114 protein-coding genes (1 of these 114 only partly in view) are annotated in these 114,747 nt (G+C 73.6%); 79 read left to right on the top strand and 35 right to left on the bottom strand.

Going from position 1 to position 114,747, the window contains the following annotated elements; translation table 11 throughout:
- The 4 genes in view from alaS to CKY47_RS27650 are tightly spaced (at most 1 nt apart) and all read left to right on the top strand, a layout consistent with a single transcriptional unit that may run on beyond the window.
- Positions 1-476: the end of an alanine--tRNA ligase gene (gene alaS / locus CKY47_RS27665; protein ID WP_306749235.1), read on the top strand. Its footprint begins 2,197 nt before the window's first position; the window shows 476 of its 2,673 coding nt (coding positions 2,198-2,673); its start codon lies beyond the left edge, outside the window; its stop codon occupies positions 474-476.
- Positions 463-978, top strand: coding sequence for a Holliday junction resolvase RuvX (gene ruvX, locus CKY47_RS27660; protein ID WP_306749234.1), 516 nt, complete (start codon positions 463-465; stop codon positions 976-978). The genes alaS and ruvX overlap by 14 nt, the downstream gene beginning before the upstream one ends.
- A complete protein-coding gene (mltG, locus tag CKY47_RS27655) occupies positions 975-2,204 on the top strand; it encodes an endolytic transglycosylase MltG (protein WP_306749233.1) in 1,230 nt (409 codons plus the stop codon). Before ruvX ends, mltG begins: the two co-directional genes overlap by 4 nt.
- Position 2,205: 1 nt before the next feature.
- Positions 2,206-3,042 (top strand): shikimate dehydrogenase, encoded by an 837-nt coding sequence (locus CKY47_RS27650; protein ID WP_306749232.1) that lies wholly within the window; start codon positions 2,206-2,208, stop codon positions 3,040-3,042.
- Between the two features lie 18 nt (positions 3,043-3,060).
- Here CKY47_RS27650 and CKY47_RS27645 read toward each other — a convergent pair whose 3' ends face one another.
- The 4 genes from CKY47_RS27645 to CKY47_RS27630 form a co-directional block, all read right to left on the bottom strand.
- Positions 3,061-3,585 carry an AAA family ATPase gene (locus tag CKY47_RS27645; RefSeq protein ID WP_306749231.1) on the bottom strand — a complete coding sequence of 175 codons (525 nt, stop codon included), beginning with the start codon at positions 3,583-3,585 and terminating at the stop codon, positions 3,061-3,063.
- A 66-nt stretch (positions 3,586-3,651) separates the two neighbouring features.
- Positions 3,652-3,921: an HPr family phosphocarrier protein gene (locus tag CKY47_RS27640; RefSeq protein WP_306749230.1), complete on the bottom strand. Its 270-nt coding sequence runs from the start codon at positions 3,919-3,921 to the stop codon at positions 3,652-3,654.
- Entirely contained in the window at positions 3,914-5,233 is a 1,320-nt protein-coding gene (locus CKY47_RS27635) for a PTS transporter subunit EIIC (protein ID WP_306749229.1), read from the bottom strand. Before CKY47_RS27635 ends, CKY47_RS27640 begins: the two co-directional genes overlap by 8 nt.
- Positions 5,230-6,000, bottom strand: coding sequence for a GntR family transcriptional regulator (locus tag CKY47_RS27630; RefSeq protein ID WP_306749228.1), 771 nt, complete (start codon positions 5,998-6,000; stop codon positions 5,230-5,232). The genes CKY47_RS27635 and CKY47_RS27630 overlap by 4 nt, the downstream gene beginning before the upstream one ends.
- A gap of 182 nt (positions 6,001-6,182) precedes the next feature.
- On the opposite strand from CKY47_RS27630, the gene CKY47_RS27625 reads away from it, so the two are divergent.
- From CKY47_RS27625 to CKY47_RS27585, 9 genes are all read left to right on the top strand, one after another.
- A complete protein-coding gene (locus CKY47_RS27625) occupies positions 6,183-6,419 on the top strand; it encodes a PTS sugar transporter subunit IIB (protein ID WP_306749227.1) in 237 nt (78 codons plus the stop codon).
- Entirely contained in the window at positions 6,416-6,868 is a 453-nt protein-coding gene (locus tag CKY47_RS27620; protein ID WP_306749226.1) for a PTS sugar transporter subunit IIA, read from the top strand. The genes CKY47_RS27625 and CKY47_RS27620 overlap by 4 nt, the downstream gene beginning before the upstream one ends.
- Before the next feature lie 97 nt (positions 6,869-6,965).
- Positions 6,966-7,520, top strand: coding sequence for a prepilin peptidase (locus CKY47_RS27615; RefSeq protein WP_306749225.1), 555 nt, complete (start codon positions 6,966-6,968; stop codon positions 7,518-7,520).
- An 87-nt stretch (positions 7,521-7,607) separates the two neighbouring features.
- A complete protein-coding gene (gene aroC, locus CKY47_RS27610; protein ID WP_306749224.1) occupies positions 7,608-8,807 on the top strand; it encodes a chorismate synthase in 1,200 nt (399 codons plus the stop codon).
- Positions 8,804-9,307, top strand: coding sequence for a shikimate kinase (locus tag CKY47_RS27605; protein WP_306749223.1), 504 nt, complete (start codon positions 8,804-8,806; stop codon positions 9,305-9,307). Before aroC ends, CKY47_RS27605 begins: the two co-directional genes overlap by 4 nt.
- 78 nt (positions 9,308-9,385) lie before the next feature.
- Positions 9,386-10,492, top strand: a complete 1,107-nt coding sequence (aroB, locus tag CKY47_RS27600) for a 3-dehydroquinate synthase (protein WP_306749222.1) — start codon at positions 9,386-9,388, stop codon at positions 10,490-10,492.
- The gene (aroQ, locus tag CKY47_RS27595) at positions 10,489-10,917 is read left to right on the top strand and encodes a type II 3-dehydroquinate dehydratase (RefSeq protein ID WP_306749221.1); all 429 of its coding nucleotides are present in this window, start codon (positions 10,489-10,491) and stop codon (positions 10,915-10,917) included. The genes aroB and aroQ overlap by 4 nt, the downstream gene beginning before the upstream one ends.
- 10 nt (positions 10,918-10,927) lie before the next feature.
- On the top strand, positions 10,928-11,104 hold the full coding sequence (locus CKY47_RS27590) for a VOC family protein (RefSeq protein WP_306749220.1): 177 nt from the start codon (positions 10,928-10,930) through the stop codon (positions 11,102-11,104).
- Between the two features lie 100 nt (positions 11,105-11,204).
- Positions 11,205-12,734: a glycoside hydrolase family protein gene (locus CKY47_RS27585; RefSeq protein WP_306749219.1), complete on the top strand. Its 1,530-nt coding sequence runs from the start codon at positions 11,205-11,207 to the stop codon at positions 12,732-12,734.
- On the opposite strand, the gene CKY47_RS27580 is transcribed toward CKY47_RS27585, so the two are convergent.
- Positions 12,731-13,174: a B-4DMT family transporter gene (locus CKY47_RS27580; RefSeq protein ID WP_306749218.1), complete on the bottom strand. Its 444-nt coding sequence runs from the start codon at positions 13,172-13,174 to the stop codon at positions 12,731-12,733. The genes CKY47_RS27585 and CKY47_RS27580 overlap by 4 nt on opposite strands.
- A 77-nt stretch (positions 13,175-13,251) precedes the next feature.
- Between CKY47_RS27580 and CKY47_RS27575 the strand changes: the two genes are divergently transcribed.
- The 3 genes from CKY47_RS27575 to nusB all read left to right on the top strand — a co-directional run bounded on the left by CKY47_RS27575 (position 13,252) and on the right by nusB (position 15,378).
- Positions 13,252-14,331 carry a M24 family metallopeptidase gene (locus CKY47_RS27575; RefSeq protein WP_306749217.1) on the top strand — a complete coding sequence of 360 codons (1,080 nt, stop codon included), beginning with the start codon at positions 13,252-13,254 and terminating at the stop codon, positions 14,329-14,331.
- A gap of 62 nt (positions 14,332-14,393) precedes the next feature.
- Positions 14,394-14,957, top strand: coding sequence for an elongation factor P (gene efp / locus CKY47_RS27570; protein ID WP_306749430.1), 564 nt, complete (start codon positions 14,394-14,396; stop codon positions 14,955-14,957).
- Position 14,958: 1 nt separating this feature from the next.
- Positions 14,959-15,378, top strand: a complete 420-nt coding sequence (gene nusB, locus CKY47_RS27565) for a transcription antitermination factor NusB (RefSeq protein ID WP_306749216.1) — start codon at positions 14,959-14,961, stop codon at positions 15,376-15,378.
- An 82-nt stretch (positions 15,379-15,460) separates the two neighbouring features.
- Here nusB and bldD read toward each other — a convergent pair whose 3' ends face one another.
- Complete coding sequence (gene bldD / locus CKY47_RS27560) at positions 15,461-15,949, bottom strand: transcriptional regulator BldD (RefSeq protein ID WP_015103676.1); 489 nt, start codon at positions 15,947-15,949, stop codon at positions 15,461-15,463.
- Positions 15,950-16,207: 258 nt separating this feature from the next.
- Between bldD and pyrR the strand changes: the two genes are divergently transcribed.
- The 21 genes from pyrR (at position 16,208) to CKY47_RS27455 (ending at position 40,169) form a co-directional block, all read left to right on the top strand.
- Positions 16,208-16,780, top strand: coding sequence for a bifunctional pyr operon transcriptional regulator/uracil phosphoribosyltransferase PyrR (pyrR, locus tag CKY47_RS27555; RefSeq protein WP_306749215.1), 573 nt, complete (start codon positions 16,208-16,210; stop codon positions 16,778-16,780).
- Positions 16,777-17,736 (top strand): aspartate carbamoyltransferase catalytic subunit, encoded by a 960-nt coding sequence (locus CKY47_RS27550; protein WP_306749214.1) that lies wholly within the window; start codon positions 16,777-16,779, stop codon positions 17,734-17,736. Before pyrR ends, CKY47_RS27550 begins: the two co-directional genes overlap by 4 nt.
- On the top strand, positions 17,733-19,013 hold the full coding sequence (locus tag CKY47_RS27545) for a dihydroorotase (RefSeq protein WP_306749213.1): 1,281 nt from the start codon (positions 17,733-17,735) through the stop codon (positions 19,011-19,013). The genes CKY47_RS27550 and CKY47_RS27545 overlap by 4 nt, the downstream gene beginning before the upstream one ends.
- Complete coding sequence (locus tag CKY47_RS27540; protein WP_306749212.1) at positions 19,010-19,492, top strand: PH-like domain-containing protein; 483 nt, start codon at positions 19,010-19,012, stop codon at positions 19,490-19,492. Before CKY47_RS27545 ends, CKY47_RS27540 begins: the two co-directional genes overlap by 4 nt.
- Entirely contained in the window at positions 19,489-20,601 is a 1,113-nt protein-coding gene (carA, locus tag CKY47_RS27535; RefSeq protein WP_306749211.1) for a glutamine-hydrolyzing carbamoyl-phosphate synthase small subunit, read from the top strand. Before CKY47_RS27540 ends, carA begins: the two co-directional genes overlap by 4 nt.
- The gene (gene carB / locus CKY47_RS27530; protein WP_306749210.1) at positions 20,601-23,909 is read left to right on the top strand and encodes a carbamoyl-phosphate synthase large subunit; all 3,309 of its coding nucleotides are present in this window, start codon (positions 20,601-20,603) and stop codon (positions 23,907-23,909) included. The genes carA and carB overlap by 1 nt, the downstream gene beginning before the upstream one ends.
- Entirely contained in the window at positions 23,906-24,724 is an 819-nt protein-coding gene (gene pyrF, locus CKY47_RS27525; RefSeq protein WP_306749209.1) for an orotidine-5'-phosphate decarboxylase, read from the top strand. The genes carB and pyrF overlap by 4 nt, the downstream gene beginning before the upstream one ends.
- Before the next feature lie 299 nt (positions 24,725-25,023).
- Positions 25,024-25,341: an integration host factor, actinobacterial type gene (gene mihF, locus CKY47_RS27520; RefSeq protein ID WP_033427832.1), complete on the top strand. Its 318-nt coding sequence runs from the start codon at positions 25,024-25,026 to the stop codon at positions 25,339-25,341.
- Positions 25,338-25,937: a guanylate kinase gene (gene gmk / locus CKY47_RS27515; protein WP_306749208.1), complete on the top strand. Its 600-nt coding sequence runs from the start codon at positions 25,338-25,340 to the stop codon at positions 25,935-25,937. Before mihF ends, gmk begins: the two co-directional genes overlap by 4 nt.
- A 62-nt stretch (positions 25,938-25,999) precedes the next feature.
- Positions 26,000-26,278 (top strand): DNA-directed RNA polymerase subunit omega, encoded by a 279-nt coding sequence (rpoZ, locus tag CKY47_RS27510; RefSeq protein WP_015103666.1) that lies wholly within the window; start codon positions 26,000-26,002, stop codon positions 26,276-26,278.
- 32 nt (positions 26,279-26,310) lie between these two features.
- Positions 26,311-27,513 carry a bifunctional phosphopantothenoylcysteine decarboxylase/phosphopantothenate--cysteine ligase CoaBC gene (coaBC, locus tag CKY47_RS27505; RefSeq protein WP_306749207.1) on the top strand — a complete coding sequence of 401 codons (1,203 nt, stop codon included), beginning with the start codon at positions 26,311-26,313 and terminating at the stop codon, positions 27,511-27,513.
- 77 nt (positions 27,514-27,590) lie between these two features.
- Positions 27,591-28,793: a methionine adenosyltransferase gene (gene metK, locus CKY47_RS27500; RefSeq protein WP_306749206.1), complete on the top strand. Its 1,203-nt coding sequence runs from the start codon at positions 27,591-27,593 to the stop codon at positions 28,791-28,793.
- 390 nt (positions 28,794-29,183) lie between these two features.
- The gene (locus CKY47_RS27495) at positions 29,184-31,169 is read left to right on the top strand and encodes a primosomal protein N' (protein WP_306749429.1); all 1,986 of its coding nucleotides are present in this window, start codon (positions 29,184-29,186) and stop codon (positions 31,167-31,169) included.
- Positions 31,170-31,231: 62 nt separating this feature from the next.
- On the top strand, positions 31,232-31,816 hold the full coding sequence (locus CKY47_RS27490; RefSeq protein ID WP_371320739.1) for a 2'-5' RNA ligase family protein: 585 nt from the start codon (positions 31,232-31,234) through the stop codon (positions 31,814-31,816).
- 9 nt (positions 31,817-31,825) lie between these two features.
- Positions 31,826-33,610, top strand: a complete 1,785-nt coding sequence (gene ggt, locus CKY47_RS27485) for a gamma-glutamyltransferase (protein WP_306749204.1) — start codon at positions 31,826-31,828, stop codon at positions 33,608-33,610.
- Positions 33,611-33,756: 146 nt separating this feature from the next.
- Positions 33,757-33,951 (top strand): hypothetical protein, encoded by a 195-nt coding sequence (locus CKY47_RS27480; RefSeq protein ID WP_306749203.1) that lies wholly within the window; start codon positions 33,757-33,759, stop codon positions 33,949-33,951.
- 48 nt (positions 33,952-33,999) lie between these two features.
- A complete protein-coding gene (gene def, locus CKY47_RS27475) occupies positions 34,000-34,548 on the top strand; it encodes a peptide deformylase (RefSeq protein WP_306749202.1) in 549 nt (182 codons plus the stop codon).
- A 112-nt stretch (positions 34,549-34,660) separates the two neighbouring features.
- A complete protein-coding gene (gene fmt, locus CKY47_RS27470) occupies positions 34,661-35,590 on the top strand; it encodes a methionyl-tRNA formyltransferase (protein WP_306749201.1) in 930 nt (309 codons plus the stop codon).
- Positions 35,587-37,014 (top strand): RsmB/NOP family class I SAM-dependent RNA methyltransferase, encoded by a 1,428-nt coding sequence (locus CKY47_RS27465; RefSeq protein ID WP_306749200.1) that lies wholly within the window; start codon positions 35,587-35,589, stop codon positions 37,012-37,014. Before fmt ends, CKY47_RS27465 begins: the two co-directional genes overlap by 4 nt.
- A gap of 11 nt (positions 37,015-37,025) precedes the next feature.
- A complete protein-coding gene (locus CKY47_RS27460) occupies positions 37,026-37,529 on the top strand; it encodes a flavoprotein (RefSeq protein ID WP_306749199.1) in 504 nt (167 codons plus the stop codon).
- Between the two features lie 60 nt (positions 37,530-37,589).
- Entirely contained in the window at positions 37,590-40,169 is a 2,580-nt protein-coding gene (locus CKY47_RS27455; RefSeq protein WP_306749198.1) for a helix-turn-helix transcriptional regulator, read from the top strand.
- 41 nt (positions 40,170-40,210) lie between these two features.
- Here CKY47_RS27455 and CKY47_RS27450 read toward each other — a convergent pair whose 3' ends face one another.
- Positions 40,211-40,843, bottom strand: coding sequence for an SDR family NAD(P)-dependent oxidoreductase (locus CKY47_RS27450; RefSeq protein ID WP_306749197.1), 633 nt, complete (start codon positions 40,841-40,843; stop codon positions 40,211-40,213).
- A 193-nt stretch (positions 40,844-41,036) separates the two neighbouring features.
- Here CKY47_RS27450 and rpe point away from each other — a divergent pair, with 193 nt between their 5' ends.
- The 7 genes from rpe to CKY47_RS27415 all read left to right on the top strand — a co-directional run bounded on the left by rpe (position 41,037) and on the right by CKY47_RS27415 (position 46,980).
- Positions 41,037-41,687, top strand: a complete 651-nt coding sequence (gene rpe / locus CKY47_RS27445) for a ribulose-phosphate 3-epimerase (RefSeq protein WP_371320750.1) — start codon at positions 41,037-41,039, stop codon at positions 41,685-41,687.
- A 14-nt stretch (positions 41,688-41,701) separates the two neighbouring features.
- A complete protein-coding gene (gene ribD / locus CKY47_RS27440) occupies positions 41,702-42,706 on the top strand; it encodes a bifunctional diaminohydroxyphosphoribosylaminopyrimidine deaminase/5-amino-6-(5-phosphoribosylamino)uracil reductase RibD (RefSeq protein ID WP_306749428.1) in 1,005 nt (334 codons plus the stop codon).
- A 10-nt stretch (positions 42,707-42,716) separates the two neighbouring features.
- On the top strand, positions 42,717-43,328 hold the full coding sequence (locus CKY47_RS27435; RefSeq protein WP_306749194.1) for a riboflavin synthase: 612 nt from the start codon (positions 42,717-42,719) through the stop codon (positions 43,326-43,328).
- The gene (locus tag CKY47_RS27430; RefSeq protein WP_306749193.1) at positions 43,325-44,599 is read left to right on the top strand and encodes a bifunctional 3,4-dihydroxy-2-butanone-4-phosphate synthase/GTP cyclohydrolase II; all 1,275 of its coding nucleotides are present in this window, start codon (positions 43,325-43,327) and stop codon (positions 44,597-44,599) included. The genes CKY47_RS27435 and CKY47_RS27430 overlap by 4 nt, the downstream gene beginning before the upstream one ends.
- Positions 44,596-45,075, top strand: a complete 480-nt coding sequence (ribH, locus tag CKY47_RS27425) for a 6,7-dimethyl-8-ribityllumazine synthase (protein ID WP_306749192.1) — start codon at positions 44,596-44,598, stop codon at positions 45,073-45,075. The genes CKY47_RS27430 and ribH overlap by 4 nt, the downstream gene beginning before the upstream one ends.
- Before the next feature lie 8 nt (positions 45,076-45,083).
- Positions 45,084-45,512 (top strand): PH domain-containing protein, encoded by a 429-nt coding sequence (locus CKY47_RS27420; protein WP_371320749.1) that lies wholly within the window; start codon positions 45,084-45,086, stop codon positions 45,510-45,512.
- 130 nt (positions 45,513-45,642) lie between these two features.
- Positions 45,643-46,980 carry a M20/M25/M40 family metallo-hydrolase gene (locus tag CKY47_RS27415; protein WP_306749189.1) on the top strand — a complete coding sequence of 446 codons (1,338 nt, stop codon included), beginning with the start codon at positions 45,643-45,645 and terminating at the stop codon, positions 46,978-46,980.
- 42 nt (positions 46,981-47,022) lie between these two features.
- On the opposite strand, the gene CKY47_RS27410 is transcribed toward CKY47_RS27415, so the two are convergent.
- The 3 genes from CKY47_RS27410 to CKY47_RS27400 are packed head-to-tail and all read right to left on the bottom strand — an operon-like array spanning position 47,023 to position 49,929.
- Complete coding sequence (locus tag CKY47_RS27410) at positions 47,023-47,985, bottom strand: helix-turn-helix transcriptional regulator (RefSeq protein WP_306749188.1); 963 nt, start codon at positions 47,983-47,985, stop codon at positions 47,023-47,025.
- A gap of 43 nt (positions 47,986-48,028) precedes the next feature.
- Positions 48,029-48,511, bottom strand: coding sequence for a hypothetical protein (locus CKY47_RS27405; protein ID WP_306749187.1), 483 nt, complete (start codon positions 48,509-48,511; stop codon positions 48,029-48,031).
- Positions 48,512-48,513: 2 nt separating this feature from the next.
- Positions 48,514-49,929, bottom strand: coding sequence for a helix-turn-helix domain-containing protein (locus CKY47_RS27400; protein ID WP_306749186.1), 1,416 nt, complete (start codon positions 49,927-49,929; stop codon positions 48,514-48,516).
- Positions 49,930-50,330: 401 nt separating this feature from the next.
- Here CKY47_RS27400 and CKY47_RS27395 point away from each other — a divergent pair, with 401 nt between their 5' ends.
- From CKY47_RS27395 to CKY47_RS27335, 13 genes are all read left to right on the top strand, one after another.
- Positions 50,331-50,822: a hypothetical protein gene (locus CKY47_RS27395; protein WP_306749185.1), complete on the top strand. Its 492-nt coding sequence runs from the start codon at positions 50,331-50,333 to the stop codon at positions 50,820-50,822.
- Positions 50,823-50,897: 75 nt separating this feature from the next.
- On the top strand, positions 50,898-51,290 hold the full coding sequence (locus CKY47_RS27390) for a Rieske (2Fe-2S) protein (RefSeq protein ID WP_306749183.1): 393 nt from the start codon (positions 50,898-50,900) through the stop codon (positions 51,288-51,290).
- A gap of 158 nt (positions 51,291-51,448) precedes the next feature.
- Positions 51,449-51,931, top strand: a complete 483-nt coding sequence (locus tag CKY47_RS27385; RefSeq protein WP_306749182.1) for a Rieske (2Fe-2S) protein — start codon at positions 51,449-51,451, stop codon at positions 51,929-51,931.
- Between the two features lie 122 nt (positions 51,932-52,053).
- Positions 52,054-54,048, top strand: a complete 1,995-nt coding sequence (uvrC, locus tag CKY47_RS27380) for an excinuclease ABC subunit UvrC (RefSeq protein ID WP_306749181.1) — start codon at positions 52,054-52,056, stop codon at positions 54,046-54,048.
- Positions 54,049-54,074: 26 nt separating this feature from the next.
- On the top strand, positions 54,075-54,932 hold the full coding sequence (rapZ, locus tag CKY47_RS27375; RefSeq protein ID WP_371320748.1) for an RNase adapter RapZ: 858 nt from the start codon (positions 54,075-54,077) through the stop codon (positions 54,930-54,932).
- Positions 54,929-55,960: a gluconeogenesis factor YvcK family protein gene (locus CKY47_RS27370; RefSeq protein WP_306749179.1), complete on the top strand. Its 1,032-nt coding sequence runs from the start codon at positions 54,929-54,931 to the stop codon at positions 55,958-55,960. Before rapZ ends, CKY47_RS27370 begins: the two co-directional genes overlap by 4 nt.
- Entirely contained in the window at positions 55,951-56,937 is a 987-nt protein-coding gene (gene whiA, locus CKY47_RS27365) for a DNA-binding protein WhiA (protein ID WP_306749178.1), read from the top strand. Before CKY47_RS27370 ends, whiA begins: the two co-directional genes overlap by 10 nt.
- Before the next feature lie 19 nt (positions 56,938-56,956).
- Positions 56,957-57,757: a class I SAM-dependent methyltransferase gene (locus CKY47_RS27360; RefSeq protein WP_306749177.1), complete on the top strand. Its 801-nt coding sequence runs from the start codon at positions 56,957-56,959 to the stop codon at positions 57,755-57,757.
- 236 nt (positions 57,758-57,993) lie between these two features.
- Positions 57,994-58,998, top strand: coding sequence for a type I glyceraldehyde-3-phosphate dehydrogenase (gap, locus tag CKY47_RS27355; protein WP_306749176.1), 1,005 nt, complete (start codon positions 57,994-57,996; stop codon positions 58,996-58,998).
- Positions 58,999-59,020: 22 nt separating this feature from the next.
- Positions 59,021-60,184, top strand: a complete 1,164-nt coding sequence (locus tag CKY47_RS27350; RefSeq protein WP_306749174.1) for a phosphoglycerate kinase — start codon at positions 59,021-59,023, stop codon at positions 60,182-60,184.
- Positions 60,184-60,972 (top strand): triose-phosphate isomerase, encoded by a 789-nt coding sequence (gene tpiA, locus CKY47_RS27345; protein ID WP_306749172.1) that lies wholly within the window; start codon positions 60,184-60,186, stop codon positions 60,970-60,972. Before CKY47_RS27350 ends, tpiA begins: the two co-directional genes overlap by 1 nt.
- 89 nt (positions 60,973-61,061) lie before the next feature.
- Positions 61,062-61,292 (top strand): preprotein translocase subunit SecG, encoded by a 231-nt coding sequence (gene secG, locus CKY47_RS27340; RefSeq protein WP_306749171.1) that lies wholly within the window; start codon positions 61,062-61,064, stop codon positions 61,290-61,292.
- 44 nt (positions 61,293-61,336) lie between these two features.
- Positions 61,337-61,681 carry an RNA polymerase-binding protein RbpA gene (locus tag CKY47_RS27335; protein ID WP_015103628.1) on the top strand — a complete coding sequence of 115 codons (345 nt, stop codon included), beginning with the start codon at positions 61,337-61,339 and terminating at the stop codon, positions 61,679-61,681.
- Between the two features lie 82 nt (positions 61,682-61,763).
- Here CKY47_RS27335 and CKY47_RS27330 read toward each other — a convergent pair whose 3' ends face one another.
- The gene (locus CKY47_RS27330) at positions 61,764-62,663 is read right to left on the bottom strand and encodes a hypothetical protein (RefSeq protein WP_306749170.1); all 900 of its coding nucleotides are present in this window, start codon (positions 62,661-62,663) and stop codon (positions 61,764-61,766) included.
- A 97-nt stretch (positions 62,664-62,760) separates the two neighbouring features.
- On the opposite strand from CKY47_RS27330, the gene CKY47_RS27325 reads away from it, so the two are divergent.
- The 4 genes from CKY47_RS27325 (at position 62,761) to CKY47_RS27310 (ending at position 65,387) form a co-directional block, all read left to right on the top strand.
- Positions 62,761-63,639 (top strand): hypothetical protein, encoded by an 879-nt coding sequence (locus CKY47_RS27325; protein ID WP_306749169.1) that lies wholly within the window; start codon positions 62,761-62,763, stop codon positions 63,637-63,639.
- The gene (locus tag CKY47_RS27320; RefSeq protein WP_306749167.1) at positions 63,636-63,788 is read left to right on the top strand and encodes a hypothetical protein; all 153 of its coding nucleotides are present in this window, start codon (positions 63,636-63,638) and stop codon (positions 63,786-63,788) included. The genes CKY47_RS27325 and CKY47_RS27320 overlap by 4 nt, the downstream gene beginning before the upstream one ends.
- A 142-nt stretch (positions 63,789-63,930) precedes the next feature.
- Positions 63,931-64,233 carry a protein kinase domain-containing protein gene (locus CKY47_RS27315; protein ID WP_306749166.1) on the top strand — a complete coding sequence of 101 codons (303 nt, stop codon included), beginning with the start codon at positions 63,931-63,933 and terminating at the stop codon, positions 64,231-64,233.
- Positions 64,234-65,030: 797 nt separating this feature from the next.
- Positions 65,031-65,387: a hypothetical protein gene (locus CKY47_RS27310; RefSeq protein WP_306749164.1), complete on the top strand. Its 357-nt coding sequence runs from the start codon at positions 65,031-65,033 to the stop codon at positions 65,385-65,387.
- A gap of 94 nt (positions 65,388-65,481) precedes the next feature.
- On the opposite strand, the gene CKY47_RS27305 is transcribed toward CKY47_RS27310, so the two are convergent.
- From CKY47_RS27305 to tkt, 7 genes are all read right to left on the bottom strand, one after another.
- Positions 65,482-66,705 (bottom strand): sensor histidine kinase, encoded by a 1,224-nt coding sequence (locus tag CKY47_RS27305; protein WP_306749163.1) that lies wholly within the window; start codon positions 66,703-66,705, stop codon positions 65,482-65,484.
- Between the two features lie 261 nt (positions 66,706-66,966).
- On the bottom strand, positions 66,967-67,689 hold the full coding sequence (pgl, locus tag CKY47_RS27300; RefSeq protein ID WP_306749162.1) for a 6-phosphogluconolactonase: 723 nt from the start codon (positions 67,687-67,689) through the stop codon (positions 66,967-66,969).
- Positions 67,686-68,885: a glucose-6-phosphate dehydrogenase assembly protein OpcA gene (gene opcA / locus CKY47_RS27295; protein ID WP_306749161.1), complete on the bottom strand. Its 1,200-nt coding sequence runs from the start codon at positions 68,883-68,885 to the stop codon at positions 67,686-67,688. The genes pgl and opcA overlap by 4 nt, the downstream gene beginning before the upstream one ends.
- Positions 68,882-70,423, bottom strand: coding sequence for a glucose-6-phosphate dehydrogenase (zwf, locus tag CKY47_RS27290; protein WP_306749160.1), 1,542 nt, complete (start codon positions 70,421-70,423; stop codon positions 68,882-68,884). Before zwf ends, opcA begins: the two co-directional genes overlap by 4 nt.
- Positions 70,420-72,036, bottom strand: a complete 1,617-nt coding sequence (locus CKY47_RS27285; RefSeq protein ID WP_306749159.1) for a phosphoglucose isomerase-related protein — start codon at positions 72,034-72,036, stop codon at positions 70,420-70,422. Before CKY47_RS27285 ends, zwf begins: the two co-directional genes overlap by 4 nt.
- Before the next feature lie 13 nt (positions 72,037-72,049).
- Complete coding sequence (gene tal, locus CKY47_RS27280; protein WP_306749158.1) at positions 72,050-73,165, bottom strand: transaldolase; 1,116 nt, start codon at positions 73,163-73,165, stop codon at positions 72,050-72,052.
- A gap of 21 nt (positions 73,166-73,186) precedes the next feature.
- Positions 73,187-75,280: a transketolase gene (gene tkt / locus CKY47_RS27275; RefSeq protein ID WP_306749157.1), complete on the bottom strand. Its 2,094-nt coding sequence runs from the start codon at positions 75,278-75,280 to the stop codon at positions 73,187-73,189.
- A 255-nt stretch (positions 75,281-75,535) separates the two neighbouring features.
- Here tkt and CKY47_RS27270 point away from each other — a divergent pair, with 255 nt between their 5' ends.
- On the top strand, positions 75,536-76,459 hold the full coding sequence (locus tag CKY47_RS27270; protein ID WP_306749156.1) for a heme o synthase: 924 nt from the start codon (positions 75,536-75,538) through the stop codon (positions 76,457-76,459).
- Between the two features lie 239 nt (positions 76,460-76,698).
- On the opposite strand, the gene CKY47_RS27265 is transcribed toward CKY47_RS27270, so the two are convergent.
- From CKY47_RS27265 to CKY47_RS27255, 3 genes are read right to left on the bottom strand one after another with little or no spacing between them, the layout of a single operon-like run.
- Positions 76,699-77,361, bottom strand: a complete 663-nt coding sequence (locus CKY47_RS27265) for an HD domain-containing protein (protein WP_306749154.1) — start codon at positions 77,359-77,361, stop codon at positions 76,699-76,701.
- A gap of 58 nt (positions 77,362-77,419) precedes the next feature.
- The gene (locus CKY47_RS27260) at positions 77,420-78,067 is read right to left on the bottom strand and encodes a hypothetical protein (protein ID WP_306749153.1); all 648 of its coding nucleotides are present in this window, start codon (positions 78,065-78,067) and stop codon (positions 77,420-77,422) included.
- Between the two features lie 6 nt (positions 78,068-78,073).
- On the bottom strand, positions 78,074-79,081 hold the full coding sequence (locus tag CKY47_RS27255) for a hypothetical protein (RefSeq protein WP_306749152.1): 1,008 nt from the start codon (positions 79,079-79,081) through the stop codon (positions 78,074-78,076).
- A gap of 222 nt (positions 79,082-79,303) precedes the next feature.
- Here CKY47_RS27255 and CKY47_RS27250 point away from each other — a divergent pair, with 222 nt between their 5' ends.
- Positions 79,304-79,897, top strand: a complete 594-nt coding sequence (locus CKY47_RS27250; protein ID WP_306749151.1) for an FKBP-type peptidyl-prolyl cis-trans isomerase — start codon at positions 79,304-79,306, stop codon at positions 79,895-79,897.
- A gap of 83 nt (positions 79,898-79,980) precedes the next feature.
- Here CKY47_RS27250 and CKY47_RS27245 read toward each other — a convergent pair whose 3' ends face one another.
- Together CKY47_RS27245 and CKY47_RS27240 are read right to left on the bottom strand one after the other, a co-directional pair.
- On the bottom strand, positions 79,981-80,955 hold the full coding sequence (locus tag CKY47_RS27245; protein ID WP_306749150.1) for a quinone oxidoreductase family protein: 975 nt from the start codon (positions 80,953-80,955) through the stop codon (positions 79,981-79,983).
- 29 nt (positions 80,956-80,984) lie between these two features.
- Positions 80,985-82,580 (bottom strand): DUF885 domain-containing protein, encoded by a 1,596-nt coding sequence (locus CKY47_RS27240; protein ID WP_306749149.1) that lies wholly within the window; start codon positions 82,578-82,580, stop codon positions 80,985-80,987.
- Positions 82,581-82,790: 210 nt separating this feature from the next.
- Between CKY47_RS27240 and CKY47_RS27235 the strand changes: the two genes are divergently transcribed.
- Together CKY47_RS27235 and CKY47_RS27230 are read left to right on the top strand one after the other, a co-directional pair.
- Positions 82,791-83,048: a hypothetical protein gene (locus tag CKY47_RS27235; RefSeq protein ID WP_306749427.1), complete on the top strand. Its 258-nt coding sequence runs from the start codon at positions 82,791-82,793 to the stop codon at positions 83,046-83,048.
- On the top strand, positions 83,045-83,893 hold the full coding sequence (locus CKY47_RS27230; protein WP_306749148.1) for an ATP-grasp domain-containing protein: 849 nt from the start codon (positions 83,045-83,047) through the stop codon (positions 83,891-83,893). Before CKY47_RS27235 ends, CKY47_RS27230 begins: the two co-directional genes overlap by 4 nt.
- A gap of 10 nt (positions 83,894-83,903) precedes the next feature.
- Here the strand turns inward: CKY47_RS27230 and CKY47_RS27225 are convergent, their stop codons facing one another.
- Complete coding sequence (locus CKY47_RS27225) at positions 83,904-85,481, bottom strand: monocarboxylic acid transporter (RefSeq protein WP_306749146.1); 1,578 nt, start codon at positions 85,479-85,481, stop codon at positions 83,904-83,906.
- Positions 85,481-85,897: a DUF485 domain-containing protein gene (locus CKY47_RS27220; protein WP_306749145.1), complete on the bottom strand. Its 417-nt coding sequence runs from the start codon at positions 85,895-85,897 to the stop codon at positions 85,481-85,483. The genes CKY47_RS27225 and CKY47_RS27220 overlap by 1 nt, the downstream gene beginning before the upstream one ends.
- A 330-nt stretch (positions 85,898-86,227) precedes the next feature.
- Between CKY47_RS27220 and CKY47_RS27215 the strand changes: the two genes are divergently transcribed.
- The 4 genes from CKY47_RS27215 (at position 86,228) to CKY47_RS27200 (ending at position 90,340) form a co-directional block, all read left to right on the top strand.
- A complete protein-coding gene (locus tag CKY47_RS27215; RefSeq protein WP_306749144.1) occupies positions 86,228-88,810 on the top strand; it encodes a nitrate- and nitrite sensing domain-containing protein in 2,583 nt (860 codons plus the stop codon).
- On the top strand, positions 88,807-89,250 hold the full coding sequence (locus CKY47_RS27210; RefSeq protein WP_306749143.1) for a roadblock/LC7 domain-containing protein: 444 nt from the start codon (positions 88,807-88,809) through the stop codon (positions 89,248-89,250). Before CKY47_RS27215 ends, CKY47_RS27210 begins: the two co-directional genes overlap by 4 nt.
- 7 nt (positions 89,251-89,257) lie before the next feature.
- Positions 89,258-89,782 (top strand): DUF742 domain-containing protein, encoded by a 525-nt coding sequence (locus CKY47_RS27205; protein WP_306749142.1) that lies wholly within the window; start codon positions 89,258-89,260, stop codon positions 89,780-89,782.
- Positions 89,783-89,875: 93 nt separating this feature from the next.
- Positions 89,876-90,340 carry a GbsR/MarR family transcriptional regulator gene (locus CKY47_RS27200; RefSeq protein WP_306749140.1) on the top strand — a complete coding sequence of 155 codons (465 nt, stop codon included), beginning with the start codon at positions 89,876-89,878 and terminating at the stop codon, positions 90,338-90,340.
- Here the strand turns inward: CKY47_RS27200 and CKY47_RS27195 are convergent.
- The 3 genes from CKY47_RS27195 to CKY47_RS27185 form a co-directional block, all read right to left on the bottom strand.
- Complete coding sequence (locus CKY47_RS27195; protein ID WP_306749139.1) at positions 90,277-91,230, bottom strand: COX15/CtaA family protein; 954 nt, start codon at positions 91,228-91,230, stop codon at positions 90,277-90,279. The two genes, CKY47_RS27200 and CKY47_RS27195, sit on opposite strands and share 64 nt — an antisense overlap.
- Positions 91,231-91,273: 43 nt before the next feature.
- Positions 91,274-91,993, bottom strand: coding sequence for an ABC transporter permease (locus CKY47_RS27190; protein ID WP_306749426.1), 720 nt, complete (start codon positions 91,991-91,993; stop codon positions 91,274-91,276).
- A 62-nt stretch (positions 91,994-92,055) separates the two neighbouring features.
- Positions 92,056-92,994 carry an ABC transporter ATP-binding protein gene (locus CKY47_RS27185; protein WP_306749138.1) on the bottom strand — a complete coding sequence of 313 codons (939 nt, stop codon included), beginning with the start codon at positions 92,992-92,994 and terminating at the stop codon, positions 92,056-92,058.
- A 136-nt stretch (positions 92,995-93,130) separates the two neighbouring features.
- Between CKY47_RS27185 and CKY47_RS27180 the strand changes: the two genes are divergently transcribed.
- The gene (locus CKY47_RS27180; protein WP_306749137.1) at positions 93,131-93,757 is read left to right on the top strand and encodes a DUF998 domain-containing protein; all 627 of its coding nucleotides are present in this window, start codon (positions 93,131-93,133) and stop codon (positions 93,755-93,757) included.
- The gene (locus CKY47_RS27175; RefSeq protein ID WP_306749135.1) at positions 93,754-95,859 is read left to right on the top strand and encodes a glycosyltransferase; all 2,106 of its coding nucleotides are present in this window, start codon (positions 93,754-93,756) and stop codon (positions 95,857-95,859) included. Before CKY47_RS27180 ends, CKY47_RS27175 begins: the two co-directional genes overlap by 4 nt.
- A gap of 104 nt (positions 95,860-95,963) precedes the next feature.
- On the opposite strand, the gene CKY47_RS27170 is transcribed toward CKY47_RS27175, so the two are convergent.
- From CKY47_RS27170 to mptB, 3 genes are all read right to left on the bottom strand, one after another.
- Positions 95,964-96,944, bottom strand: a complete 981-nt coding sequence (locus CKY47_RS27170) for a hypothetical protein (protein ID WP_306749134.1) — start codon at positions 96,942-96,944, stop codon at positions 95,964-95,966.
- Positions 96,945-97,017: 73 nt separating this feature from the next.
- Entirely contained in the window at positions 97,018-100,680 is a 3,663-nt protein-coding gene (locus CKY47_RS27165; protein WP_306749133.1) for a patatin-like protein, read from the bottom strand.
- A gap of 89 nt (positions 100,681-100,769) precedes the next feature.
- Positions 100,770-102,332: a polyprenol phosphomannose-dependent alpha 1,6 mannosyltransferase MptB gene (mptB, locus tag CKY47_RS27160; RefSeq protein WP_371320747.1), complete on the bottom strand. Its 1,563-nt coding sequence runs from the start codon at positions 102,330-102,332 to the stop codon at positions 100,770-100,772.
- Positions 102,333-102,448: 116 nt separating this feature from the next.
- On the opposite strand from mptB, the gene CKY47_RS27155 reads away from it, so the two are divergent.
- Genes CKY47_RS27155 through CKY47_RS27120 form a run of 8 tightly spaced genes read left to right on the top strand, consistent with a single transcriptional unit; the run spans position 102,449 to position 109,110 of the window.
- Positions 102,449-103,204, top strand: coding sequence for a helix-turn-helix transcriptional regulator (locus CKY47_RS27155; RefSeq protein ID WP_306749131.1), 756 nt, complete (start codon positions 102,449-102,451; stop codon positions 103,202-103,204).
- Positions 103,201-104,646 (top strand): Fe-S cluster assembly protein SufB, encoded by a 1,446-nt coding sequence (sufB, locus tag CKY47_RS27150; RefSeq protein ID WP_306749130.1) that lies wholly within the window; start codon positions 103,201-103,203, stop codon positions 104,644-104,646. The genes CKY47_RS27155 and sufB overlap by 4 nt, the downstream gene beginning before the upstream one ends.
- A gap of 1 nt (position 104,647) precedes the next feature.
- Positions 104,648-105,820, top strand: coding sequence for a Fe-S cluster assembly protein SufD (gene sufD / locus CKY47_RS27145; RefSeq protein WP_306749129.1), 1,173 nt, complete (start codon positions 104,648-104,650; stop codon positions 105,818-105,820).
- Positions 105,820-106,140 carry a non-heme iron oxygenase ferredoxin subunit gene (locus tag CKY47_RS27140; RefSeq protein ID WP_306749127.1) on the top strand — a complete coding sequence of 107 codons (321 nt, stop codon included), beginning with the start codon at positions 105,820-105,822 and terminating at the stop codon, positions 106,138-106,140. The genes sufD and CKY47_RS27140 overlap by 1 nt, the downstream gene beginning before the upstream one ends.
- 34 nt (positions 106,141-106,174) lie before the next feature.
- Positions 106,175-106,948 (top strand): Fe-S cluster assembly ATPase SufC, encoded by a 774-nt coding sequence (gene sufC / locus CKY47_RS27135; RefSeq protein WP_306749125.1) that lies wholly within the window; start codon positions 106,175-106,177, stop codon positions 106,946-106,948.
- A gap of 46 nt (positions 106,949-106,994) precedes the next feature.
- The gene (locus CKY47_RS27130; RefSeq protein WP_306749123.1) at positions 106,995-108,275 is read left to right on the top strand and encodes a cysteine desulfurase; all 1,281 of its coding nucleotides are present in this window, start codon (positions 106,995-106,997) and stop codon (positions 108,273-108,275) included.
- Complete coding sequence (gene sufU / locus CKY47_RS27125; RefSeq protein ID WP_306749122.1) at positions 108,275-108,718, top strand: Fe-S cluster assembly sulfur transfer protein SufU; 444 nt, start codon at positions 108,275-108,277, stop codon at positions 108,716-108,718. Before CKY47_RS27130 ends, sufU begins: the two co-directional genes overlap by 1 nt.
- Positions 108,715-109,110, top strand: coding sequence for a metal-sulfur cluster assembly factor (locus CKY47_RS27120; protein ID WP_306749120.1), 396 nt, complete (start codon positions 108,715-108,717; stop codon positions 109,108-109,110). Before sufU ends, CKY47_RS27120 begins: the two co-directional genes overlap by 4 nt.
- Before the next feature lie 208 nt (positions 109,111-109,318).
- Here the strand turns inward: CKY47_RS27120 and CKY47_RS27115 are convergent, their stop codons facing one another.
- From CKY47_RS27115 to CKY47_RS27100, 4 genes are all read right to left on the bottom strand, one after another.
- Positions 109,319-110,437 (bottom strand): carboxylate-amine ligase, encoded by a 1,119-nt coding sequence (locus CKY47_RS27115; protein ID WP_306749119.1) that lies wholly within the window; start codon positions 110,435-110,437, stop codon positions 109,319-109,321.
- A 90-nt stretch (positions 110,438-110,527) separates the two neighbouring features.
- Positions 110,528-112,231: a GGDEF domain-containing protein gene (locus CKY47_RS27110; RefSeq protein WP_306749118.1), complete on the bottom strand. Its 1,704-nt coding sequence runs from the start codon at positions 112,229-112,231 to the stop codon at positions 110,528-110,530.
- A gap of 40 nt (positions 112,232-112,271) precedes the next feature.
- Positions 112,272-113,348: a lycopene cyclase family protein gene (locus tag CKY47_RS27105; RefSeq protein WP_306749425.1), complete on the bottom strand. Its 1,077-nt coding sequence runs from the start codon at positions 113,346-113,348 to the stop codon at positions 112,272-112,274.
- A 2-nt stretch (positions 113,349-113,350) separates the two neighbouring features.
- A complete protein-coding gene (locus CKY47_RS27100) occupies positions 113,351-114,280 on the bottom strand; it encodes an MASE1 domain-containing protein (RefSeq protein WP_306749116.1) in 930 nt (309 codons plus the stop codon).
- Positions 114,281-114,747 lie beyond the last annotated feature (467 nt).

Here is a 114,747-nt window from a genome sequence, read left to right as displayed (position 1 = left end):
ACGCCGACGTGCCCGCCCGGGTCGAGGCCCTGGTCGAGCGCCTGCGCGCGGCCGAGAAGGAGCTGGAGAAGGTCCGCGCCGCCCAGCTGCTGTCCTCCGCCGGGTCCCTGGCCGAGCAGGCCCTGGACGTGCGCGGGCTGTCCCTCGTCGCGCTGGCCCTGCCCGAGGGCACGGCCGCCGTCGACGTGCGGACCCTCGCGAACGAGGTGCGCAACCGGCTCGGCGCCAAGCCGGGCGTCGTCGGCCTGTTCGCCCCCGACGGCGACAAGGTCAGCTTCGTGGTCGCCACCACGGCCGCCGCCCGCGACCTGGGCCTCGCCGCCGGCAAGCTGGTGCCCGCGTTCGCCCCGGCCGTCGGCGGTCGCGGCGGCGGCAAGCCGGACCTGGCCCAGGGCGGCGGCACGAACCCGGCCGGTGTGCAGGAGGCCGTGGCCGCCCTGCGCGCCGAGGTGGACCGCGTCCTTGAACAGCGCTGATCGTGCCGGCGTCGACGACCCGGGCCTCGGCAGGAGGCTGGGCGTCGACGTCGGCGCGGTGCGCGTCGGGGTCGCCCTGAGCGATCCGGGTGCCTTCCTGGCGACCCCGCTGGTTACCCTGTCCCGTGACGAGAAGGCCGGTCGGGACCTCTCCGACCTGGCCGGTCTCGTCACCGAGCACGACGTGGTCGAGGTCGTGGTCGGCCTGCCCCGCACGCTGGCGGGCAGGCACGGGCCGGCGGCGGAGAAGGCGGCGGCGTACGCTGCGGCGTTGGCCGAACTCGTCGCCCCGGTGCCGGTGCGGCTCACCGACGAGCGGCTGACCACCGTCACGGCGAGCCGCGTGCTGGCCGAGCGCGGTGTTCGGGGCAAGAAGCAACGTGCTGTCGTGGACCAGGCTGCCGCGGTCGAGATCCTGCAGTCATGGCTGGACGCACGGGCGCGACACGTGGCCCGTTCCGCCGACGAGGAACGAGCCCCCGGAGCTAAGGACGGCTCGTGAACGACGACCTCGGGTTGTTCGCCGATCCCGACGCGCGCGCCGACGAGCGGGCGCGCGGCAGGAAGAGCGCCGCCGCGGCGGCGCGTCGGGCCAAGGCCAAGCGCAAGCGCACGATCCTGTGGATCGTCGTGGCGCTGGTGCTCGCGGGAGGCGCCGGCGGCGCGTACTACGGGTACCGGGTGCTGAGCGGGATCGGCTCGTACGAGGACTACAGCGGCGCCGGCGAGGCCGACGTCGTGGTCGAGGTCAAGGACGGCGACTTCGTCTCGGCGATCGCCACCACCCTGCACGAGCAGGATGTCGTGGCCAGTGCCCGCGCGTTCACCGAGGCGGGCGCGCAGGACGACCGGCTCACCGCCATCCAGCCCGGCTTCTACCTGATGAAGACCAGGATGTCGGGAGCCGCCGCGGTCACCCGGATGGTCGACCCGGCGGCCAAGATCACGCCGCTGGAGGTCAAGGGCGGCAACGTCCTGCACGACATCACCGCGCTGGACGGCTCCGTCACCAAGGGCATCCTGTCGATGCTGTCCGACGCCTCGTGCGTCGAGCTGGACGGCGCGAAGAAGTGCGCGACCGTCGAGCAGCTGCGCGACGTCGCCGACAACGCCGACCCGCAGGCGCTGGGCATCCCCGACTGGGCGCTGCCGTCGATCAACGCCGCGCCCCGGGAGAACCGCCTCGAAGGGCTCATCGTCCCCGGCCTGTACCACCTCGACCCGGGCGCGAGCCCCGTCGAGCTGATCCGGAGCGTCCTCACCACGTCGCTGAACCGCCTCCAGGGCTACGGCATCCCCTCCGGTTCCGGCGCGACCGGCTTCAAGCCCTACGAGGTGCTCGTCGTCGCCTCGCTGGTCGAGAAGGAGGGCAAGACCAAGGACTTCGGCAAGATCTCCCGGGTGATCTACAACCGGCTGGCCAAGGGGCAGATCCTCGAACTGGACTCCACGGTCAACTACAAGCTCGACCGGCCGATCATCACCACCAGCGACGAGGACCGCGCGCGGTCCGGTCCGTACAACACCTACAGCGCCGACACGCGGGGTCTGCCGCCCACGCCGATCGGGTCGCCGGGCATGGAGGCGGTGAAGGCCGCGATCAACCCCGAGGCGGGCGACTGGCTGTTCTTCGTCAAGTGCGAGACGGACGGCACGACGTGCTTCAACGTCACGTTCGACGAGCACGACGCCGCGGTGTCCGAGGCCAGGCGGAAGGGCGTCTTCTGACGTGACCCGCCGTGCCGCGGTCATCGGCTCGCCGGTGGCCCACTCGCTGTCGCCCGTGCTGCACGGCGCCGCGTTCGCCGCGCTCGGCCTCGACTGGTCCTACACGCGGGTCGAGTGCGTCGCCGACGACGTCCCGGCACTGGTCGGGGGGCTGTCCCCGGAGTGGGTGGGCCTGTCGGTGACCATGCCGGACAAGCGCGCCGCGCTGGCGGTGGCGACGTCCGCGACGTCCCGGGCGACCCTCGTGGGCGCCGCGAACACCCTGGTCCGCGCCGAGGGCGGCTGGCGCGCCGACTGCACCGACGTGGACGGCGTGCTGGGCGCGCTGGGCGCGGCGTGCGGCTTCACCACCGGCACGCGCGCCGCGCTGCTGGGCGCGGGCGGCACGGCCACGGCCGCGCTGGTCGCCCTGGCCTCGGTGGGCGTGCGCGCGGTGACCCTCGTCGTGCGGTCGGTGTCGAGGGCGGCGGAGGCGGAGGCCTGCGCGTCGCGCCTCGGCGTGGCGCTGGACGTGGTGACGTGGGACGACGCCGACTTCGCCGCGCTGGCCGCGTCGTCGGACGTGCTGGTCAGCACCGTGCCGCCGGAGGCCACCGGACCGGTCGCGGACGCCCTGGCCGAGTCGCCGTGCGTCCTGGACGTCGTCTACCACCCGTGGCCGACGCCGCTGGCGTCCGCGGTGGAGAAGCGCGGCCGGACCCTGGCGACCGGTTTGGACATGCTGCTGCACCAGGCGTTCGGCCAGTGCGAGCAGTTCACCGGCCTGCCCGCGCCGCGCGAGGAGATGCGCCGCGCGCTGCGCGCGGCGACCGGGGACGTGCTGCCGCTGCCGCTCTAGGCGGCCCGGTCCGCGGGGTCAGTCGACCCGGGACCGCTCCAGGTCTGCGAGGATCGCGTCGGCGGTCCGCTCGGGCGTCAGGTCGGTCGTGTCCAACCACCACCCGATCCGGGGCGTGCCCTCGCGCAGCCCGCGGTCCAGGTCCGCCACCGTCCACGCCCCGTACCCGCTCTTCGGCCGCGCGGCCTCGCGGACGGCCACCGCCTCGGGCGAGGGGGCGAGCACCACGACGTGGCGGGGGCGCGTGCGCACGGAGTCGACGAAGGTCCGCAGGTGCCCGCCGAGCACCACGTCCTGCACGACGGCGGTGAACCCGGCGGCGGCGTACTCGTCGGCCGTGCTCGTGGCGAGCCGGTAGCGCAGCCGCAACTGGGCCTCGGCCTCGTCGGCGTTCCCGGGAGTCGGGTCGGCCCGCCCGGACACGATCATCCTGCGGAACACGTCGCCCCGCACGTGCACGGCCCTCGGCAGCCGCTCGGCCACCAGCTGGGCGACGGTCGACTTGCCGGCCGCCATGATCCCGGTGATCACCAGGACGGTCACGGTTCCCCCTCGGACCGCGGGGGCACCGCCCGCACGACCGGTGCGCGCGGTGCCCCCGCGGGTGGATCAGCCCTCGTCGAGGTCGGTGGCGATGATCTCCGCGATCGCCTCCAGCGCGGCCTCCGCGCCGTCGCCGTCCGCCGCCAGCACGACCTCGTCGCCGTGCATCGCGCCGAGCGTCATCAGGCCCAGCACGCTCGCCGCCTCGACCGGTTGGCCGTCGTCCTTGCGGATGGTGACCTTGACCGGTTGACCGGCCGCGGCCTTGGCCAGCAGCGCCGCCGGTCGCGCGTGCAGCCCGACCTTGCTCGCCACGGTGACCCGTCGCTCAGGCATTCCTGTCTTCTCCGTTGTCCTCGTCGGTGCGGGCACGGCCCTTCCGGGCGCGGTCCTGCTCGGCGCCGGCGCCCACCGGCTCGACCGTGCTCTGGTCGGCCTCGGGGTCCTCGTCGGCGTCGCGGCCCGGGGTCTTCAGGTTCCACTTGGTGATGACGAAGCGGAACAGGAAGTAGTAGATCACCGCATAGATCGCACCCAGCACGAGGATCAGCAGCGGCTTGGTCGCGATGTTGAAGTTCAGCAGGTAGTCGATGGCGCCCGCGGAGAACCCGAACCCGTCGTGGATGCCCAGCGCGTTGCTGACGGCCAGCGACGTGCCGGTGAGGAACGCGTGGATCAGGTACAGCGGCCACGCCACGAACATGAACGCGAATTCCAGCGGCTCCGTGACGCCGGTGATGAACGCGGTCAGGGCCGCCGAGCCCATGATGCCGGCGATGATCTTCTTCTGGCCCGGCCGGGCGGTGTGCACGATGGCCAGCGCCGCCGCCGGGAGGGCGAACATGAAGATCGGGAAGAAGCCGGTCTGGAACGTGCCCGCGGTCGGGTCCCCGGCGAGGAAGCGGGGGATGTCGCCGGTCTTGCCCTCGAACTCGCCGAACTGGAACCACAGCACGTTGTTGACGATGTGGTGCAGGCCGAGCGGGATCAGCAGCCGGTTGACGAAGCCGTAGAGGCCCGCGCCGACGATCGTGCTGCCGGTGATCGCCTCGCCGACGTTCTCCAGGCCCGCCGCGAAGACCGGGTACACCAGGCCCATCAGCACGCCGATGACGACCACGACGCCCGCGACCAGGATCGGCACGAACCGCCGTCCGCCGAAGAACGCCAGGTACGGGGGCAGCTTGATGCGGTGGTACTTCTGCCACAGCACGGCGGTGAGCAGACCCACGACGATGCCGCCGAGGACCTTGTAGTCGATCAGGTTCGCCTTGGCGGCCGGGTCGTCCGGCTGGTCGAGGACCAGCGGTGACATCGCCTTGAACACGCCCTGGAGCACCACGTAGCCGACCACCGCGGCCAGACCGGTGGACCCGTCGCCGCGCCGGGCGAAGCCGACCGCGATGCCGACCGCGAACAGCAGCGGCAGGTTGGCGAACAGCGAGTCGCCCGCGTTGCCGATGACCGCCGCGACCTTGTTCCAGCCGAGGCCGTCCTCGCCCAGCATGTCGGGCTGGCCGAGTCGCAGCAGGAGAGCGGCCGCGGGCAGCACGGCGATCGGCAGCATGAGGCTGCGACCGAAGCGCTGCAACGCGGCCAGTCCCTTGATCTCACGACCGCCGGTCGCCTGAGGGGCGCTGGCGCTCATGGGGTACCTCCCTTGTGGGAACGGTGCGGTCCGGACTCCGGGTCGGTCCGGTCCAGTTGCATGGTCACCTGGTAGAGATCGCCCCGGTACCAGGACGTCATGTCCTCGACGGGCCTGCCCCGGGAGCCGGCGACCCTGCGGAAGACGAGCAGCGGGGAGCCCGTGCGGACGCCCAGCAGCTTCGCGGTCTCGGGGTCCGCGCCCTCGGCCCACACCGTCTGGCCGGCGTGGTCGAGCTGGACCCCGTAGGTGTCGGCGATCAACGCGTAGAGCGAGGTCGTCAGGTCGTGGCTGTGCAGCTCGGGCACGACCCGGGGGCTGTACCAGCCGCGTTCGACGGCCAGCGGCACGCCGTCGGCGCGGCGCAGGCGCACGAGCCTGCACGCGCGTTCGTGCTGCCCGAGGCCGAGGGCGGCGGACGCCGCGGGCGGTGGTTCCTCCTCGCCGCACGACAGCACCTCGGTCGCCGGGCTCAACCCGCGCCTGCGCATGTCGTCGGTGAAGGACTCCAGGTACAGCTGCACGTCCATCCGGCGGCGGGCGGTGAACGTGCCCCGGCCCTTCGCCCTGGTCAGGAGCCCTTCGGCGACGAGCTGCCCGACGGCGGCGCGGACCGTGATGCGGGAGACCCGGTACTGCCGGGCCAGGTCGCGCTCGGACGGGATGGGCGAACCGGGGGGGAGTTCCTGCTCGGCCGCGCGCCGCAGGATGTCGCGGAGCTGGGCGTGCTTGGGCTTGGGCCCGTCGACGATCTCCGCGCGGTCCACGACACCTCCCCCGACGCTCGCGGGCCCGGACCGAGATTGGTACTTTCCGGTCTAGACCAGTTGGTGCGGGGAGGATGCTCCGCGCGCCGGCCGGGTGTCAACCGCCGTTACGGGACCGTGCCCGAGCGGTGGCACCCTCAGGACCTGTTGCCCTCGGGACAGGTGTCGAGAGAGGACTTGAAGTGGCGGACGACAAGGCTGTGCAGATCCTCGCCGCGCTCGGCGGCGCGGACAACATCGTGGAGATCGAGCCCTGCATCACGCGCCTGCGCTGTGAGTTGGAGGACGGTTCCCTGGTCGACGAGAAGGCCCTGAAGGGCCTGGGCGCGCACGGCGTGATGCGGTCGGGCAACGTCGTCCAGGTCGTCGTGGGGCCGGAGGCGGACACGATCGCCAGCGACATCGAGGACCTGCTGTGACGCTGCGCGTGACGAGCCCGGTCAGCGGGCGCGCGGTGCCGCTGTCGGAGGTGCCCGACCCGGTGTTCGCGCAGGCCATGGTCGGGCCGGGCGTCGCGGTCGAGCCCGACCGGGGCGCCGCGGACGTGGTGTCCCCGGTGGACGGCGTGGTCGTGACGCTGCACCCGCACGCGTTCGTCGTGGCGACGGAGGACGGCGCGGCGGTCCTGGTGCACCTGGGCATCGACACGGTGAAGCGCAAGGGCGAGGGCTTCACGCTGCACGTGGTCAAGGGCGAGACCGTCCGCGCCGGCCAGCCCGTCGTGAGCTGGGACCCGGCCGAGGTCGAGGCCGCCGGGTTCGCCCCGATCTGCCCGGTGATCGCGCTCGACGCGACGCCCGAGGTGCTCGGCGACCGGGCCGGCGGTCCCGTCGCGGTGGGGGACGCCCTGTTCTCCTGGCAGCGCTGAACCCCGCGGCCGGTGGACGGGGACGGGCGCGGGTGAACGGACCGTTCACCCGCGCCCGTCCTTGAACCGCCCCCCGCGGCCCGCGCACCCTGGACGCATGATCACCTCGTCGTCCGGTCCACGCCCCCTCGCGCCCCTGGTCCGCTTCCCCCGCTCCGCTCCCGCGACGGCGGTGGTCCACTGGGCGTGGTGCACGGCCGTCCTGTGCTGGGCCAGTGCCCTGCTCGTCCCGTCCCGGTGGCTGCCGGTGGCGCTCCCGCTCTGCGCGCTGGGCGTGGCGCTGTCCACGGTGGACCTGCGCCACCGCCGCCTGCCCGACGCGCTGACGCTGCCCGCGTACCCGCTGCTGGGCGCCGGCCTGTGGTGCTCCGGCGCCGACCCGCCGCGCGTCCTGCTCGGCGGGGCCGCGTTCTTCGCCGTGCACCTGGCCGTGCGGCTGCTCGCGCCGTCCTCGATGGGCGGCGGGGACGTCAAGCTGTCGGGTGCGCTGGGCGCGGTGCTGGCCTCGGTGTCGTGGTGGGCCCTGCCCGGCGCGCTGGTGGTGGCGAGCGCGGTGACCCTGGTGCTCGCGCGGTGGTTCCGGGAGGGCGGTGTGCCGCACGGCCCGGGGCTGCTGGCGGCCACCTGGCTGGCGGTGGCGGTGGGCGGTTGACGCGGCCCGGACGTCCACCTGTCGAGACGCGGCCACGGTCGCTGACCTGCGCACACCCCCGCGCCGGCGCTGTGGAAGGATTCACGCGTGCTGCGCTGGATCACCGCTGGTGAGTCTCACGGGCCCGCTCTCGTCGCCGTGCTGGAAGGCATGGTCGCCGGGGTCGAGGTCACCACTGCCGACCTGACCGCCCAACTGGAGCGCCGCCGGCTCGGTTTCGGGCGGAGCCCGCGCATGGGGTTCGAGGCCGACGAGGTGGAGGTCCTCGGCGGCGTCCGCCACGGCCTCACCCAGGGCGGCCCGATCGCGGTCCGGATCGGCAACACCGAGTGGCCGAAGTGGCAGAAGGTGATGTCCCCCGACCCCGTCGACCCGTCCGAGCTCAAGCCCACCGGCCGCAACGAGGCGCTGACCCGGCCCCGGCCCGGCCACGCCGACCTGCCCGGCATGCAGAAGTTCGGCTTCGACGAGGCGCGCCCCGTGCTGGAGCGCGCCAGCGCCCGGGAGACCGCGGCCCGCACCGCGCTGGGCACCGTCGCGCGCCACTTCCTCAAGCAGGTGTTCGACGTGGACGTGATCAGCCACGTCGTGTCGATCGGCGGGGCCGCCACGCCGGAGGACGCCGCCGTGCCCGGCCCCGGCGACCTGGCCGCGATCGACGCGAGCCCGGTCCGCGCGTTCGACCCGCGCGGCACGGACGCGATGGTCGCCGAGGTCGAGGCGGTCAAGGAGGCCGGCGACACGGTCGGCGGCGTCATCGAGGTCATCGCCTACGGCCTGCCGCCGGGCCTCGGCTCGCACGTGCACTGGGACCGCCGGCTGGACGCGCGGCTCGCGGGCGCGCTGATGGGCGTGCAGGCGATGAAGGGCGTGGAGGTCGGCGACGGCTTCACCACCGCCCGGCGCTGGGGCAGCCGGGCGCACGACGAGATCGACCGCGGCACCGGCCCGAAGGGCGTCACCCGCCGCTCCAACCGGGCGGGCGGCCTGGAGGGCGGCATCACCAACGGCGAGCCGCTGCGCGTGCGCGTCGCCATGAAGCCGATCTCCACCGTGCCGCGCGCCCTGTCCACCGTGGACGTCCGGACGGGAGAGCCCGCCGTCGCCATCCACCAGCGCTCGGACGTGTGCGCCGTGCCGCGCGCGGGCGTGGTGCTGGAGTCGGTGGTGGCGCTGGTGCTCGCCGAGGCGGCGCTGGAGAAGTTCGGCGGCGACTCGATCGCCGAGACCAAGCGCAACGTGGCCTCCTACCTGGAGGCCCTCGAAGCCCGGTGGGCGGGGCTGTGAGCCCCCGGTTCGTCGTCCTCGGCCCGCCCGGCGCGGGCAAGACGACGGTGGGGCGGCTGCTCGCCGAACGCCTCGGCGTGACCTTCCGGGACACCGACGACGACGTCGTCGCCGCCGCGGGCAAGCCGATCTCCGACATCTTCACCACCGACGGCGAACCCGCGTTCCGGGCGCTGGAGGAGCAGGCCGTCGCCGCCGGGCTGGCCGACCACGACGGGGTGCTCGCCCTGGGCGGCGGCGCGGTGCTGTCCGCGGCCACCCGGGAACGCCTCGCCGGCCACACCGTGGTGTTCCTCGGCGTCGGCACGGCCGAGGGCGTGCGGCGCACCGGCCTGTCCACCGCGCGGCCGCTGCTGGCCGGGGTGAACCCGCGCTCGACGTTCAAGGCCCTGCTCGACGCCAGGCTGCCGCTGTACCGGGAGGTGGCCACGATCGAGGTGCTCACCGACGACCTGGACCCGGAGGGCGTGGTCGACGCCGTGCTCGACCGCAGTGGCTGAACCGGCGGGGTCGACCGCGGTGCGGTCACGCGCCCGAGGCGGTCGTGGTCGAATGGTGAGCGACGAAGGGGAGTGGTGATGGGCGATCCGGTGCGCATCCGCGTGGCCGCGGAACGACCGTACGACGTGGTGGTGGGCCGGGGCCTGCTGGGCGACCTGGTCGAGACCCTGCGGGGCGCGGCGAAGGCGGCGATCGTCCACACGCCCACGCTCGCCGAGACCGCCGAGGCGGTCCGGGAGGAGCTGGAGGCCGCGGGCGTCGAGGCGCACCGGGTGGAGGTGCCCGACGCCGAGGACGGCAAGGACCTGCGGGTCGCCGGGTACTGCTGGGACGTGTTCGGGCGCATCGGCCTGGGCCGCACCGACGCCGTCGTCGGCCTCGGCGGCGGCGCGGTGACCGACCTCGCCGGGTTCGTCGCCTCCACGTGGATGCGCGGCGTGCGGCTGGTGCACGTGCCGACGACCCTGCTCGGCATGGTCGACGCCGCGGTGGGCGGCAAGACCGGCATCAACACCGACGCGGGCAAGAACCTCGTCGGCACGTTCTACGAGCCGACCGCCGTCCTCGTCGACCTGGCCACGCTGGAGACGCTGCCCCGCAACGAGCTGGTCGCCGGCATGGCCGAGGTGGTCAAGGGCGGGTTCATCGCCGACCCGGTGATCCTCGACCTCATCGAGGCCGACCCGGCCGCCGCGCTCGACCCGGCGGGCGACGTCATCGAGGAGCTGGTCCGCCGCAAGATCCAGGTCAAGGCCGACGTGGTGTCCGCCGATCTGCGCGAGTCGGACCTGCGGGAGATCCTCAACTACGGCCACACGCTCGGCCACGCCATCGAGCGCCGCGAGCGCTACCGCTGGCGGCACGGCGCGGCGGTCAGCGTCGGCCTGGTGTTCGCCGCCGAGCTCGCCCGCCTCGCCGGGCGGCTGGACGACGCCACCGCCGACCGCCACCGCTCGGTCCTGTCCTCGCTCGGCCTGCCCACCGGCTACGACCCGGACGCCCTCGGGCAACTCCTGGAGGGCATGCGCAGCGACAAGAAGAACCGCGCCGGCGTGCTGCGCTTCGTCGTGCTCGACGGACTGGCCAAGCCCGGTCGCCTGGAGGGTCCGGACCCGGCGCTCATCGCCGCCGCGTACTCCGCGGTCGCCACCGAGGGCAGGTCCGGCGGGAGCGTGCTGCTGTGAAGGTGCTGGTGCTCAACGGCCCCAACCTCGGCCGCCTCGGCACGCGCGAGCCGGACGTGTACGGCCGCACCACCTACGCGGACCTCGTGGAGCTGTGCGAGGCGACCGGCCGCGAGTTGGGCGTGGAGGTCGAGGTCCGACAGACCGACTTCGAGGGCGAGATGCTCGGCTGGCTGCACGGAGCGGCCGACGAGGGCCTGCCGGTGGTGCTCAACCCGGCGGCGTGGACGCACTACTCGGTGGCCGTGCGCGACGCGTGCTCCCAGCTCACCGCGCCGCTCGTCGAGGTGCACATCTCGAACGTGCACAAGCGCGAGGAGTTCCGCCGGCACAGCTACATCTCCGAGGTCGCCGAGGGCGTCATCGCGGGACTGGGCGTGGACGGCTACGCCCTCGCGATCCGGCACCTGGCCGCCACGGCGTGAGCGCGGGCACGTGACGACGGGAGCGCTGCACCACGTCGAGCCGCGGGTGCCCGACCTGGCTCGCGACGGGCGCTGGTCGCCGTTGTTCGCCGACAAGTACCCCCATGCGGGTGGACCGGACCACTACGCGGGCGATGTGGAGAACGCGGACGGTTTCGAAGTCGAGGGGGTCGCCTCGGGCGGGTGACACTCGTACGTAGTACGGGCTCTCTAGACTGAACCGGAGCCGGGTGCCGCGCGTCTTCCCCGGTGTCCGACCCCGCCGCAGAAGTGGAGACCCGTCCCGCATGCGCAGTCCCGTCGTGGGAGCGAGGCTGCTCGGCTCCGCGCTCGTCGTCGCACTGCTGGTCGCCTGCACGCCGATCGCCGCCGACCCCGCGCCCGCCACGCCGGGGTCCGCCGCCACCGGGCCGGTCGCGGCCGGCGACGCACCGCCCGACGCGACGGCCACGCCCGCCGCCCCGCCGGTCGCGCTCGCCACCGACCGCGGCAGGCAGGGGCCCGGCGTGGTCGCCCCCGGTGGCGACTCGCCCTACAACTACGGCCCGACGGTCATGCTCGACGGCGGCCGGCACCGCATGTGGTGGTGCGGCCAGTTGATGGCGGCGGCGCCCGCGGGCGACGACATCCTCTACGCCGAGGCCGCGTCGGCCGGCGGCCCGTTCGCCGCGCCCGGCGGCGGTCCCCCCACCCCCGTGCTCTCGGGCAGCGTCGGCGGCTTCGACGGCATGCACACCTGCGACCCGTCGGTGATCCGCGTCGGCGGCACCTACTACCTCTACTACACGGGGGCGGCAGGCGACCACGCGCACGGCAACGCCATCGGCGTCGCCACCAGCACCGACGGCCTGACGTGGACCCGCGCGGCGGGGGGCGCCCCGATCCTGAACCCGTCCCACGACCGCACGCGCGACAACACCTACGGCGCGGGCCAGCCGTCGGCGCTGTGGCTGGACGGCTGGTTCCACCTGATGTTCACCGACACCACGGGCGCCGCCGCCGGGTGGAACGGCGCGGGCCAGTTCGTGCTGCGCTCCAAGGACCCGCTGTTCGCCTCGGGCGTGCAGGCACTGGGGGAGGGGGGCTTCGCCCCCGTCGCCGGCACCCGCGAACCGCGCACCCGGTCGGTGGTGGACGCGTTCAGCGCCGACCTCGTGTACGTCGACGCGCTGCGGGCGTTCGCCATCGCCCACGAGACCGAGCACGGCACGACGCTGACGTTCTGGAACCGCGAGTTCACCGCCAACCCGCACCCGCCGGTACTGGTGCCCGGACCGTGGGAGGAGGGGCCCGGCCTGGTCCGCACGGCGACCGGCCACGCGCCCCTCGCGCCGGAGGACCCGTGCGGCCGGGTCCCGTTCGACCTGGTCCGCGCCACCACCCTCGACCCGCGCTCCGCCGCGCCCACCGACCTCGCCCACTTCGGCCTCGACGTCGCGGGCGCGCCCGGCTGCGCGGACGCGGACGCGGCGCGGGTGCTGGAGGGCTTCGCCGTGCCGTCCCCGGAGAACACCGTCGACCTGGTGACCGGCGGCGAGGTGGTGCGCGTCGAACGGCGATCGGTGGCCGCCCGGCTGGCCACCCGCGTGCTCGACCGGCGCCCCCCGGCCGTGGACGGGATGGAGGTCGTCGCGCGCATCCCCGCCGGCGTGCGGGCGCTGCGCGCCCCGGACGGTCGGATCGGGCTGCTGCTGGCCGACGCCCGGCTGTGGGTGATCGCCTCGGCCGAGGTCGCGGCGCTCAACTCCTCACCGGTCACCGACGTGTCGCAGACCGCCTGGGACGCCCACGCCAAGTCCAACGACCCGAAGCGCTAGGGCGTGCCCGGGTGCGGGCCACCCGCGCGCTGCTCGCCGGACCCGACCTCCCGGGGGTGCGGCAGCGCGCCGCCGACGGCCAGGCCGACCACCGCGGTCGCCATCACCAGCAGCGCGGTGAACGCCGCGCCGCCGGTCAGCGCCGGGCCGAGCGCCTCCGGACCCGTCCGGTCCACCCACGACCGGCCCACCACGCCCACCAGCCCCGCCAGCGGCCCGGCGACCAGCCCGGCGAAGAACCACACCATCCCCCGGTCCTCCAGCCCGCGCCACGCGTCGAGCGCGGCCCACAGCAGGCCGACCACCACGAGCAGGCCCAGCGCGATGTACCGGACGGAGGACGCCGCCCCGGGGCTGTGCACCTCGACCGCCGAGGTGCCGACCTGCACCCCGCCGTGGACCAACCCCGTCCAGGAACCCCTGGCCAACCACGCGCGCATGGGCCCAGCGTAAGCCGACCGGTTCGCCCGATCGAGCGATCCGGTGGAGTGCCGCGGCGGCCCCTGGGCCGGGTGGTGTGCCCCACACCACCCGCCGTGCCGGGTTGTGCGCCACGCTCCGGCAGCGCGAGCTGGACGCGCTGCTGGTGACCGACCTGCTCAACGTCCGCTACCTGACCGGGTCCACCGGGTCGAACGCCGCGCTGCTGGTGCCCGCCGACCCCGACGCCGACGCGGTGTTCTGCACCGACGGCCGCTACCGCACCCAGGCCGGATCGCAGGTCCCGGACCTGGAACGGGTCGTCGACCGGCCGTGCGACACGGCGCTGCTCGCGCGGGTCGGGGGCGCGGCCCGGATCGGGTACGAGAGCCACCACGTCACCGTCGACCGCCTCGACGCGCTCGCCGGCGCGGCGCCCTCCGCCGAGTTGGTGCGGGCGCCCGGCCTGGTCGAGGAGCAGCGGCTGGTCAGGGACGACGCCGAGGTCGAGGCGCTGCGGATGGCGTGCGCCGCCGCCGACCGGGCGCCGGCCGGGCTGGTCGAGCACGGCGGCCTGCGACCCGGCCGCACCGAGCGGGGGATCGCGCGCGAGCTGGAGGGCCGCATGCTCGACCACGGCGCGGCCGGGCCCTCGTTCGAGTCGATCGTGGCGGCGGGCGCGCACTCGGCCGTGCCGCACCACCGGCCCACCGACGCCGTCGTCAAGGCCGGCGACCTCGTCAAGCTGGACTTCGGCGCGCTCGTCGACGGCTACCACTCCGACATGACCCGCACCCTGGTCGTCGGTCGGGCCGCGGACTGGCAGCGCGAGCTGTACGAGCCGGTGGCGGCCTCGCAGGCGGCCGGCCGGGCGGCGCTGGCGGTCGGCGCGCAGGTGGGCGACGTGGACGCGGCGGCGCGCGGCGTGATCGAGCGGGCCGGGCACGGCGAGCAGTTCCCGCACGGCCTCGGCCACGGCGTCGGCCTGGAGATCCACGAGGCTCCAGCACTCTCGAAGGCGGGTGCCGGTACACTTCTGCCCGGTATGGCGGTCACCGTCGAGCCCGGTGTGTACCTGGCCGGGAGGGGTGGTGTCCGCATCGAGGACACGCTCGTGGTGCGCGCAGGCGCCCCGGAGCTCCTCACCCTGACCACGAAAGAGCTCGTGGTCGTCTGATGTCGGAACGCCGGCCGACGCCGGCGCTCGCCCTCACCTACGCAACAGGAGAGCCCACCACCGTGGCCACCACCAACGACCTGAAGAACGGCCTGGTGCTGAACCTCGACGGCCAGCTCTGGACCGTCACCGCGTTCCAGCACGTCAAGCCGGGCAAGGGCGGCGCCTTCGTGCGCACCACGCTGAAGCACGTCCTGACCGGCAAGGTGGTGGACAAGACCTTCAACGCGGGCACCAAGGTCGACACGGCGACCGTGGACAAGCGCGGGATGACCTACCTCTACAAGGACGGCACCGACTTCGTCTTCATGGACGGGGACACGTACGACCAGATGAGCATCCCGGCCGAGACGGTCGGCGACGCGGCGAACTACATGCTGGAGAACCAGGAGGCCGTCGTCGCCGTGCACGAGGGCATCGCCCTCTACGTCGAGCTGCCGACCTCGGTCGAGCTGGTCATCCAGCACACCGACCCGGGCCTCCAGGGCGACCGCTCCACCGGCGGCACCAAGCCCGCCACGCTGGAGACCGGTGCGGAGATCCAGGTCCCGCTGTTCGTCACCACCGGCGAGAAGATCAAGGTCGACACGCGCGACGGCCGGTACCTGGGCCGCGTGAACGGCTGAGATGGGCGCACGCAGCAAGGCCCGGAAACGCGCCGTCGACGTCCTCTTCGAGGCGGACCTGCGGGGCATCGACGCGGTGACCCTGGTCTCCGAGCGCGTCGGCTCGACCGACGTGCCCCCGGTGAACGACTACACGGTCAGCCTCGTCGAGGGCGTCACCGCGCACCGCGCGCGGATCGACGACCTGATCTCCGAGCACGCCGAGGGCTGGACCCTCCAGCGGATGCCCGCGGTCGATCGCGCGGTCCTGCGGGTGGGCCTCTACGAGCTGCTGTGGGCGGCCGACGTCCCCGACGCGGTCGCGATCGACGAGGCGGTGGAGCTGGCCAAGGGCCTGTCCACGGACGACTCGCCGCGGTTCGTCAACGGCGTGCTGGGGCGGATCGCCGTCATCGCCGACCAGCTCCGCGCCGTCCTCTAGGCGCCCTCCCCAGGGCACCGTCCCGGGACACGGGAGAACGGCCCGACCTCCCCGAACGGGGTCGGGCCGTTCTCGCGCGCCTTCAGTCCTCCTTGGCCGGCCGGGCCTCGGGAGGCAGCACGCCCCAGTCGATGAGCTGCTCGGTCAGCTCGCCCGGCGTCATGTCGTAGATGATGGCGAGGGACCGCAGGTCCTCGGTCCGGATCGACAGCACCTTGCCGTTGTAGTCACCGCGCTGGCTCTGGATGGTGGCCGCGTACCGCGCGAGCGGCCCGACCTTCTCCGCCGGCAGCTGTTGCAGCCGTTCCAGGTTGATGACGATCTTCGTGGCGGGTTCCGCCCCGGACGGCACCCGCCCCTCGGGCAGCAGTTCGGCCACCGGCACCCCGTAGAAGTCGGCCAGCTCGGCCAGCTTCTGCACGGTGACGGCGCGGTCGCCGCGCTCGTACGAGCCGACTACCACGGCCTTCCAGCGACCGCCGGACTTCTGCTCGACGCCGTGCAAGGACAAGCCCTGCTGCTGCCGGATCGCGCGGAGCTTTGCCCCCAGCGCCTTGGCGTAGTCGCCCATGTGGCGGTTCTCCGTTCATTCGCCCCGTCAGCCGGTAGGGGACTGCCGCGGGGAGGCTTAGATCAATACGCAGAGTAATGATTGCTCTCCGTGGTCACCAGGTCAAGCTGATCTCGTCGGTCCAGGTGGGGGAAACCACGCGCACCACCCGGAAGATTGACCGCCCGAGCCTGATACCGTGCTGGTCAGCCCGGTCGCAGCCGGGTGTCCGACGTCCTTTAAGGACCCGTCCAGCGAGGCGGGGAAGGAGGTCCAACCGTGGCGTCACGTCAACGTGGCGCGACGGACCCGGCCGGGGAGCGAGAGCTCCTGTCGGCCGGCGACGTCGCGCGCACCGTCGCCCGAATGGCCCATCAGATCATCGAGAAGACCGCTCTGGATGCACCCAGCGCACCCGAAGTAGTCCTGATGGGGATTCCGAGCCGGGGTGCCCCCCTGGCCCGCAGACTTGCGGTGCGGATCGCGGAGTTCAGCGGTATCGAGGTGCCGACCGGCACCCTGGACGTGACCCTCTACCGGGACGACCTGCGCCGGGGCCCGACCCGGCCGCTGGAGGCGACGAAGCTGCCCGAGGGCGGCGTCGACGACCGCCTCGTGGTCCTGGTCGACGACGTGCTGTTCTCCGGCCGCACGATCCGCGCCGCCCTCGACGCCCTGCGCGACCACGGCCGGCCGCGTGCCGTCCAGCTGGCCGTGCTGGTCGACCGGGGCCACCGCGAGCTGCCCATCCGCGCGGACTACGTGGGCAAGAACGTGCCCACCGCGCGCACCGAGGAGGTCCACGTGCTGCTGGAGGAGTTCGACCAGCGCGACGGGGTGGTGCTGAGGTGAAGCACCTGCTCACCACCGAGGGCATCGACCCGGCCCAGGCGACCGCGATCCTGGACACGGCGGCGAACCTCAAGCAGTCCCTCGACGGCCGTGAGGTGCGCAAACTCCCCACGTTGCGCGGTCGCACGGTCGTCACGGTGTTCTACGAGAACTCCACCCGCACGCGGGTGAGCTTCGAGATCGCGGGCAAGTGGATGAGCGCGGACGTGGTCAACGTCTCCTCGTCCGGGTCGAGCGTGAACAAGGGCGAGTCCCTGCGCGACACGGCGCTGACCCTGGCCGCCGCCGGCGCGGACTGCGTCGTCGTGCGGCACCCGGCGTCCGGCGCGGCGCACCGCCTGGCCGGCTGGCTGCGCGAGGCCGGCACCTCCGTGGTCAACGCGGGCGACGGCACCCACGAGCACCCCACCCAGGCCCTGCTCGACGCCGCCACGCTGCGGGAACGCCTCGGCGACCTGCGCGACAAGCGGGTCGCGATCGTCGGCGACGTGCTGCACAGCCGGGTCGCCCGGTCCAACGTGCACCTGCTCACCGCCCTCGGGGCGGAGGTGACGCTGGTCGCACCGCCGACCCTGCTGCCCGCGGGCGTGGAGAACTGGCCCGTGCACGTGTCGCACGAGCTGGACGCCGAGCTGCCCGGCCAGGACGCCGTCATGCTGCTGCGGGTGCAGGCGGAGCGGATGTACAGCGGGCCCGCCGGCTCCGGGGGCAACGGGCACTTCTTCCCGTCGGCCCGCGAGTACTCGATCGCCTACGGCCTGAACGACAACCGGCTCGGGCTGCTCCCGGGGCACGCCGTGGTGCTGCACCCCGGTCCGATGCTGCGCGGCATGGAGATCGCCTCGTCGGTCGCCGACTCGCCCCGCGCCGCCATCACCGACCAGGTGCGCAACGGCGTCCACGTGCGCATGGCCGTCCTCTACCACCTGCTTGCCCACGAGGAGGAAACCGCGTGAGTCCCTTGATCATCAGGGGAGTGCGACCGTACGGCGAGGGCGACCCGGTCGACGTGCTGGTCCGCGACGGCGTGATCGCCGCGATCGGCGAGGTCGCCGAGGAGGGCGAGGAGGTCGACGGCGCGGGCGCGGTCCTGCTGCCCGGCTTCGTCGACCTGCACACCCACCTGCGCGAACCCGGCCGCGAGGACACCGAGACGATCGCCAGCGGCTCGGCCGCGGCGGCGCTCGGCGGGTACACGGCGGTGTTCGCCATGGCCAACACGAACCCGGTCGCGGACAACGCGGTGGTCGTCGAGCACGTCGCCCGCCGCGGCCGCGAGGTCGGCCTGGTCGACGTGCACCCGGTCGGCGCGGTCACCGTGGGCCTGGCCGGCGAGAAGCTCGCCGAGCTGGGCACCATGGCCAAGGCCGGCGTCCGGGTGTTCTCCGACGACGGCCACTGCGTGCACGACCCGCTGCTCATGCGCCGCGCCCTGGAGTACAGCAAGGCCCTGGACGTCGTCGTCGCGCAGCACGCCGAGGAGCCCCGGCTCACCGTCGGCGCGCAGGCCCACGAGGGCGAGCAGGCGTCCCGCCTGGGGCTCCAGGGCTGGCCCGCCGCCGCCGAGGAGGCGATCGTGGCGCGCGACTGCCTGCTCGCGAAGCAGGTCGGCGCCCGGCTGCACGTGTGCCACGTGTCCACCTCGGGCACCGCGGACGTGCTGGCCTGGGCCAAGGCCCGCGGCACGGAGGTGTCCGCCGAGGTCACCCCGCACCACCTGCTGCTCACCGACGAGCGCCTGGCCACCTACGACCCGGTGAACAAGGTCAACCCGCCGCTGCGCACCGCCGCCGACACGGAGGCGCTGCGCCGGGCGCTGGCCGACGGCGTCATCGACTGCGTGGCCACCGACCACGCGCCGCACGCCGTCCAGGACAAGGACTGCGAGTGGTCCGCGGCACGTCCCGGCATGCTCGGCCTCCAGACGGCGTTGTCCATCGTGGTGGAGACCATGGTGAACACCGGCCTGCTGGACTGGCGGGGCGTGGCGCGGGTGATGAGCGAACGGCCCGCCGCCATCGCGGGCCTGCCCGACCAGGGACGCCCGATCGAGGTGGGCGAGCCCGCGAACCTGACCCTCGTCGACCCGGGTGCCAGGTGGGTGGTGCGCGGCGCGGAGTTCGCCGGCGTCGCCGCCAACACCCCGTTCGAGGGCATGGAGCTGCCGGCCCGGGTCGTCGCGACCGTGCTGCGCGGACGCGTGACGGCGAGCAGCGGAAGGATTCCCGCATGAGCCGCGTGCTGCTGTCCCTGGCCGTGCTGGCCGTCTTCCTGCTGTGCCTCTACGGCATGTGGCGCGGCTGGCAGAACCGCAAGCGCCGCCAGGCCGACCTGCCGGAGTTCCCCGCGCCGCCCGCCGAGCCGGGCGCGACCGTGCTGGAGACGACCGGCGTCTACGTCGGCACGACGATCGGCGACAACTGGCAGGACCGGGTCGCCGTCGGCGACGTCGGGCACCGCGCCGAGGGCACCCTGAGGCTCACCGAGCGGGGCGTGCTGGTCGAGCGCACGGGCGCGAGCCCGCTGTGGATACCGGCCGACCGGGTGGAGGGCGCCCGGACCGCGCGCGGTCTCGCGGGCAAGGTGATGACGGCGGACGGCCTCCTGGTCGTGCGCTGGCAGCTCGGGGACCGGGTGCTCGACACCGGGTTCCGGGGCGACGACAAGGACGTGTACGAGCAGTGGGTGCAGGCGCTGGGAGGCAAGCGATGACGAACGCGGCACTGGTCCTGGAAGACGGCCGGGTGTTCCGCGGCGAGGCCTACGGCGCACTCGGCGCCAGCCTCGGCGAGGTGGTGTTCTCCACCGGGATGACCGGCTACCAGGAGACCCTGACCGATCCCTCCTACCACCGCCAGATCGTGGTGCAGACCGCACCGCAGATCGGCAACACCGGCTGGAACGACGAGGACGACGAGTCCGGCCGCATCTGGGTCGCCGGGTACGTGGTGCGCGACCCGTCCCGCGTGCCGTCCAACTGGCGCTCGCGCCGCGGCCTCGACGAGGAGCTGGCCCGGCAGGGCGTCGTCGGCGTCGCCGGCATCGACACCCGCATGCTCACCCGCCACCTGCGCGAGCGGGGTGCGATGCGCGCGGGCGTGTTCTCCGGTGACGAGCTGGGCGCCGACGCGGAGATGGTGGAGCGCGTCCGCACCGCGCCCGGCATGAAGGGCGCGGACCTCGCGGGCGACGTGACCACCCCCGAGCCCTACGTGGTCGAGGCGGTCGGCGAGCGCCGGTTCACCGTGGCCGCCCTGGACCTGGGCATCAAGTCCAACACCCCGCGGATGATGGCCGCCCGCGGCATCGAGGTGCACGTCCTGCCGCTCACCTCGACCATCGACGACATCACCGCGCTGAACCCGGACGGGGTGTTCCTGTCCAACGGCCCCGGCGACCCCGCCACCCAGGAGCACGCCGTCGGCCTGACCCGCGCCGTGCTGGAGCGCCGCACGCCGCTGTTCGGCATCTGCTTCGGCAACCAGATCCTCGGCCGCGCCCTGGGCCGCGAGACCTACAAGATGCGCTACGGCCACCGCGGCATCAACATCCCGGTCATCGACGTGACCACCGGCAAGGTGGCCATCACGTCGCAGAACCACGGGTTCGCGCTGGAGGGCGAGCCGGGGCAGGAGTTCGGCTCCGACTTCGGCCGCGTCCAGCTCAGCCACTTCTGCCCCAACGACGGCACCGTCGAGGGCGTGCGCGCGCTCGACGTGCCCGCGTTCAGCGTGCAGTACCACCCGGAGGCGGCGGCCGGTCCGCACGACGCCGCACCGCTGTTCGACGAGTTCGTGACGATGATGAGCGAGGGTCGCTGATGCCGAAGAGGACTGATCTCAAGCACGTTCTGGTCATCGGCTCCGGCCCGATCGTCATCGGTCAGGCCTGCGAGTTCGACTACTCCGGCACCCAGGCGTGCCGCGTGCTGCGCGACGAGGGCCTGCGGGTCTCCCTGGTCAACTCCAACCCGGCGACGATCATGACCGACCCGGAGTTCGCCGACGCCACCTACGTCGAGCCGATCACCCCCGAGTTCGTCGAGAAGGTCATCGCCGCCGAGCGCCCGGACGCGATCCTGGCCACCCTGGGCGGGCAGACCGCCCTGAACACCGCCATCGCCCTGCACGAGCGGGGCGTGCTGGAGAAGTACGACGTCGAGCTGATCGGCGCGGACATCGACGCCATCCAGCGCGGCGAGGACCGGCAGATCTTCAAGGACCTGGTGCGCAGGATCGGCGCCGAGGTCCCGCGCAGCGCGGTCTGCAAGTCCATGGAGGAGGTCCGCGCGACCGTCGCCGACCTGGGCCTGCCGGTCGTCATCCGGCCCTCGTTCACCATGGGCGGCCTCGGCTCGGGCATGGCGCACACCGACGAGGAGCTGGAGCGGCTCGCCGCCACCGGTCTCGCCGAGTCCCCGGTCACCGAGGTGCTGATCGAGGAGAGCGTGCTCGGCTGGAAGGAGTACGAGCTGGAGCTGATGCGCGACCGCAACGACAACGTGGTCGTCGTCTGCTCCATCGAGAACATCGACCCGATGGGCGTGCACACCGGCGACTCGGTGACCGTGGCCCCGGCGATGACCCTCACCGACCGCGAGTACCAGCACATGCGCGACGTCGGCATCAAGGTCATCCGCGAGGTCGGGGTGGACACCGGCGGCTGCAACATCCAGTTCGCCGTCGACCCCCGCGACGGTCGCATGGTCGTCATCGAGATGAACCCGCGCGTGTCCCGCTCGTCCGCGCTGGCGTCGAAGGCCACCGGCTTCCCGATCGCCAAGATCGCCGCGAAGCTCGCCATCGGCTACACCCTCGACGAGATCCGCAACGACATCACCGGCGAGACCCCGGCGTCCTTCGAGCCGACGCTCGACTACGTCGTGGTGAAGGTGCCGCGGTTCGCGTTCGAGAAGTTCCCCGGCGCCGACCGCACCCTCACCACCACCATGAAGTCCGTCGGCGAGGCCATGTCGATCGGCCGCAGCTTCGTCGAGGCGCTCGGCAAGGCGTTGCGGTCCATGGAGACCAAGGCCGCCGGCTTCTGGACCCTGCCCGACCCCTCGGGCGCGGACGGGACGCTGGAGTCCGCCCTGGACGCCCTGCGCGCCGGCCACGACGGGCGCCTCTACACCGTCGACCGCGCCCTGCGGCTCGGCGCCACGATCGAGCAGGTCCACGAGGCGTCGGGCATCGACCCGTGGTTCGTCGAGCAGATGGCCTGGCTGGTGGGGCTGCGGCGCGAGATCGAGACCGCTCCCGTGCTCGACCAGCACCTGCTGCGCCGGGCCAAGCGGGCCGGCCTGTCCGACCGGCAGCTCGCCGCCCTGCGCGACGAACTGGCCGGCGAGGACGGCGTGCGGGCGCTGCGGCACCGGCTGGGCGTGCGACCGGTCTACAAGACCGTCGACACCTGCGCCGCCGAGTTCGCCGCGAAGACCCCGTACCACTACTCGGCCTACGAGCTGGACCCCGACGCCGAGACCGAGGTCACCGCGCAGCCCGACAAGCCGAAGGTGCTGATCCTGGGCTCCGGCCCGAACCGCATCGGCCAGGGCATCGAGTTCGACTACTCGTGCGTGCACGCGGCCATGGCGCTGCGCGCCGCCGGGTACGAGACCGTGATGGTCAACTGCAACCCGGAGACCGTCTCCACCGACTACGACACCTCGGACCGGCTCTACTTCGAGCCGCTGACCTTCGAGGACGTGCTGGAGGTCGTGCACTCCGAGCAGCGCTCCGGCACCGTCGCGGGCGTCATCGTGCAGCTCGGCGGCCAGACGCCGCTGGGCCTCGCGCAGCGCCTCGCCGACGCGGGCGTGCCGGTCGTCGGCACCCCGCCGCACGCCATCCACCTCGCCGAGGACCGCGGCGCGTTCGGGCAGGTGCTGACCGACGCGGGCCTGCCCGCCCCGAAGTACGGCACGGCCACCTCGTTCGACCAGGCCAAGGCCATCGCCGACGAGATCGGCTACCCCGTGCTGGTGCGGCCGTCGTACGTGCTCGGCGGGCGCGGCATGGAGATCGTCTACGACGAGGACTCGCTGCACGGCTACATCAAGCGCGCGACCGAGGTCAGCCCGGAGCACCCGGTGCTGGTCGACCGGTTCCTCGACGACGCCATCGAGATCGACGTCGACGCCCTCTACGACGGCCACGACGTGTTCATCGGCGGTGTGATGGAGCACATCGAGGAGGCCGGCGTGCACTCCGGCGACTCCGCCTGCACCCTGCCCCCGATCACCCTCGGGGACACCGACATCGACAACGTCCGCCGCTCCACCCTGGCCATCGCCGAGGGCATCGGCGTGCGCGGCCTGCTCAACGTCCAGTACGCCCTCAAGGACGACGTCCTCTACGTCCTGGAGGCCAACCCGCGCGCCTCGCGCACCGTGCCGTTCGTGTCCAAGGCGACGGCGGTGCCGCTCGCCAAGGCCGCCGCCCGGATCATGCTCGGGGCGACCGTGGCCGACCTGCGCGCCGAGGGCCTGCTCCCGGCGACCGGCGACGGCGCCAAGCTGCCCCCGCACGCCCCCGTGGCGGTCAAGGAGGCCGTGCTGCCGTTCCACCGCTTCCGCACGCCGGAGGGCAAGGGCGTGGACTCGCTGCTCGGCCCGGAGATGAAGTCGACCGGCGAGGTCATGGGCATCGACGTGTCGTTCGGCATGGCGTTCGCCAAGTCCCAGACCGCCTCCTACGGCTCCCTGCCCACCTCGGGCCGGGTGTTCGTGTCGGTGGCCAACCGGGACAAGCGGGCCATGATCTTCCCCGTCAAGAGGCTCGCCGACCTGGGCTTCGAGGTGCTGGCCACCACGGGAACGGCCGAGGTCCTGCGGCGCAACGGCATCCCGTGCACGGTCGTCCGCAAGCACTTCGAGGGCGCCGGCAACGTGGTGGACGCGATCCTCGACGGCACCGTCGACCTGATCATCAACACCCCGTACGGCAACGCCGGGCCGCGCGTGGACGGCTACGAGATCCGCACCGCGGCGGTGGCCAAGGACATCCCGTGCGTGACCACGATCCAGGGCGCTGCGGCGGCCGTGCACGGCATCGAGGCCGCGATCCGCGGTGACATCGGCGTGCGGTCCCTCCAGGCCCTCCAGGCGGCCCTGCGGGGTGGCGAGTGAGGTTCGGGGAGCGGTTGGGCGCGGCGGTCGCGGAGCACGGGCCGCTGTGCGTCGGGATCGACCCGCACCCCGGCCTGCTGGCGTCCTGGGGGCTCGCACCGGACGTCGCGGGGCTGGAGCGGTTCGCGCTGACGTGCGTGGAGGCGTTCGGCGGCCGGGTGGCGGTGGTGAAACCCCAGTCCGCCTTCTTCGAGGCGCACGGGTCGCGCGGCGTCGCCGTGCTGGAACGCGTCATCTCGGACCTCCGCGACAGCGGGACGCTCGTGCTGGTCGACGCGAAGCGCGGTGACATCGGCTCGACGATGGCCGCGTACGCCGCCGCGTACCTCACCGAGGGCTCGCCGCTGGCAGGCGACGCGGTCACCGTGTCGCCCTACCTCGGGTTCGGATCGCTCGCCCCGGCCCTCGACGCGGCCGCCGCCAACGGTCGCGGAATATTCGCGCTCGCGTTGACTTCCAATCCCGAAGGGGCCTCCGTGCAGCGCGCGACGGGCCCCGACGGGCGCTCCGTCGCGCAGGCCGTCGTGGACGCGGCGGCCCGCGCGAACGCCGGCCTCGACCCGCTCGGCGACGTCGGGCTGGTGATCGGCGCGACCGTCGGCGACCACGGTCTGGACCTCTCCGACCTGCACGGATACGTCCTGGCGCCCGGCTTCGGCGCGCAGGGCGCGACCGTGGCGGACCTGCGCGCGGTGTTCGGCCCGGAACTGCGCGGGGTGCTCCCGGCATCCTCCCGGGACGTGCTCAGGCACGGCCCCGGGGCCGCATCTTTGCGGTCGGCGGTGGACGCGGTCCGACGCTCCCTGGAGATGTGATCACGATCAAATCGCGACACGCTTCACGTGGTCCGCTCACCTGCGCAAACGGTGCCTGGTACGGTCCACCCACCAACGGGTCCACCCACCGTCGAGCGCATACCACACAGGTCGTGCGCACCGCGTTACCGGTGGCGGTGGTGGGCCTGTTGGGGGGTGTTGGTACTACTACCACCCGCCGCACCGCACTGGCGCTGAAAGATTCACCTGACTGGGACCCACGTTGTACCCAGGCAATTGCGCTCGGTACGGTCGCGGGACCGATCCAGAATTGAAATTCCCACACCACGGAGGAAATCGTGGCCCTTCCCCAGCTTACCGAGGAGCAGCGGGCCGCAGCGCTGGAGAAGGCTGCTGCCGCTCGTCGCGCTCGGGCTGAGCTCAAGGAGCGCCTCAAGCGTGGCGGCACGACCCTGACGGACGTGCTGAAGGCCGCCGAGAGCGACGAGGTCCTTGGCAAGATGAAGGTGTCCGCGCTGCTCGAGGCGCTTCCGGGCGTCGGCAAGGTGCGTGCGCAGCAGATCATGGAGCGCCTTGAGATCGCTCCGTCGCGTCGGCTGCGCGGCCTGGGTGAGCGGCAGCGCAAGGCGCTGCTCACCGAGTTCAGCGGCGAGTGAGTGATGGCACCGGGGCGGGGTCGGGCGCACGCGCCCGGCCCCGCCTCACCGTCCTCTCCGGGCCGTCCGGCGTCGGCAAGTCCAGCGTGCTGGCCGAGCTGCGCCGCATGGGACCCGACATCCACTTCAGCGTCTCGGTGACCACCAGGAAGCCGAGGCCGGGCGAGGTCGACGGGGTCCACTACCACTTCGTGGACGTCCAGGAGTTCCGCAAGATGGTCGACAACGGCGAGCTCCTGGAGCACGCCGAGTTCGCCGGCAACTGCTACGGCACCCCCCGCGCGCCCGTCGAACGCGCGCTGACGTCCGGCACGCCGTCCCTGCTGGAGATCGAGCTGCAGGGCGCGCGCCAGGTCAGGGCCGCCATGCCCGAGGCCCAGCTGGTCATGCTGGCCCCCCCGTCGTGGGAGGACCTGGTGGGCCGGCTGACCGGCCGCGGCACCGAGGACCCCGCCGTGGTGGCCCGCCGGCTGGAGATCGCCAGGGAGGAACTGGCGGCCGAACCGGAGTTCGACGAGGTCGTGGTGAACGCCGACGTGAGGTCGGCGGCCACGAGCTTGCTAAACTTGGTGGTCGGCCCGGTGCCCGGCGCGTGAGCGACCACGCGTCGAGCGGCACGGGACGACCCCAGACACACCAACCGCAGGAGCGTTGACGAGTGACCACGCACACCGAGCTGGGCCCGCTGTCGGGTTCCCCGGAGGGCATCACCAACCCGCCGATCGACGACCTGCTGGAGCAGGTCAGCTCGAAGTACGCGCTGGTGATCTACGCGGCCAAGCGGGCGCGGCAGATCAACGACTACTACGCGCAGCTCGGCGAGGGCCTGCTCGAGTACGTCGGCCCGCTGGTCGAGCCGGGCCCGCGCGAGAAGCCGCTGTCCATCGCGCTCCGGGAGATCCACGCGGGTCTCCTCGAGCACACCGAAGGCGAGTGACCCGGACCGAAGGTGCCCCCGACCGTCCCAGGGTGATCCTCGGGGTGGGCGGGGGCATCGCCGCGTACAAGGCCTGCGAGGTGCTGCGCAGGCTCACCGAGTCGGGCCACTCGGTGCGCGTCGTGCCCACCGACGGGGCGCTCAGGTTCGTCGGTGCCGCCACGTTCGAGGCGCTGTCCGGGCAGCCCGTGCAGGCCGGCGTGTTCGAGGACGTCCCCTCCGTGCCGCACGTGAAGCTGGGGCAGACCGCCGACCTGGTCGTCGTCGCCCCCGCCACGGCCAACCTCCTCGCCAAGGCCGCCCACGGCCTCGCCGACGACCTGCTCACCAACACGCTGCTCACCGCGCGCTGCCCCGTGCTGCTGGTCCCGGCGATGCACACCGAGATGTGGGAGCACCCGGCCACGCGGGCCAACGTGGCCCTGCTGCGCTCGCGCGGCGTCGTCGTCGCCGAACCCGCCAGCGGGCGGCTCACCGGCGAGGACACCGGCAAGGGCAGGCTGCCCGAGCCCGCCGAGATCGTCGAGCTGGCCCGGTTGCTGCTGGCGCGCCCCGACGCGCTGCCGCGCGACCTGGAGGGCCTGCACGTCGCCGTGTCCGCCGGCGGCACCCGCGAGGCGCTCGACCCCGTCCGCTACCTGGGCAACCGCTCGTCCGGCCGGCAGGGCTGGGCGCTGGCCCGGGTGGCCGCCCAGCGCGGCGCGCGCGTCACCCTCGTCGCCGCCCACACCGCCGACCTGGTCACCCCCGCGGGCGTCGACCTGGTCCGCGTCGGCTCCGCCGCCGGGCTGCGCGACGCCATGCACGCGGTCGCCGGGACCGCCGACGTGCTGGTGATGGCCGCCGCCGTGGCCGACTTCCGGCCCGCCGCCCTCGTCGAGCACAAGATCAAGAAGACCGACCGCGACCCCGACCCCGTCGCGCTCACCCGCAACCCCGACATCCTCGCCGAGCTCGTCGCCGCCCGTCGGCCCGGCCAGGTCGTCGTCGGGTTCGCCGCCGAGACCGGCGACGCCACGACCGGCGTCCTGGAGTACGGCCGGGCGAAGCTCGCGCGCAAGGGCTGCGACTGGCTCGTCGTCAACGCCGTCGGCGACGGCCGGGCGTTCGAGGTCGAGGACAACGCCGGGTGGCTGCTGTCCGCCGACGGCGCCGAGACGCCTATCCCGCACGGGTCGAAGGCGCAACTGGCGTCCGCAGTGTGGGACGCCATCCGCCCGCGTGCGGAACTTTGAGGCTTCGCCGTCCGAACGCTCAGTAAGCTTGGCAAGCTTGGGGTCCGTACCCGAGATCCAGACAGTTAGGGAGTGCCGTGAGCCAGCACAGCAGCAGGCTGTTCACCAGTGAGTCGGTGACCGAGGGGCACCCTGACAAGATCAGCGACGCGATCAGCGACTCGATCCTGGACGCCCTGCTGGCGAAGGACCCCCGGTCGCGCGTCGCGGTGGAGACGCTGGTCACCACCGGTCAGGTGCACGTCGCGGGCGAGGTGACCACCGAGGCGTACGCGGACATCCCGTCGATCGTGCGCGAGAAGATCGTGGAGATCGGCTACGACTCGTCGGCCAAGGGCTTCGACGGCTACTCCTGCGGTGTGAACGTGGCGATCGGCTCCCAGTCGCCGGACATCGCCCAGGGCGTGGACACCGCCTACGAGGAGCGCCTCGGCGGGGCGTCGGACGACATCGACAAGCAGGGCGCGGGCGACCAGGGCCTGATGTTCGGCTACGCGTGCACGGACACGCCGGAGCTGATGCCGCTGCCGATCGCGCTGGCGCACCGCCTGTCGCGCCGCCTGACCGCGGTGCGCAAGGACGGCACCGTGCCGTACCTGCGCCCGGACGGCAAGACCCAGGTGACCATCGAGTACGCGGGCGACCAGCCGGTCCGCCTGGACACGGTGGTGGTCTCCACCCAGCACGCCGACGGCATCGACCTGGAGAAGCTGCTGGGCGTGGACGTCCGCGAGCACGTGGTCGCCCCCGAGGTCGAGTCCCTGGGCCTGGACACCTCCGACGTGCGTCTGCTGGTCAACCCGACGGGCAGGTTCGTCATCGGCGGTCCGATGGGTGACGCGGGCCTGACCGGCCGCAAGATCATCGTGGACACCTACGGCGGCATGGCGCGACACGGCGGCGGGGCGTTCTCGGGCAAGGACCCGTCGAAGGTGGACCGCTCGGCGGCGTACGCGATGCGCTGGGTGGCGAAGAACGCGGTCGCCGCCGGCCTGGCGACCCGCATCGAGGTCCAGGTGGCCTACGCGATCGGCAAGGCGGCGCCGGTGGGCCTGTTCGTGGAGACGTTCGGCACGGAGACCGTGGACCCGCTCAAGATCCAGCAGGCGATCACGGAGGTGTTCGACCTGCGCCCGGCCGCGATCATCCGCGACCTGGACCTGCTGCGCCCGATCTACGCGCCGACGGCCGCGTACGGCCACTTCGGCCGCACCGACGTGGACCTGCCGTGGGAGGGCACCGACCGCGCGGACGCCCTCCGCGCCGCCGCCGGCGCCTGATCCACCCGCGAGTCGTGCGTCCACGACCCGCGAGTCGTACGTCCAGGACCAGTGAGTCGTACGTCCAGGACCAGTGAGTCGTACGTCCAGGACCAGTGAGTCGTGCGTTCGCGACCGCGCTCCCGGATCGACCGGCTGTCGAGCCGATGCGGGGGTCCCCGCCGGGGACCCCTGCTCGTCATGCCCGTGATCACCTGATCGTGATCTTGCGCCAATCGAACACAAGTTCGATACTCGGTTCCATGGCCCGCACACCGCAGCACCGAGCCCCCGGTCTCCCCGCCTCCGCCACCTCGCCGTGTCGCGGGTCGGCCTGCGTGCGGGACGGTCCGGGCGCGGCCACCCGGGTCGAGGACCGCCGGACCGGTCTCTGGTAGACCTCCACCCGTGGTGGCGGGCAGGGCGAGCGCAAGGCGCGGGGAGCGGGTCCCCGCCGCCTCGCTGCCGGTTGCCCGCGTGTCCGTCGACGTGCCGTTGGCGCACCTCGACCGGCCGTTCGACTACCAGGTGTCCACCGAGCAGGACGCGGACGCGGTGCCCGGCTGCCGGGTCCGGGTGCGGTTCGCCGGGCAGTTGGTCGACGGCTACCTGCTGGAACGGGTCGAATCCTCCGAGTACGGGCGCAAGCTCACGTTCCTCGACAAAGTCATATCGCCGGAACCGGTGCTCTCGCCCGAGGTGGCGGAGCTGGCGCGTGCCGTGGCCGACCGGTACGCGGGGTCGTTGATCGACGTGCTGAGGATGGCCATCCCGCCACGGCACGCGCGGGTCGAGGCGAAGCCGTCCGGCGAGCCGGCGCCCGTGCCGGACGCACCACCGGACACGGGGTGGGCGCGGTACCCGTTCGGGCCCAACCTGCTCGACGCGTTGCGGTCCGGCCGTGCCGCGAGAGCGGTGTGGCAGGCGTTGCCCGCCGAGGACTGGCCGGCGCGGGTGGCCGAGGCGGTGGCCTCCGTGGCGAGCACGGGCAAGGGCGCCCTGGTGGTCGTGCCCGACCACCGCGACCTGGCCAGGTTGCACGCGGCGTGCGCGGCACTGGTCGGCGAGGCCGGCGTGGTGTCGCTCTCGGCGGACCTCGGGCCGTCCGAGCGGTACAAGCGGTGGCTGGCCGTGCGGCGGGGCGCGGTGCGGGTCGTGGTCGGCACGCGCGGGGCGTCGTTCGCGCCCGTGCACGACCTGGGGTTGGTCGCCGTGTGGGACGACGGCGACGACCTGCACACCGAGCCCCGGATGCCGTACCCGAACGTGCGGGACGTGCTGGTGCAGCGCTCCCACCTGACGGGGGCGTCGCTGCTGGTCGGCGGGTTCGCGCGGACCGCCGAGGCGCAACTGCTGGTGGACAGCGGCTGGGCGCACGAGGTGGTGGCCGCGCGCGAGACCCTGCGTGCGGTGGCGCCCCGGGTGGCCGCGGTGGGCGACAACGACTGGCAGGAGGTGAAGGACCCGGCGGCGCGGTCGGCGCGGCTCCCGTCCATCGCCTTCGACGCGGCCCGGGCGGCGCTCGCGGCGGACACCCCGGTCCTGATCCAGGTTCCCCGGCGGGGGTACGTGCCCGCCCTGGCGTGCGGTCAGTGCCGGGCGCCGGCCCGCTGCCGTCGCTGCGCGGGCCCCCTGGCCCTCCCCGGCGGCACCCAGGACGGGGTGCCGAGGCCCGCCTACTGCCGGTGGTGCGGCGCCACCGAGGCGGCGTTCCGCTGCCCGGCCTGCGGCTCCCGGCGCCTCCGGGGGCAGGTCATCGGCGCCCGCCGCACGGCGGAGGAGTTGGGGCGGGCGTTCAGCGGCGTCCCGGTCCGCACCTCGGGCGGGGACGAGGTGCTGTCCACCGTCCCGAGGGGCTCGTCCCTGGTCGTCTCGACCCCCGGCGCCGAACCGGTGGCGGAGGGCGGGTACGGCGCCGCCCTCCTCCTCGACGGCTGGGCCCTGCTCACCCGCGCCGACCTCAGGGCCTCCGAGGAAGCCCTGCGCCGGTGGATGACCGCCGCCGCCCTGGTCCACGAGGCCGGCCGGGTGGTCGTCATCGCCGACTCGTCCCTGGCCCCGGTCCAGGCGCTGGTCCGCTGGGACCCGGTCTGGCACGCCCGCCAGGAGTTGGCGGCCCGGGGGGAACTGGGCTTCCCGCCGGCGGTGCGCATGGCCACCGTCGACGGCTCGCCGGACGCCCTGGCCGGCCTCCTCGGAGAGCTCCGCCTGCCGGCCTCGGGCGAGATCCTGGGCCCCGTCCCCCTGGCAGACGACCGGGAACGCGCCCTGGTCCGGGTGCCCAGGACCGAAGGCCGGGCGCTGGCGGCCACCCTGAGCGAGGTCCAGGCCATTCGCAGCGCCCGCAAGGAGCCGGAGGCCGTCCGGGTCAAGCTCGACCCCCTCGAAGTGCTCTGACCGGGTGGGCCGTGGCGGCCCGGTGGCGGAAGAGGTGGTCGTGGCCGGCGCTCGGTGCGACGATGCGGCCCGTGGAGGACCCGGGCTGGGCGGATGAGACGGCGGTGATCGTGCCGGTGCCCGCCGCCGATCAGGTGGTCGGGCGGTACCGGCGGCGGCTGGACCACTCGGCCGCCTGGGGGGTGCCGGCGCACGTCACCGTGCTCTACCCGTTCGTGCCGCCCCACCTCGTCGACGCCCTCGGGGTGGTCGAGGTGCTCGGCGGGCTGGTCGAGGAGGTCGGGGCGTTCGAGTGCGCGTTCCGGCGCACCGCGTGGTTCGGGGAGGACGTGCTGTGGTTGGCGCCCGAGCCCGCGTCGCCGTTCCGGCGGCTGACCGAGGCGGTGTGGGGGAGGTTCCCCGAGTGCCCGCCCTACGGCGGCGCGTTCGCCGAGACGGTCCCGCACCTCACCGTCGGGAGCACGCCGGTCGGTGGCGTGGCGGCGCTGCGGGACGCCGAGCGCGAACTGGCCGGGGCGCTGCCGTTCCGGGCGGAGGTCGGGCAGGTCCGGCTCATCGCGGGCGGCGACCGGCCCGACTCGTGGCGGACGGTCGCGGAGTGGGACTTGCGACCTCGGGGGGTGCACAGCCCGTCCGAGGTGGAGTAGAAGGAGATGATGCTCCGGTCGACTGTCGCAAGCGTCCTCGCATCCCTCCTCCTCGTCCCGCTCGTCACGAGCCCCGCCCACGCCGCGCGGGAGGCGCCGCGCCTGCCCGAGGCGGTGGGCGTCGGCGGGGTGGTGTCCAGTGTCGACCCCGACGCCTCGCAGATCGGGGTCGACGTGCTCCGGCGCGGCGGCAACGCGGTGGACGCCGCCGTGGCCGTGGCTGCCGCGCTCGGGGTCACCGACCCGTTCTCGGCGGGCATGGGCGGCGGCGGGTTCCTCGTCCACTACGACGCCCGGACGCGGCGGGTGTCCACGCTGGACGGTCGGGAGACGGCGCCCGCGTCGGCCGACGCGGAACTGTTCGTGGAGGACGGGGTCGCGATCCCGTTCGCCGAGGCGGTGACCAGCGGGTTGTCGGTCGGTGTGCCGGGGACTCCCCGGTTGTGGCAGCGGGCGCTGCAGCGGTGGGGCACCTACTCGCTGGACCGGGCGCTGCGTCCCGCGGAGGACCTGGCGCGGCGCGGGTTCACGGTGGACGCGACGTTCCACCGGCAGGTGACGGACAACGCGGCGCGGTTCGCGGACTTCACCTCGACCCGCGCGCTGTACCTGCCGGCCGGCGCGCCGCCCCCGGTCGGCAGCACGTTCCGCAACCCGGATCTCGCCGACACCTACCGCGAGCTGCGACGGGACGGCGTCGACGCGCTGTACCGGGGCGCGGTCGGGCGTGACCTGGTCGCCGCCGTGCGGCAGCCGCCGGTCGTGCCCGGCACGACCCGCGAGGTGCGGCCGGGTGACCTCACCGCCGCCGACCTGCGCCGCTACGACGCCCCGCGGCGCGAACCCGGCCAGGTCCGCTACCGCGGCCTCGACGTGTTCGGCATGGCGCCGCCCTCCTCCGGCGGCACGACGGTCGGCGAAGCCCTCAACATCCTGGAGACCACCGACCCGGGGGCCGAGTCGCCCGTGCAGTACCTCCACCGGTTCCTGGAGGCGTCCCGGCTGTCGTTCGCCGACCGCAACCGCTGGGTGGGCGACCCCGCCTTCGCCGACGTGCCGACCCGGGAACTCCTCTCGCAGCGGTTCGCCGACAGCCGGGCGTGCCTGATCGACCCGACCAAGGCGCTGACCGGCCCCGTCGCCCCCGGTGACCCGCGCAACCCGGTGCCGTGCGGGACGAGCGGCGAGCCGGCCGCGACCCCGTACGAGGGCACGGACACCACGCACCTGACGGTGGCCGACCGGTGGGGCGACGTCGTCGCGTTCACGCTGACCATCGAGCAGGAGGGCGGCAGCGGCATCGTGGTGCCCGGCCGCGGGTTCCTGCTGAACAACGAGCTGACCGACTTCTCCTTCACCCCCGTCACGCCCGGGGTGCCCGACCCGAACCTGCCCGGTCCCGGCAAGCGGCCGCGCTCGTCGATGTCGCCGACGATCGTCCTCGACCACGGCACACCGGTGCTGGCCCTCGGTTCGCCGGGCGGCGCGAGCATCATCACCACCGTCCTCCAGGTGCTGATCGGGCGCCTGGACCGCGGTCAGCCGCTCGTGCAGGCCATCGCGGCGCCGCGCGCCTCCCAGCGCAACACCGCGAGCACGCAGGCCGAAGCCGCCTTCCTGGCCGCTCCCGAGGCCCAGCCGCTGCGCGACCTGGGGCACCGCTTCACCTCGTCGGGCGAGATCGGTGCCGTCACCGCCGTGGAACGCCTGCCCGACGGCCGCTGGCGCGCGGCCGCCGAACCGACGAGGCGTGGCGGCGGCGCGGCCCGCGCGGTCCTGCCCTCACGCCCCTGACCGGTCGCAGGCGACCGGCCCGGCGGTCGGTGGTGCCGCACGCGGGCCTCATCCCCGGGGATGAGGCCCGCTCGCTACTCCGAGTGGACGCACGCGCAGGCCCCGGGGGGAGAACCTGGAGGCACGAACGAGACGAGGAGCCGGCGATGACCACCATCCCGATGACCACCATCCCGATGACCACCAGGCAGGTCATCGACAGGCCGACCACCCGCGGGGCGACCGGCCACGGCACGACGGCGCGCGGGGCCTCGGGCGCGGCCACGGCGGCCCGCTTCGTCGGCCACTTCGCCGCCGCCCTGGTCGGGGTCGCCTTCCTCGGCCGTGACCTGGAGCACTGACCCCGCTTTCGTAGACTGGGCGACCGAGGCCCAGTGCGAGGAGAGCGCGTGACCGTCCAACCGATCCGGCTGTTCGGCGACCCGGTGCTGCGCACGCCCGCCGTCGAGGTCACCGACTTCGACGCGGAGCTGCGCAAGCTGGTCAAGGACCTGTGGGACACGATGAGCGAGGCCGGCGGCGCCGGGATCGCGGCGCCCCAGCTGGGCGTGGGGCTGCGGGTGTTCACCTACCACTGCGACGGCTTCGCCGGCCACCTGGTCAACCCGACGTTCGACGTGGTCGGCGACGAGTACCAGGACGGCCCGGAGGGCTGCCTGTCCATCCCCGGCATGTCGTGGGACTGCCGCCGCCACCGCCGGGTCGTGGCCCGCGGCTTCACCATGCACGGCGAGCCGGTCGAGGTCGAGGGCACGGACCTGCTGGCGCGCTGCATCCAGCACGAGGTCGACCACCTGGACGGCGTGCTGTTCCTGGACCGGCTGGACGACGCGACGCGCAAGGAGGCCATGCGGGCCATCCGGCAGCAGTCGTGGTTCGACGGCGGGATGCCGACGATGAAGCAGTCGCCGCACCCGTTGTTCGGCGGGGCGAGCTAGCCGGGGGACGCTCTCCTAGACTTGTCGTCTGCCCCGACGCTAGGAGAGTGCGTGTTCGTCCAAGCCAGTCCGCGGTACCACCGGAGCCACCTGCCGTCCGGAGGGGCCTGACATGCGCCTGGTCTTCGCCGGCACGCCCGAGCCGGCGCTGCCGTCGCTGCGCGCCCTCCTGGAGTCCGACCGGCACGAGGTGGTGGCCGTGGTCACCCGGCCCGACGCGCCGGCCGGTCGGGGCCGCCGGGTCGAGCGCTCGCCGGTCGCGGCCCTGGCCGACGAGCACGGCATCGAGGTGCTGACCCCGCCCAGGGCGGGTGACCCGGCGTTCCTGGCGCGGCTGCGCGAGTTGGCGCCCGACCTGTGCCCGGTCGTCGCCTACGGTGCGCTGCTGCCCGAGTCCGCGCTCGCCATCCCCACCCACGGGTGGGTGAACCTGCACTTCTCGGTGCTGCCCGCGTGGCGTGGCGCGGCGCCCGTGCAGGCGGCCGTGCGGCACGGGGACGACATCACCGGTGCGACGACGTTCCGGATCGTGAAGGCGCTGGACGCCGGTCCCGTGTTCGGCGTGGTCACCGAGCGGGTGCGCGAGCGCGACACGGCCGGTGACCTGCTCGGCAGGCTCGCCGAGTCGGGCGCGAAGCTACTGCTGTCCACTGTGGACGGGATCGCGGACGGCACGCTGCGGCCCGTGGAGCAGCCCGAGGAGGGCGTGAGCCACGCCCCGAAGGTGACCGTGGACGACGCGCGGCTGGACTTCTCCACGCCCGCCGCGGCGCTGGACCGGGTGGCCCGCGCGGTCACCCCGGACCCGGGCGCGTGGGCGGAGTTCCGCGGTGAACGGCTCAAGCTCGGCCCGGTGACCCCGGTCGAGGCGGACGACCCGCTCGCGCCCGGCGAGGTCCGGGTGGAGCGCACGCGCGTGCTGGTGGGCACGGCCACCGGACCGGTGGTGCTGGGTGACGTGCAGGCACAGGGCAAGAAGCGGATGGCGGCCACCGACTGGGCGCGCGGCGTCCGGGTCGAGGCAGGGGAGCGGATCTCATGACCCAGCGTTCATCACGGCCCTCGCGCCCCGACCGGCCCCACCCGCCGCGCCGGCGGACCGGCCCGGCGCGTCCCCCGGTGGAGGACCCGGCCCGCCTGGCCGCGCTCGACACGCTGCGCGCGGTGCGCCAGCGCGACTCCTACGCCAACCTCGTGCTGCCCGGCCTGCTGCGCGACCGCCGGATCACCGGGCGGGACGCGGCGCTGGCCACCGAGCTGACCTACGGCTCGCTGCGCGCCCAGGGCCTGCTGGACGCGGTGCTGACCAGCTGCTCCGACCGCCCGCTGTCGGAAGTGGACGGGGCGGTGCTGGACGCGTTGCGGCTGGGCGCCTACCAGCTGCTGCGCACCCGCGTCCCGGCGCACGCCGCGGTCGCCTCGACCGTGGACCTGGTGCGCGCGGCGATGGGGTCCGGCGCGGCCGGGTTCGCCAACGCCGTGCTGCGCCGCGTCACCGCCCAGGACGAGCAGGGCTGGGTCGACGAGGTCGCGCCCGACGAGGAGACCGACCCGATCGGCTACCAGGCGATGGCCAACGCCCACCCGCGGTGGATCGCGCAGGCGTTCGCCGAGGCGCTGGGCAGCCGCGGCGAGCCGCTGCGGGACGCCCTGGTCGCCGACGACACCAGGCCCGCCGTGCACCTGGCGGCGCGGCCGGGCCAGTGCAGCTCGGACGAGCTGGCCGCGATGACCGGCGGCGACGTGGCCCCGTACTCGCCGTACGGGGTGCACCTGGAGCCGGGGTCGGGCGACCCGGGCGACCTCGACGCGGTGCGCGAGCGGCTCGCCACCGTGCAGGACGAGGGCAGCCAGCTGTGCGCGGTGGCGTTGACGAAGGCCCCGCTGGAGGGGCCCGACGAGCGGTGGCTGGACCTGTGCGCGGGTCCGGGCGGCAAGGCCGTGATGCTGGCCTCGCTGGCGACCCTGTCCGGCGCGTCGCTGGACGCGGTGGAGAAGGCGCCGCACCGCGCGGACCTGATCCGCAAGGCCGCGGGCGACCTGCCGATCGCGGTGCACGTCGGCGACGGCCGCGAGTCGGGGCTGCCGGCGGGGTCGTTCGACCGGGTGCTGGTCGACGCGCCGTGCACGGGCCTGGGCGCGCTGCGCAGGCGGCCGGAGGCGCGGTGGCGGCGGCAGCCGTCGGACGTCGCGCCGCTGGCCCGCCTCCAGCGCGAGCTGTTGACGGCCGCGCTGGAGCTGGTGCGGCCCGGCGGGGTCGTGGCGTACGTGGTGTGCTCGCCGCACCTGTCGGAGACGGTCGGCGTGGTCGCGGACGTGGCCCGGCGGACCGGCGCGGAACGGCTGGACACGCGGGAGTTCTTCCCCGGTGTGCCGGACCTGGGCGACGGGCCGCAGGTGCAGCTGTGGCCGCACCTGCACGGCACGGACGCCATGTTCTGCGCCCTGCTGCGCCGACCCGCGTGACGGTGGGCCCGGTGGGGGGCGGCCCGGTGGTGGGTCTGGTCGCGTCGGCGGCCGGCGGGGTCGAGCGGTGGCTGGCGGACGGGCTCGCCCGGCCGCTGGCCGAACGCGGGTGGCGGGTGGCGATCACGGTGACGCCCACCGCCGCCCGGTGGCTCGAACCCCACCTGGACGCCCTCCAAAGCACGACCGACCTGCCGGTGCGCTGGACGTCCCGCCTGCCGACCGAGCCCAAGCCGCACCCGGTGCCCGACGCGTTCGCGTTCGCCCCGGCCACGGCGAACTCGCTGGCCAAGCTCGCCCTCGGCGTCGGCGACAACCAGGCGCTCACCGTGCTGTGCGAGGGCTTGGGGCGCGGCACCCCGATGGTGGTGCTGCCGCAACTGTCGGAGGACCAGGCCGGCCACCCGGCGCACCGCGGGCACCTGGCCGTGCTGCGGTCCGCGGGGGTGGTGCTCGCCGCAGACCTCGCGGCGGTGCTCGCGGAACTCGACCGGGTCGCGCGGCCCCGCGGGTGAGGGGTCGTGGCGCGGGGCGGGTGAATTGACAGTCGGTCGAGGCGCGTAGCAGGCTTGATCGTGTCGAATTTGCACGGCCGGGATCGTGAGTGGGCTTCGGTTCTCCGCTTCCTGTCCGCCCCCGGTGGCCTGCTGGCCATCGACGGTCCGCCGTGCTCCGGCAAGACGCTCCTGCTGCACGAGGCGGTCCGCGCCGCCCGCGACCGCGGCTACTCCGTCGTCCTGGTCGCCGGCGAGCACCTGGCGGGCTCGGCCGACGTGGCCCGCGCCCTGGAGCGCGTCGGGGTCGACCGGGGCGCGCGCCCGCTGATCGCCGTCGACCAGGCGCACCGCGACCCGGCCTCGGTCCTCGCGCTGTTATCCGGCCTGGGGGAGCACCGGGTCACGGTCCTGCTCGCGCTGTCCGGCGCGTTCGCGGGCGCCGAGGTGCGCCGCGCGGTGGCCGCCGCCGGGGAGGTGCTGCTGCTCGGACCGGTCGCCGACGACGTGGTCGAGGCACTGGTGCGGGCCCAGCTCGACGCCGCGCCCACCGCCGAGCTGGCCGCGCTCACGGCCGCCGCCGGCGGCAACCCGCGCCTGGTCGCCGAACTGGTCGCCGGGTTGCGGGAGGAGGGGCAGCTGGAGGTCCGTGACGGCGTGGCCCGGCTGCACGGCGGGTGGCTGCCGCAGCGGGTGACCGCCCTGGTGCGCGGACAGGCCGACTCGCTCTCCGCCAAGGCCACCCAGGTGCTGCGGGTCGCCGCCGTGATCGGCAGGTCGTTCCGGCTCGCGGACGTGGCCACGATGGTGGGCGAGACCACGGGCGCGCTGCTGCTCGCGGTGGACGAGCTGCTGGCTTCGGGCCTGGTGGTGTGCGTCGACGAACGGCTGGGGTTCGCCTCCGCGCTGGTGTGGCGCGCCGTGGTGGAGTCGATGCCCGCCTCGGTGCTGCACGCCCTGCGGCACGACGCGGCGGTGCTGCGGACGGCGCTGGGGGACGTGCCGCGCGTCGAGGGGGCGCCGTGCGCCGGGGAGCAGCCGGCGGGGGACGCGGACCGCGACCGGGTGGCCGTGCGCGGCGTCCGCGCGCTCGCCGCGGGCGGCAGGCTGGGGTCCGCCATCGCGCTGGCCCGCGACAGCCTCGCCGGCCGGGTCTACGCGGGTGGGGCGGCCGAGCTGCGCGTGGTGCTGGCGGGCATCCTGCTCGCCGACGGGCGCCCGGCCGACGCGGTGACCGAGCTGGAGCACGCGCTGGTCACCACCGGGGTCCCCGGCCCGCTGCGCAGGCTCGCCGCGGCGGGCCGCCTGCTGTCGCTGTACTTCGCCGGCGGCAGCCGGGCGGGCGCCCACGCCCTGTCCGTGCTGACCTCCCGCGACCGGGAGCCCAGCGACGCCGACGTGGTGATGGCCGCGACCGTCCACTCGTGCCTGGAGTGGAGTTCCGGGAACCTCGCCGAGGGCGTGTACTGGGGTCGCGAGTCGACCCGCTGGGAGGTGGACCGGCCCACCGCGTGGTGGCAGTCGCAGTCGGCGGTGTCGTTCGCGCTGAAGCTGTCCGCGCTGGGCGAGTTCGACGACGCCGAGCGCCTGGTCCGCGACGACCGCCCGGTCGGGGAGGACCCGGCGGGGGAAGGTCCGGCCGGGGGAGATCCCGACGAGGGCTCCGGCGGCGTTCCCCCGGACGAGGCGGTGACCGGCGGCGCGCCCGCGGCGCGCACCATCGCGCGGGCCAGGGTGCTGACCCAGGCGGGCCGGCTCGGGCCGGCCGGGGTGGCCGCGCGGGCGGGCCTGGCGGAGGCGTGCGACCGGGGCCTGCGGCTGCTGGTGCCGCTCGCCTCGACGGTGCTCGCGACGGTCGCGGTCCTCCGCGGCGAGGTCGCGGCGGCGGCCGAGCACGTGCGCCGCTACCGGGGCGACCTCGCGGCGGGCGAGGCGGTGCTGCACTCCGGGCAGTACGACTGGGTGGAACTGCTCGTCGCGCACGCCCGGGCAGGGCCGGGCCGGGCCGTGGAGCTGGCCGGGCGGCGGGTGGCCGACGCGGACGCGGCGCGGCGGATGCTCGTCGAGGAACCGGGCGCGGCGGCGTGGCTGGTGCGGCTCGCGCTCACCGTGGGCGACAGCGGCCTCGCGGCCGACGTCGTGGCCGCGGCCGAGGACCTGGCGGCGGACAACCCCGGGTTCACCGCCGTGTCCGTGGCCGCCGGGCACGCCCGCGCCCTGCTCGACCGGGACGTCGACGGGCTGCTGGAGGTCGCGGACCGGCACCGCCACCCGTGGGCCAGGGCCACCGCCAACGAGGACCTGGCCGTGCTGTTCGACGAGGCCGGCCGGACCGAGCGGGCCGCCGCGCACGCCGCGCTCGCCCTGGGCGCCTTCGAGCGGATGGGCGCGGACGGCGAGGCGCAGCGGCTGCGCCGGGGCCCCGGTCGCGCCGGGGCGGGCGGTGCCGGCGTCGCGGACTGGCAGCGGCTGTCCGAGCCGGAACGCGACATCGCCCGGCTCGTCGGCGCGGGCCTGACCAACCGGCAGGTCGCCCGGCAGCTCTACCTGTCGCCGCACACGGTGAACTACCACCTGCGGGGGATCTTCCGGAAGCTCGGCATCAGCTCGCGGGTCGAGCTGGCGCGGCTCGCGCACGAGCAGGAGACCTCGTCGGTCTGACCGGACCCGTCACGAGCCCCGCGGGGCGGGCTCCCGGCGGGTCAGGCGCCCAGCGCGTCCGACACCGGGTCGCCCAGCAGGAACCGCACCTCGTCCGCCACCCGGCGCGCGTCGGAGGGCGCGACCACGGCGCAGTGCACGCCGTGCGCCGCGACCTCCACCGCCAGGCACTCGGTGTAGGCGATGGCCGCCGCGCGCGACGCCACGTAGGCCGAGATCCCCGACCGGGGCACGGCCACGGCGTGCGCGGGCACCATCACGATCGTCCCGTGACCGCGCACGACCATGCGGGCGGCCACCGCGCGAGAGGTGTTGAACACACCGTCCACGTTGACCGCGAAGCTGCGCGCCCAGTCCTCGTCGGTGATCGACAGCACCGGGCCGGGCCGCAGCGCGCTCGCCACGGCCACCAGCGCGTCGATGGCCCCGAACTGGCGCTCCACCTGGTCGACCAGCGCGTCGACGGCGGCGCCGGAGGCCACGTCCACCTGCCTGCCGGCGACCCGCACCCCGGCGGCGTGCAGCTGTTCGACGAGGTCGGCGAGCCGCGCGCCGTCGCTGTCCACGGCCGCCACCAGCACGCCCTGCCGGGCCAGCACCTCGACGACCTCGCCGCCCAGCGGCGAGCACGCTCCGGTCACCAGCGCGACCCGGTGCCGCGATTCGGCGTTCATCCCCAAGCTCCCAGTTCCTGCCCCCGCCCGAAGGTAACGGCCACCACACCCCGGGGGAACTACCCGCGTGAGTAGTCGGACGACACCCGGTCGACGCACCGGATTCCACGATCGGGTGGCGGGTGGGACGTGCCTCCCGGCGCGGCGGCGGGGGGCGGGAAGCCTAGACTCACGAGCCGTGGTCCACCAGCCGATGATCGCCCCGAGCATCCTGTCCGCCGACTTCGCCCGACTCGCCGACGAGGCCGCCGCCGTGGCGGGCGCCGACTGGCTGCACGTGGACGTCATGGACGCGCACTTCGTGCCGAACCTGACCATCGGCCTGCCGGTGGTGAAGTCGCTGCGCGCCGCCACCGACCTGCCGCTCGACTGCCACCTCATGATCGAGGACCCGGACCGCTGGGCCGTCGGCTACGCCGAGGCGGGCGCCCACAACGTGACCGTGCACGTGGAGGCCGCCGCCGACCCGGTGCGGCTGGCCAAGGACCTGCGGGCGGCGGGCGCGAAGGCCGGCCTGTCGCTCAAGCCGGGCACCCCGCTGGCGCCCCACCTCGACGTGCTCAAGCACTACGACACGCTGCTGGTGATGTCCGTCGAGCCCGGTTTCGGCGGGCAGGGCTTCATGCCCGAGGTGCTGGACAAGGTCCGCGAGGCGCGCCGCCTGGTCGACACCGGCCACCTGACGCTGCTCGTGGAGATCGACGGCGGCATCAACGCCGACACGATCGAGCAGGCCGCCGAGGCGGGCGTCGACTGCTTCGTGGCCGGGTCGGCCGTGTACGACGCCGCCGACCCCGGCGCCGCCCTGGAGCGGCTGCGCGCGCAGGCGGCCCGCGCCCGGTGAACGTCGAGGAGGCGATGGCGCGGGCGATCGCGGCGAGCGAGCGGGCCCGCGGCACGACCAGCCCCAACCCGCCCGTCGGGTGCGTGCTGCTCGACGCCGGCGGCGCGGTCGTCGGCGAGGGCGCCACGCGACCGCCGGGCCGGGCGCACGCCGAGGTCGTCGCCCTGGCGCAGGCCGGCGAGCGGGCCCGCGGCGGCACGGCCGTCGTGACGCTGGAGCCGTGCGCCCACCAGGGCCGCACGCCGCCGTGCGCGAACGCCCTGCTCGACGCCGGTGTGGCCCGCGTCGTGCACGCCGTGGCCGACCCCAACCCGCGGGCCGCGGGCGGGGCGGGCGTGCTGCGCGCCGCCGGTGTCGAGGTCGTCGGCGGCGTCCTGGCGCGGGAGGTGGCGCGGGGTCCGCTGCGCGCCTGGCTGCACTTCGCCCGCACCGGCCGCCCGCACGTGACCTGGAAGTACGCGGCCACCCTGGACGGCCGGGTCGCGGCCGCCGACGGCACCAGCCGCTGGATCAGCTCCCCCGAGTCCCGCGCCGAGGTGCACGAACTGCGCACCAGGGTCGACGCGATCGTGGTCGGCACCGGCACGGTCCGCACCGACGACCCGCGACTCACCGCGCGCGGCCCGGACGGCGTGCAGTATGGGGGGCGCCAACCGCTGCGGGTCGTCGTCGGGACCAGCGACCTGCCGCCGGGGGCTCGTGTCCTGGACGACGAGGCGGAGACCGTGCACCTGCGCACGCACGACCCGGACGTCGTGCTCGCCGAACTGGCGGCACGCGGCGTGGTCGACGTGCTGCTGGAGGGCGGCCCCACGCTGGCGGGCGCGTTCGCGGGGGCGGGGCGCGTGGACCGCGTGCTCGCCTACCTCGCGCCCAAGTTCCTCGGGGACGGACCGCCCGCGCTGCGGGACGCCGGGGTGTCGACCGTCACCGACGCCGTGGGTTTGGTCGTGGAGCAGGTCAGTATGTGCGGACCGGACGTGCGGGTCTCCGCAGTCGCGTCCGGTGCCGCGCGCTAGAGGAGGAACGGTGTTCACGGGGATCGTCGAGGAGTTGGGTGAGGTCGTCGCCGTCGCCGACCTGCCGGACGCGGCCCGCGTCACCATCGCGGGCCCGCTGGTGACCAGCGACGCCAAGCACGGCGACTCGATCGCGGTGAACGGCGTGTGCCTCACCGTGGTCGAGGTCGAGGGCGGCGCGTTCACCGCCGACGTGATGCGCGAGACGCTCACCCGCAGCAGCCTGGCCAAGGTCGCCGAGGGCGACAAGGTCAACCTGGAGCGCGCCGCGGCCGTCGGCCAGCGGCTGGGCGGCCACATCGTGCAGGGCCACGTGGACGGCACGGGCGCCGTGCTGGCCAGGGAGAAGGCCGAGCACTGGGAGCTCGTCCACATCGGACTGCCGCCGCGGCTGTCCCGCTACGTGGTGGAGAAGGGCTCGATCACGGTGGACGGCGTGTCGCTGACCGTCGTGGACGTCTCCGAGACCGAGTTCTCGGTGAGCCTCATCCCCACGACGCTGGAGCTGACCACCCTCGGCCGGCGCTCGCCGGGCGACACCGTCAACCTGGAGGTGGACGTGGTCGCGAAGTACGTGGAGCGCCTCGCCCAGCCCCACCTGCGCGCCGAGGAGACCAGGTGAAGGACTTCGCCGACATCGAGCGGGCCGTCAAGGACATCGCCGGCGGCCGACCGGTCATCGTCGTGGACGACGAGGACCGCGAGAACGAGGGCGACCTGATCTTCGCCGCCGAGAAGGCGACGCCGGAGCTGCTCGCGTTCATGGTCCGCTACACCTCCGGGTACGTGTGCGTGTCGCTGACCGAGGCCGACTGCGACCGGCTCGACCTGCCGCCGATGTACCACACGAACCAGGACCAGCGCGGCACCGCGTACACGGTGACCGTCGACGCCCGCGAGGGCGTGTCCACCGGAATCTCGGCCGCCGACCGGGCCCACACGATCCGGTTGCTGGCCGACCCGGCCTCGACGGCCCGCCACTTCAGCCGCCCCGGTCACGTGGTGCCGCTGCGCGCCCGCGACGGCGGCGTGCTGCGCCGCCCCGGGCACACCGAGGCCGCCGTCGACCTGGCCCGCCTGGCGGGGCTCTCGCCGGCCGGCGTGCTGTGCGAGATCGTGTCGCAGAAGGACGAGGGCGACATGGCGCGGCGCGACGAGCTGGAGGTGTTCGCCGCCGACCACGACCTCGCGCTCATCAGCATCGCCGACCTGATCGCCTACCGGCGGCGCGTCGAGACGCAGGTGGAGCGGGTCGCCGAGGCCCGCATCCCGACCGTGCACGGCACGTTCACCGCGGTCGGCTTCGACAGCAAGCTCGACGGCATCGAGCACGTCGCGTTCGTCTGCGGCGACATCGGCGACGGCGAGGACGTGCTGGTCCGCGTGCACTCCGAGTGCCTGACCGGCGACATCTTCGGCTCGCTGCGCTGCGACTGCGGCCCGCAGCTGGACGCCGCGCTGGAGGCGGTCTCGGCGCAGGGGCGCGGCGTCGTGCTCTACATGCGCGGTCACGAGGGCCGCGGCATCGGCCTGATGCACAAGCTCCAGGCGTACCAGCTCCAGGACGGCGGCGCGGACACCGTGGACGCCAACCTCTCCCAGGGCCTCCCCGCCGACGCCCGCGACTACGGCACCGGCGCGCAGATCCTGTGCCGGCTCGGCGTCAAGTCGATGCGGCTGCTGACGAACAACCCGGCCAAGCGCGTCGGCCTGGAGGGCTACGGCCTGACCGTGCTCGACCGCGTGCCGCTGCCGATCTCGCCCAACCCGGAGAACCTGCGCTACCTGCGCACCAAGCGCGACCGGATGGGCCACGAGCTGCACCAGCTCGAACAGTACGAGGCGCTGGGCCAGGGCGGCGCGATCGTGTCCACCACCGAAGGAGCGGAATGAGCGGCGAAGGTCGGCCCGAGGCCGACGTCCCGGACGCGGCGGGCCTGAGGCTGGCCGTCGTGGCCACGCGCTGGCACGCGAAGATCACCGACAACCTGGTGGCCCGCGCCCTGGAGGCGGCGGCGGCGGCCGGGGTGGCCTCGCCGACCGTGGCGCGCGTCGCGGGCGCCGTGGAGCTGCCGGTGGTGGCCCAGGAGCTGGCCCGCACGCACGACGCGGTGGTGGCGCTGGGCGTCGTCGTCCGCGGCGGCACCCCGCACTTCGAGTACGTGTGCGACGCGGTGACGGCGGGCCTGACGCGGGTCGCGCTGGACGAGTCCACGCCCGTCGGCAACGGCGTGCTCACCACCGACGACGAGGAGCAGGCCCTGGCCCGCGCCGGGTTCGCGGACTCGGTCGAGGACAAGGGCTTCGAGGCGTGCGTGGCGGCGCTGGACGCGGCGCTCGTGCTGCGCGGGCTGCGGGCGGGGACGTGAGCACCGCCGTGGCCGTCGAGTTCCGCCCGAAGAAGATCCGCCTCGTCGCCGTGACCTGCGCGGTGTTCCTGGTCGCCTCGTTCACCGTCGTCGGCCTCCTGCTCGGGGACACGCCCACCGGCGTGATCTTCCGGACCTCCGACCAGGTGGCGATGATCTGCCTGGGCGTGCTGCTGGCGTGCGGGGCGCTGCTGCTGGCCCGGCCCCGGGTGCGCGCGGACGCCGAGGGCGTCGAGGTCCGCAACGTCGTCACCGCGCACCGGTACGCGTGGTCGGACGTGCTGCACGTGTCCTTCCCGGACGGCGCGTCCTGGGCGCGGCTGGAGCTGCCCGACGACGAGTACGTGTCCGTCATGGCCGTGCAGGCGGTGGACCGCGAGCACGCCGTCGCGGCCGTGCGGGCCCTGCGCGAGCTGCACCGCGCCGCCACCCCCTAGGCCGCGTCCCGCGGCCGCGCAACCCCTGGTCGACGTGGTGCCGTTGGCGGATTCCGTGTCCGCCAACGGCACCTTGTCCGCTTCGCGACCCCTGCCTACGTTCGGGTGGTCGACGAACCAGGGGGCGCACATGCGCAGACGTTCACTCCTCACCGGTGCCGCCGCGGCGGCGGGCGCGGCCGCGCTCGGCCTGAACCCGGTCGCCCGCGCGCAGCGGCCCGGCGCCTCCGACCTGCCCGACCTGGGGCTGGGCGACCTGCCCGTGGTGGGCCGGGTGCGGGCCCGCCGGGCGATGGAGCACCTGCGGGTGCTCAGCGACCGGATGGGCCTGCGCATCGGCGGCACCGAGTCGGAGCACCGGGCCCGCGACTACCTCGCGGACGTGCTGCGCGGCCTGCGCTACCGGGTGACGCTCCAGCCGTTCGCCGTGCCCGACAAGTACCTGTCCACGCTGGTCGTCGGCGGGGACACGTGGCACGCGGCGGCGTCCCGCTCCGGCGCGCTCGGCGTCACCGCGACCGGTCCGGTGCGGGAGCTGGACCCGGCCGCGCCGCTGCCCGACGACCTCACCGGCGCGGTCGTGCTCCTGGTCAACGTGCCCACCGGCTCGACCGCGGTGCTCGACGCGGCGCGCCGGGGCGCGGCGGCCGTGCTCGTCGGCCGCGTCCCCGTCCCGCCGGCGGGCAGGACCGGCGCGTTCTCCCCGGCGCTGACCGAGGTCGTCGCCGTGCCGGTGCTCGGCGTCGCCCAGGTGCACGTGGAGCGGCTGCGCGCGGCCGGTCCCGTCACGATCACCGTCACCACCACCCACCACACGGGCCTGACCTCGTACAACGTGATCGCCGACCGGCCCGCGACGTTCCCCGGGCGCGACCGGGGCGTGGTCATGGTGACCGCGCACTACGACACCGTGCCGGGCTCGCCGGGCGCGAACGACGACGGCAGCGGCACCGTGCTCGCGCTCGAACTGGCCCGCGTGCTGCGCCACCTGCCGACGCGGCGGGCGCTGCGGTTCGCGCTGTGGGGCTCGGAGGAGCAGGGCCTGCTCGGATCGCGCCACTACGTGGGCGGACTGCCCGCGGAGGAGGCGGCGCGCATCGCCGGGGTTTTCCAGAACGACATGGTCGCCACCAGCCACGGCCCGGCCACCGCCTACTGGCTGCTGTCGGTGGACGGCGGCGACAACGCCACCACCGCGCAGGTCGCCGCCGCCGCGACCCGCCTCGGCTACGGCTCCCGCGTCCACGGCCCCGTGGCGCGCGGCAGCAGCGACCACGTGCCGTTCCACGAGAAGGGCATCGCCGCGGCGAACTTCAGCTGGCGCGGCGAGGGCGGCCCGCACGAGCTGGAACCGCTCTACCACACGCCCGAGGACACGATCGCGCAGAACGTGAGCCCCGAGCGCCTCCAGGTGTCGCTGGAGCTCATCGGCGCCGCCGCCTACCGCCTGGCCTGCGCCCGCTCCTGACCGCGACCGGTCCGGGGACCGCGTGACGCCGGCGGCCGACCCTCACCCGGGTCGGTCGCCGGCCGCGCGCAGCAGCCGCGCGGCGTGCGAGCGCAGGTGCTCGCGCAGCTCCTCCGGTCCCTCCACCTCGAAGTCGACGCCGATCATGGCGATCCACAGGACCACCTCCTCCAGCGACGGCGTGCCGACCGTCAACCGGGTCCGCCCGTCGTCGATGCGCTCCAGGTGCACCGACGTCATCGACGTCCGCGCCGCCACCACGTCGTAGGGCGCGTGCATCACCAGCCGCGCCCGGTGCTGGTAGGGCGCCACGGACAGCTGCCGCGACACGTACGACGCCAGGTCCTCCGCCGGCGGCTCGCGCGGCGGGAACCGGGCGCCCGGCGCCGGCTCGCCCTCGATCCGGTCGACCCGGAACGTGCGCCAGTCCCCCTTGTCCACGTCCCACGCCACCAGGTACCAGCGCCGACCGGTGTGGGCCAGGCCCAGCGGCTCGACGTGCCGCCTCGTGCCGCCGTCGCGCCCCGCGTAGGGGAACCGCAGCCGCCGGCGGTCGCGGCACGCGCCGGCGATGGCGGTGAGCGTGCCGGAGTCGACCCGCGCCACGGTCGGCGTGAGCGCGACCGTGTGCTGCCCGAGCGCGTTCACCCGCCGCCGCAGCCGAGACGGCAGCACCTGCTCCAGCTTCGCCAGCGCCCGCACCGACGTCTCCTCGATGCCCGCGACCGTGCCGTTCGCGGCGGTCCGCAACCCCACCGCCACGGCCACCGCCTCGTCGTCGTCCAGCAGCAGCGGCGGCAGCTCGGCGCCCGCGCCCAGCTGGTAGCCGCCCGACACGCCGGGCGCCGCGTTCACCGGGTAGCCGAGGGTGCGCAGCTTGTCCACGTCACGCCGCACGGTCCGCACGTCCACGCCCAGCCGCGCCGCCAGGTCCGGCCCGGTCCAGTCGCGGCGGACCTGGAGCAGCGAGAGCAGCTTCAGCAGCCGGGCCGAGGTCTCCAACATGCCGCCGAGTCTGCCGGCCATCGCGGACGACGACCGTCCTCGATCAGCCGCGTGCCGCGCCCTCCGGCCACACGACCACCACCGGCACCCCCGACGCGCGCGCCGTCTCCACCACGTCCGCCGTGCCGCCCCGGCCGTCGGGCGGCTGCCCGTCCCACACCGCGACCAGCAGCTCCACCGACGCGAGCATCCGCTCGTTGGCCATCACGTACGCGTGCCGCCCCGACAGCTCGTTCGGCAGCACGCTCACCACGTGCGCCCGCGCCAGCAGTTCGTCGTAGGCGGCGCGCTTGTCCGGCTTGAGCCGGTCCCGGTAGTCCGTCGCGGGCAGCACGACCTCCACCCGCCCGCCCAGGTCCAGCACGACGCGCGCGAACAGCTGGTCCGCGCCGGGCGCCAGGCAGGTCACCCCCACCAGGGATGACCCGCCCGCCGCCTCGGCCTCCAACGCCGCGCGGATCGCCGCGCTCACCGCGTCGACGCAGTCGGGCACCAGTTTGCTGTGCCCGGTGATCCCCACCCGCATCACTAGGCCGTCCGCAATCCCCGGATCGCCTCGCGCGCGTCGCGCACGACCGGCAGGTCCCGGTGTCGCTCCGCCTCCTTCGCGAAGTCCTGGAGCTTGCGCACGACCCGCCCGGACGCCAGGCCCGCCGCGGTCGGCACCACCTGCTGGATCAGCCCGCACGCCTCCTCGGGCTCACCCGCCACCATCATGGTGCGGGCCAACCCGATGACGTCGAACGCCCGGTTGCGCACCCGGGCCGGGTCGCGCAGGTCCAGCGCCCGCCTGATGTGCTGCTCGGCCCGCGGCGCCTGCTTCGGGTCGTGACCCGCCAGGTCCCGCATCCGGGCGCCGATCACGCCCTCCAGCTCCGCCTCGTCGAAGCTGTGGAGCCACCACGGCTCCGAGCCGTCCCGCCGCTGGGCGAAGCTGTCCTGCGCCTGCCCGACCGCCCGGTGGAACTCCCGTACCTGACCCATCTGGGCGTAGGCCCACGCCTCGCGGGTCAGCAGGAGCGCCTGCAACGTCGGGGTAGCCGTGCGCCGGGTGCCGTACTGACCCAGCTGCACGAGCTCCAGACCGTCCTCCGGGCGGCCCAGGTCGAACATCTGCCTCGCCATCGCCGCCAGGCACAGCGCGGCGAACGGGTCGTTGCGCCCGGCCTTGGCCATGCGCACGCCCAGCACGTAGTACCGCTGCGCCGCGTCGTGCATGCCCGCGTCCCAGGACATGCTCGCCGCGACCTTGGACAGCTCCGCGCCGATGAAGAAGGCCCGCTCCGTGGTCGGACCCGCCGGCGCCCGCGACAAGCGCTCGGCCAGTTCCTCCAACTGGCCGAGCACCGCCTTGCGCGCCAACCCGTACCCGCCCCGCCCGCCCCACCCGCGCAGCCCGTCGGCGACGCGTTGCAGCGCCGCCAGCTCCTCCTCGCTGATCGCCGCGCTGGACGACCACTTGGACAGGGGCTGCAGGGGGTGGAGCCACTTCTGCAACGGCTCGACCAGTGCGGGTCCCATTGCCACCGCGGCAGCTCCGGTGAGCGCCGCTCGTCTGCTGATCGCCAAGTCGTTCCTCGCCGTCTCCTCGACCGATCTGGCAATGCTCGACGCGTCCCACGCCGCGGCGAGCACATCGGGCGGGGCACCACGGTCGGGGCCCGCCTGGCTTGGGATTCCGACGCGGTCGAACCACAGCCGGTCGCCGGGCACGCCGAGCACCCGCGCGAAGTGCCGCAGGCGGTCGATCCGGTCGATCGGGTTCTCACCGGTCTCGTACCGCGACAGCTGTGCTTGGGAGATTCCCAGCCAGGACGCCATGCGGTCCTGGGTGACGCGGCTGACGTGCTGGGGGTGGTGCCGGTAGGCGGCGAGGAGGGCGCCCATGTCCCGGTCGGCGAACGCGGCGGCCATGGCCTCGTGGTCCCAGAAGTCCCCCGGCACCTCGGGCGGTCCGTGGAGCTCCGTGCGCGCGGTGCGCCGGCACCGCTGGCAGAGGCGGTCGGTGTTGTCGGCGGCGATCCACGCCCCGCACGACGGGCATGCGCGCCTGGTACTGGTACTCCGAGCTCTCCGGTCCATGGCTCGCTCCCGTCACTGAGCGTGGTCACCAGCATATAGAGATGTGATCGGGAGTCCATGCATCCCGTGCATAAGACGCGGTAGACCCCCCATTCGGCCGCCTGTCACACCGCGTGCCGGATGAGCGTCATCCATCCGGTGCATGCGCCCTACCCGACACGGGTGTGGCGCCCGGCCCCGATCGCGCCGACCCTGCGTGTGCGGGCCGGGCAGACCCCGCGGCCCGCGGACCACCCGCTCCACCCGACCGGGAGGAACCCACGATGAGCGTCACCGCCGCCACCACCGCAGACAACGGCCCGCGATTCGGGCCCCGCGACCGCGCGCACCAGCAGGCACTGGGTGAGGCCATCGCCGGCTACCGGCTGCTGGGCTGGAAGGTCTCCGTCACCGAGCAGGGCGTGTTCCTGCCGCTGGGGCCCGCCACCACCGCACTGGCCATGCCCGCCCGCATCGGGTCCCGGGTCCTGGCCGACCTCAAGGCCCGCATGCTCGCGGGTCCCGTCACCGTGATCCCCGGCCCGCGGGAGCACTGGATCTTCCTCGCCGAACTGGTCGCCCTGCTGCCCACGCACCTCAAGGCGCCCGCCGAGGTCCAGTTCGTCCGCTCGCCGCAGCGCATCGCGCTGCCGCCCACCATGACCCGCTACGGGTCGCTGAGGTGGGCGAACCCGCCGTCGCACTCGCGGCACTGGTTCCCGCCGTTCACCGCGGTCCTCGCCCTCGCGCGCGCGGCGGTCGCCCAGGACCGCTGACGGTCCCGTCACCCGCCGCGGGTCCCACCGGACCCGCGGCGTCGCCGACTCCACCGGATGGGTGAAGATGGAGGTGTGGACCGACGGACGCTGCTGTGCGGACTGCTCGCCCTGACCGCCTGCGGCACCGGGGGACCGACCCGCCGCCCCGGTGTCGGCTCCGCCCGGCCGGGTGACCGCGTCGCCGCGCTCGCCGACGTGCCCGTGGGCTCCGGCGCCCTGGTCGACGTCGGCGCGGACGGCCGGTTGCTGCTGGTCAGGCCGTCGGAGTCGGAGTTGCGCGCGTTCGACCCGGCGTGCCCGCACCAGGGCACCACGGTCAACCCGCCGACGGCGGGCGTGATCACCTGCCCGACGCACCGCAGCGCGTTCGACCCGTCGTCCGGCGCCGTGCTGTCCGGCCCGTCGCCGAAGGGCCTGGCCGAGGTCGCGGTCACCGTGTCCGGTGGCGACGTGCTGCTCGCCTGACGCGCCGCCCCCTGGGTCGCCCACCGTTGCCCGAACGTGTTGCTTTCCTGAAGAACACCCGGCGCTCCCCGGGATGTTGAACCCCGCTTCACGTGGTGTCGTATTGCCTGTGTGATCCGAACGACCACCACCACCCACCACGTTGCGGAGGACCTGTCGTGAGTTCCGTGGAGCAAGCAGGGCTGTCCCGTCGCTCGATGCTGTGCGGCGTACTGGTCGCGCTCGCCGTGCCCGGCGGGCTGGCCGCGTGCGGCGGCGGCGAGCCCGCGTCGACCGGCGGCGCCACCACCGGCGGCGGCACCACGGGTGGCGCGGGCACCCCGACCGGCGGCGCCGGGGGCGGGCAGGCGAGCATCATCGCCCTGGCCGACGTGCCCGACGGCGGCGGCGCCATCGCCGGCAACCCGGCGACCAGCAAGCCGCTCGTCATCGTCCGCACCGGCGACTCGGTCACCGCCTACGACGCCGCCTGCCCCCACCAGGGCACCGCCGTCGCCCCGCCGGAGAACGGCGTGCTGACCTGCCCGGCGCACGGCAGCCGGTTCAACACCTCCGACGGCGCGGTCACCAAGGGACCGGCGACGAAGGGCCTCACCGCGGTGCCCGTCACCGTCCGGGACGGCCAGGTCGTCCTCGCCTGACCCGCGCCCCGCGCCCCGGCGGGGCGGCCCGCCCCCGGGGCCGCCCCGCCTAGCAGACGCACTGACCTGCGCCGGGAGTGGCCAGGCGATGCGCTGTCGGTGCCCGCACGTACGCTTGTCGCGTGGCCGATCCGTCGACCTATCGCCCCGCGACAGGCACCATCCCCGAAGCCCCCGGCGTCTACAAGTTCCGCGACGCCAGTGGCCGGGTGGTCTACGTCGGCAAGGCCAAGAACCTGCGGCAGCGGCTGAACTCCTACTTCGCGGACATCACGGGCCTGCACCCGCGCACCCGCCAGATGGTGACGACCGCGGCGGGCGTCGAGTGGACCGTCGTCGGCACCGAGGTCGAGGCGCTCCAGCTGGAGTACAACTGGATCAAGGAGTTCGACCCGCGCTTCAACGTCCGCTACCGCGACGACAAGTCGTACCCGGTGCTCGCGGTGACGCTGAACGAGGAGTTCCCCCGCCTGTACGTCTACCGCGGCCCGCGGCGCAAGGGCGTCCGCCACTTCGGCCCCTACGCGCACGCGTGGGCCATCCGCGAGACCCTCGACCTGCTGCTGCGCGTCTTCCCCGCCCGCACCTGCTCCGCCGGCGTGTTCAAGCGGCACGGCCAGATCGGCCGGCCCTGCCTGCTCGGCTACATCGACAAGTGCTCGGCGCCGTGCGTGGGCCGGGTCAGCGCCGAGCAGCACCGCGACATCGTCGAGGACTTCTGCGACTTCCTCGCCGGCCGCACCGACTCCCTGGTCCGCCGGCTGGAGCGCGAGATGACCGCCGCCGCCGAGGACCTGGACTTCGAGCGGGCCGCCCGGCTGCGCGACGACCAGGCCGCCCTCAAGCGGGCCCTGGAGAAGCAGGCCGTCGTCCTCGGCGACGGCACGGACGCCGACGTCGTCGCGTTCGCGCAGGACGAGCTGGAGGTGTCCGTGCAGGTGTTCCACGTGCGCGGCGGCCGGGTGCGCGGCCAGCGCGGCTGGGTGGTCGACAAGGTCGACGAGACCGGCACGGCGGGCCTGGTCGACCAGTTCGTCACCCAGTTCTACGGCACCCAGGCCGAGTCGGCCGAGGTCGGCGGCGTGGAGGCGGCGCCGGTGCCGCGCGAGGTGCTCGTGCCGGAGCTGCCCGACGACGCGCCCGCCGTGGAGCGGTGGCTGTCGGACCTGCGCGGCGCGAAGGTGTCGCTGCGCGTCCCGCAGCGGGGTGACAAGCGGGCGCTGATGGAGACCGTGGAGCGCAACGCCAAGGAGGCGTTCCAGCAGCACAAGCTGCGCCGCGCGGGCGACCTCACGGCCCGGTCCGCGGCCCTCCAGGAGCTCCAGGAGGCGCTGGGCCTCGACACGGCCCCGCTGCGCATCGAGTGCACCGACATCAGCCACGTGCAGGGCACCGACGTGGTCGCCTCGCTCGTGGTGTTCGAGGACGGCCTGGCCCGCAAGTCCGAGTACCGCCGCTTCGCGATCCGGGAGGCCGCGGAGGAGGGCGACGTCGCCTCCATCGCCGAGGTGGTGCGCCGCCGCTTCCAGGCGTACCTGAAGGAGACCGCGTCCGGCGGCTCGAACCCCGGCATCGACCCGGAGACCGGCCGCCCCCGCAAGTTCGCCTACGCGCCGAACCTGCTCGTCGTCGACGGCGCCGCGCCCCAGGCGCAGGCCGCGTCCGACGTGCTGGCCGAGCTGGGCATCACCGACGTGGCCGTGGTGGGCCTGGCCAAGCGGCTGGAGGAGGTGTGGGTGCCGGGCGAACCCGACCCGGTGATCCTGCCGCGCACCAGTGAGGCCCTCTACCTGCTGCAACGGGTGCGCGACGAGGCGCACCGGTTCGCCATCGCCTACCACCGGCAGAAGCGGTCCAAGCGGATGACGGTGTCGGCCCTGGACGACGTGCCGGGGTTGGGGCAGACGCGCCGGGCCGCGCTGCTCAAGCACTTCGGCTCGGTGAAGAAGCTCGGTGAGGCGAGCATCGAGGAGATCGCCGCGGTGCCCGGAGTGGGCCGGCGCACCGCGGAGGCCGTGCACGCGACGCTGGGTGCGGCCCCGTCGGGCCCGACCACGTCGGACACGGCCGGCACCGAAGGCGTCGGCGCAGCCGACCTTCAGAGGGAGCACACGTGAACGCACCGGCCGGCGAGAAGTCCGGCATCGAGGTAGCGGTGGTGACCGGCCTGTCGGGAGCGGGCCGCAGCACCGCCGCGAAGTGCCTGGAAGACCTGGGCTGGTTCGTGGTGGACAACCTGCCGCCCGAGCTGATCTCGACCATGGTGGAGCTGGGCGCGCAGGCCAGGGGTGCCATCACCAGGGTCGCGGTCGTCATGGACGTGCGCAGCCGCGCGTTCACCGAGGACCTCGCGGCGGTGATCAAGGACCTCGACGCCCGCGGCTACAAGCCGAAGGTGCTGTTCCTGGAGGCCACCGACGACGTGCTGATCCGCCGGTTCGAGTCGGTGCGCCGCGGCCACCCGCTCCAGGCCGACGGGCGCCTCGCGGACGGCATCGAGGCCGAGCGGGCCCTGCTCACGCCGCTGCGCGAGGAAGCCGACCTGGTGCTCGACACCTCGGCACTGTCGGTGCACCAGCTGCGCGCCAAGATCGAGGACACCTTCGGCACCGAGTCGGCGACCCGCACCCGCGTCACGGTGCTGTCGTTCGGCTACAAGTACGGCCTGCCGATGGACGCCGACCTGGTCATGGACGTCCGCTTCCTGCCCAACCCGTTCTGGATCCCCGAGCTGCGCGAGCAGACCGGCCTGGACGGCGACGTGCGCAACTACGTGCTCACGCAGGAGGGCGCGGACGAGTTCCTGGACCGCTACCACGAGCTGCTGCGGCTCATCGGCGCCGGCTACCGGCGCGAGGGCAAGCGGTACCTGACGCTGGCCGTGGGCTGCACGGGCGGCAAGCACCGCAGCGTCGCCATCTCCGAGGAGCTGGCGGGCCGGCTGGCCGCGGAGGACGGCATGGCCGTGAAGGTCGTGCACCGGGACCTGGGACGCGAGTGAGCCCGAGAGCGGTGGCGCTGGGCGGTGGGCACGGGCTGCACGTCACGCTCACCGCGCTGCGCCGGGTGACCGACGACGTGACGGCCGTGGTGACGGTCGCCGACGACGGCGGCTCCTCGGGGCGGCTGCGCCGGGAGCTGGGCCTGCTGCCGCCCGGCGACCTGCGCAAGGCGATGGTGGCGCTGGCCTCCGACGACGAGGCGGGCGCGATGTGGTCGGCCCTGTTCCAGCACCGGTTCGGCGGCACGGGCGCGCTCGCCGGGCACGCCGTGGGCAACCTCGTGCTGGCGGGCCTGCTGGAGCAGCTCGGCGACCCGGTCGCGGTGCTGCGCGAGGCGGGCCGGCTGCTCGGCGTGCGCGGGCGCGTGCTGCCGATGTGCACCGAGCCGCTGGAGATCGAGGCCGACGTCACCGGCCTGGACGAGGACGCCGACGTGCCGCGCCGCATCCGCGGGCAGGTCGCGATCGCCACCACGCCGGGCCGCGTGCAGCGCATCCGCCTGCACGGCCCGGGCGGTCCCGGCGAGGCGCCGCGCGGCTGCCCGGACGCCGTGGAGGCGGTGCTCGGCGCGGACGTGGTGCTGCTCGGACCGGGCTCGTGGTTCACCAGCGTGCTGCCGCACCTGCTGGTGCCGGAACTGCACGACGCGCTCGTGCGCACCCCCGCGCGCAAGGTCGTCGTGCTCAACCTCGTCCCCCAACCGGGCGAAACAGCGGGCTTCTCCCCGGAGCTGCACCTGGACGTGCTCAGCGAGCACGCCCCGCGGCTGCGGGTGGACGCGGTGATCGCCGACGCGGGCGCCGTGCCCGTGCCGGACCGGCTGCGCCGCGCCGCCGCAGCTCTCGGGGCCGAAGCGCACCTCGCGCGGATCGCCCGGGAGGGCACGCCGGACCGCCACGACCCGGCCGCGCTGGCGTCGAGCATCCGGGCGGCGTTGCACGGCCCCGCCGACGGGGCCACCGGGGCGTCGAGTAGAACGCTGTCGGACGACAGCGAGACCAGGGGAGGCGAGGCACCGTGGCGATGACGTCTGCGGTCAAGGACGAGCTGAGCAGGCTGGCCGTCTCCAAGACCTGCTGCCGCCGCGCGGAGGTCGCGTCGCTGCTGCGCTTCGCGGGCGGTTTGCACATCGTGGGCGGCCGGGTCGTCGTGGAGGCGGAGCTGGACCTGGGCTCGACGGCCCGGCGGCTGCGCCGGGAGATCCACGAGCTGTACGGGCACCAGTCCGACGTCTTCACGATCACCTCGAGCGGGCTGCGCAAGGGCACCCGGTTCGTGGTGCGCGTGGTCAAGGACGGGGAGGGCCTGGCCCGCCAGACGGGCCTGCTGGACCCGCGCGGCCGGCCGGTGCGCGGCCTGCCCGCCCCCGTCGTGTCCGGCGGCGTGTGCGACGCGGAGGCGGCGTGGCGCGGCGCGTTCCTGGCGCACGGCTCGCTCACCGAACCGGGCCGCTCCTCCTCGATGGAGGTGACCTGCCCGGGACCGGAGGCGGCGCTGGCGCTGGTCGGCGCGGCCCGCCGGATGGGCATCGGCTCGAAGTCGCGAGAGGTGCGCGGCGCGGAGCGCGTGGTGATAAGGGACGGCGACGCGATCGGCGCGATGCTGACCCGCCTGGGCGCGCACGACAGCGTGCTGGCCTGGGAGGAGCGGCGGATGCGCCGCGAGGTGCGCGCCACGGCGAACCGGCTGGCGAACTTCGACGACGCGAACCTGCGCCGCTCGGCCCGCGCCGCCGTCGCCGCCGCCGCACGCGTGCAGCGCGCCCTGGAGATCCTCGGCGCGGAGGCGCCCGACCACCTGGCCGCGGCGGGCGCGCTGCGCCTGGCGCACCGGCAGGCGTCGCTGGAGGAGCTGGGCCAGCTGTCGGACCCGCAGATGACCAAGGACGCGGTCGCCGGCCGCATCCGCCGCCTGCTGGCGATGGCCGACAAGAGGGCCAGGGAGCTGGGCATGCCCGACACCGAGTCGGCGGTCACCGCGGACATGCTCGAAGCCGAGGTCTGACGCGCGTACCGTCCGCGCCGTGACGTCGCCGCGCGGGTTCTACGACGGGATCGCCGAGCGCTACCACCTGCTCTACGCGGATTGGGAGGCCTCGGTGGCCCGGCAGGCCGCCGCGCTCGACGGGGTGCTCCGCCGCGCCCTCGGGCCCGGTCCGAAGGACGTGCTGGACTGCGCGTGCGGCATCGGCACGCAGGCCGTGGGCCTGGCCGCGCTCGGCCACCGCGTCGTGGCCACCGACGTCAGCCCGGCGGCCGCGGTCCGCGCGTCCCGCGAGGCGCGGAACCGCGACCTGGGGTTGCCGTGCGCGGCGGCCGACATGCGGGCGCTGCCGGTGCGGTCGGGGCGCTTCGACGCCGTGGTGTGCGCGGACAACTCCCTGCCGCACCTGCTCACCGCCGAGGACGTGCGCGCGGCCCTCGCGTCGATGCGGCGGGTGCTCGTGCCGGGCGGTCTGCTCGTCGTCACCACCCGTCCGTACGACGAGCTGCTGCGCGACCGCCCCACCGCCACCCCCGTGCACGCCTCGGCCGGGCCGGGCGGCCGGGCGGTCAGCTTCCAGCTGTGGGACTGGCACGACGACGGCGAGCACTACGACCTGGAGCTGTTCCAGCTCGCCCCCGCGGACGGGCGGTGGTCGACCAGCGTGCACCGCACCACCTACTGGGCGCTGGGCCGGGACCGCCTCGCCGGGTTCGCCGCCGACGCCGGCTTCACCGACGCGGTGTGGCACGAACCGGCGGACACCGGGTTCTTCCAGCCGCTCCTCACCGCCCGCGCCGGGTGGCGCTCACCGACCGTGACCGCGGCCGTGGTCGGGTGACGGGCGCGGCACCTTCCGTGAACTTTCCGCGGACTGACGCGGTCTGAATCGTGCCGACCTCGGTTACCTCCAAGTAACAAGGCTGACAACCTGGATTTTCTTGTTCGATAAAGAGATCCTGGTGGTGCGAGTGACCGGGACCGCACCACGGCGGCTAGGCTGACCGTGGCTGCCTGGTCAGCCCCTGACTGCACGCCCCTGGTGTTTTCCGCCAGTCGAGATCGAGGAGACTCACCGTGACGGTTCGCGTAGGTGTCAATGGTTTCGGCCGCATCGGTCGCAACTTCTGGCGCGCCGTTCAGGCCAGCGGGCACGACATCGAGATCGTCGCCTTCAACGACCTCGGTGACGTCGACACGATGGCCCACCTCCTGAAGTACGACTCCATCCTCGGCCGCCTCCCCGGTGAGGTCGCCGTCACCGACGAGGGCATCTCCGTCGACGGCAAGGTCATCAAGGCCCTCGCCGAGCGCGACCCGGGCAAGCTGCCCTGGAAGGACCTGGGCGTCGACGTCGTCGTCGAGTCCACCGGCTTCTTCACCGACGCCACCGTCGCGCGCAAGCACGTCGACGAGGGCGGCGCCAAGAAGGTCATCATCTCGGCCCCGGCCAAGAACGAGGACCTCACCGTCGTCCTCGGCGCCAACGAGGGCCAGTACGACGGCTCGCAGACCGTCATCTCCAACGCCTCGTGCACCACCAACTGCCTGGCCCCGCTGGCCAAGGTGCTGCACGACGCCTTCACCGTCGAGCGTGGCCTGATGACCACGATCCACGCCTACACCCAGGACCAGAACCTCCAGGACGCGCCGCACAAGGACCTGCGCCGCGCCCGGGCCGCCGCGCTGAACATCGTGCCCACCAGCACCGGTGCCGCGAAGGCGATCGGCCTGGTCCTCCCGGAGCTCAAGGGCAAGCTCGACGGCTACGCGCTGCGCGTGCCCGTGCCCACCGGCTCCGCCACCGACCTCACCGTCACCGTGGGCCGCGAGACCACCGTCGACGAGGTCAACGCCGCCTACAAGGCCGCCGCGGAGGGCCCCCTCAAGGGCTACCTGCGCTACAACACCGACCCGATCGTGTCGGCCGACATCGTCACCGACCCGGCGTCCTGCATCTACGACGCGCCGCTGACCAAGGTCATCGGCAACCAGGTCAAGGTCGTCGGCTGGTACGACAACGAGTGGGGCTACTCCAACCGCCTCGTCGACCTGGTCGACCTCGTCGCCTCCAAGCTCTGAGCGAAGAGGCGGACCACTCGCTGTGAAGACTCTCGACGACCTGCTCAGCGAGGGTGTCTCGGGTCGGCGCGTCCTCGTGCGCGCCGACCTGAACGTCCCCCTCGACGGCGACCGCATCACCGACGACGGCCGGGTCCGCGCGTCGGTGCCGACGATCAAGGCGCTCGTGGACGCGGGCGCCCGCGTCCTGGTCGCCGCCCACCTGGGCCGCCCCAAGGGCGAACCCGACCCCGAGTTCTCCCTCGCGCCCGTCGCGGTCCGCCTCGGCGAACTGCTCGGCACCCCGGTCGAGATCGGCACCGGGACCGCCGGCGACGGCACCGTCGTGCTGCTGGAGAACATCCGCTTCGACGCCCGCGAGACCAGCAAGGACGACGCCGAGCGCGCCGCCCTCGCCGACGAGCTCGCCGCCAAGGCCGACGCGTTCGTCTCCGACGGCTTCGGCGTCGTGCACCGCAAGCAGGCCAGCGTCTACGACGTGGCGAAGAAGCTGCCCCACTACGCGGGCCGCCTCGTCCTCGCCGAGGTCGAGGTGCTGCGCAAGCTCACCGACGACCTCCAGCGCCCGTACGTCGTGGCCCTCGGCGGCTCCAAGGTCTCCGACAAGCTCGGCGTCATCAAGAACCTGCTCACCAAGGTCGACCGGCTCCTCATCGGCGGCGGCATGGCCTACACCTTCCTCAAGGCCCAGGGCCACGAGGTCGGCGGCTCGCTGCTCCAGGAGGACCAGGTCGAGCAGGTCGCGGGCTTCCTCGAGGAGGCCGAGGAGCGCGGGGTGGAGCTCGTCCTCCCCGTCGACGTCCTCGCCGCCGCGGACTTCGCGCCCGACGCCGAGCACGAGGTCGTCGCCACCGACGCCATCCCCGCCGACCGGCAGGGCCTCGACATCGGCCCGGCCACGCGCGAGCTGTTCGCCTCGAAGCTGGCCGACGCCAAGACCGTGTTCTGGAACGGCCCGATGGGCGTGTTCGAGTTCGAGGCGTTCGCCGGCGGGACCCGCGCCGTCGCCGAGGCCCTCGTGAAGAGCGACGCGTTCACCGTCGTCGGCGGCGGCGACTCCGCCGCGGCCGTGCGCGCCCTCGGCCTCCCCGAGGACGGGTTCTCGCACATCTCCACCGGCGGCGGCGCCTCACTGGAGTTCCTCGAGGGCAAGGAACTGCCCGGCGTGAAGGTCCTGGAGGACTGATGGCACAGCGGCAGCCCCTCATCGCGGGCAACTGGAAGATGAACCTCAACCACCTCGAAGCGATCGGCCTCGTGCAGAAGATCGCCTTCTCCCTCCCGGAGAAGTACTTCGCCAAGGTCGAGGTGGCCGTCCTCCCGCCGTTCGTCGACATCCGGTCCATCCAGACCCTCGTCGACGGCGACAAGCTCCTGCTCAAGTACGGCGCGCAGGACCTCTCGCCCCACGACTCCGGCGCCTACACCGGCGACGTGTCCGGCCCCATGCTCGCCAAGCTCGGCTGCACCTACGTCACCGTGGGCCACTCCGAGCGCCGCGAGTACCACGGCGAGGACGACGCCCTGGTCAACAGGAAGGTCAAGGCGGCGCTCAAGCACGGCGTCACCCCGATCTTCTGCCTCGGCGAGCGGCTCGACGTCCGCGACGCCGGCGGCCACGTCGAGCACTGCACCACCCAGCTCGTCGAGGGCCTCAAGGGCCTCACCGCCGAGCAGGTCGCCGGGGTCGTCATCGCCTACGAACCCGTGTGGGCCATCGGCACCGGCAAGGTCGCCTCGTCCGCCGACGCGCAGGAGGTGTGCGCGGCCCTGCGGGCCAAGCTCGCCGAACTGCACGGCGAAGAGGTCGCTTCGGCCGTCCGGGTGCTCTACGGCGGCTCGGTCAAGTCCGGCAACATCGCCGAGCTGATCGGCCAGAAGGACGTCGACGGTGCTCTGGTCGGCGGCGCCAGCCTGGACGCGGACGAGTTCGCGAAGCTCTGCGCACTCGCCGCCGGCGGACCACTACCCTGATCCGGTAGACACGCATCCCACCGAGGTGGTCCACGGTCGGCAGTCGACCGGGTACTCTGTGGCGTCACCTGCCTGACAGCGAGGAAGAAATGATCCTGTTCCTTCAGATCCTGTTGATCGTCTCCAGCTTGCTGCTCATCCTGCTGGTGCTGCTGCACCGAGGGCGCGGCGGCGGTCTGTCCTCGCTGTTCGGCGGCGGTATGCAGTCGAGCCTGTCCGGTTCCAGCGTGGTGGAGAAGAACCTCGACCGGCTGACGCTGTTCGTCGGCGCGGTCTGGGTCATCGCCATCGTGGGCGTCGGTCTGCTCAACAAGCTCTGATCTGACAGACACAGGGAAACCACGTGGTGGGGGTGTGAGGGTCGATGGCTGGTGGTAACGCGATTCGCGGTACCCGCGTCGGCGCAGGCCCGATGGGCGAATCGGAGCGCGGCGAGTCCGCGCCCCGACGTCGGGTGTCGTACTGGTGCGCGAACGCGCACGAGTCTCGGCCGTCGTTCGCGGTCGAAGCGGAGATCCCCGAGAACTGGGACTGCCCCCGGTGCGGACTTCCGGCGGGGCGCGACGAGCAGGCACCCCCTGCTCCGCCGCGCAACGAGCCGTACAAGACGCACCTGGCCTACGTGAAGGAGCGGCGCTCCGACGCGGACGGCGAGGCGATCCTGGAAGAGGCGCTCACCAAGCTGCGCAAGCAGCGCGAAGAGCCCTAGTCGCTCGCGAGGACACGCGAAGGCCCCCACCGACCACCCGGTCGGGCGGGGGCCTTCGCACGTGACCGGGTGGTCCCCTCCCTCAGGCGCGATCCTCCCGGGCGTGAACCTCCCGGTCGCGCCCGCCGAACACCCCCGCGAACTGCCGCCGCACCAGCACCGCCCCCACCAGCAGGAAGAACACCAGCACCACCAGCGTGGACGTCGTCCCGCCCGTCGAACTGGTCAGCGCCACGTCCACGCTCCCCACCAGCACCACCCCGCAATCGGCCCGGACCACGTGCCTGCCCGGCTGGATCGTCGCGAACTCCACCCGCGCGCTGAACGTGCCCGCCCCGTCCGCCTTCGCCGTGCCCACGTCCTCGCCCAACGAGCTGAGCGACACCACCGAACCCGGCTCGCAGCCTGTGCCGGTCGCCGTCAGCGGGTCGCCCGGCTGGATGTCGTCCCGGTCGAGCGTCAACGCGCCGTCACCGTCGAACGGCGCCGTCGTCGTCGCACCCGGGGGCGGCGGGCTGTCCGTCGTCGTCACCGGAGCGGTCGTCGTCGCGGTCGTCGTGCTCGTGGCCGAGGTGGTCGTCGTGACCGCGGTCGCCGTGGTGGTCGCGGGCGGGGGAGCGGTCGTGGTCGTCGTGACCGCGGCCGTGGTCGTGGTGGTCGTCGCCGGCGTGCCGGTCACCGTGAAGCCGTCCGTCGGGTGCGCCGACGCCGCGCACACCGGCCGCGCCGTCACCCGGTGCGCGCCCACCGACGCCCCCGCCGGCACCGTCCCCGTCCCCGAACCCCGACCACGCCCCGAGTGCCGCCCGCTGCCGACCACCTGCCGCGCGTCCCACAGGATCTGCACGGCGTAGTCCGAGCAGTCCGGGTCGAGGTACACACCGGACCAGCTCAGCGTGAACGTGCTGCCCACCGGACCCGACTCCGGAGACACCACCGCGACCGCCTGCTGCCGCGCCGACACCGGTCCGGCCACGAGCACGGCAACGCCACCCGCCAGGGCACCGAGTAGAGCTAATGTTCCTGCCGATCGCATACCGACCCCCGGACCAGTCCGCGTACCACTTCGAGGTGCCCCTGTGAGACGCATTATGGGCAGCGCCGGTTCACTGCTCCTGTGCGGGATGCTCCTGGCCGCCGCCCCGGCGGTGTCCTCGGCCGCGCACCCCTCGGCGCTCCAGGCGGGCGACACCGTCACGATGCGCGCCACTGTGGACGGAACCCCGGTGGGCGAGGACGTCCTGGTGCTCGACCCGACCGCCGCGTCCCGCATCTCCGTGACCATCCACAACGGGACCGACACGGTGAAGCACGTCAAGACGGTCCGGCTGTCCGGCACGGCGCTCGCCCTGACGTTCTTCTCCTACGACACCACCGTGCCGTTCGACGTGCCGCCGAAGCAGAGCGTCACCCGCGCGTTCGTCCTGGACCTGGGACAGCTGGCGGCACAGGCCACCGGGCTGCTGCCCACGTCGCTGGAGGTGCTGGACGTGCGGCGCGACGTCATCGCGTCCGTCGGCGCGACCGGTGACGTGCGCGGCTCCGCGTGGTCGGTGTACGGCGTGTTCGGCCTGGCGGTGTTCGGCCTGACCGTCCTGGCGTGGACGGGCGCCCTGCTCGCCCTGGCCCGGCGGAGGCTGCCCGAGAACCGCTGGCAGCGGGCGATGCGCTTCCTGCCCGCCGGTGTGGGCACCGGCCTGGTGGCCGTCATCTCCCTGTCGGTGCTGCGCGTGGCGGCACCGTCGCCGGCCGCGGAGATCCCGTTCATCCTCGGTGCTGCTGCGGCCGCCCTGCTGCTCGGCTACCTGACCCCGCACCCCGAGGACGAACCGAACGACCTGCCGCCCACCCCGACGCGATCCCCGCACCCCGCCGCGGACCGGTCCGACAGCCGCCCCGTCCACGACCCCGAGGCGACCCAGCGCATCACCCGCCCCCTGCCCGGCGGCACGGCGTGACCGGCACCCCGCCCTCCCCGGCCCCGCCCGCGCCGCCGAACGTCGTGGCCGCACTGCCCCAGTACGACGTGGGCGGGCAGATCGGGCGCGGCGGCATGGGCGTCGTGTACGCGGCGGTGCACCGGCCACTGGGCGGCCGGTCGCGGTGAAGCGCTTACCCGGCGTGCTCGCCGAGGATGCCCGGATGAGCGCCCGGTTCGAGCACGAGGCACGCCTGCCGGCCCACCTCGACCACCCGCACATAGTCCCGTCCACGACTACGTCCAGGACCGCGGTGAGCACCTGCTGGTGATGGAGAAGCTCGACGGTGGCACGGTGTGGTCGAAGTTCACGGCCGAAGGTGTGACACCAGCCCAGTCGTGCGCCTTCGGCCTGGCGACGCCGGCCGGCCTGCACGCCGCCCACGGCGCCGGGGTGCTGCACCTGGACGTGAAGCCGAAGAACCTCCTCTTCACCGCCGGCGGGGTGCTCAAGGTCGCCGACTTCGGCATCTCCCAGGTGGTGAGCGAGGCCGCCACCCTGGTCACCCACGGCGGCCAGGTGCTGGGCACGCCCGCCTACCTGTCGCCCGAGCAGCCGCTGGGCACCCCCTGACCCCGGCGGCGGACGTCTACGGAGCGGGCACCGTCCTCTACGAGCTCCTCAGCGGCAGGCTCCCGTTCGACACCGGAGGCGGCCCGCCGGCGATGATCCAACGGCACGTCCACCGGGAACCCCGCCCCTGACCGAGGTACCCGATCCGCTCGCGGGTGTGATCATGCGGAGCATCGAGCGGGACCCCGCTCCCGCTACCGCAACGCGGAAACCTTCGCCGCGGACCTCGCCCAGGCCGCGGCGGACCTCTCGGGCCGGGACTGGCTCCTCCACCTCACCACCCCCGTCCACCTGACCCCCCACGTGGCCACCGCCGCCAACCGCCCGCCCTCCCGCCGCCACCCACCCCACACGGCCCGTACCGCGCGAGTCCCCGGACCTCCCGGTCCGAGCCCCTCACGACCCCCCGGCCCACCCCGACGGCACCGGCGCGACCGGGCTCCCACCCCCCGGTCCCGGCGGCACAGGTGCCCGCCCGCCCCGCACCCGCGCGTTGGTTCGCCCTGGCCGCGGCCCTGGCGGCGGTCCTGCTGGTCAGCCTCCCGCTGACCCTGCCGACCCGGTCCCTCCCCGTGTTGACCGCGGACCTGGGCAAACCCGTCCCGGCCCCGGCCGCCCCCGGCCCCGGCCGCCCCCGACACCGGCGCCGCCCCCGGCGCCACCTCGGACACCCGGACACCCACCCGCCTGACGTTGACCGCGGCCGGGATCACGCTCGCCGACGTCCCGGCCACCCCACCGCCTCGCCGCCGGCGTTCGAGCTCCCGGGCGCCGGCCGCTGGGTCATCGGCGGCGCGGTGGTCGCGGCGGTGACCGCGGGCGGCGAGACGCGGGAGTACTCGCTCCAGCCCACCACCCACCCGCCGGTCAGCCTCATGGGCGCGGGTGGCGTGCTGCTGCTGCTGTTCACGCTCGCGTACCTGGAGTCCGGGCTGCGCGCCCTGCGGCGACGTCGCGCCGGCACCGCGGCGGTGGTGCCGGCCGCGCCGTCGGGGTTCGGGGCGGGGGTCGCGGTGTGGCTGCTGGCCTCGGTCCTGCTCCGGCACACGCCGGACCTGTGGCAGGCGGTCGTGCGCGGCGGGGTCGGGGTGGTGGCGGCCGTGTGCACGGCCGTGGCCACTCGCCGGGCCGCGGTCAGCCGGTGGTCGGCCTGATGCCCACCCGATCGCGATTGGCGGCTCCGGGTACGCGCAGGTCGCGGCGGGCGAGAGCGGGGCATCGAGGCGGCGGGAGGCCTGCCCGGGTGTGTCAGGTCGAGCGCGGGTGGCGCAGCGGGAACGTGACCCGGACCCGGTAGCCGCCGGCGGCGGTGTGCTCGGCTTCGAACTCCCCGCCCAGCAGCGCGGCCCGTTCCCGCAGGCCCACCAGGCCGTGGCCGCCGCTGGGGAAGGCGCCCCCGGCGTGGGGGTCGGCCGGGGCGCTGTTCTCCACCGTCACCCGCAGGTGTTCTTCCGTCGTGGTCACCTGGATGGTGGTCGGGGCGCTCCCCGCGTGCTTGCGGACGTTGGTCAGGGCCTCCTGGACCGTCCGGTAGGCGGCCCCGGAGATGGCAGCGGGCAGGCCCTCCACCTCGCCCCGCACGGTGAGGGTGGTCGGGATGCCCGCGCCGGCCACCAGGGCCGGCAGGTCCTCGATCCCCGGTTGGGGGGAGTCGTCGCCGTCGGTCGTGCGCAGGACGCTGACGAGCTGGCGCAGTTCGTCCAACGTCCGGGTGCTCAGGTTCCGGATCACCCCCGCCACCTGCTGGGCGTTCGGGTCGTCCGCCGCCACCCGCAGGGCGCCGGCCTGCATCGCGATCAGGCTCACCTGGTGCGACACCACGTCGTGCATCTCGCGGGCCAGGCGTGCCCGTTCGTCGGCCCGCACGGCGTGCGCGTGCAGCACCCGCTCCCGTTCGCGGCTGACCGCCAGGTCGGCGATCTTCGCGGACAGCTCCTCGCGGGCGTGGGCGAGCAGGGCGATGGCCACGGGCATCCCGGCGACCAGGCACCCGTAGATCGCGTCGTGGACGTGCGTCGACCACTCCAGCGCGAGGAACTGGTCGATCGGCCACAGGAAGAACCGGCTGAACCACACCAGCCCCGCCGCGATGAAGGTCTGCGTCGTCAGCAGCTTGCGCCGCGCCAGCGTGCCGAGCGCGATCATCGCCGCCAGCTGCGCCCACCCGGCCAGGAAACCGGGCACGGTCAGCAGCACCACCAGGAACGGGAACCGCCGGCGCAGCACCAGCGCCACCACGGACAGGATCGACAGCACGTAGTTGTACGCCTCGGCCTCGGGCACCACCCGCAGCCACACGTCCAGCGCCGCCACCACCACGGCCGCCACGTCGAACGCCCACTGGCGGTACCGGCCGAGGAGGGCCCGCAGGGCAGCGCGCGGGACCGGTTCGGTCGGAGCACCGTCGACCCGACCGCCCGGCAGCCTCTCGACAGCGTTGCCGGACAGGGTGGGTCCTCCCGCGTCAGCCATCCGCCGGTCCTCACCGTACTGCGCCGTCATCGTGCTTGGCATGACCCGCCCTTCCCGATCACGACCCCGAGTCGGACCCGGACCAGGTCCGATTCCGCATCCTCACTCTTCGAGACAGCCTGATCACGTATACGGGACGCGGCGCGGAGGACAAAGTTGCGAGCGTGAACGTCCGCAGAGCGGACACGATGAGGGTGAGGGCACGGACACGACTGCCGCCGGGCCCCGGAGGGGCGCGGCGGCAGTCGTGGGTCGAACGGGTCAGGGGAGCTTGGCCGCCGCGGCGGTGTCGAGCAGCCAGAGGGTCCGAGATCGGCCCACCGCGCCGGCCGCGGGCAGGTCCGCCTCGGGTGCGCCGCCCAGGCCGGTCGCGACGGCGGCGGCCTTCGCCGCACCCGTCGTCATCAGCCACACCTCGCGGGACGCGCGGATCGTCGGCAGGGTCAGGCTCACCCTGGTCGGCGGCGGCTTCGGGCAGTCCCGGACGGCCACCACGGCCAGGTCGCGCTCGCGCACGGCGGGGGAGTCGGGGAAGACCGAGGCCACGTGCCCTTCCTCGCCGACGCCGAGCAGGCACACGTCGAACTCCGGCGCGGAGCCGAGCTCCTCGGCGTACGCGGCGGCGGCGGCCTCCGGGTCGTCGCCGAACCGGCCGTCCGAGGGCTCCACCACGTGCGCCCGCGCGGCGGGGACGTGGTCGAGCAGCGCCTCGCGCGCCTGGGTCTCGTTGCGCTCCGGGTGCCCGGAGGGCAGGAACCGCTCGTCGCCCCACCACAGGTCGACGCGGCTCCAGTCCACCGCGTCGCGGGCGGGCGAGGAGCGCACCTGCTCCAGCACGGCGATGCCGGTCCGCCCGCCGGTGAGGACGAGCGACGCCGTGCCGCGCGCGGCCTGGGCGTCGACCAGGGCGGTCAGCAGGCGCGCGGCCGTGGCGGCGGCCAGCAGGTCGCCGTCACGGTGCACCACCACCTCGGGCACGCTCACGAGCCCGCCTTCGACTTCGACGCCTTGGCGCGCGACTTCGCGGCCTTCGGGTCGGCAGCGCCGTCGTCCTTCGCCTTCGGGGACGCGGCCTTGGGAGCCGCGCCCTTCGGAGCCGAGCCCTTGGGGGTCGCGGTCTTCGGCGCGGCGGCCTTCGCCGTCGCCTTCACGGGAGCCGCCTTCGGCGACGGACCGGACGAGGTCGCACCCGCGTCGGGCGTGGCCGGCGCGGCGGCCGGGGCCTGCTTGCGCGACGCCGCGGTCGACTTCACCGCGGTCCGGCCGCGCACGACCTTGCCCAGCGCCTTCAACGCCGTCTCGTACACCTCGTCCGGGTCGAGCCGCCGCAGCTCCTCCGCCAGGCAGTCCCGCACCTGGCGGCGTTGCAGCGCGACCCGGCGCTCCGGCTGGCCCGGCTGCGACAGCGTGCCGACCTTGCCGTCCGGGCGCGCCAGCTCCACGACGCCCGACCGGCGCTCCAGCCGCACGTCCACGATGCCCTCGCCGCGCGCCGCCTTGGACCGCTTCACCGGCACCTTCAGGTACGCGGCCAGCCACGCGGCCAGCAGGTCGGTCGACGGGGAGTCGCTCTCCCCGCTCACCTCGGCCTCGGTGACCTTCTCGTACGGCGGCAGGTCGAACGCCGACGCGATCATGGCCCGCCACAGCGTCAGCCGCGTCCACGCCAGGTCCGTGTCACCGGGCGTGTACGACGCGCGCCGCTGCTCCAGCGCCTTGATCGGGTTCTTCTCGGCCGCCGCGTCGGTGATGCGGCGCTGCGCGAGCTGCCCGATCGGGTCCTCGGCGGGCACCGGGGGAGCCTCGTTCGGCCACCACGCCACGACCGGGGTGTCCGGCAGCAGCAGCGGCACGACGCACGAGGCGCCCTCGTTGGCCAGCTCGCCGTACAGGCGCAGCACGATCACCTCGGACGCGCCCGCGTCGCCGCCGACGCGGATCTGCGCGTCCAGCCGCGGCGCGGCCTTGCGGGCGCCGCGGGCCACCACGATCACCCGGCACGGGTGCTCGCGACTGGCGTCGTTCGCCGCGTCCACGGCGTCCTCGGTCTTCGCGCCGTCGTCCGTCACGATCACCAGCGTCAGCACCCGGCCGAGGGTGACCGCGCCACCCTCCTCGCGCAGCTGCACGAGCTTGCTGTTGACCTGGGACGTGGTCGTCGAGGGCAGGTCGATGATCACGGACGCCTCCAGTTCCTGCCGGTCCGCGCCAGCATCTCCTCCGCCGACACCGGGCCCCAGGTGCCCGCCTTGTACTTCTCGGGCGTGCCGTGGCGACCCCAGTGGTCGATGATCGGGTCCAGGATCTGCCAGGACAGCTCGACCTCGTCGTTCTTGGGGAACAGCGACGGCTCGCCGAGCAGCACGTCCAGCAGCAGCCGCTCGTACGCCTCGGGGGAGGACTCGGTGAACGCGTGGCCGTAGCCGAAGTCCATCGTGACGTCCCGGACCTCCATGCTGTTGCCGGGCACCTTGGACCCGAACCGCATGGTCACGCCCTCGTCCGGCTGTACCCGCACGACCAGGGCGTTCTGCCCCAGCTCCTCGGTGGCGGTGTCGTCGAACGGCAGGTGCGGCGCGCGCTTGAACACCACGGCCACCTCGGTGACGCGGCGGCCCAGCCGCTTGCCGGTGCGCAGGTAGAACGGCACCCCCGCCCAGCGGCGGGTGTTCACCTCGCAGGTGATCGCCGCGTAGGTCTCGGTGACCGAGTCCTTCGCGAAGCCGCCCTCCTCGACCAGGCCGGGCACCTTCTGCCCGCCCTGCCAGCCACCGGTGTACTGGCCGCGCGCCGTGGTCTCGTCGTACGGCCCGATCGCCCGGGTCGCCGACAGCACCTTGACCTTCTCGGCGCGCAGGTCGCTCGGCCGGAACGACACCGGCTCCTCCATCGCGGTCAGCGCGAGGAGCTGGAGCAGGTGGTTCTGGATCACGTCGCGGGCGGCGCCGATGCCGTCGTAGTAGCCCGCGCGACCGCCCAGGCCGATGTCCTCGGCCATGGTGATCTGCACGTGGTCGACGTAGTTCGCGTTCCAGATGGGTTCGTACAGCTGGTTCGCGAAGCGCAGCGCCAGGATGTTCTGCACCGTCTCCTTGCCGAGGTAGTGGTCGATGCGGAACACCGACTCCTCGGGGAAGACGTCGTTCACGATCTTGTTCAGCTGCTTCGCGCTGGACAGGTCGTGGCCGAACGGCTTCTCGATGACGACCCGGCGCCACTGGCCGGGGCTGTCGGTCGGCGGCGTGGCCAGGCCGGCCCGCTTGAGCTGGTTGACGACCGTGGTGAACGCGCTGGGCGGCACCGACAGGTAGAACGCGTGGTTGCCGCCCGTGCCGCGGTCGCGGTCGAGGTCGGCCAGCGTCGTGGCCAGCGTGTCGAACGCGACGTCGTCGTCGAAGGTGCCCTGCACGAACCGCATGCCCTCGGCGAGTTGGTCCCAGACCTCCTGCCGGAACGGCGTGCGCGCGTGCTCCTTGACGGCCTCGTGCACGACCTGCATGAAGTCCTGGTCGGCCCAGTCGCGGCGGGCGAAGCCGACGAGCGCGAAGCCCGGCGGCAGCAGGCCCCGGTTGGCCAGGTCGTAGATGGCGGGCATGAGCTTCTTGCGCGACAGGTCGCCCGTCACGCCGAAGATCACCAGGCCGCTGGGGCCGGCGATGCGCGGCAGCCTCTTGTCCCGCGCGTCGCGCAACGGGTTGCGCTTGAGCGGAGTGCTCACGAACCGTCCTCCTGGATTGCCTCGACGAGCTGCGCGAGCCCGGCGACGCGGTCGGTCAGGTGCAGCCGCAGCACCGGACGGCCCCGCTCGGCCAGCACCTGCCCGTCGCCGATGGCCTGGGCCAGTTGCAGCGTGCTGAGGTCGTACGGGCGCTCCGGCACGTCGAGGTGGGTCTCCGACACGCCCGTGAGCTGGAGGAACACCCCGTTCTGGTGGCCGCCCTTGTGGTACTGCCCGGTCGAGTGGAGGAACCGCGGGCCCCACCCGAAGGTGGTCTGCAGGTGCGAGCGCCGCGCCAGCTCCGGGCGGACGAGGGCGAACGAGGCGTCGTCGACCCGGTCCAGGTACGCCTGCACGGACAGGTAGCCGTGCGGCGACGAGGCGGCGACGAGCGCCGCGAGCGCGTCGGCGGTGGTCTTCACGTCGGTGGACAGCCAGCCCTCGCTCGCGTACACCTCGATCGGGCCGTCGGTGAACAGCGGCGCCGCCGACGACGAGGCGGGGGAGTCGAGCAGCGCGCGCGCCGCCTTCTTCGCCGCCTCCACGTCGGGTTGGTCGAACGGGTTGATCCCGAGCACCCGCCCGACCAGTGCGGTCGCGTACTCCCAGACCAGGAACTGCGCGCCCAGGCTGCCCTCGACGGACAGCGTGGACGAGCCGGTGGCCGGTCCGATGGCGACGGTCGTGGCGTCGGAACCGGCGTCGACGAAGCCGGGCGCGCCCGGACCCTCCACGACGACCGGCAGCAGGCCCGTGCCGTTCTTGCCGGTGGACTCGGCGATCAACTGCTCGGCCCAGTCGCCGAAGCCCGCGATGCCGGAGCCGGTGTCGGCGAAGACGACCTTCTCGGCGCCCTGCGCGTGCGCCACGCCGAACGTCGCGGCCAGCACCACGGCCGGGTTGTCGGCCGAGTCGGCGGACACCAGCGGCGCGGCGGCGGCGGCCTCGTCGAGCAGCGCCGACACGTCCGCGCCGGCCAGGCCCGAGGGGACCAGGCCGAACGCGGTCAGCGCCGAGTAGCGGCCGCCCACGTTCGGGTCGGCCAGGAACACCCTGCGGTAGCCGGCCTCGCGCGAGGCCCGCTCCAGCGGCGAGCCCGGGTCGGTCACCACGACGATCCGCGACGCGGCGTCGACGCCCGCGTCGGCGAACGCCCGCTCGAAGATGCGCCGGTGGCTGTCGGTCTCCACGGTGCCGCCCGACTTGGACGACACCACCAGCACCGTCCGCTCCAGGTCGCCGGCGAGCGCGTCGGCGACCTGGCCCGGGTCCGTCGTGTCGAGGACGACCAGCGGCACGCCCGCGGTGCCGGTGATCACCTCGGGCGCCAGCGACGAGCCGCCCATCCCGGCGAGGACCACGCGGTCCACGCCCTCGGCGAGCAGCTCGTCGCGCAGCGCGGTGATCTCCGCGACCAGCGGGCGGGACGTCTCGTGCAACGTCGTCCACGCCAGGCGGATCGACGCCTCGGGTTCCGCGTCGGGACCCCACAGCGTGGCGTCGCCGGCGGTCAGCTTGCTCGGCGCCGAATCCCGGACCAGGTCACCGATGACGGTGTCGACCTGGTCCTGGTTCGGTGTGCGGACGATCTCCACGGAGATCACCTCGGTCATGTTGTCCTCGTCCTCAGCCCTTGGCCTGGTCCAGCTGTCCGGTCACCGTGTCGAGCAGCTCCGCCCAGGACTTCTCGAACTTGTCGACGCCCTCGGTCTCCAGCGTGATGAACACGTCGTCGAGGTCGATGCCGACCTCGACCAGCTCGTCGAAGACCTGCTGCGCCTGGTCGGCCCGCCCGGTCACGGTGTCGCCCTCGATCCTGCCGTGGTCGGCGACCGCGTGCAGGGTCTTCTCGGGCATCGTGTTGACCACGTTCGGCACGACCAGCTGGTCGACGTACCGGGTGTCGGAGTAGTTCGGGTCCTTCACGCCGGTGGACGCCCACAGTGGACGCTGCGCGCGGGCGCCGTCGGCCGCGAGGGCCTCCCAGCGCTCGCCCGTGAAGGTCTCCCCGTAGGCGGCGTAGGCCAGCACGGCGTTGGCGATGGCGGCCTTGCCGCGCAGCTCCTTCGCCTTCGGGCTGTCGATCGCGTCGAGCCGCTTGTCGATCTCGCTGTCCACGCGGGACACGAAGAACGACGCGACCGAGTGGATGGTGCGCAGGTCGTGGCCGTTGGCCTTGGCCTGCTCCAGGCCGGTGAGGAACGCCTCCATCACCTTGCGGTAGCGCTCGACGGAGAAGATCAGCGTCACGTTCACGCTCACGCCCTCGGCGAGGGTGCGGGTGATCGCGGGCAGGCCCTCGATCGTGGCCGGGATCTTCACCATCAGGTTCGGCCGGTCGACGGTCTTCCACAGGTCGAGCGCCTCGGCGGCGGTGCGCTCGCTGTCCTTGGCCAGGCGCGGGTCCACCTCGATGGACACGCGGCCGTCGACGCCGTCGGTGGCGTCGTAGGTGTCGCGGAACAGGTCGCACGCGTGGCGCACGTCGGTCGTGGTGACCTCGCGCACGGTGGCGTGGACGTCCGCGCCGCGGGCGGCCAGCTCGCGGACCTGCTCGTCGTAGGCCGCGCCGTCGGACAGCGCGGCGGCGAAGATCGTCGGGTTCGTGGTCACGCCGACCACGTTCTTCTCCGCGATCAGGCTCGCCAGGTTGCCGGTGCTCAGCCGCTCGCGGGACAGGTCGTCCAGCCAGATCGACACGCCCGCGGCGCTGAGCTCGGCCAGCGGATTGCTGTTGCTCATCTCGTCAACTCCCTGAAGTCTCTACTTGGTCCGGGCCAGCGACCGGCGCGCCGCGGCGACGACGTTCTCGGTCGTGAAGCCGAACTCGCGGAACAGCGTCTGGTAGTCGGCGGAGGCGCCGAAGTGCTCGATGGAGACGATCTCGCCCGCGTCGCCCGCGAAGCGGTGCCACGGCTGGGCGATGCCCGCCTCGACGACGACGCGCGCCTTCACCGACGGCGGCAGCACGCTCTCGCGGTACGCCTCGTCCTGCGCGTCGAACCACTCGACGCTCGGCATGGACACCACGCGGGTCGCGACGCCCTCGGCCTCCAGCACCTCGCGCGCCTCGACGGCGATCTGCAGCTCCGAGCCGGTGGCGATCAGCACCAGCTCCGGGTCGCCCTCGCCGGCCAGCACGTAGCCGCCGCGCGCGACGCCCTCGGTGGCCTTCTCCCTGGTGCCCGCGAGCACCGGCAGGTTCTGCCGGGTCAGCGCGATGCCCTTGGGGCCCTCGGGGTTCTCGATCGTGGCGCGCCAGGCGGCGGCCGTCTCGTTCGCGTCACCGGGGCGCAGCACGGTCAGGCCGGGGATGGCGCGCAGCGCGGCCAGGTGCTCGACCGGCTGGTGGGTGGGGCCGTCCTCGCCGAGGCCGATGGAGTCGTGCGTCCACACGTAGACGACGGGGGACTTCATCAGCGCGGCCAGCCGGACCGCCGGGCGCATGTAGTCGCTGAACACCAGGAACGTGCCGCCGTACGGGCGGGTCGGGCCGTGCAGCGCGATGCCGTTGAGGATCGAGCCCATGGCGTGCTCGCGGACGCCGAAGTGCAGCGTGCGGCCGTACGGGTTGGCGTTCCACATCTTGGTGGAGATGCCCTCGGGGCCGAACGAGTCGACGCCCTTCATGGTGGTGTTGTTCGACTCCGCCAGGTCGGCCGAGCCGCCCCACAGCTCCGGCAGCACGTCCTTGAGCGAGTTCAGCACCTCGCCGGACGCCTTGCGCGTCGCCACGCCCTTGGGGTCCGGGTCCCACGACGGCAGCGCGTCGGTCCACCCCTCGGGCAGGCTCCGGCCGATCAGGCGGTCCAGCAGCGCCTTGCGCTCGGGGTTCTTCGCGGCCCACGCGTCGAACGACTCCTGCCACTCGGCCTTGGCCCGCTCGCCGCGCCCGATCACCGCGCGGGTGTGCCGGATGACCTCGTCGGAGACCTCGAAGGTCTGCTCCGGGTCGAAGCCGAGGATGCGCTTGACCTCGGCGACCTCGTCCGCGCCCAGGGCCGCGCCGTGCGCCGCGCCGGTGTTCTGCTTGTTCGGCGAGGGGTAGCCGATGATGGTGCGCAGCAGGATGAACGACGGGCGCTCGGTCTCGGCCTTCGCGTTCTCCAGGGCCTCGAGGATGCCGGCGACGTTCTCGCCGCCCTCGACGACCTGCACGTGCCAGCCGTACGCCTCGTAGCGCTTCGCGGTGTCCTCGGACAGCGCGATCGTCGTGTCGTCCTCGATGGAGATCTTGTTGTCGTCGTAGATCACCGTGAGGTTGCCGAGCTTCTGCGTGCCCGCCAGGGACGACGCCTCGCTGGTCACGCCCTCCTCGATGTCGCCGTCGGAGGCGATCACGAAGATGTCGTGGTCGAACGGGCTGCGGCCGACGGGGGCGTCCGGGTCGAACAGGCCGCGCTCGCGGCGGGCGCCCATCGCCATGCCGACCGCGGAGGCCAGGCCCTGGCCGAGCGGGCCGGTGGTGATCTCCACGCCGGGCGTGTGCCGGTGCTCGGGGTGGCCCGGGGTCTTCGAGCCCCAGGTGCGCAGCGCCTTGAGGTCGTCCAGCTCCAGGCCGTACCCGTTCAGGTACAGCTGGATGTAGAGGGTCAGGCTGGAGTGGCCCGCGCTGAGCACGAACCGGTCGCGGCCGATCCAGTCGGGGTCGGCCGGGTCGTGCCGCATCACCCGCTGGAACAGGGTGTACGCCAGCGGCGCGAGGCTCATGGCGGTGCCGGGGTGGCCGTTGCCGACCTTCTGCACGGCGTCCGCCGCCAGCACGCGCGCGGTGTCCACCGCACGGCGGTCCAGGTCGGTCCAGTCGTCGGGCAGGCGGGCTTCGGTCAACCGGGCGATGTCATCGGTGACGGACACTGACTTCCAGCTCCAAACTCAGTAGGCGGCGGTTGACGGCTGGCGGTGAACTTAATCGTGTCCGTCAGGCCCGATCCGCGGTTCCCAAGGTCCACCGGCCAGCCTAGTCCGGACAGCGGACGCTCGTGCGACTCACGCTCTGTGGGTGTACGCACAAGCGTGGTTGGTGCGTTCAGGGACTACCCGAACGGGCTTCGTCTCCAACACGCGGTTACGATCTGCTCATTCCCCCGGACCGACGAGGAGCGCCCTGTCATGAGTGCCGTCACCGAGGCCCCGGCGCGGTCGCCCCGACAGGTCGTCGGTGCGTACGTGGCGCTGACCAAGCCCCGGGTGATCGAACTGCTCCTGATCACCACGATCCCGGCGATGCTGCTGGCCGAGCGCGGCCTGCCGCCGCTGTGGTTGATCGCCTGCACCCTGGCCGGCGGCACCCTGGCGGCGGGTTCGGCGAACGCGCTCAACTGCTACGTGGACGCCGACATCGACTCGGTGATGAAGCGCACCAGCGCCCGGCCGCTGGCGAAGGACTCGATCCCGCCGCGCAACGCGCTGGTCTTCGGCATCGTGCTCGGCGTCGTGTCGTTCGGGTTCCTGTGGTTGACCACGAACCTGATGTCCGCCGTGTTCGCGGTGGCCACGATCCTGTTCTACATCTTCGTCTACACCCTGGTGCTCAAGCGCCGGACCTCCCAGAACATCATCTGGGGCGGCATGGCCGGCTGCATGCCGGTGATCATCGGCTGGTCGGCGGTGACCGGCACCGTGGCGTGGCCCGCGCTGGTGATGTTCGGCGTGATCTTCTTCTGGACGCCCCCGCACACGTGGGCGCTCGCGATGAAGTTCAAGGAGGACTACGCGCGGGCGGGCGTGCCGATGCTGCCGGTGGTGGCGACGGCGCAGCAGGTGACCCGGCAGATCGTCATCTACTCGTGGATCACGGTCGTGTGCACCCTGCTGCTGGCTCCGGTGACGTCGTGGATCTACCTCGCGGTCGCCGCCGCCTCGGGCGTGTGGTTCGCGGTGTTCGCGCACCGCCTGCACGGCGTCGTGCGGCGCGGCGGGTCGACGAACACGATGAAGTTCTTCCACCTGTCGAACCTGTACCTGATGCTCGTGTTCTGCGGCCTCGCCGTGGACGCGGTGGTCGGCCTGCCGGTCCTCGGCTGGCCGTTCTGATCCCCCTGATCACACCGGCGTGGTAACCGCGTCGATCGCGGTCACGTTCCGTGCTCACCACGTGACCCCCTTTCCGCATGATTGCGGACAAACGTGTTCGGCGTGCCCGCGCCGACCCCCGCGCCCCGTCGATCCGGAGAGGGGCGCAGGCCGGTGCCGCGCGACTTCGTCGAGCCCGTCGGGACCGTCGAAGAGGCGGGAGCGCACCACCGACCTGCGGGCGACCGACGACTGACGCCTCAGGACACGGCCGTGAGCAGGTCGTTCACCGTGGGGTCGTCCAGCGACTCCACGATGCACGACCACAGCTCCAGGTTGGCCGTCGCCCACCGGGAGTAGGTCGCCGCCGCCTCCGGGTCGTAGAAGTAGTACCCCGCGTCGTGCTTGTTCCGCTGCTCGCCGACGATCTTGTGCGCCAGTTCGCGCAGCGTGATCCCGTTCTCCTCGAGGTACTTGGGGGCCAGCACCACCGGCGTCACCGGCAGGGCCTTGAACAGGGTGTCCGCGTCGGACAGCGCCTGCGCCTCCGGCGAGATGTCGCGGTGGCGGGTGCGCATCTCGGCCTCCTCGACCACCTCGTCGACGCGCGCCGCGACGTCGTCCGGGACGCCCGCGCGGGCCAGGATGTCCAGGCGCAGGTTGCGCCCGTCCACGGGCAGCGAGTTGCGCCGGACCATGTAGTTCACGTCGTGGACCAGGGCGGCCGCCTCGACCAGCGCGACGTCGGAGCCGTTGCGCCGGGCGAAGTGGACGGCCTTGTCACGCACGAAGCTGACGTGGTGCCAGCCGTGGAACTGGAGGCGGGCGGCCAGGTCGTGGCACAGGCGCCACACCTCGCGCTCGACCTCGGTGATCGACCTCGTCGCGACCGTCGCGGCGCCGTTCGTCGTGGCAGTGCTCATCGGGCCCCTCCCGTGTCGGGTGGGCCGATGGTAAGCGCGCGCAGGACCGCGATGGGGCCTAAAGACTCTGCGTCAGCACCTCCAACCTCGACTCGACCGGCACGTGGCGGTGGCTCGTGCGGGTGTCCGGGTCGTAGCTGAGGCTCCACGGGCGCACCGCGCGCGACTTGACCAGGAACGTCAAGGTGTCGTCGGCGGCCTTCGGGATGCGGTGGAACTCGTGCGCGAGCATCGTGCCCGAGTTGCCCTCCACCGCCTGGGCGCTGCGCAGCAGCGTGGTCGCCAGGATCGCCCGGTCGTCGTGGGCCACCTCGGCGTCGAAGCGCTCGTGCAGGTAGGAGCCTTGCAGGATGGTGGTGCAGAAGTGGTAGCGGTGGTTGTGGATCGAGTCGGCGTAGCCCGGCCGCCAGTCGCACTGCGGCTTGTACTCGTGCAGCCAGAACGTGAAGGGCTCGGCCGGCTCGTCGCGCAGGCACCACGCGAAGTGGGTCGTGGTCTCGCGCGATCTGGCCACCACCCGCATCTCGTCCTGCGGTGAGAGGGCGCGCAGGTGCCCGCGCAACCCCTCCCGCAGCCCGGGGCGGTCCGCCCACTCCCGGAAACGCCTCTCGACGTGTCCCCAGTGGTCGACGACAGGGAGGTCGGCCACGGAGATGAGCGTGGCGAGTTCCGCGAGGGCGGAGAACCCGGTGGACTCGGTCGGCACGACTTATCAGCTCCCCAACTGAGCGGACGCGGAGAATTCTTTGCGGAACCGGTGGAACTTCTCCTCCAGCTCTCGGAACCCGTCGTCGGTGAGCGGAGTCCCGGTGATCTTCTCGAACAGGGCGAGGAAGTCGAACCGGCTGGTGCCCGGGGTGATGGAGATGTGGAGCCCTGCCTTGGAATTGCTGATGCGCAGGAACTCGGTGCGTTCCATCCCGTAGACGAACGACCCCTCGGTGAACCGCAGCGTACGCGGGTAGAGGCGCACCACGCCCGCGCTGGTGTTGCTGTACAGGGTCAGCCAGGCGCTGTCGTCGAACAGCTCCAGCCGGTCCAGCGGCGGGTCCGACACGATCGTCAGGTCGATGTTCGAGCAGCGCCCGCGGGCCAGGAACAGGCCCACCAGGCCGACGTGGATCTGCTCGCGCAACCGGGCCACGATCGTGTCGTAGTCGCCGTCCGCGCCCTCGTGCCGCAGCAGGTAGCGGGCGCGCCCGCTGATCGCGTCGCCGTCCCGTGGATCGGCCAGGACGGCCTTGAGCTCGCACTCCGTCTGCGACAGCAGCAGCCGGCAGGCCGCGTAGCGACCCGCGAAGCCGCGGAACACGTACAGCCGGGTCCGCTCCAGGTCCTGCATCATGACCTGGTTGAACGCCGGGTCGGGCCTCGCCGTCGGCTCGAACACGTGGCTGGGGAAGAACTCGCGGTCGAGCGCGCGGTACTCGGCGGTCAGCTCGCGCAGCGCCTTCCGGCTCTCCTCGACGACCGGCGCCACGAGGGCGCGCTGCGTCGCGGAGCTGGTGATGAGCGTCTGCCCGAACCCGACCACCGCGGACACCATGGTGCCGGTGCCCAGCGCGGTGACGAGCGTCCGGGCCACACCTTGATCCATCGCGCTGGAAATGGTCAGGCAGATACCGGAAGTCACGACGAGGGTCAGCAGGAGCAAGCCCGTACGGGTCCAGAACAATTCCTGTAACAGGTTGCTGCGGACGCCCCGCGGCTCCGCGGACACGATGTCACCTCCTTGGCTTCCACCTGAACGGCCGAATGCCCTCGGTATCCGATCAAGTGCGCGCAGTTACTGTACGCGCGCGTAGGCAACGGCGGAAGCGGTAGTTAGTGGCACATTTGCGGATAATTTCGTAGATCGACGACAGCGCACGGTGACCGGCGTTGGGCCTGCCGGTGGGGCCTGCCGTGGGTCGCCCGGGGTCGACCCATAACATCGGCAACCATGCGTACTGTCGGCCGTACGGCCCTGGCCATCGTCTCCCTGTTGTCCGCCGGTCTGGCGCTGACCGCGTGCACGGCGAGCGACCGGCCGTCCACCCTGACCAACACCCCGAGCGCCACGGCCCAGCAGCAGGCCGACCCGACCAGGGCGAGCGAGGCCGACCTGCCCGAGCCCAGCGGCCCGCCGTGCGAGGTCGCCCAGTACGTGGTGACCGGCGCGCCCGGCGAGAAGCCGGCCATCACCGTCCCCACCGGCTGCACCCCGCAGGACGGGCTGCTCGTCGAGGACATCACCGAGGGCACCGGCCCGGAGATCAAGCAGGGCTCCACCGCGTCGCTGCACTACGTGCTGGCCACCTTCCGCGACCAGCGCACGCGCGAGGCGTCGTGGGACAACGGCCAGCCGTTCGAGCTGACCAACATCGGCCAGGCCAGTGTCATCCAGGGCTGGAACGAGGGCCTCATCGGCCTGAAGGAGGGCGGCCGGCGCCTGCTCGTCGTGCCGTCGGACAAGGGCTACCCCAACGGCAAGGGCGACATCCAGCCCGGCGAGACGCTGATCTTCGTCGTGGACGCCGTCAAGGTCGAGGGCTGATCCCGCACCACCGCGCGCGAGGGGGGCCCGCCGACGTGCGGGCCCCCTCGCCGCTCCCGGGACCCCGCCCCGGACGCCCGTGCTCAGGGCACGAGCAGCAGCTTGCCCGTCGTGCGGCGGCCCTCCAGGTCCTCGTGCGCCCGCCGCGCCTCGGCCAGCGGGTAACGCCCGCCGACCCGCACCCGCAGCGACCCGTCCGCGACGGCGGCGAACAGCTCGCCCGCGCGCCACTCCAGCTCCTCGCGCGTCGCCACGTGCGCGCCCAGCGACGGCCGGGTCAGGAACACCGAACCCGCCTCGTTGAGCCGCTGCGGGTCGAACGGCGGCACCGCGCCGCCGGCCCCGCCGAACAGCGCCAGCACGCCCCGCGGCCGCAGGCTCGCCAGGCTGCCGTCGAACGTGGTGCGGCCGACCCCGTCGTACACCGCCGCCACGCCCACCCCGCCGGTCAGCTCCCGCACCACCGGCGCGAAGTCCGCGACCTCGTCGTACCGGATCACCTCGTCGGCGCCCGCGCCGCGCGCCAGCGCCTCCTTCTCCGGCGTGGACACCGTGCCGACCACCCGCGCGCCGCGCGCCTTCGCCAACTGCACGAGCAGCAGCCCCACCCCGCCCGCGGCGGCGTGCACGAGCACCACGTCACCCCGCTGGACGGGGTAGGTGGACACGACCAGGTAGTGCGCGGTGAGCCCCTGGAGCAGCAGCGCGCCCGCCGTGTCGTCGTCCACCCCGTCGGGCACCGGCACCGCGCCCGCGGCGGGCACGACGGCCTGCTCGGCGTAGCTGCCCAGGGCCTGCGCCCAGGCCACCCGGTCACCCACCGCGAACCCGGACACGTCCGGGCCGACCGCGCTCACCCGACCGGTGCCCTCCAGGCCGATGCCGAACGGCAGCGGCAGCGGGTAGCGGCCCTCGCGGTGGTAGCAGTCGATGAAGTTCACCCCGGCGGCCGCCACGTCCACCAGCAGCTCGCCCGCGCCGGGTGACTCCGCCTCCACGTCGGTGAACTCCAGCGCTTCCGGGCCACCGGTCGCGCGCACCACCACAGCCTTGGGCATAACCGCTCCTCCGTGCGTGTCCTGATCCGTCACCCGCCGAGCGCGACCCGGCGCGCCAGTCCCAGCGGCAGCGCGCCGGAACCGGCCAACGTGTCGTGGAAGTCGCGCAGCGAGCCCGTGTACTCCCCGCGGATGCGGTCGATCTCCAGCGCTCCCGTCAGGTAGGACGGGGCCTGCGTCGGCCACGCGCAGTACCTCGTCACCTCGCCCGCGGCCGTGCCGGGCGTCAGCGACGCCTTCGTCGTCATGAAGTGCTCGGCCTCCTCGACGCCCATGTCGCCGCAGTGCAGGGCGGTGTCCACGATCATCCGGGCCGCCCGGAACAGCCGCGCCTCGACGTGCGCCAGCTCCTTCTCGCGCGTGGTGAAGTAGCCGTGCTCGCGCAGCAGCTTCTCCGCGTACAGCGCCCAGCCCTCGGAGAAGTACGGCGTGCGGAACACCTTGCGCACCGGCCGGTCCTGCGCGGCCAGCCACGACAGGTGCCAGTGGTGGCCCGGGTACGCCTCGTGCACCGCGATCGAGGCCATCTGCGCCCGCGAGTTCGTGCGCAGCCGCTGCGCGGTCTGCTCGGCGGTGAACCCGTCCGGCGGGAACGGCACGAAGAAGTGCCCCGTCCGCCGGTCGGTCAGCGGCGGCGGCGACATGTACGAGGCGACCGACAGCACCGGCCGCTGGAACGTCGGCGACGGCACCACCCGGCAGTCCTCGCCCTCGGGCAGCGTCACCAGGCCGTGCTCGGCCAGGAACTCCCGCGCCCGCCGCGTCTCCGCCTCGTACTCGGCGCGCATGTCCTCCGGCGTCGGCGGGTAGTCGTCCTGGAGCGACAGCATCACCGCGTGCCAGTCGTCCTGGCCCGCCAGCTCGCGCATCTCCGCTTCCAGCTCCGCGTACGCCGCCTTGCCGCGCTCGTGCAGCTCCGCCGCGCCGTAGCCCAGCACCTCCTGGTCGACCAGCAACCGCGAGTACAGCTCCTCGCCCATCCGCCAGTCGCCGGCCGCCCGGGTCTCGAACTCGTCGAGGAACGCGGCCAGCTCGTCGAACGCGCGCGCGGCCGGTTCGGCGGCCTCGGCCAACTCCGCCCGCAGCGCCGGGTCGGACACCTCGGCGGGCAGCGTGCCGGTGAGGAACGCCCGGCCCGTCCTGGCCTGCGCCGCGCCCCGGCGCACGATCTTCGCCGACGCCAGCCCCGGGTCCAGGTTCGCGCGGCACGCGGCCAGCACCGAGGGCACCTCGGCGAGCCGCCCGACCACGCTCGCCACCAGCTCCGGCTCCGGCCGCAACCGGTGCAGGAACGCCGTGAACAGCGGGAACAACACGGCGCCGGTGTAGGCCGACGGGTCGCGCCGCCACTCCGGCCAGGACGCCCTCGCCCGCAGGCCGCGCAGCACCGAGATCACGAGGTCCCGGTCCACCGAGCCCTCCAGGTCGTCGGTCCGCACCGCGGCGAACCGGTCGAGCCAGGCGCCGGCCTCGCGGTCCCGCCGGGCGAACGCGGCGGCGCCGAAGTCGCCGAGGGTGTGGTCGTGGGCCGGGGAGCCGAGCATCGCGGCGATCCCCGGGTTGTGGTCGAAGTGCCAGGTCAGGAACTGCGCGACCAGCTGGTCGAGGCTCGTGGTTTCGGTCACGACCACGCAAGTTACCCGCAGGTCAGTCGGTTCGGGCGGCGGCGCGGTGCCCGTTCGGCTTTGCCCGTTGACGTTCGTCCCCGGCCGGGTGAGGCCGCTCACGGCACGGAAGTTACCGGCAGGTTCTAGTCTGGGCGGGTGGCTGAGGACAAGGGTGCTGAGGACAAGGGCGAGGACAGGAAGGTCGACCCCCGGAAGGTCGAGCGCGGTGTGAAGACCGCGTCCGCTTTCGTGGCCGCGCACGGCAAGCCCGTGCGCGCCGTCGTGGAGAACGTCGGCCGCGCCGGCGCGCGGATCGTGCTCGTGGGCGACGACGGCGCGATGGGCGACGTCGTGCTGCCGGACGTGGCGACGGCCGAGGCCGTCGTCGAGGCGGCGGCCGACGTGGAGAAGCACGAGTGGGACCGCGAGACCACGGCCGCGGTGAAGATCGGCCCGGCCCACCGGCGGAAGATGGCCGGCCGGTGAAGGTCCTCTTCGCCACCTGCGCGTCCCTGCCGGAGGGCGACGGCGACGACGCGGCGCTGATCGACGCCCTCGCCGACGTCGGCGTGCACGCCGCGTGGGCCGAGTGGGGCACGCCGCTCGACGCGGACCTCGTCGTGCTGCGGTCCACCTGGGACTACCCCGAGCGGCTGCCCGAGTTCCTGGCGTGGTGCGACGCGCAACCCCGCCTCGTGAACCCGGCCTCCGTCGTGCGGTGGAACACGGACAAGGCGTACCTGGTGGACCTCGCGCGGGCCGGCGTCCCGATCGTGCCGACCGCGTTGGCCACCCCCGGGTTCACCGACTGGCCCGACGGCGAGTTCGTCGTCAAGCCCGCGGTCGGCGCGGGCTCCCGGGGCGTGCTGCGCGTGGCGGCGGGCGACCACGGGACGGCGGCGCGACACCTGGCGTCCCTCGACGGCCCGGCGCTCGTGCAGCCGTACCAGTCCCGGGTGGACTCCCTGGGCGAGACCGCCGTGGTGTTCCTGGGCGGCCAGTACTCGCACGCCTTCGCCAAGGGCGCGATGCTCACCCCGGACGCCGAGTACGACGAGTCCGGCCTCTACGTCCTGGAACGCCTCTCCGGCGCCACCCCCACCCCGGCCCAGCGCCGCGTGGCCGAGGACGTCCTGGACGCCGCGTCGGCCCTGCTCTCCGTGCCCCGCCACGAGCTGCTCTACGCCCGCGTGGACCTGGTCCCCGACGCGACCGGCTCCCCGGTGCTGATGGAGCTGGAACTGGTCGAACCCTCGCTGGGCTTCCGCCAGAACGACCCCACCGCCCCGCTCCGCTTCGCCTCCGCCGTCCGAACCGCCCTCTCCCGCTGACTCTCGGGGGTCAGGGGCGGAGGCCCGAGCCGATGCCGGTCAGGGAGCGGACTTCCATCTCGGCCTGCTTGACCGGGTCGGGCTCCTCCTTCGACAGGACCGTGCCCAGGTAGCCGCACAGGAACGAGAACGGGATCGAGACCAGGCCCGGGTTGCCGAGCGGGAACCAGGCGAAGTCGACGTCCGGGAAGATCGACGTCTTCGTGCCCGACACCGCGGGGGAGAAGGCGATCAGCACGATGCACGAGCCGAGCCCGCCGTAGACCGCCCACAGGGTGCCCGGCGTGTTGAACCGCTTCCAGAACATCGAGTAGATGATCGTCGACAGGTTCGCCGACGCGGCCAGCGCGAACGCCAGCGCCACCAGGAACGCGACGTTCTGCCCGTTGGCCGCGATGCCGCCGGCGATCGCGAGCACGCCCACGACCACCGCGGTCAGGCGGGCGACGCGGACCTCCGAGCTCGGGTCGGCCCGGCCGTGCTTGATCACGTTGGCGTACACGTCGTGCGCGAACGACGCCGACGCCGTCAGCGTCAGCCCCGCCACCACCGCCAGGATCGTCGCGAACGCCACGGCGCTGACGACGCCCAGCAGCACCGCGCCGCCGACCTCGTAGGCCAGCAGCGGCGCGGCGGAGTTCTCGCCGCCCGGCGCGGACCTGATGTCCTCGGCGCCCACCAGCGCCAGCGCGCCGAAGCCGATGACCAGCGTGCACAGGTAGAAGATCGCCATCATCCACGTCGCCCATACCACCGAGCGGCGCGCCTCGCGGGCGTTCGGCACGGTGTAGAAGCGCATCAGCACGTGCGGCAGCGACGCGGTGCCCAGCACGAGCGCCAGCGCCAGGGACAGGAAGTCCAGCCGGCTCAGCGTGGTGCCGCCGTACCGGGCTCCGGGCTCCAGCACCTCCGGTCCGAGCGGGGTGTTGCGCGACGCGGTCTCCAGGATCGCCGACAGGCTGAACCCGAACTTGCCGAGCAGGAACACCGTCATCAGGGTCACGCACAGGATCAGGAAGACGGCCTTGATGATCTGCACCCACGTGGTGCCCTTCATGCCGCCCAGCAGCACGTACAGCACCATGACGATGCCCACCACGGCGATGACGACCGCCTGGCCGCCCTTGGTGTGCACGTCCAGCAGCAGCGCCATCAGCGCGCCCGCGCCCGCCATCTGCGCGATCATGTAGAACAGCGAGATCACCAGCGTCACGTTCGCCGCCGCCGCGCGCACGGGCCGCTGCCGCATCCGGAACGCCAGCACGTCGCCGAGGGTGAACCGGCCGGTGTTGCGCAGCCGCTCCGAGATGATCATCAGGCCCATCAGCCAGGACACGACCCAGCCGATGGAGTAGAGGAACCCGTCGTAGCCGTTGACCGCGATGCTGCCGGAGATGCCGAGGAACGACGCGGCGGACAGGAAGTCGCCGGACAGCGCGATGCCGTTCTGCGGCCCGGTGAAGCTCGACCCCGCGGCGTAGTAGTCCGCCGCCGTCGAGTTGCGGCTGCCCGCGCGGTACACGATGAACAGGGTGATCAGCACGAAGACGCCGAAGACGCCGAGGTTGATCGCGGTGTTGCCGCCCATCAGGCGCGGTCCTCCGTGGTGAGCGAGCGGACCGCGGCCACCTGCGGGTCCAGCCTGCGCCGCGCGTAGCGGGCGTACGCCAGGGTCAGCGCGATCGTCGTGACGAACTGGAGCAGGCCGAACAGCAGGCCCACGTTGATCACCCCGAGCACCGGCGTGCCCATGAAGTCCGGCGCCCACGCCGACAGCGACACGTACCCGAGGTACCAGAGCAGGAATCCGCACGTGGCGGGCACGACGAAGATCATCGTTCGTCGGCGCAGCTCCTGGAAATCGGCGCTGTCGCGAAGGGCGACGAAGTCCGGTTCTCCCGCTTCGTCGACCAACAACGGCGGCGGCGGTTCGTCGAAAGTGGCGAAGCCGCGTCCGCCGCGGGCGTGTCGCGAATCCGTCGGAGGCAGGATCGCCTTCGTCATCAATCCTCCACGGGAATTGTGCACGCCGCGCAACGGGGTGCTCCGGCAGCCGGCGGGCGCTCAGCGTAACCGCGCCGGCCGGCTAGTCAACGCCCCCGCCGACCTGGACACGACCACCGGCCCTGGCCGGCAGCGGCCCCCCGCTTGCGCGGTTAACCGGAAAACTTCCGACCGTCACGCTCCGCCGATCGGATGAGGACCTACCGCAAGGTCGTTGTCCCCCGCCTGTCCACCACCTACTATCGCGCAGCAACATCCGCCCGTCCGCGCCGAAAAGGTTGCGGCGTCGTTCGACTGTGAAACAACTACGGACTTTCCGGGGCTTGTCTGGTGACTGGCGACAACAACGCGCGCGGGCAGTGGTGGAGAGCCGTCGCGGACTGGCGGAATTGGCGTCTGCCGGTCAAGCTCGCCGCCGTGCTGGCGGTGCCGGTCCTCGTCGCCGTCGGCGCGGGCCTCGTGCAGATCCGCGGTTACGTCACGAGCGCGGACAACTACTCCGCGATGCAGCGCCTCGTCACGCTGCGCGCCGGCCTCGACCCGCTGATCGAGGGCGTCCAGGCCGAACGCGCCCTCGCCGCCCGGCGCGCGGACGACGGTGGCGTCGACGCCCGGGACTACCGCGACCTGACCCGCGCCACCGACACCGCGGCCGCGGGCGTGAAGAACCTGATGGGGCGCACCAGCACGCTCGGCGAGGTCACCGCCGCCCGGTACCGGGACGTGGTCGTGCAGCTCGACGGCCTGCCGCAGCTGCGCGACCGGGTGCTCGCGGGCAGCGTCGACCTCTCCGGCGGCATCGGCGGCTACAGCGTGGTGCTGCGCGCCCTGATGGACTTCGACCAGGCCATGGTCGGCGACTTCGGCGACCCGGCCCTGTCCGGCACGGCCACCGCCCTGCACAACCTCGCCATGGCGGGCGAGCAGGTGTCCTGGCAGCACGCCGTCGTCCTCGCGGGCGCCGGCCGCGGCTCCCTGCTCGACACCGAGCGCACCTCGCTGGAGCAGTCCTGGACCCGCCAGCAGGACAAGCTGGCCGACTTCTCCGCGGTCGCCACCCCCGAGCAGCAGGCCGACTACCGCGCCGCCGTCTCCGGCCCCGACGTCGACGTGCGCAACCGCGTCCTCCAGGACGTGCGCGCCAACCCGGCCGCGGTCCGCGACGTCGACGTCGACGAGTGGAACAGCGGCTCGCAGGGCACGCTCAAGCAGCTCGGCGTCGTGATGCGCGGCCTGGAGGCGCGGCTGGACACCACCGCGTCCCGCCTCCAGGACTCCACGTCCGACCTGGCCGGCGCGGCCTCGGTGATCCTGCTGGCGTCCCTGTTCACCGCCGCGGCCATCGGCTTCGTGGTCGGCAGCTACCTGCTGCGCTCGCTGCGCGCCCTGCGCACCGCCGCGCTGGACGTCGCCGAGCACCGCCTGCCCGCGCTGGTCGCGCAGCTGCGCGAGAACAGCGCCCACGACGTGACCGTCGAGCCCGTGCCCGTGCACACCCGGGAGGAGCTGGGCCAGCTGGCGCGCGCGTTCGACGCGGTGCACCGGCAGGCGGTCAGCTCCGCGGCCGAGCAGGCCGCCCTGCGCACCGGCATGCGCAACGCGTTCACCAACCTGTCCCGCCGCAGCCAGGGCCTCGTGGAGCGGCAGCTCCGGCTCATGGAGGAGCTGGAGCGCCAGGAGGAGAACCCCGAGCAGCTGGCGAACCTGTTCAAGCTGGACAACCTCGCCACCCGGATGCGCCGCAACAACGAGAACCTGATGGTGCTCTCCGGCAGCGACGTGGCCCGCCGCTTCACCCGCCCGGTGCCGCTGGGCGACGTGCTGCGCGCCGCCGCGTCCGAGATCGAGCAGTACCAGCGCGTCGTCGTGCAGACCACGCCGTCCGTCGAGGTCGTCGGCTACGCCGCGGGCGACCTGGTCCGGCTGGTCGCCGAGCTGCTGGACAACGCGACCACGTTCTCGCCGCCGCGCACCCAGGTCGTGGTGGGCGGCCGGCCGCGCCCCGGCGGGGGCGTGCTGGTCGACGTGGTCGACCTGGGCGTCGGCATGGCGGAGGAGGACCTGGCGCAGGCCAACCGCCGGATCGCGCTCGCCGCCGAGGACGAGTCCGGCGAGCTGCCGGTGTCCCGCCAGCTCGGCCTGTACGTGGTCGGCAGGCTCGCCGGGCGGCACGGCATCGAGGTCGTGCTGCGCGAGCAGGGCGACGGCCTGCGCGCCGTCGTGGCGCTGCCCGCCGAACTGGTCCGCGCCGTCTCCTCGGCACCCGCGCGCCCGGTGCCCGCCCAGGTCGGCGGTCCGGTGGCGCAGCGGCTGGCACAGCCCCAGGCCGGTGGACCGCCGTCCGGTCCCCTGCCGGTCGTGGGCCGACCGGGTCCGGGCCGGCTGCCCGTGCCCGGCGCGCACCGGGCGGCGCCGCACGCCGGACCCCCCGACGGCGCGGCGGTGGACCTGCCGCCGCGCTCGGGCCGGCCGTCGCTGCCGCAGCCCGTCCTGCCGAAGCCCGGCCTGCCTCCCGTCGTGCCGCTGGAGGAGGACGGCTGGGCGCCGTTCCGCGGCACCACCGCCCCCGACGCGCCGACCCCGGCCACGCCCGCCGGTGACGGCCCCGGGCGCGCCGGGTCGGTCTGGTTCGGCGGCACCAGGGCGCCGTCGAGCCCCGCGGAACCCGCGCGGCACCGCGCCGCGGACACCCACGAGCGCGGGGAGGCGCCCGTGGACGAGAACCCGGCGGGGCTGCCGAAGAGGCGGCCCCGCACCAACCTTGTGCCGGAACGGCCGGGTGCGCCCGATGTGGTGGCACCCGTACGGAGGGATCCGCAGGCGACACGCGGTTTCCTCGCCAGCTACCAGACCGGCGTCCGGCAAGGTGAGCGGGAATCCGGTGGGAACAGAGCTGGGCAGGAGAGTGGATGAGCACGCAGAAGTCGCGGCAGGTCGACCGGTTCGGCTGGCTGGTGGGCAACTTCGCCGAGCGCGTGCCGGGGGTGGCCCACGCCGTGGTGATCTCGGTGGACGGCCTGCTGCTCACCGCGTCGAACGGGCTGCCGAACGACCGGGCGGACCAGTTGGCGGCCATCGCGGCCGGCGTGGCGAGCCTCACGGAGTCGGCGTCGCACTGCTTCGACGGCGGCGCGGTGCTGCGCTCGGTGATCGAGATGCAGTACGGGATCATGCTGCTGATGTCGATCCGGGACGGCTCGTGCCTCGCGGTGCTGGCCGCGCCGGACGCCGACGTGGGGCAGGTCGCCTACGAGATGACGGTCGTCGTCGAGCAGGTCGGCCAGCTCCTCACCCCAGAGCTGCGCGCTCAGCTCCACGGCGCGAAGCGGATGATGGCCCGCCCTTCCGCGTGAGGTGGTCATGAGCGATCGGGAGCCACCGAACGAGCAGGCGTTCGCCGACCTGCTCAACGGGTTCAGCTTCGACTCGCGCCGGCGCCGGTCGGGCAAGGCCGTGCCGGAGCAGCCACCGGCCGGGGCGACGGGGGACACCAGGCCGCACCGCCCGGTGTTCGACGACGAGGACGACGACTTCGACTACCCCCGCGAGGAGGCGGCGTCGATCGTCCGCGCCTACTCGTGGACCGGTGGCCGCACCACCTCGTCGTACCAGCTGGAGGTCGAGACGCTGGTGTCCGCGGTCGACTGGGAGTACCCGGGCGGCCTGAAGGCCGAGTACCACGAGGTGATCTCGCTCGTGGGGGCGCCGCGGTCGGTGGCGGAGGTCGCGGCGCTGCTGCGGCTGCCGCTGGGGGTGGCGAAGGTCCTGCTCGGCGACATGGCCGAGCGGGGCCTGATCGACGTGCACCGGACCGGTTCCGGCGACGGCGGGGAACCCGACCTCGGGCTGATGGAGCGCGTGCTCGCGGGCCTGCGCCGGCTCTGAACCCGGCGCGCCTCGCGAGAAGATCGGGCATGCGACCTACTATGGCTTCAGTGTCTACCGAAGAAGACGGTCGACCGGAGCTGAGGGGGACGCATGAGCGTGGGACGGGAAACCCGGCTGTCCGCGTGGATCGAGCGGTTCGCGGCGCACTTCGAGAAGGAGGGCATCCCGCTGATCGGCGGGCGCATCCTCGGCTACCTGCTGGTGTGCCAACCGACCGAGCGGACCGCCGCCGAGCTGTCCCAGGAGCTGGAGGCGAGCAGCGGTTCGATCAGCACGAACATGAAGTTCCTGGTCAACGCCGGCCTCGTGACGAAGCGCACGCGCCGCGGCCGGCAGGCGTCGCAGTACCGCATCAACGAGAAGCGCTGGGCCGACCTGGTGCAGACGAAGCTGGACGCGCTGATCAGCGTGCGCGAGCTGACCGAGTCGGGCATGCGGTTGATGAGCGGCGACCCGGAGCGGGCGATGCGGCTGCGCGCCGTGGACGACCTCTACGCGTGGCTGGCGACGGAGCTGCCCGCCGTGTGGGAGCGCAGGCCGTCGTCGACGAAGTGAGCCCGTTCGCGGGTCGAGGTCCACAGGGCGGCGGTGGCGACGACCACCGCGCCCGCGCCCAGCACGTGCAGTGAGACCAGCACCTCGGGCACGCCGGTCCAGTACTGGACCATGCCGAGCACGCCCTGGGCGAGCACGACGGCGACGAGCAGCCAGTAGGGGCGGCGGGGCACGGGGTGGCCGCGCAGGGCGAAGCCGAGCGCGACGAGCATGCCGAGGAACAGGAACAGCAGGTCGGCGTGCAACTGGGCGAGGGTGTCGACGGGGGCGTCGAGGCGGGGGGTGTCCGCGTCGCCCGCGTGGGGGCCCGCGGCGGTGACGAAGGTCCCGGCGAGGAGCAGGAGGCCGAGGACGGCGGCCTGCACGACCTGGAGCGCCATCAGGGGCCGGGGCACGAGGGGGCGGGCGGGTTCGTCGCCCTCGCGGAGCGCGGCGACGAGCAGCACGGCGAACCAGACGAGCGCCATCGAGATCAGGAAGTGGACGCTGACGGTCCACCAGAGCAGGCCGGTGAGCACGGTGAGGCCGCCGACGACGGCCTGGAGGACGACGCCGCCGAACTGGATGAGCGCGAGCGTGACGACGCGGCGCCGACGGGGCCGGTCGAACCAGGCGGCGAGGACGCAGAGGGCGGCGATGACGCCGACGACGCCGGTGAGGGTGCGGTTGCCGAACTCGACCCACTGGTGCAGGGAGGCGACCTCGGGGTGCTCGACGGGCACCATGCTGCCCTCGAAGCACTGGGGCCAGGTGGGGCAGCCGAGGCCCGACCCGGTCACCCGCACGATCGAGCCGGTGACCGCGATGCCGCCCTGGGCGATGACCACGGCGATGGCGAAGGCGCGCTGGAACGTGCCGAGGAAGCGGGTGAACCAGGGTGGGACGGACACGTCCCGATGGTAGGTACCGGTTCCTGAGGGTTGCCGGGCGGGGTCAGTCGACCCTGGTGGTGCGGGTGGCGAGGGCTCCGGCGGCGAGGCCCCAGGCGAGCAGGACGGCGACGGGCCCGGCGCCGGGGGCGGCGCCGTCGACGACGGTGGTGGTGAGGGCTTCGGCGAGTGCGGCGGAGGGCAGCAGGTCGACGACGGTGGCGAGGGGGCCGGGGAGGTCCTCGACGCCGAGGGCGACGCCACCGATGAGCAGCAGCACGAACCAGACGATGTTGGCCAGGGCGAGGACGATCTCGGCGCGCAGCGCGCCGCCGAGGAGGACGCCGAGGGCGCCGAAGGACAGGGTGCCGAGCACGAGGAGCGCGACGGTCCACAGCAGGCCGCCGGCGGGCGGGAGGTCCCAGCCGAGCAGGAGGGCGACGACCGTGATGATGGCGACCTGGACGGCGACGACGGCGAGGGCGGCGGTGACGCGGCCGGCGACGAGGAGCCAGCGGGGCAGGGCGGTGGCGGCGAGGCGCTTGATGACGCCGTAGCGGCGGTCGAAGCCGAGGGCGATGGCCTGGCCGGTGAACGCCGAGGAGATGACGGCGAGGGCGAGGACGCGCGCGGTGGAGGTGGCGACGCGCGGGTCGGGCGCGGGGATGATCGTCATGAGGGTCATGGCGACGAGCAGCGCGACGGGGATGAGGACGGTGAGCAGGATCTGCTCGCCGTTGCGCAGGGTGAGCAGGGTTTCGGTGCGGGCCTGGGCGAGGAGCATGCGGCCGAGCCGGCCGCGGCCGGGTGCGGGGGTGAAGGTGCCGGGGGTGAAGCGGGGGTGGGTCACGGGCGCAGCTCCCTGCCGGTCAGCTCCAGGAACACGTCTTCGAGGCTTCGCCTGGCCACGGTCAGCTCCTCGGCGAGGACGCCCTGCTGGGCGCACCACGAGGTGACGGTCGAGACGACCTGCGGGGTGATGCGGCCCTCGACGAGGTAGGAGCCGCGGGTGGCCTCGCGCACCTTCATGCCCTCGGGGAGGGCGTCGCGCAGCAGCGTGAGTTCGAGGCCGGGGCGGGCGCGGAAGCGCAGCTGCTGGTCGTCGGCGTGGTGGGAGGTGAGGTCGGTGGGGCTGCCCTGGGCGACGACGCGGCCGCCGTCGACGATGACGACGTGGTCGGCGAGGGCTTCGGCCTCGTCCATGAGGTGGGTGGTGAGCAGGACGCTGACGCCGTCGTCGCGCAGGGCGCAGACGAGGTCCCAGACGAGGTGGCGGGCCTGGGGGTCCATGCCCGCGGTGGGTTCGTCGAGGAACACGAGTTCGGGGCGGCCGACGAGGGCGCAGGCGAGGGAGAGGCGTTGCTGCTGGCCGCCGGAGAGCCGCTTGTAGGGGGTGCGGACGGCGCCGGTGAGGCCGAGGACGTCGAGCAGCCAGTCGGGGTCGAGCGGGTCGGCGGCGCAGGTGGCGACGAGGCGCAGCATCTCGTCGGCGCGGATGCCGGGGTAGCCGCCGCCGCCCTGCGGCATGACGCCGATGCGGGGGCGCAGGCGGTCGCCGTCGCGGGCGGGGTCGAGGCCGAGGACGCGGACGGTGCCGGCGTCGGCCTTGCGGAAGCCCTCGCACACCTCGACGGTGGTGGTCTTGCCGGCGCCGTTGGGGCCGAGGAGGGCGAGGACGGTGCCGGTGTGGAGGGCGAGGTCGAGCCCGTTCACCGCGTGGGTGGAGCCGTAGCGCTTGACCAGCCCCGACACTTCCACGGCAGGGCTCTGGGGGTGCGGGCTCACGACGGGGAAGCCTAGGGCGTCGGCGTGCCGTGCGGGTGGTGGGGTCAGCCCCACCAGGGTTCTCCGGGTGGGGTCAGGGTTTCCTCGGGGGTGTTCCGGATATCCTCCGGCGTCCTTTCGGCAGCAGGATCCCGGTATGGCGGAAATCCGGGGGGACCGGCGGGCGGCGGTGGTGCCGTTGGCCGTCGGGGGGCTTGTGCTGTCGTTGTTCCCGATTGTTTACCTGCACGTGTCGTCGGTGGGCGAGTTGAGTCCGATCACGCACACGATCAGCGATTACATCTTCGTGGACGACGGGGCGGGGCTGCTGGCGGTGACGGCGTTGTCGCTCGCGGCGGCGTCGGCGGCGCTCCTGGTGGCGCTGGTCCGGTCGGGTTTGCCCAGGCGGGGGCCGGTGGCGGTGCTGTTGGGGCTGTGGTCGGCGGGGTTGGCGGTGGCGACGGTGTTCCCGACGGACCCGTCCGGTTCGCCGACGTCGTTCTCGGGGGCGGTGCACCGGTACGCGGGGGCGGTGATGTTCGCGGCGTTGCCGCTGGCGGGGTGGTTGATTTCCCGGACGTTCATCGCGAGTACGGCTCTGCGTCGGTTTTCGGTGGCCGCGGGTATCACGTCGGTCGTATTCATGTTGAGCCACGTGGCGGTGTTGTTCCCGGGTTCCGGCGCGGTGGTCATCGGTCTTTTCGAGCGGGTCCTGTTCGCGCTGCTGTACTGCGTGCTGTTCCTCCTGGCGGTCGCGGCGCTGCGCCGGGAGGTGCGGTCGTGACGTGGTTGGCCGTGGGGCTGGCGGTGGTGGGCGCGGTGTTCTTCGCGTTCGCGGCCCGGTTGCAGCACGAGGCGGTGCGGGCGGGCGGGGGGCCGCTGCGGGTGCTGGAGCTGGTGCGCCGGCCGCGCTGGTTGTCCGGGCTGGTGCTGCTGGTCGCGGGGGCCGGTGTGCACGCGGCGGCGTTGGGGATGGCGCCGTTGAGCGTGGTGCAGCCGGTGGGCGTGGTGGCCATCGGGGTGACGGCGCTGTTGGACGGTCGGCGGCGCGAGCTGCCCGCCGTCGTGGTGACCACGGCCGGTGTCGGGGCGTTCGTGTTCCTGGCGGCGGGCAGCGCGACGGCCACGGTGGTGGCCCCGGAGGCCGAGCTGAGGGCGGCGCTGGTGGCGCTGGGCCTGGTGGCGGTGCCGGGGCTGGTGGGTGTCCTGGCGTCGGGGCCGGTGGCGCGGTCGCTGGGGTTCGGCGCGGCCGGCGGTGTGGCGTACGGCTTCGTGTCGGTGCTCATGCGCGCGGTGTCGCAGGACGTGCAGCGCGGCGGGGTGTCGTGGAGCACCGCGTTCTCGGTGGCGGGCATCGGCGTCGCCCTCGTCCTCGGCGGTTGGTTCATCCAGCACGCCTACGCCAGTGGACCGCCGCACGTGGCGGTCGCCTGCCTCACCGTGGTGGACCCGCTCGTGGCCGTGGGCCTGGGTGCGGGGGTGCTGGGTGAGGCGACCCGGACCAGCGGCGCGGTGGCCCTGGCCGAACTCGCCTGCGCCCTCGTCGCCGTCGGTGGCGTGGTGGCGCTGGCCCGCGCACCCCGTGCGCTCCCCGCTCGTCGGGCAGCCCCGGCCCAGTCGGTCCCGGCCCAGTCGGTTCCAGTTCAGGCAGGCACCACCCAGGTGGTCGCCACCCAAGCAGTCACCACCAGATCGGAGACGACAGTGAACGACGGACGCGCCTTGCGGATCGTGATCGCCGCGGAGACGTTCCCGCCTGACGTGAACGGCGCGGCCCGGTTCGCCCACCGCCTGGCCACCGGCCTGGCGGGGCGCGGCCACGACGTGCACGTGGTGTGCGTGTCGCCGTCGGGGGAGGCCCGCACGGAGCGCGTGGACGGCATCACGGTGCACCGGTTGAGGTCGCACCGGACGCCGTTCCACCGCACGTTCCGGATCGGCCTGCCGTGGGAGGTGCGGCGCGACGTGGAGGTGCTGCTGGGGGAGGTGGAGCCGGACCTGGTGCACGTGCAGGCGCACTTCGTGGTGGGGCGGTACGTGCTGCGGCAGGCGGTCGCGGCGGGCATCCCGACGGTGGCGACGAACCACTTCATGCCGGAGAACCTGTTCGGTCACGCCAGGGTGCCGGCGTGGTTGCGGGGGGTGGCGTCGCGGTGGGCGTGGCGGGACCTGGGGCGGGTGTTCGGCGTGGCGGACGTGGTGACGGCGCCGACGCCGCGCGCGGTGGAGCTGTTGCACGACAACGGTTTCCCGGCGCGGGCGGTGCCGGTGTCGTGCGGGATCGACATCGACCGCTACCGGGGGCGGCGGGTGGCGTCGTCGGACCGGCCGACGGTGCTGTTCGTGGGGCGCCTGGACGAGGAGAAGCGGGTGGACGAGCTGCTGCGCGCGGCGGCGCTCGTGCCGGGCCTGCGGGTGGACCTGGTCGGTGACGGCTCGTGCCGCGCGGAGTGGGAGCTGCTGGCCCGGGACCTGGGCATCGCCGACCGGGTCCGCTTCCGGGGGTTCGTCCCGGAGGAGGAGTTGCTGGACGCGTACGCGGCGGCGGACGTGTTCTGCATGCCGGGGATCGCGGAGCTGCAGAGCCTGGCGACGATGGAGGCGATGGCGGCGGGCAAGCCGGTGGTGGTGGCGGACGCGATGGCGCTGCCGCACCTGTGCCGGCCGGGGCGCAACGGGTGGTTGTTCACGCCGGGCGACGTGCGGGGGCTGGCGGACCGGCTGCGCGCGGTGACGGCGGACCCGGCGGTGACGGCGCGGATGGGCGCCGCGTCGGGGGAGCTGATCGCGGCGCACGCCATCGGCACGACGCTGGACACGTTCGAGTCGCTGTACGCGACGGCGCTCGGCCTGCCGGCGGTGGCGCGGGAGCCGCTGGCGGCGTGACGGCGCGGCCGGCCGGAACCGGTGAACGCCGTGCAGGGGTCCTCCGCCCGGGGGACCCCTGTTCTTCATCCTGCCGGCGACCACCGACGGTCCCGGTCCACCGGTCAGAGGCCGCGCGCGGTCCTCAGCGAGCGCAGGTCGTCGCTCAGCGCCTCCGGTCCCGGCATCGGGGCGGTGCGCCACTCGCGCAACCTCACCAGGTCCTCCAACGAGATCGACGCCGGGTCGCGCAGCGCGGCGATGCGCGACCGGATCGCGGCGGCCAGCTCGTCGTCCCCCAGTCGCACGGCGGCCTCGCGCAGGCGGCGCAGGCGGGAGACCGCGGCGCGCGGGTCGCGGGTGCCCGCTTCCTCCACCCAGCCGGCCAGCAGGCGGCGGCTCACCGCGCGGGTCATGGCCGGCTGGTCGTCGAACGTCCAGGTGCCCAGCAGTTCGACCAGGACGAGCACGCGGTCGGCGTCGGGGGAGCGGGTGTGGAACGCCGCCCACGGTTCCACCGGGCCGGCGAGGCGGTGCTCGCCGTTGAGCTCCACGACGATCCGGTCGGCGCCGGGCGTGTGGTGGGGCACGGCGGCGGCCAGGGCGGTGAACAGGGGTGTCCGCTCCTCGACCGCCGCGGTGAGGGTGAGGGTGCCGTCCGACAGGTCGGAGCCCAGCACGGTCCAGCCCCACAGGCGCAGCGCGAAGTCCGTCGTGTGGCCGTCGTCCATGCCGAGCAGGGCCAGCGCGCGGGGGTCTGCCAGGTCCACGCCCTCGGCCGCGGCGGTCGCGAGCAGCGCCAGGTGGTGGGCGTGGTCGGTGTCGTCGACCGGGTCGGCGTCGGCCAGCGCGGTCCGCGCGGCCGGGTCGTGGACGAGGGTCCTGAGGCGGTCGCCCGAGGTGCGCAGGACCTCGGCGACCGCGCCGGGGAACGACTCGCCGAACCGCGCCGCGCCGGCCAGCAGCAGCGACCACAGGCGCACGCCGTCGCCCGTGCCGCGCGCGTCCACGCCCAGGGCGTCGCGCACCACCGACCGCCCGTACACGTCGAGCGTCCGGGGGTCGGAGGTGCCTGCCGTCCGCTCGGCCACCGCGAGAACCGTCACGGGCGGCGATTCTCCCCGAGCGGTCCGGCGCCCCCGCGCCCGGTCCACACCGGTGCCCGGCCCACGTCGGCGCTCAGTCCACGTCGACGCCCGAGCTGGACAGGCGGGCGGCGCGCTGCGCGACCCGGTGCCCCGCCGGACCCAGCCGCGGCCTGCCCGAGGAGGGGTCCAGCTCGGTCAGGAACTTGAACAGCATCCCGTGCCCCTCCAGGCGCTTGAGCAGCGCGTCGGCCACCTCGTCCGGGTCGAAGTCCACGACGGACATCTGCTCCACCAGGGACGTGGCGATGGTGCGGCGCGCCCGCAGCGGCACCCACCACGTGGTGACCAGCAGCAGCACGAGGCCGAACGACAGCGCCGTGGCCAGCACCGCCTCCCAGCCGGTGAACCGCAGCGAGAACACCTGCACGACGGCCGCCACGACCAGCAGTACGGCCCCGTACACGGCGGCCCAGCCGGCGGTGGCCGACGCGGGCGGTTCGGCGGCCTCGGTCTCCCACCGGTCGCCGACCTGCCGCCACCGGCGCAGCGAGCTGCCCAGCGCGTAGGAGGTGACGCCGCCGAACACGACGGCCACGACCGTGCCGGCGATCACCAGCGCGGGCGGCAGGTCGTAGAGCCGGAAGCGCACGAACGCCCACACGCCCACCACGATCGCGGCCGCCACCAGCACCCGCAGCAGCAGCCTGGGCTTGAGCCTGATCTTCGAGAGCACGGCCAGCGGCGTGCCGACGGGCGCGGGCAGGCTGCCGATCACCAGCAGCGCGACGACGACCAGCAGCACGCCGCCCACGGCGACCATGCCGGTGGTGGCCTGCGCCGCGGCCTTGCCGTCGGCCATCTCGTCGCGCACCCGGTCGATGGCGACGGTGACCAGCGGGATCACCGGCGACAGCAGCACCAGGCCGTGCAGCAGGGTGCCGGAGCGCAGCGCGGCGTAGCCGAACGCGGCGAGCAGGGTGCCCGACCCCAGCGCCGCCGCCGGGCCCACCGCCCACGGCGGCAGCAGGTCGAACAGGGCCAGCACCAGCAGCGCGCCGCCGAGGGCGAACCCGAGCAGCCCGAGGAACTGGGCGAGCTGCCCGCCGCGGGTCAGCCCGGTGATCGTCCAGTACGGCAGCAGCGCCGCCCCGCGCAACGTCCTGGTCAGCGGTTTCGCCGTGCCCAGGCCGGAGTTCTCGCTGTCGGCCACGGTGATCGCGACCGCCGCCGCGGTCGCCGCCGTGCGGATCACCTGGTCGCTGCTCGCCTCCTGCACGAGGGGTTCGCGCCCGATGCCGGCCCGGTCGAACGCGGCCAGCGCCCGCACGCCGACCTCGACGCGCTCGGCGTCGGTGCGCGCGGGCAGCTTCGCCAGCAGCGCGGCCTGCTCCTCCAGGAACAGCTCGCCGCGCGAGCGCCGGTCCGCGCCCTCGTGCCGGTCGGCCAGGATCGCGGCGCGCAGCGCGGGCAGCTCCTCGCAGGCGATGCGGGTGTGCAGCGCCCACGCGGCCAGCTCGGCCAGCGGCGCGCACGTCGGCGGGTGGTCCCCGTCGGGGTCGGCGTACACGGCGGCCAGCGCGGTCTTCGCGCGCGCCGCGCACGGCGCCAGCTCGTCGGGCAGCGAGTCGCCGAACAGCTCGCGCACCAGTTCGTCCACCCGCCGCGACGCCCGTTCGGCGGAGTCGCCGTCGCCGCCGCGCAGCCGGTCGGCGCGCAGCAGCCGCTTCGGGTCGAACAGGACCCTGCACAGCATGGTGGCGCCGTCCATGCGGCCCCAGATCCAGTCGTTGACGCGCCACGACCGCTTGAGGAACCCGGAGAACCGGCCCAGGGACGCGCCGCCGGCCTTGTCGTCGGGGGTGAGGCTGTACTCGGCGAACGCGTTGCGCGTCCGGAGGCTGATCTGCACCAGCTCGACGGCCTGGTCGAGGCCGCCGCGGGTGTCGTCGGCCAGGCACGTGGTCGCCACCTCCAGCGCCAGCACCCGCGACAGCCGCAGCGCGTCCCCGGTCAGCCCGGCCGCGGTCTCCCCGGCGGTGGGCGGGTCGGTGAGCAGCCGGTGCCACGACCGCAGCACACCGACGCGCAGCCCGTCGTCGTCGAACCGGATGAGGGTGTCGTGCGCTTCGCCGAGGACGCGGGCGATCCGGTCGACCTGCTCGCGCACCCGCTGCCCGATGCCGTCGGGCTCGTCCAGCATCCTCTCCGCGAACCGCCGGACCCGCAGCTCCCAGTACCCCTGGTCCAGCTCCTCGGTGGTGGCGGTGGTCCAGTGCCCGTCGAGTTCGGCGCGGGCCGCGCGCAGCCGCGTCCGCGCGTCGTAGAGGTCGGTGCGGGCCAGGGCGAGCCGCTGCGCGTCGGGCATCACCCACACCAGGCGCTTGAGCAGGTCCATCGCGGCGGACACGAGCCGCTCGGCCATCGTGATGCCCCACGGCCAGCCGTGCGCGGGCAGCGCGGCGGGTTGCGGTCGGGCGGGCACGTACGGCAGGCCGCCGTGCCGGGCGCGGTGCCGCCGCTGCGCCGCCTCGGCCGCCGCGCGCACCCGCTCGAACGTCCAGCCTGCGGCGTTCGCGCCGGGCACCTCGAACTGCCGGGTCGTCACGTCGCGCGCGGCGTGCCGGATGCGCACGTCCTCGTAGTGCTCGTGCAGGGTGCCGGCCAGCGCGTAGAGCTTCTCCACCACCGGGCCGTCGGCGGCCAGCCGGTCGAGCAGGGCGTTGCGCCCGCCGCGCCGCGACGCCGCGTCCCGGTTGTGCTGCTCGATGCGGTCGACGTAGGTCCGGCCGCTCTGGCCGGTGAGGGCGGCGAGCAGCTTCGCGCCGGTGGCGACGGTGCTGGGCAGCGCGCCGTCCACCGGGGCGACCGGCTCGACCACGGCCTCGGGGGCGTGCGGGAACACCAGCAGCATCACCCGCCGCACCGGCCCCTCGGCGGGCATCCGGTCGATGGCCTCCAGCGCCTCCCGGGTGGGGGTGTTCACCAGCACGCCGCCGTCCACGGCGAAGCGCGACCGGTTGTCGGTGCCGTTGGACCAGGACGCGACGCCGTCCATGTTCGGCCTGGCCCCGTCCGGGGCGCCGGGCGCGACCGGGATGAACGACGGTTCGAACGCGAACGGGAACGACGCCGAGGAGCGCGCGGCCAGCGCCATGCGGCCCACCAGGCCGGGCAGGTCCTCGGCGGTGAAGTCGTCCCGGTCGCCCTCGCCGGGGTCGCGGCGGAACGAGAAGCTGCCCTGGTGCGTGGACTGCACCATGGTCTGCCCCAGGTCGTCGTGGGTGACCGTCGGCACGCCCGCCAGCAGCGTCGTGGTGATCCGCAGGTCCACCGGCCGCTCGTCGCGCGGGGTCGGCTCGAAGTCGGCGGTCAGCCGCTCCAGCGCCTCGTGCAGGCGGGGCAGGAAGAACTCGTCGCCGCGCAGCAGCGACACCGGCTGCCCCCGGAACGGGGTGCGCAGCAGTTGCTCCATGCGGCCCTGCTCGGCCCACAGGTCCCGCAGCCGCTCCACCCGCGCGTTGGCGTTGACCTGCGACAACGCCAGCGCGGCGCCGTTGATGCCGCCCGCCGAGGTGCCGGTGATGACGTCGGCGCGCGCCGTCCCGCACACCATGTCGAGCAGGGCGGCGTAGGGGCCGTCGCCCCTGGTCAGGCGGTCGAGTTCGAGCACCACCCCGCCCATCCACACGGCCAGGCTCACCCCGCCGTTGAGCACCACCGCGAACCGGATCTGCTCCTGCGGCACGTCGGACATCGCGCGCTCCTCCCCCGAGGCCACGTCCTACCTGACACCGATACCCCTACCTCGCCCGGCCGGGGCAGGGGGTTACACGCCCGCGCGGGTCACGCCGAGCCGGGCAGCGGGTCCTTCCTGATCAGCGGGAACACCTGCTTGCGGGCCACGAACACGCACACCGCGAACGCGATCAGGGCGCCGGTGACGGCCTGCGGCACGATGTAGGCGCGGCCGTCGAACGCCGAGCCCGTGGGCGGCAGGATCACCGCGATCACCGCGCTGGCGGTGGTCGCGAACACCCGGAAGCGGCGTGCCAGCACGGCCGTGGCCAGCGGCAACGCCGCCCACAGCACGTACCAGGGCTGGAGCACGGGCCCCAGCACGAGCACCGCGCCCAGGCCCGCGCCCAGGCCGTTGACGGCCTTGATGCGCCCCCGGAACGCCTTCCACAGCAGCGTCGCCGCGATGACCACCGACACGCCCTGCGTGACCAGGCGCATCAGCACGATCATCGACTCGGTGTGGTTGCCCAGGCCCAGCAGCAGGCCCAGGCCGCCGCCCGTGAAACCCATCGCGGTGGGCGGCGACATCCAGCTCTTGACCGTGCCGGCGGTGTTCAGCGTCTGCACCCAGCCGAACCCGAGGCCGGTGCCGACGCAGGTGCCGACCATCACCACGCCCGAGATGACCAGCAGCAGCAATGCCGCCCTGAGCAGGTCGGGGAACCGGCCGCCCCACCGGCGGGCGATCATCACGCCGAGGAAGCCCAGCGCCAGCGCGGCGGGGATCTTCACCGCCGCGCCCATCGTGATCATGGTCGTGCCGAGCACGATCCACAGCAGCTCGTCGCGGGTCATCGGCGCGCCCGGCGTCGTCGGCATGCGCCGCAGCGCCAGCTCCAGGCCCACCAGCATCAGGCCGATGGCCAGGCCCTCGTTGTGCACGCCGACGACCAGGTGGAACAGCACCAGGGGGTTCGCCGCGCCCAGCCACAGCGCGCTCACCGGCGGCACGCCGAAGCGCCGGGCCAGCCGGGGCAGCGCCCACACGATCATCGCCAGGCCCAGCAGCACCAGCAGCCGGTGCAGGAAGACGCCGGGCAGCACGCTGTCGCCGGTCACCATGGAGATGACCCGGCCCGCGGCGAGGAACAGCGGCCCGTACGGGGCGGGCGTCTCGCGCCAGATGTTGGGCACGTTCGTGGTCAGCGGGTGGTCCACGCCCAGCGCCGTGGCCGGCCCCAGCTCGTAGGGGTCCTGCCCGTTGGCCGCGATCTGCGACTGCGCCAGGTAGCTGTAGACGTCCCGGCTGAACATCGGCAGCACGAACACCAGCGGCGTGATCCACATCAGCAGCGTCCGGTCGAGCTGGCTGCGGGTCATCAGCCGGGGCCGGCCCGGCCGGGCGAACCGGCCCAGCCACAGCCACGCCGAGACGATCAGGAAGATGCCCGTCCAGGCCACCGCCATCGACGCGCTGGGCATCCGCGGGAACAGCCCCAGCACCGGCGTGCCCGGCAGCGGGCTGAACACCGGCGCCGCGCCCGAGCCCAGCGAGCCCACGGCCAGCAGCAGCGCCCCGACCGTGCCCCACCGGCGGATCACGTCGAGCTGCCGCTGCTCCGGCGCGTCGAGGGGAGCGGCCTCGCCGATCGCGCTCCGGTTCGCCATCACCACTCCGCCCGCCGCCACGTCCGAAGGGTAGCGACCGCCCCCGGCGCGTGAGTCGGGTCACCCGATGCAGGGTGATCTTTGCGAGCGTCGCCGAAATAGGCAACACTGGTGTTGTGAAAAACGTCGGGACCGACTCCACCGGCGTGCCCGCGGGGCACGACGGCCGGACCCGGCACGCCGTCGCCCGGCTGCTGCTGGAGCAGGGCCCCGTCACCGCGGCCTCGGTCGCGGACCGGCTGGGCCTCAGCCCCACGGCGGTGCGCCGGCACATCGACGCGCTGGTGGCGGACGGCGAGGCGACCAGCAGGGAGGCGCCCCGGCGCACCCAGCGCGGCCGGGGGCGCCCGGCCAAGCTCTTCCTGCTGACCGAGCAGGGGCGGTCCCGCTTCGGGCACGCCTACGACGACCTCGCCGTCGCCGCGCTGCGATTCCTCGCCGAACAGGGCGGGGAGGAGGCGGTACGGGCCTTCGCGCAGCGCCGCGTCACCGCGTTCGTGGACCAGCACCGGGAGGCCATCGTGGCCCAACCCGACGCGGCCGACCGGGCCAAGGCCCTCGCGGCCGCGTTGACCCGGGAGGGCTACGCTGCCTCGGCGCGACACGTGGGAGCGGGCGAGCAGCTCTGCCAGCACCTGTGCCCGGTCGCGCACGTCGCCGCCGAGTTCCCGCAGCTGTGCGAGACCGAGACGGCGGCGTTCGCCGACCTGCTCGGCACGCACGTCCAGCGCCTGGCCACCATCGCCCGCGGCGATGCCGTGTGCACGACGCACATCCCGAACACACCCAGGACCGCTCCGGCGCACGCCGACGGCCCGAACCGGGTCGGCGACGCCGACGCACGGACTTCAGATGGAGGGGAGCCCGCATGACTGCCGCTGCCGAGCAGCGCACCACCACAGCCCCGCTCAGCCAGGAGGAGACCCTGGCGAGCATCGGCAACTACGAGTTCGGCTGGTCCGACTCGGACGCCGCAGGCGCGAGCGCTCGCCGAGGTCTGAACGAGGACGTCGTCCGCGACATCTCCGGCAAGAAGAACGAGCCCGAGTGGATGCTCGACTTCCGCCTCAAGGCGCTGCGCCTGTTCGACCGCAAGCCGATGCCCACGTGGGGCTCCGACCTGTCGGGCATCGACTTCGACAACATCAAGTACTTCGTCCGGTCGACCGAGAAGCAGGCCGCGACCTGGGAAGACCTGCCCGACGAGATCAAGAACACCTACGACCGCCTGGGCATCCCGGAGGCCGAGAAGCAGCGCCTCGTCTCCGGTGTCGCCGCCCAGTACGAGTCCGAGGTCGTCTACCACAAGATCCGCGAGGACCTCGAGGAGCAGGGTGTCGTCTTCCTCGACACCGACACCGCCCTCAGGGAGCACCCGGAGCTGTTCAAGGAGTACTTCGGCTCCGTCATCCCCTCGGGTGACAACAAGTTCTCGGCGCTGAACTCCGCGGTGTGGTCGGGCGGCTCGTTCATCTACGTGCCGAAGGGTGTCCACGTCGACATCCCGCTCCAGGCCTACTTCCGGATCAACACCGAGAACATGGGCCAGTTCGAGCGCACCCTGATCATCGTCGACGAGGGTGCCTACGTGCACTACGTCGAGGGCTGCACCGCGCCGATCTACTCGTCGGACTCGCTGCACTCCGCCGTCGTCGAGATCATCGTCAAGAAGGGTGGTCGCTGCCGCTACACGACCATCCAGAACTGGTCGAACAACGTCTACAACCTGGTCACCAAGCGCGCCAAGGCCGAAGAGGGCGCGACCATGGAGTGGATCGACGGCAACATCGGCTCCAAGGTCACCATGAAGTACCCGGCCGTGTTCCTCATGGGCGAGCACGCCAAGGGCGAGGTCCTCTCGATCGCGTTCGCGGGCGAGGGCCAGCACCAGGACGCCGGCGCGAAGATGGTCCACATGGCGCCGCACACGTCGTCCACGATCGTGTCGAAGTCGGTGGCGCGCGGCGGCGGCCGCACCTCCTACCGCGGCCTCGTGCAGGTCAACAAGCGGGCGCACCACTCGAAGTCCACGGTCAAGTGCGACGCGCTGCTGGTGGACAACATCAGCCGCTCCGACACCTACCCCTACGTCGACGTCCGCGAGGACGACGTGTCGATGGGCCACGAGGCCACGGTCTCGAAGGTGTCCGAGGACCAGCTGTTCTACCTGATGTCCCGCGGTCTCAACGAGGACGAGGCCATGGCCATGATCGTGCGCGGGTTCGTCGAGCCCATCGCGCGCGAGCTGCCCATGGAGTACGCGCTGGAGTTGAACCGCCTGATCGAGCTGCAGATGGAAGGGGCCGTCGGCTGACATGGCCGTCACCACCGAAGACCAGCACGGCCTGACGGCGCACTCGCACGGCGCGGGTGCCCCCGTCTCCTCCCGGGCCGACCACTTCGCGTCGTTCGACGTGGACGCCTTCGAGGTGCCCGGGGGTCGCGAGGAGATCTGGCGCTTCACCCCCATGAAGCGCCTCGCCGGCCTGCACGACGGCGCCCCCGCCACCGGTGCCGCCACCGTCGACGTGCAGGCCCCCGGCGGCGTCGCCGTCGGGACGGCCACCCGCGGCGACGCGCGCCTCGGCGTGGCCGGCACCCCCGGCGACCGCATCGCCGCCCAGGCGTGGAACTCGTTCACCGAGGCCACCGTGATCACCCTCCCCGGTGACGCGAAGTCCGAGCCGACCACCGTCACGGTGACCGGCCCGGGCCGGGGCCAGGTGGCCTACGGCCACCTCCAGGTGAACGCCGAGCCGTTCGCCGAGGGCGTCGTCGTCCTCGACCACCGCGGCTCCGGTGCCTACGCCGACAACGTCGAGTTCGTCGTCGGCGACGGCGCGCACCTCACCGTCGTCGCCATCCAGGACTGGGCCGACGACGCGGTGCACGTCTCCGCGCACCACGCCAAGCTGGGCCGCGACGCCTCGTTCAGGCACACCGTCATCACCCTCGGCGGCGACCTCGTCCGGCTCACCCCGGTGGTCACCTACACCGGGCGCGGCGGCGACGCCGAGCTGCTCGGCCTGTACTTCGCCGACGCGGGCCAGCACCTGGAGCACCGCACCTTCGTCGACCACGCGGTCTCCAACTGCCGCAGCAACGTGGTCTACAAGGGCGCGCTCCAGGGCGAGGGCGCGCACACCGTGTGGATCGGCGATGTCCTGATCCGCGCCGCGGCCGAGGGCACCGAGACCTTCGAGCTCAACCGCAACCTGGTGCTCACCGACGGCGCGCGCGCCGACTCCGTGCCCAACCTGGAGATCGAGACCGGCGAGATCGAGGGCGCGGGCCACGCCAGCGCCACCGGCCGGTTCGACGACGAGCAGCTGTTCTACCTCCAGGCCCGCGGCATCCCGGAGGACCAGGCCCGCCGCCTCGTCGTGCGCGGCTTCTTCCACGAGATCCTGCTCAAGATCACCGTTCCCGAGGTGCGCGAGCGCCTCGAAGCCGCCATCGAGGCGGAACTGGAAGCGGTGGGGGCCTGATGCTCCGGGTGTGCTCCGTCACCGACCTCGACGACCGCAAGCCGGTCGCGTTCGAGGTCGGCGACGAGCCCACCCCCGTCCTGCTCGTCCGCGACGGCGACACCGTCCACGCGCTGCGCGACCTCTGCACCCACGCCGAGGTCGCGCTCAGCGAGGGCGAGGTGACGCGCAAGGGCGTCGAGTGCTGGCTGCACGGGTCGTGCTTCGACCTGCGCACCGGCCGCCCGTCCTCGCCGCCCGCCACCGAACCGGTCGACGTGTTCGCCGTCGAACTCCGCGGTGACGACGTGTACGTCGACGTCGCCACCACCACGAACTGACTTCCGCCCGCCACACCAGGAGAACTGAGCACCAATGGCCACTCTGGAGATCAAGGACCTGCACGTCTCGGTCAACACCGAGGAAGGTGCCAAGGAGATCCTCAAGGGCGTCGACCTGACCATCAAGGCCGGCGAGACGCACGCCATCATGGGTCCCAACGGCTCCGGCAAGTCGACCCTGTCCTACGCCATCGCGGGCCACCCCAAGTACGAGATCACCTCCGGCAGCGTGCTGCTGGACGGCGAGGACGTGCTGGAGATGACCGTCGACGAGCGCGCCCGCGCGGGCCTGTTCCTCGCCATGCAGTACCCGGTCGAGGTCCCCGGCGTCTCGATGACGAACTTCCTGCGCACCGCCGCCACCGCCGTGCGCGGCGAGGCCCCGAACCTCCGCCACTGGGTCAAGGAGGTCAAGGGCGCGATGGCCGACCTGGACATCGACCCGTCCTTCGGCGAGCGCTCCGTCAACGAGGGCTTCTCCGGCGGCGAGAAGAAGCGCCACGAGATCCTCCAGCTCGGCCTGCTCAAGCCGAAGGTCGCGATCCTCGACGAGACCGACTCCGGCCTCGACGTCGACGCGCTGCGCGTCGTCTCCCAGGGCGTGAACCGGTACAAGGAGAGCGGCGAGGTCGGCATCATGCTGATCACGCACTACACCCGCATCCTCAAGTACATCTCGCCCGACTTCGTGCACGTCTTCGCGAACGGCCGCATCGCCGAGTCCGGCGGCCCCGAGCTGGCCGACCAGCTGGAGGCCGAGGGTTACGTGAAGTACATCGGGAAGCAGGAAGCCGCCAAGGTCGGCTGACGTTGCACCTGTTGTGTCCATCGTTCTGAGAGGAGGCGTCGGGGCCGTGACCACCACCACCGCAGCTCCACTGGACGTCGCTGCCGTCCGGGCGGACTTCCCGATCCTGGGCCGCACCGTGCGGGAGGGCAAGCGGCTGGTCTACCTGGACTCCGGCGCCACCTCGCAGCGCCCGAGGCAGGTCCTCGACGCCGAGCGCGCGTTCCTGGAGACCGCCAACGCCGCCGTGCACCGCGGCGCGCACCAACTGGCCGAGGAGGCCACCGACGCCTACGAGGGTGCCCGGCAGAAGATCGCCGACTTCGTGGGCGTCGACCCCGGCGAGGTCGTGTTCACCAAGAACGCGACCGAGGGCGTCAACCTCGTCGCGTACGCGATGGGCAACGCCGCCACCGCCGGTCCCGAGGCGGAGCGCTTCCGCATCGGCCCCGGCGACGAGATCGTGGTCACCGAGATGGAGCACCACGCCAACCTCGTGCCGTGGCAGCAGCTCGCCGCCCGCACCGGCGCCACGCTGCGCTGGTTCGGCGTCACAGACGAGGGCCGCCTGGACCTGTCGGACATCGACTCGCTGGTCAACGAGCGCACCAAGGTCGTCGCGTTCACCCACCAGTCGAACGTGCTCGGCACCGTCAACCCGGTGGCCACGCTGGTCGAGGCCGCCCGCCGGGTCGGCGCGCTCACCGTGCTCGACGCGTGCCAGTCCGTCCCGCACGCCCCGGTCGACTTCCACGCCCTCGGCGTGGACTTCGCGGTGTTCTCCGGCCACAAGATGCTCGGCCCGTCCGGCATCGGCGTGCTCTACGGCCGCCGCGAGCTGCTGGAGGCGCTGCCCCCGTTCCTCACCGGCGGGTCGATGATCGAGATGGTCCGGATGGCCCGCTCGACCTTCGCGCCCCCGCCCGCCCGCTTCGAGGCCGGCGTGCCGATGACCTCGCAGGCGGTCGCCCTGGGCGCGGCGGTGGACTACCTCGACGGCATCGGCATGCACCGCGTCGCGGCCCACGAGCACCAGCTCACCGAGGCCGCCCTCCGGGGCCTCTCGGCGATCCCCGGCGTCCGCGTCGTCGGCCCGCTGGTCACGGTGGACCGCGGCGGCGCCGTGTCGTTCGTCGTGGACGGCGTCCACGCCCACGACGCGGGCCAGGTGCTCGACAGCCTCGGCGTCGCCGTGCGCGTCGGCCACCACTGCGCGTGGCCGCTGCACCGCCGGATGGACGCCGCGGCGACCGTCCGCGCCAGCTTCTACCTCTACAACACCCTTGACGAGGTGGACGCCCTGGTGGCCGCCGTGCGCGAGGCGCAGAAGTTCTTCGGGGTGGCCTGATGCAGCTCCAGCAGATGTACCAGGAAATCATCCTGGACCACTACAAGAACCCCCACGGCCGCGGCCTGCGCGACCCGTTCGACGCCGAGTCGCACCAGATCAACCCGACGTGCGGCGACGAGGTGACGCTGCGGGTCAGGTTGGACGGCGGCACGGTCGCCGACGTGTCCTACGACGGCCAGGGCTGCTCCATCAGCCAGGCGTCCACGTCGGTGCTCACCGACCTGGTGGTCGGCAAGCCGGTGGCCGAGGCGTTCGAGAAGATGGACGCCTTCGTCGAGCTGATGCAGGGCCGCGGCAAGGTCGAACCGGACGAGGACGTCCTGGAGGACGGCATCGCGTTCGCGGGCGTGGCGAAGTACCCGGCGCGCGTCAAGTGCGCGCTGCTGGGCTGGATGGCTTTCAAGGACGCCGTGGCGCGCAGCGAGGGAGCGAACCCATGAGCAGCACCGAGGAGGACGTCGTGCGCGGCGTCGAGGGCATGCCCGAACCGCCCGCGCCGAAGGCCGAGGTGGCCGCCCTGGACGACGTCGAGGAGGCCATGCGCGACGTCGTCGACCCGGAACTGGGCATCAACGTCGTGGACCTGGGCCTGGTGTACGACATCCGGGTCGACGAGGACAACGTGGCGGTCATCGACATGACCCTGACCTCCGCGGCGTGCCCGCTGACGGACGTCATCGAGGACCAGACCAGGTCCGCCCTGGTCGGCGGTGGCGGCGGCGGCATCGTCGACGACTTCCGCATCAACTGGGTCTGGATGCCGCCGTGGGGCCCGGAGAAGATCACGGACGACGGGCGCGAGCAGCTGCGCGCCCTCGGCTTCACCGTCTGACACGGGCGGCACCGGCAACACAGGCAGCACCCGCACCCACCGCCGTCGACCTGACGGCCCACGTGCTCCGCAGGGGTCCCCGTCCGGGGACCCCTGCTGTCACTCCGACCACCGGTGGAACCGGCCCGCGAACGCTTGCGGGGAACCAGGGTGGTGCGATGCCCTGGCCGGCCACGCCCACCGTCCCCGCCGCCACCACGCCCGGCCGTCAGCGCAGGGTCTGCTCCACCAGGAACGACACCACGTCCGAGATCTCCCCGCGCCGTGCGAACGCCCGCCGCTGGCGCGCCGCCCCCGTGCCGTCCACCAGCAACCGCTCCACCCCGTCCACCACCAGCTCCTCGTCACCGGCCGCCCGCAACGCCGGCCGCACCCGGTCCACCAACCCCCGCAGCAGGTCCGCCGCCGGCACCAACCGGCCGCTGCGCGGGTCGAAGCCCGCCCCCGCCAATCCGTCCCGCGCCGACCGCCACAGCGCCGCCCGCAACGCCCGGTCCGACACGGGGAACGCGGGCGCACCCGCCACCGCCATCGCCGCGACCGCCCGCACCAGGGCCGCCACCAGCACCGCCTCGTCCACCGTCGCCGCCACGTCGCACACCCGCAGCTCCACCGTCGGGTGCTTCACCGACAACCGGACGTCCCAGTAGACCATCGCCTCGTCCAGCGCCGCCCCCGACTCCAGCAGCGACCGCGTGCCCGACCGGTAGTCCTCCACCGACGAGAACCACGGCGGCGCGCCCGCCGACGGCCACGGGCTCCACAGCAGGTACCGCCAGCTCGCGTACCCGGTGTCCCGCCCCTCCCCGAACGGCGAGTTCGAGCTCACCGCCAGCAGCACCGGCAGCCACTGCCGCAGGTGGTTGCAGATCAGCAGACCCGTCTCCCGGTCCGGGATGCCGATGTGCACGTGGCACCCGCAGATCGTCAGGGAGTCCACCAGCGACCCGAACTCCGCCGCGATCGCCCGGTACCGCTCGCCCTCGGTCAACGGCGGCGGCCTCCGCTCCGGCAGCACCGGCGTGCCCGTCGCCACCACCCGCGCCCCGTGCCGCGCCGCCAGCGCCGCCAGCTCCCGCCGCGCCGCCGACAGCTGCTCGCGCACCTCCGCCATGGTCCGGCACACCGCCGTGGCGCTCTCCACCTGGAACGCCGTCATCTCGGGCTGGAGGTCGAGCTCCCCGTCCGCCCCGCCCAGCACCGCCCCCGCGATCGGCCGCAACGCGCCCGTGCCGGGGTCGACCAGCAGGAACTCCTCCTCCACGCCCACCGACAGGGGCAGGTCCGACACCGGACGCGGGAGCGGCATGGCGGTCGCCTTGCTCACCGAGGGCCTCCTCGCACAGGGTGACACCCTGGATGCTATGAGTGATCGGCGTGGGTGCACAGGCGCCTATGCGGTGAACCACGCGGACGGTCAGCCCACCGCCAGGTGCGGCCCGCCGCGCAGCACGTCCACGTGGTCGCTCCCCGGCCGACCCAGCACCCAGCTCGTGCCGCGCAACGACTTCGCGTGCTCCTTCAACGGCGCCAGCAACCGCGACACCTCCCGGTAGGAGACCACCGACCCCGCCGCGCAGATCAACGTCGCCAGCGACAACGTCACCGCGTGGCCCTCCGCGTCGAACGGTGCGTCCAGCACGGCCGCCGAGAACGGCACGATCTCGTCCAACCCCGCCACCACCAGGAAGTCGTCACCGCCCACGTGACCGACGTGCACGCCCGGGTGGGACCCCGCGCCCTCCGTCAACGCCCGCCCGATCGCCCGGATCAGGTCGTCGCCCGCCGCGAACCCCACCGAGTCGTTCACCCGCTTGAACCCGTCCACGTCCAACCAGCCCACGGCGAACAGCTCACCGCCCAGGACCCGCCGGTCCACCTCGCGCGCGAACGAGTCCGTGCCCGGCAAGCGCGTCAACGGGTTCAACGCCGCCGCCTGCTCCACCTTCAGCTCCGCGATGCCCCGCACCACGTCCGCCACCCGCACCACGCCCAGGCACCGGTCGTCGGCGTCCACGACCACCAGGTCGTCGTTCGTGCGCTCGCGGTGCGCGTGCGCCACCACGTCCAGCAGCTCCAACGCGCTCGACTCCGCGCCGATCAGCTTCGGCCGGTCCGCCAGCCGCGCCGCCTCGCGCTTCGCGTGCAGCGCGTGCCCGAACGGCCCCGTCACCGCCAGCAGGAACCGGTTGCGGTCCACCGTCCAGCTCGGCCGGTCCTCGGCGTCGACCAGCACCACCCCGGTCACCGTCGGCCGGCTGCCCAGGACCTCCAGCACCTCCTCCGACGTCGCCGAGTCCGGCAACGTCGTCGCCGGGTGCAGGAAGTCCGTCACCCGCGGCCCCGCGCCGCGCCGCACCGGCCCCGTCATCGTCTTCGTCGTCGCCTCGGGGTCGCTGACCTCGCTCAGCACCGCCGCGATCGTCGCGTCCACCCGGGGCCGCCGCTGCGCGGCCGCCAGCAGGTTGCCCTGCGCCAACCGCACGCCCAGCCGGCGCAGCGCGGCCAGCTGCGCCTCCGTCTCCACACCCTCGGCCACCACCAGCGACCCGGTGTGCTCGCACAGGTGCTGCAACGCCTGCACCAGCGCGAACCGCGCAGGGTCCGCGGGCAGCGCCACCACCACCTCGCGGTCGAGCTTGACCACATCCGGCCGCACCTCGGTCAGCAGCGACAGCGGGGAATCACCCTCGCCCACCCCGTCCAGGCCCAACCGGAACCCGTCCTCGCGCAACCGCCGCAGCCCCTTCACCAGCAGCCGGCGCGGCGCCCGCGAGTACGGCGTCCCCACCTCCACCACCAGGTCGGACGGGTCGCGACCGGTCTCCCGCAGCACCGCGTACAGCGGCGCCACCAGCTCCGGCCGGTCCGCGATCGTCATCGCCAGCAGGTTCACGTGCAGCGGCACGCCCAGCCCGTGGTCGGCCGCGTGGCGGACCGCGCGGCACGCGAGCGCCACGTCGGTGTTCGCCAGGTACCCCGCGCGGAAAGCGGCCTGGAGCAGGTCCTGCACGCTGCCGTCGTGCGGCCGGGCCAGCGCCTCGACCGCGACGACACCCCCGGTGTGGAGGTTGAACAGCGGCTGGAAGGCGAAGCGAACGTCGTCCAGCAAGGCGGGCACCTCCGAATCGTGCCCGCCCGACCCGCCGCCGGCGAGGGCGTTAACCGGGTGTTCCCGCACTTTTGGCCGTTCGCACAGGAAATGCCATGCGGGCCCGCATCGCCCACGACGCGTCGCGGAACAGGTGCAGCATCGCCGCCAGCGTCCCCCGCAGGTCGCCGTGCCCGCCCAGGTACGCGCGCTGGTGGTCGTCCGGCAGCAGGAAGAAGTGGTGGAAGAACTCCGGCACCTCGTCCGGGCGCATCGCCAACAACGACGCCAGACCACGCGACCACATCGCGTGCACGACCCGCTCCGCCACCGGCCGCACCACCGGTCGCCCCTCCGCCAACGCCGCCGCCACCACCGGCGCCCGCCGCAACGCCGCCGCCACGCTGTAACCGGTCGCCGGGTGGATCAACCCCGACGCCGCCCCGAACGCCCAGTCCCTCGGTCGACCGTCCAGCGGGATGCGCACCCGCTCCTCGTCCGCCGGCACCGCGACGCCGCGCGCCGCCAACCGCCCGTGCAACCGCAGCCGCAGCTCCGCCAGCGGCAGCCCCGGCCGCCGCGCCAACGACGTCTCCTCCAGCAGCACGTGCGTCGCCGACACCGGGATCGCGTACAGGAACGTCGGGTCCACCGTCGTCGCCACCGGCGGCTTGCGCCAATCCATGACCACCGCCTCGTCGGCGTCCACGAACGACCGCGCCGCCCCGGCCGGCACCACCACGCCCACCGCCGTCTGCGCCGCACCCGACCCGCCCACCGCGCCCGACGCGTCCACCACCCGCCCCGACAGCACCCGGCCGTCCGCCAACCGCACCGACGACGCCGACCGGCCCACCACCCGGCCCGCCACCACGTCCACCGAGGCCGGCAACCGCCACAGCCGCTCGTTGTCCAGCACCGCGTACCCGCGCGCCACCGCGTGCTCCTCGGTCGTCACCACCCGCGACCGCGACGCCGACACCGCGACCGGCGCGCCCTCGGGCAGCTCGTCCGCCCACGCCGCGTACGTCGCCCGGAACCTCCGCTCCGGGGTCGGGTCCACCAGCGCCGTCCCCAACCCGCGCTCGACGCACGCCCGCGCCAACGCCCGACCCGCCGGACCGCCACCCACCACGACCACGTCCACGCTCAAGGCCCCTCCGGCCGACGCGGCGGCAGCAGGTCGCCCAACGGCGCGGGCTGGTAGCGACCCACCACCTCGGTCAACTGCTCCACCGTCCGCTCGATCGCCGCCCGCGCCGCGTTCCGCTCCGCGATCACCGTCGACAGCAGCAGTGCCGTCAGCACCGCCGTCCCGTTATAAGCCTGGAGACCCACCATCCGCACGAGGAGATCCATCCCGGCGAACGGACCCGTGCTCATCGCCGCGCCCCGCGCCGCCAACGTCGTCGCGATCAACGCGCACGGCGCCGTGCCCAGGTGCTGGAAGCGCAGCGCCGCCCAGATCAGGAACGGGTACACCAGGTACATCAGGCGGACGTCCGTCGTCGTCGCGATCAGCATCACCACCGTCAGGCTGCCCACCAGCGCCGCCGCCTCCACCCAGCGCCGCACCGCCGGCCGCCGCCACCGCGGGGACCGCAGCGCCAGCGCGAGGGGCACGAGCACCAGGACGCCCAGCGCGTCACCCGTCCACCACACCGCCCACGTCGACCAGAACCGGTCGCCGCCCACGACCCCGCTCGCCAGCAGCGCCGCCGAGCCGATCGTCGCGCTCACCGCCATCCCCGCGAGCGCGCCCAGGAGGACGAGTGCCATCGCGTCCCGCGTCCGGTCCAGTTCGAGGCGGAAGCCCGCTCGCCGCAGCAGCAGGCAGGCGGCCACCGGCGCCAGGGTGTTGCCGGCGCAGATCGCCAGCACCGACGGCAGGTCGCTCAGCGACGCGTTCACCACCAGTGCCCCGAGCGAGACACCGGGCCACAACCGCAGCCCGCCCACCAGCAGCGCCAGCACCGCCACGCCCGTCGGCGGCCACAACGGGGTCACCTGGTCGTTCACCAGCGCCTGGAGCAGACCCAGGCGCGCTCCCAGGTAGTAGCACGCAGCGACGACGAGCACGCGGACGATGTACGAGCCCCACGGGCGCGGGCTGGGGGAGGGCGGCACCGGCACAGCATCCTCCGATGCGGGGGACAGCACCACGTCTAGCTGCGGGGATACGCCGGACCGCCCCCCGATTTCACTATCGGGACCCGCTCGTGTAAGTTTCTCCCTGCCAGCGCGGAACGGGCCGGGACAGACCGGAACGGAGCGCGGCGAAACCCCCGGAGCAAGAACAAGCAGCACAGCGTGCTGCCTCGGGCACCGGGAGCGGGATAAACTGAATGCGAAGCGGGATTCAACGCGGAGCGAGGAAGCCGGAACCGGCCGATTTGACACCGCGAAAACGAACCGGCTAAGCTTCAGACACAAGCGAAACACCGGAAACACAAAGCCCCGGAATGAACCGCGGTAAGACGCGGGACAAGATGGTGAGCGCGTGTTCTTTGAGAACTCAACAGCGTGCCGAATAGCCAGTAAATTTA

The organism is Saccharothrix longispora (genome assembly GCF_030852425.1).
Lineage (GTDB): Bacteria > Actinomycetota > Actinomycetes > Mycobacteriales > Pseudonocardiaceae > Actinosynnema > Actinosynnema longispora.
The sequence above is the reverse complement of the archived record's forward strand: the minus strand, read 5'-3'. Positions and strand labels throughout refer to the sequence as shown.

Bases quoted from the DNA above. Each gene is read 5' to 3' on its own strand.
- CKY47_RS27640 (WP_306749230.1), bottom strand. From the start codon at position 3,921: ATGCCTGAGCGACGGGTCACCGTGGCGAGCAAGGTCGGGCTGCACGCG.
- CKY47_RS27635 (WP_306749229.1), bottom strand. From the start codon at position 5,233: ATGAGCGCCAGCGCCCCTCAGGCGACCGGCGGTCGTGAGATCAAGGGA.
- CKY47_RS27615 (WP_306749225.1), top strand. From the start codon at position 6,966: ATGATCACCTCGTCGTCCGGTCCACGCCCCCTCGCGCCCCTGGTCCGC.
- aroB (WP_306749222.1), top strand. From the start codon at position 9,386: ATGGGCGATCCGGTGCGCATCCGCGTGGCCGCGGAACGACCGTACGAC.
- CKY47_RS27585 (WP_306749219.1), top strand. From the start codon at position 11,205: ATGCGCAGTCCCGTCGTGGGAGCGAGGCTGCTCGGCTCCGCGCTCGTC.
- CKY47_RS27580 (WP_306749218.1), bottom strand. From the start codon at position 13,174: ATGCGCGCGTGGTTGGCCAGGGGTTCCTGGACGGGGTTGGTCCACGGC.
- nusB (WP_306749216.1), top strand. From the start codon at position 14,959: ATGGGCGCACGCAGCAAGGCCCGGAAACGCGCCGTCGACGTCCTCTTC.
- bldD (WP_015103676.1), bottom strand. From the start codon at position 15,949: ATGGGCGACTACGCCAAGGCGCTGGGGGCAAAGCTCCGCGCGATCCGG.
- CKY47_RS27540 (WP_306749212.1), top strand. From the start codon at position 19,010: ATGAGCCGCGTGCTGCTGTCCCTGGCCGTGCTGGCCGTCTTCCTGCTG.
- carA (WP_306749211.1), top strand. From the start codon at position 19,489: ATGACGAACGCGGCACTGGTCCTGGAAGACGGCCGGGTGTTCCGCGGC.
- carB (WP_306749210.1), top strand. From the start codon at position 20,601: ATGCCGAAGAGGACTGATCTCAAGCACGTTCTGGTCATCGGCTCCGGC.
- CKY47_RS27490 (WP_371320739.1), top strand. From the start codon at position 31,232: ATGCGGCCCGTGGAGGACCCGGGCTGGGCGGATGAGACGGCGGTGATC.
- ggt (WP_306749204.1), top strand. From the start codon at position 31,826: ATGCTCCGGTCGACTGTCGCAAGCGTCCTCGCATCCCTCCTCCTCGTC.
- CKY47_RS27480 (WP_306749203.1), top strand. From the start codon at position 33,757: ATGACCACCATCCCGATGACCACCATCCCGATGACCACCAGGCAGGTC.
- fmt (WP_306749201.1), top strand. From the start codon at position 34,661: ATGCGCCTGGTCTTCGCCGGCACGCCCGAGCCGGCGCTGCCGTCGCTG.
- CKY47_RS27465 (WP_306749200.1), top strand. From the start codon at position 35,587: ATGACCCAGCGTTCATCACGGCCCTCGCGCCCCGACCGGCCCCACCCG.
- CKY47_RS27450 (WP_306749197.1), bottom strand. From the start codon at position 40,843: ATGAACGCCGAATCGCGGCACCGGGTCGCGCTGGTGACCGGAGCGTGC.
- rpe (WP_371320750.1), top strand. From the start codon at position 41,037: ATGATCGCCCCGAGCATCCTGTCCGCCGACTTCGCCCGACTCGCCGAC.
- ribD (WP_306749428.1), top strand. From the start codon at position 41,702: ATGGCGCGGGCGATCGCGGCGAGCGAGCGGGCCCGCGGCACGACCAGC.
- ribH (WP_306749192.1), top strand. From the start codon at position 44,596: ATGAGCGGCGAAGGTCGGCCCGAGGCCGACGTCCCGGACGCGGCGGGC.
- CKY47_RS27415 (WP_306749189.1), top strand. From the start codon at position 45,643: ATGCGCAGACGTTCACTCCTCACCGGTGCCGCCGCGGCGGCGGGCGCG.
- CKY47_RS27410 (WP_306749188.1), bottom strand. From the start codon at position 47,985: ATGTTGGAGACCTCGGCCCGGCTGCTGAAGCTGCTCTCGCTGCTCCAG.
- CKY47_RS27405 (WP_306749187.1), bottom strand. From the start codon at position 48,511: ATGCGGGTGGGGATCACCGGGCACAGCAAACTGGTGCCCGACTGCGTC.
- CKY47_RS27395 (WP_306749185.1), top strand. From the start codon at position 50,331: ATGAGCGTCACCGCCGCCACCACCGCAGACAACGGCCCGCGATTCGGG.
- tpiA (WP_306749172.1), top strand. From the start codon at position 60,184: ATGGCACAGCGGCAGCCCCTCATCGCGGGCAACTGGAAGATGAACCTC.
- secG (WP_306749171.1), top strand. From the start codon at position 61,062: ATGATCCTGTTCCTTCAGATCCTGTTGATCGTCTCCAGCTTGCTGCTC.
- CKY47_RS27335 (WP_015103628.1), top strand. From the start codon at position 61,337: ATGGCTGGTGGTAACGCGATTCGCGGTACCCGCGTCGGCGCAGGCCCG.
- CKY47_RS27315 (WP_306749166.1), top strand. From the start codon at position 63,931: ATGGAGAAGCTCGACGGTGGCACGGTGTGGTCGAAGTTCACGGCCGAA.
- CKY47_RS27305 (WP_306749163.1), bottom strand. From the start codon at position 66,705: ATGGCTGACGCGGGAGGACCCACCCTGTCCGGCAACGCTGTCGAGAGG.
- CKY47_RS27285 (WP_306749159.1), bottom strand. From the start codon at position 72,036: ATGACCGAGGTGATCTCCGTGGAGATCGTCCGCACACCGAACCAGGAC.
- tal (WP_306749158.1), bottom strand. From the start codon at position 73,165: ATGAGCAACAGCAATCCGCTGGCCGAGCTCAGCGCCGCGGGCGTGTCG.
- CKY47_RS27270 (WP_306749156.1), top strand. From the start codon at position 75,536: ATGAGTGCCGTCACCGAGGCCCCGGCGCGGTCGCCCCGACAGGTCGTC.
- CKY47_RS27265 (WP_306749154.1), bottom strand. From the start codon at position 77,361: ATGAGCACTGCCACGACGAACGGCGCCGCGACGGTCGCGACGAGGTCG.
- CKY47_RS27250 (WP_306749151.1), top strand. From the start codon at position 79,304: ATGCGTACTGTCGGCCGTACGGCCCTGGCCATCGTCTCCCTGTTGTCC.
- CKY47_RS27245 (WP_306749150.1), bottom strand. From the start codon at position 80,955: ATGCCCAAGGCTGTGGTGGTGCGCGCGACCGGTGGCCCGGAAGCGCTG.
- CKY47_RS27225 (WP_306749146.1), bottom strand. From the start codon at position 85,481: ATGGGCGGCAACACCGCGATCAACCTCGGCGTCTTCGGCGTCTTCGTG.
- CKY47_RS27220 (WP_306749145.1), bottom strand. From the start codon at position 85,897: ATGACGAAGGCGATCCTGCCTCCGACGGATTCGCGACACGCCCGCGGC.
- CKY47_RS27210 (WP_306749143.1), top strand. From the start codon at position 88,807: ATGAGCACGCAGAAGTCGCGGCAGGTCGACCGGTTCGGCTGGCTGGTG.
- CKY47_RS27205 (WP_306749142.1), top strand. From the start codon at position 89,258: ATGAGCGATCGGGAGCCACCGAACGAGCAGGCGTTCGCCGACCTGCTC.
- CKY47_RS27200 (WP_306749140.1), top strand. From the start codon at position 89,876: ATGAGCGTGGGACGGGAAACCCGGCTGTCCGCGTGGATCGAGCGGTTC.
- CKY47_RS27190 (WP_306749426.1), bottom strand. From the start codon at position 91,993: ATGCTCCTCGCCCAGGCCCGCACCGAAACCCTGCTCACCCTGCGCAAC.
- CKY47_RS27180 (WP_306749137.1), top strand. From the start codon at position 93,131: ATGGCGGAAATCCGGGGGGACCGGCGGGCGGCGGTGGTGCCGTTGGCC.
- CKY47_RS27165 (WP_306749133.1), bottom strand. From the start codon at position 100,680: ATGTCCGACGTGCCGCAGGAGCAGATCCGGTTCGCGGTGGTGCTCAAC.
- mptB (WP_371320747.1), bottom strand. From the start codon at position 102,332: ATGGCGAACCGGAGCGCGATCGGCGAGGCCGCTCCCCTCGACGCGCCG.
- sufB (WP_306749130.1), top strand. From the start codon at position 103,201: ATGACTGCCGCTGCCGAGCAGCGCACCACCACAGCCCCGCTCAGCCAG.
- sufD (WP_306749129.1), top strand. From the start codon at position 104,648: ATGGCCGTCACCACCGAAGACCAGCACGGCCTGACGGCGCACTCGCAC.
- CKY47_RS27140 (WP_306749127.1), top strand. From the start codon at position 105,820: ATGCTCCGGGTGTGCTCCGTCACCGACCTCGACGACCGCAAGCCGGTC.
- sufC (WP_306749125.1), top strand. From the start codon at position 106,175: ATGGCCACTCTGGAGATCAAGGACCTGCACGTCTCGGTCAACACCGAG.
- sufU (WP_306749122.1), top strand. From the start codon at position 108,275: ATGCAGCTCCAGCAGATGTACCAGGAAATCATCCTGGACCACTACAAG.
- CKY47_RS27120 (WP_306749120.1), top strand. From the start codon at position 108,715: ATGAGCAGCACCGAGGAGGACGTCGTGCGCGGCGTCGAGGGCATGCCC.